The sequence below is a fragment of the Labrenzia sp. THAF35 genome (assembly GCF_009363595.1).
Lineage (GTDB): Bacteria > Pseudomonadota > Alphaproteobacteria > Rhizobiales > Stappiaceae > Roseibium > Roseibium algicola.
In genome coordinates this window covers 229,112-344,454 of record NZ_CP045381.1, presented here as the reverse complement: position 1 = coordinate 344,454, position 115,343 = coordinate 229,112, and the positions used below count along the sequence as shown (strand labels likewise).

At 59.1% G+C, this 115,343-nt stretch carries 101 protein-coding genes and 1 pseudogene (2 of these 102 running past the window's edge); 44 read left to right on the top strand and 58 right to left on the bottom strand.

The window, feature by feature from the left end; genetic code table 11:
* The 10 genes from FIU93_RS29915 to FIU93_RS29870 form a co-directional block, all read left to right on the top strand.
* A protein-coding gene (locus FIU93_RS29915) for a LacI family DNA-binding transcriptional regulator (protein ID WP_075283500.1) crosses the window boundary here: on the top strand, window positions 1–851 show its 3' portion. It extends 154 nt beyond the left edge of the window; the window shows 851 of its 1,005 coding nt (coding positions 155–1,005); its start codon lies beyond the left edge, outside the window; the stop codon is at window positions 849–851.
* Between the two features lie 402 nt (window positions 852–1,253).
* Window positions 1,254–2,234, top strand: a complete 981-nt coding sequence (locus FIU93_RS29910; RefSeq protein WP_023001278.1) for a TRAP transporter substrate-binding protein — start codon at window positions 1,254–1,256, stop codon at window positions 2,232–2,234.
* Between the two features lie 25 nt (window positions 2,235–2,259).
* Window positions 2,260–2,751: a TRAP transporter small permease gene (locus FIU93_RS29905; protein ID WP_023001279.1), complete on the top strand. Its 492-nt coding sequence runs from the start codon at window positions 2,260–2,262 to the stop codon at window positions 2,749–2,751.
* Between the two features lie 3 nt (window positions 2,752–2,754).
* Window positions 2,755–4,053: a TRAP transporter large permease gene (locus FIU93_RS29900; protein ID WP_152507951.1), complete on the top strand. Its 1,299-nt coding sequence runs from the start codon at window positions 2,755–2,757 to the stop codon at window positions 4,051–4,053.
* Window positions 4,054–4,174: 121 nt separating this feature from the next.
* Window positions 4,175–5,506: a histidinol dehydrogenase gene (gene hisD, locus FIU93_RS29895; protein ID WP_075283498.1), complete on the top strand. Its 1,332-nt coding sequence runs from the start codon at window positions 4,175–4,177 to the stop codon at window positions 5,504–5,506.
* Window positions 5,503–6,267, top strand: a complete 765-nt coding sequence (locus FIU93_RS29890) for an SDR family oxidoreductase (RefSeq protein ID WP_152507950.1) — start codon at window positions 5,503–5,505, stop codon at window positions 6,265–6,267. Before hisD ends, FIU93_RS29890 begins: the two co-directional genes overlap by 4 nt.
* The gene (locus FIU93_RS29885) at window positions 6,267–7,286 is read left to right on the top strand and encodes a LacI family DNA-binding transcriptional regulator (protein WP_152507949.1); all 1,020 of its coding nucleotides are present in this window, start codon (window positions 6,267–6,269) and stop codon (window positions 7,284–7,286) included. Before FIU93_RS29890 ends, FIU93_RS29885 begins: the two co-directional genes overlap by 1 nt.
* Window positions 7,287–7,417: 131 nt before the next feature.
* On the top strand, window positions 7,418–8,380 hold the full coding sequence (locus FIU93_RS29880; RefSeq protein WP_152507948.1) for a cupin domain-containing protein: 963 nt from the start codon (window positions 7,418–7,420) through the stop codon (window positions 8,378–8,380).
* 61 nt (window positions 8,381–8,441) lie between these two features.
* A complete protein-coding gene (locus FIU93_RS29875; RefSeq protein WP_152507947.1) occupies window positions 8,442–9,140 on the top strand; it encodes an alpha/beta hydrolase in 699 nt (232 codons plus the stop codon).
* 7 nt (window positions 9,141–9,147) lie between these two features.
* A complete protein-coding gene (locus FIU93_RS29870; RefSeq protein WP_075283494.1) occupies window positions 9,148–9,843 on the top strand; it encodes an RraA family protein in 696 nt (231 codons plus the stop codon).
* A 108-nt stretch (window positions 9,844–9,951) separates the two neighbouring features.
* On the opposite strand, the gene FIU93_RS31815 is transcribed toward FIU93_RS29870, so the two are convergent.
* Entirely contained in the window at window positions 9,952–10,080 is a 129-nt protein-coding gene (locus FIU93_RS31815; protein ID WP_265733580.1) for a hypothetical protein, read from the bottom strand.
* Window positions 10,081–10,169: 89 nt separating this feature from the next.
* Entirely contained in the window at window positions 10,170–11,099 is a 930-nt protein-coding gene (locus FIU93_RS29865) for a LysR family transcriptional regulator (RefSeq protein WP_152507946.1), read from the bottom strand.
* A gap of 134 nt (window positions 11,100–11,233) precedes the next feature.
* On the opposite strand from FIU93_RS29865, the gene FIU93_RS29860 reads away from it, so the two are divergent.
* Both FIU93_RS29860 and FIU93_RS29855 read left to right on the top strand, forming a co-directional pair.
* Window positions 11,234–11,563 (top strand): nuclear transport factor 2 family protein, encoded by a 330-nt coding sequence (locus tag FIU93_RS29860; RefSeq protein ID WP_023001291.1) that lies wholly within the window; start codon window positions 11,234–11,236, stop codon window positions 11,561–11,563.
* On the top strand, window positions 11,560–12,342 hold the full coding sequence (locus FIU93_RS29855) for an SDR family oxidoreductase (protein ID WP_152507945.1): 783 nt from the start codon (window positions 11,560–11,562) through the stop codon (window positions 12,340–12,342). The genes FIU93_RS29860 and FIU93_RS29855 overlap by 4 nt, the downstream gene beginning before the upstream one ends.
* 18 nt (window positions 12,343–12,360) lie before the next feature.
* Here FIU93_RS29855 and FIU93_RS29850 read toward each other — a convergent pair whose 3' ends face one another.
* Window positions 12,361–12,831, bottom strand: coding sequence for a MarR family transcriptional regulator (locus FIU93_RS29850; RefSeq protein WP_075283490.1), 471 nt, complete (start codon window positions 12,829–12,831; stop codon window positions 12,361–12,363).
* A 159-nt stretch (window positions 12,832–12,990) separates the two neighbouring features.
* On the opposite strand from FIU93_RS29850, the gene FIU93_RS29845 reads away from it, so the two are divergent.
* Window positions 12,991–13,761, top strand: a complete 771-nt coding sequence (locus FIU93_RS29845) for an alpha/beta hydrolase (RefSeq protein ID WP_286202478.1) — start codon at window positions 12,991–12,993, stop codon at window positions 13,759–13,761.
* A 30-nt stretch (window positions 13,762–13,791) separates the two neighbouring features.
* A complete protein-coding gene (locus tag FIU93_RS29840) occupies window positions 13,792–15,381 on the top strand; it encodes a GMC family oxidoreductase N-terminal domain-containing protein (protein WP_152507943.1) in 1,590 nt (529 codons plus the stop codon).
* A gap of 307 nt (window positions 15,382–15,688) precedes the next feature.
* On the opposite strand, the gene FIU93_RS29835 is transcribed toward FIU93_RS29840, so the two are convergent.
* Window positions 15,689–16,318, bottom strand: a complete 630-nt coding sequence (locus FIU93_RS29835) for an NAD(P)H-dependent oxidoreductase (RefSeq protein WP_152507942.1) — start codon at window positions 16,316–16,318, stop codon at window positions 15,689–15,691.
* Window positions 16,319–16,429: 111 nt separating this feature from the next.
* On the opposite strand from FIU93_RS29835, the gene FIU93_RS29830 reads away from it, so the two are divergent.
* The gene (locus FIU93_RS29830; protein WP_152507941.1) at window positions 16,430–17,347 is read left to right on the top strand and encodes a LysR family transcriptional regulator; all 918 of its coding nucleotides are present in this window, start codon (window positions 16,430–16,432) and stop codon (window positions 17,345–17,347) included.
* 86 nt (window positions 17,348–17,433) lie between these two features.
* On the opposite strand, the gene FIU93_RS29825 is transcribed toward FIU93_RS29830, so the two are convergent.
* The 4 genes from FIU93_RS29825 to FIU93_RS29810 all read right to left on the bottom strand — a co-directional run bounded on the left by FIU93_RS29825 (window position 17,434) and on the right by FIU93_RS29810 (window position 20,482).
* Window positions 17,434–17,676: a cysteine rich repeat-containing protein gene (locus tag FIU93_RS29825; RefSeq protein ID WP_168687600.1), complete on the bottom strand. Its 243-nt coding sequence runs from the start codon at window positions 17,674–17,676 to the stop codon at window positions 17,434–17,436.
* Window positions 17,677–17,791: 115 nt separating this feature from the next.
* Window positions 17,792–18,370: a hypothetical protein gene (locus FIU93_RS29820; protein ID WP_152507939.1), complete on the bottom strand. Its 579-nt coding sequence runs from the start codon at window positions 18,368–18,370 to the stop codon at window positions 17,792–17,794.
* Between the two features lie 56 nt (window positions 18,371–18,426).
* A complete protein-coding gene (locus FIU93_RS29815; RefSeq protein ID WP_152507938.1) occupies window positions 18,427–19,764 on the bottom strand; it encodes a HAMP domain-containing sensor histidine kinase in 1,338 nt (445 codons plus the stop codon).
* Between the two features lies 1 nt (window position 19,765).
* Window positions 19,766–20,482, bottom strand: coding sequence for a response regulator transcription factor (locus FIU93_RS29810; protein WP_023001301.1), 717 nt, complete (start codon window positions 20,480–20,482; stop codon window positions 19,766–19,768).
* 295 nt (window positions 20,483–20,777) lie between these two features.
* Between FIU93_RS29810 and FIU93_RS29805 the strand changes: the two genes are divergently transcribed.
* The gene (locus tag FIU93_RS29805; RefSeq protein WP_152507937.1) at window positions 20,778–21,455 is read left to right on the top strand and encodes an SH3 domain-containing protein; all 678 of its coding nucleotides are present in this window, start codon (window positions 20,778–20,780) and stop codon (window positions 21,453–21,455) included.
* A 53-nt stretch (window positions 21,456–21,508) separates the two neighbouring features.
* Here the strand turns inward: FIU93_RS29805 and FIU93_RS29800 are convergent, their stop codons facing one another.
* The 4 genes from FIU93_RS29800 to FIU93_RS29785 all read right to left on the bottom strand — a co-directional run bounded on the left by FIU93_RS29800 (window position 21,509) and on the right by FIU93_RS29785 (window position 26,850).
* Window positions 21,509–23,827, bottom strand: a complete 2,319-nt coding sequence (locus FIU93_RS29800) for a cytochrome P450/oxidoreductase (RefSeq protein WP_152508007.1) — start codon at window positions 23,825–23,827, stop codon at window positions 21,509–21,511.
* A gap of 148 nt (window positions 23,828–23,975) precedes the next feature.
* The gene (locus FIU93_RS29795; RefSeq protein WP_023001304.1) at window positions 23,976–25,289 is read right to left on the bottom strand and encodes a TRAP transporter large permease; all 1,314 of its coding nucleotides are present in this window, start codon (window positions 25,287–25,289) and stop codon (window positions 23,976–23,978) included.
* On the bottom strand, window positions 25,282–25,779 hold the full coding sequence (locus FIU93_RS29790) for a TRAP transporter small permease subunit (RefSeq protein WP_075283482.1): 498 nt from the start codon (window positions 25,777–25,779) through the stop codon (window positions 25,282–25,284). The genes FIU93_RS29795 and FIU93_RS29790 overlap by 8 nt, the downstream gene beginning before the upstream one ends.
* 54 nt (window positions 25,780–25,833) lie before the next feature.
* Window positions 25,834–26,850 (bottom strand): TRAP transporter substrate-binding protein, encoded by a 1,017-nt coding sequence (locus FIU93_RS29785; RefSeq protein WP_152507936.1) that lies wholly within the window; start codon window positions 26,848–26,850, stop codon window positions 25,834–25,836.
* A gap of 409 nt (window positions 26,851–27,259) precedes the next feature.
* Here FIU93_RS29785 and FIU93_RS29780 point away from each other — a divergent pair, with 409 nt between their 5' ends.
* A complete protein-coding gene (locus tag FIU93_RS29780) occupies window positions 27,260–27,661 on the top strand; it encodes a thioesterase family protein (protein ID WP_023001307.1) in 402 nt (133 codons plus the stop codon).
* Between the two features lie 218 nt (window positions 27,662–27,879).
* Here FIU93_RS29780 and FIU93_RS29775 read toward each other — a convergent pair whose 3' ends face one another.
* Genes FIU93_RS29775 through FIU93_RS29740 form a run of 8 tightly spaced genes read right to left on the bottom strand, consistent with a single transcriptional unit; the run spans window position 27,880 to window position 36,153 of the window.
* Window positions 27,880–28,605, bottom strand: coding sequence for an SDR family oxidoreductase (locus FIU93_RS29775; RefSeq protein ID WP_077294511.1), 726 nt, complete (start codon window positions 28,603–28,605; stop codon window positions 27,880–27,882).
* Window positions 28,602–29,375: a cyclase family protein gene (locus tag FIU93_RS29770; RefSeq protein WP_152507935.1), complete on the bottom strand. Its 774-nt coding sequence runs from the start codon at window positions 29,373–29,375 to the stop codon at window positions 28,602–28,604. The genes FIU93_RS29775 and FIU93_RS29770 overlap by 4 nt, the downstream gene beginning before the upstream one ends.
* Window positions 29,372–30,628 carry an SDR family NAD(P)-dependent oxidoreductase gene (locus tag FIU93_RS29765; protein ID WP_152507934.1) on the bottom strand — a complete coding sequence of 419 codons (1,257 nt, stop codon included), beginning with the start codon at window positions 30,626–30,628 and terminating at the stop codon, window positions 29,372–29,374. The genes FIU93_RS29770 and FIU93_RS29765 overlap by 4 nt, the downstream gene beginning before the upstream one ends.
* A complete protein-coding gene (locus tag FIU93_RS29760; RefSeq protein WP_152507933.1) occupies window positions 30,625–31,800 on the bottom strand; it encodes a thiolase family protein in 1,176 nt (391 codons plus the stop codon). The genes FIU93_RS29765 and FIU93_RS29760 overlap by 4 nt, the downstream gene beginning before the upstream one ends.
* Complete coding sequence (locus FIU93_RS29755; protein WP_152507932.1) at window positions 31,800–33,413, bottom strand: AMP-binding protein; 1,614 nt, start codon at window positions 33,411–33,413, stop codon at window positions 31,800–31,802. Before FIU93_RS29755 ends, FIU93_RS29760 begins: the two co-directional genes overlap by 1 nt.
* On the bottom strand, window positions 33,410–33,883 hold the full coding sequence (locus FIU93_RS29750) for an aromatic-ring-hydroxylating dioxygenase subunit beta (RefSeq protein ID WP_152507931.1): 474 nt from the start codon (window positions 33,881–33,883) through the stop codon (window positions 33,410–33,412). Before FIU93_RS29750 ends, FIU93_RS29755 begins: the two co-directional genes overlap by 4 nt.
* Window positions 33,883–35,193, bottom strand: a complete 1,311-nt coding sequence (locus tag FIU93_RS29745) for an aromatic ring-hydroxylating dioxygenase subunit alpha (RefSeq protein ID WP_152507930.1) — start codon at window positions 35,191–35,193, stop codon at window positions 33,883–33,885. Before FIU93_RS29745 ends, FIU93_RS29750 begins: the two co-directional genes overlap by 1 nt.
* 27 nt (window positions 35,194–35,220) lie before the next feature.
* Window positions 35,221–36,153: a PDR/VanB family oxidoreductase gene (locus FIU93_RS29740; RefSeq protein WP_152507929.1), complete on the bottom strand. Its 933-nt coding sequence runs from the start codon at window positions 36,151–36,153 to the stop codon at window positions 35,221–35,223.
* 120 nt (window positions 36,154–36,273) lie between these two features.
* Between FIU93_RS29740 and FIU93_RS29735 the strand changes: the two genes are divergently transcribed.
* From FIU93_RS29735 to FIU93_RS29720, 4 genes are all read left to right on the top strand, one after another.
* Window positions 36,274–36,732, top strand: coding sequence for a MarR family transcriptional regulator (locus FIU93_RS29735; protein ID WP_023001316.1), 459 nt, complete (start codon window positions 36,274–36,276; stop codon window positions 36,730–36,732).
* 509 nt (window positions 36,733–37,241) lie between these two features.
* A complete protein-coding gene (locus tag FIU93_RS29730) occupies window positions 37,242–37,808 on the top strand; it encodes a MaoC family dehydratase (RefSeq protein ID WP_152507928.1) in 567 nt (188 codons plus the stop codon).
* 6 nt (window positions 37,809–37,814) lie between these two features.
* A complete protein-coding gene (locus tag FIU93_RS29725) occupies window positions 37,815–38,975 on the top strand; it encodes a CaiB/BaiF CoA-transferase family protein (RefSeq protein WP_075283467.1) in 1,161 nt (386 codons plus the stop codon).
* Window positions 38,972–40,108: a carbohydrate ABC transporter substrate-binding protein gene (locus tag FIU93_RS29720; protein ID WP_152507927.1), complete on the top strand. Its 1,137-nt coding sequence runs from the start codon at window positions 38,972–38,974 to the stop codon at window positions 40,106–40,108. Before FIU93_RS29725 ends, FIU93_RS29720 begins: the two co-directional genes overlap by 4 nt.
* A gap of 76 nt (window positions 40,109–40,184) precedes the next feature.
* Here the strand turns inward: FIU93_RS29720 and FIU93_RS29715 are convergent, their stop codons facing one another.
* Both FIU93_RS29715 and FIU93_RS29710 read right to left on the bottom strand, forming a co-directional pair.
* Window positions 40,185–41,021 (bottom strand): amidohydrolase, encoded by an 837-nt coding sequence (locus tag FIU93_RS29715; RefSeq protein WP_152507926.1) that lies wholly within the window; start codon window positions 41,019–41,021, stop codon window positions 40,185–40,187.
* Window positions 41,022–41,086: 65 nt separating this feature from the next.
* Window positions 41,087–41,869 (bottom strand): IclR family transcriptional regulator, encoded by a 783-nt coding sequence (locus FIU93_RS29710; RefSeq protein ID WP_152507925.1) that lies wholly within the window; start codon window positions 41,867–41,869, stop codon window positions 41,087–41,089.
* Window positions 41,870–42,045: 176 nt separating this feature from the next.
* On the opposite strand from FIU93_RS29710, the gene FIU93_RS29705 reads away from it, so the two are divergent.
* The 11 genes from FIU93_RS29705 to FIU93_RS29655 all read left to right on the top strand — a co-directional run bounded on the left by FIU93_RS29705 (window position 42,046) and on the right by FIU93_RS29655 (window position 52,265).
* Window positions 42,046–43,362: a sugar ABC transporter substrate-binding protein gene (locus tag FIU93_RS29705; RefSeq protein ID WP_152507924.1), complete on the top strand. Its 1,317-nt coding sequence runs from the start codon at window positions 42,046–42,048 to the stop codon at window positions 43,360–43,362.
* Window positions 43,363–43,470: 108 nt separating this feature from the next.
* Window positions 43,471–44,367: a sugar ABC transporter permease gene (locus tag FIU93_RS29700; protein ID WP_152507923.1), complete on the top strand. Its 897-nt coding sequence runs from the start codon at window positions 43,471–43,473 to the stop codon at window positions 44,365–44,367.
* Between the two features lie 2 nt (window positions 44,368–44,369).
* Window positions 44,370–45,236, top strand: a complete 867-nt coding sequence (locus FIU93_RS29695) for a carbohydrate ABC transporter permease (RefSeq protein WP_031269448.1) — start codon at window positions 44,370–44,372, stop codon at window positions 45,234–45,236.
* Between the two features lie 2 nt (window positions 45,237–45,238).
* Entirely contained in the window at window positions 45,239–46,336 is a 1,098-nt protein-coding gene (gene ugpC, locus FIU93_RS29690; protein WP_152507922.1) for a sn-glycerol-3-phosphate ABC transporter ATP-binding protein UgpC, read from the top strand.
* Window positions 46,337–46,340: 4 nt separating this feature from the next.
* Window positions 46,341–47,462 carry a mandelate racemase/muconate lactonizing enzyme family protein gene (locus FIU93_RS29685; RefSeq protein ID WP_023001326.1) on the top strand — a complete coding sequence of 374 codons (1,122 nt, stop codon included), beginning with the start codon at window positions 46,341–46,343 and terminating at the stop codon, window positions 47,460–47,462.
* 3 nt (window positions 47,463–47,465) lie between these two features.
* Window positions 47,466–47,795, top strand: a complete 330-nt coding sequence (locus tag FIU93_RS29680) for an L-rhamnose mutarotase (protein WP_152507921.1) — start codon at window positions 47,466–47,468, stop codon at window positions 47,793–47,795.
* Window positions 47,788–48,861 carry a Gfo/Idh/MocA family oxidoreductase gene (locus tag FIU93_RS29675; protein WP_152507920.1) on the top strand — a complete coding sequence of 358 codons (1,074 nt, stop codon included), beginning with the start codon at window positions 47,788–47,790 and terminating at the stop codon, window positions 48,859–48,861. Before FIU93_RS29680 ends, FIU93_RS29675 begins: the two co-directional genes overlap by 8 nt.
* Window positions 48,862–48,864: 3 nt before the next feature.
* Window positions 48,865–49,317, top strand: coding sequence for a MaoC/PaaZ C-terminal domain-containing protein (locus FIU93_RS29670; RefSeq protein WP_055661060.1), 453 nt, complete (start codon window positions 48,865–48,867; stop codon window positions 49,315–49,317).
* 18 nt (window positions 49,318–49,335) lie between these two features.
* Complete coding sequence (locus FIU93_RS29665; protein WP_152507919.1) at window positions 49,336–50,070, top strand: SDR family oxidoreductase; 735 nt, start codon at window positions 49,336–49,338, stop codon at window positions 50,068–50,070.
* A 23-nt stretch (window positions 50,071–50,093) separates the two neighbouring features.
* The gene (locus tag FIU93_RS29660) at window positions 50,094–51,389 is read left to right on the top strand and encodes an L-fuconate dehydratase (RefSeq protein WP_152507918.1); all 1,296 of its coding nucleotides are present in this window, start codon (window positions 50,094–50,096) and stop codon (window positions 51,387–51,389) included.
* Window positions 51,390–51,425: 36 nt separating this feature from the next.
* On the top strand, window positions 51,426–52,265 hold the full coding sequence (locus FIU93_RS29655) for a fumarylacetoacetate hydrolase family protein (protein WP_152507917.1): 840 nt from the start codon (window positions 51,426–51,428) through the stop codon (window positions 52,263–52,265).
* A 357-nt stretch (window positions 52,266–52,622) separates the two neighbouring features.
* Here FIU93_RS29655 and FIU93_RS29650 read toward each other — a convergent pair whose 3' ends face one another.
* The gene (locus tag FIU93_RS29650; protein ID WP_152507916.1) at window positions 52,623–53,081 is read right to left on the bottom strand and encodes a carboxymuconolactone decarboxylase family protein; all 459 of its coding nucleotides are present in this window, start codon (window positions 53,079–53,081) and stop codon (window positions 52,623–52,625) included.
* Window positions 53,082–53,278: 197 nt separating this feature from the next.
* Between FIU93_RS29650 and FIU93_RS29645 the strand changes: the two genes are divergently transcribed.
* The 3 genes from FIU93_RS29645 to FIU93_RS29635 all read left to right on the top strand — a co-directional run bounded on the left by FIU93_RS29645 (window position 53,279) and on the right by FIU93_RS29635 (window position 56,315).
* Window positions 53,279–54,148 (top strand): RNA polymerase sigma-70 factor, encoded by an 870-nt coding sequence (locus FIU93_RS29645; protein WP_152507915.1) that lies wholly within the window; start codon window positions 53,279–53,281, stop codon window positions 54,146–54,148.
* A 238-nt stretch (window positions 54,149–54,386) separates the two neighbouring features.
* On the top strand, window positions 54,387–55,592 hold the full coding sequence (cml, locus tag FIU93_RS29640) for a CmlA/FloR family chloramphenicol efflux MFS transporter (RefSeq protein ID WP_152507914.1): 1,206 nt from the start codon (window positions 54,387–54,389) through the stop codon (window positions 55,590–55,592).
* 174 nt (window positions 55,593–55,766) lie between these two features.
* On the top strand, window positions 55,767–56,315 hold the full coding sequence (locus tag FIU93_RS29635; RefSeq protein WP_152508006.1) for an AAA family ATPase: 549 nt from the start codon (window positions 55,767–55,769) through the stop codon (window positions 56,313–56,315).
* Between the two features lie 47 nt (window positions 56,316–56,362).
* Here FIU93_RS29635 and FIU93_RS29630 read toward each other — a convergent pair whose 3' ends face one another.
* The 13 genes from FIU93_RS29630 to FIU93_RS29570 all read right to left on the bottom strand — a co-directional run bounded on the left by FIU93_RS29630 (window position 56,363) and on the right by FIU93_RS29570 (window position 74,223).
* Window positions 56,363–58,432, bottom strand: a complete 2,070-nt coding sequence (locus tag FIU93_RS29630) for a DNA translocase FtsK (protein WP_286202477.1) — start codon at window positions 58,430–58,432, stop codon at window positions 56,363–56,365.
* 648 nt (window positions 58,433–59,080) lie between these two features.
* Window positions 59,081–60,190 carry a hypothetical protein gene (locus FIU93_RS29625; RefSeq protein WP_152507912.1) on the bottom strand — a complete coding sequence of 370 codons (1,110 nt, stop codon included), beginning with the start codon at window positions 60,188–60,190 and terminating at the stop codon, window positions 59,081–59,083.
* 273 nt (window positions 60,191–60,463) lie between these two features.
* The gene (locus FIU93_RS29620) at window positions 60,464–60,808 is read right to left on the bottom strand and encodes a copper-binding protein (RefSeq protein WP_055661054.1); all 345 of its coding nucleotides are present in this window, start codon (window positions 60,806–60,808) and stop codon (window positions 60,464–60,466) included.
* 40 nt (window positions 60,809–60,848) lie between these two features.
* Window positions 60,849–64,031, bottom strand: coding sequence for a CusA/CzcA family heavy metal efflux RND transporter (locus tag FIU93_RS29615; protein WP_152507911.1), 3,183 nt, complete (start codon window positions 64,029–64,031; stop codon window positions 60,849–60,851).
* Window positions 64,031–66,232: an efflux RND transporter periplasmic adaptor subunit gene (locus FIU93_RS29610; RefSeq protein WP_152507910.1), complete on the bottom strand. Its 2,202-nt coding sequence runs from the start codon at window positions 66,230–66,232 to the stop codon at window positions 64,031–64,033. Before FIU93_RS29610 ends, FIU93_RS29615 begins: the two co-directional genes overlap by 1 nt.
* A gap of 86 nt (window positions 66,233–66,318) precedes the next feature.
* Window positions 66,319–66,693: a hypothetical protein gene (locus FIU93_RS29605; RefSeq protein WP_139314303.1), complete on the bottom strand. Its 375-nt coding sequence runs from the start codon at window positions 66,691–66,693 to the stop codon at window positions 66,319–66,321.
* 232 nt (window positions 66,694–66,925) lie between these two features.
* Complete coding sequence (locus FIU93_RS29600; protein ID WP_152507909.1) at window positions 66,926–67,639, bottom strand: ABC transporter permease; 714 nt, start codon at window positions 67,637–67,639, stop codon at window positions 66,926–66,928.
* Window positions 67,636–68,970: an MFS transporter gene (locus FIU93_RS29595; RefSeq protein ID WP_152507908.1), complete on the bottom strand. Its 1,335-nt coding sequence runs from the start codon at window positions 68,968–68,970 to the stop codon at window positions 67,636–67,638. Before FIU93_RS29595 ends, FIU93_RS29600 begins: the two co-directional genes overlap by 4 nt.
* A gap of 95 nt (window positions 68,971–69,065) precedes the next feature.
* On the bottom strand, window positions 69,066–69,554 hold the full coding sequence (locus FIU93_RS29590) for a cytochrome c (protein WP_152507907.1): 489 nt from the start codon (window positions 69,552–69,554) through the stop codon (window positions 69,066–69,068).
* Window positions 69,555–69,574: 20 nt separating this feature from the next.
* On the bottom strand, window positions 69,575–70,465 hold the full coding sequence (locus FIU93_RS29585; protein WP_152507906.1) for a cytochrome c: 891 nt from the start codon (window positions 70,463–70,465) through the stop codon (window positions 69,575–69,577).
* Window positions 70,466–70,468: 3 nt separating this feature from the next.
* Window positions 70,469–71,068, bottom strand: a complete 600-nt coding sequence (locus tag FIU93_RS29580) for a cytochrome c (RefSeq protein WP_152507905.1) — start codon at window positions 71,066–71,068, stop codon at window positions 70,469–70,471.
* A 52-nt stretch (window positions 71,069–71,120) separates the two neighbouring features.
* Window positions 71,121–71,444: a hypothetical protein gene (locus FIU93_RS29575; RefSeq protein WP_055661045.1), complete on the bottom strand. Its 324-nt coding sequence runs from the start codon at window positions 71,442–71,444 to the stop codon at window positions 71,121–71,123.
* Window positions 71,445–71,715: 271 nt separating this feature from the next.
* Entirely contained in the window at window positions 71,716–74,223 is a 2,508-nt protein-coding gene (locus tag FIU93_RS29570; RefSeq protein ID WP_152507904.1) for a heavy metal translocating P-type ATPase, read from the bottom strand.
* Window positions 74,224–74,384: 161 nt separating this feature from the next.
* Here FIU93_RS29570 and FIU93_RS29565 point away from each other — a divergent pair, with 161 nt between their 5' ends.
* Together FIU93_RS29565 and FIU93_RS29560 are read left to right on the top strand one after the other, a co-directional pair.
* On the top strand, window positions 74,385–74,591 hold the full coding sequence (locus tag FIU93_RS29565; protein WP_055661043.1) for a heavy-metal-associated domain-containing protein: 207 nt from the start codon (window positions 74,385–74,387) through the stop codon (window positions 74,589–74,591).
* A gap of 66 nt (window positions 74,592–74,657) precedes the next feature.
* The gene (locus FIU93_RS29560) at window positions 74,658–75,974 is read left to right on the top strand and encodes an APC family permease (RefSeq protein WP_152507903.1); all 1,317 of its coding nucleotides are present in this window, start codon (window positions 74,658–74,660) and stop codon (window positions 75,972–75,974) included.
* Between the two features lie 230 nt (window positions 75,975–76,204).
* Here FIU93_RS29560 and FIU93_RS29555 read toward each other — a convergent pair whose 3' ends face one another.
* Window positions 76,205–76,801 (bottom strand): hypothetical protein, encoded by a 597-nt coding sequence (locus FIU93_RS29555; protein ID WP_152507902.1) that lies wholly within the window; start codon window positions 76,799–76,801, stop codon window positions 76,205–76,207.
* Between the two features lie 64 nt (window positions 76,802–76,865).
* Here FIU93_RS29555 and FIU93_RS29550 point away from each other — a divergent pair, with 64 nt between their 5' ends.
* Entirely contained in the window at window positions 76,866–77,417 is a 552-nt protein-coding gene (locus tag FIU93_RS29550; protein WP_173017461.1) for a Crp/Fnr family transcriptional regulator, read from the top strand.
* A gap of 295 nt (window positions 77,418–77,712) precedes the next feature.
* A complete protein-coding gene (locus FIU93_RS29545; protein WP_286202476.1) occupies window positions 77,713–78,141 on the top strand; it encodes a fasciclin domain-containing protein in 429 nt (142 codons plus the stop codon).
* 90 nt (window positions 78,142–78,231) lie between these two features.
* On the opposite strand, the gene FIU93_RS29540 is transcribed toward FIU93_RS29545, so the two are convergent.
* Window positions 78,232–80,850, bottom strand: a complete 2,619-nt coding sequence (locus FIU93_RS29540; protein WP_286202455.1) for a cation-transporting P-type ATPase — start codon at window positions 80,848–80,850, stop codon at window positions 78,232–78,234.
* A gap of 346 nt (window positions 80,851–81,196) precedes the next feature.
* Between FIU93_RS29540 and FIU93_RS29535 the strand changes: the two genes are divergently transcribed.
* On the top strand, window positions 81,197–82,039 hold the full coding sequence (locus FIU93_RS29535) for a universal stress protein (RefSeq protein WP_152507898.1): 843 nt from the start codon (window positions 81,197–81,199) through the stop codon (window positions 82,037–82,039).
* A 149-nt stretch (window positions 82,040–82,188) separates the two neighbouring features.
* Here FIU93_RS29535 and FIU93_RS29530 read toward each other — a convergent pair whose 3' ends face one another.
* Both FIU93_RS29530 and FIU93_RS29525 read right to left on the bottom strand, forming a co-directional pair.
* Window positions 82,189–82,974 (bottom strand): DNA/RNA non-specific endonuclease, encoded by a 786-nt coding sequence (locus FIU93_RS29530; RefSeq protein ID WP_152507897.1) that lies wholly within the window; start codon window positions 82,972–82,974, stop codon window positions 82,189–82,191.
* 315 nt (window positions 82,975–83,289) lie between these two features.
* Window positions 83,290–90,039 carry an autotransporter outer membrane beta-barrel domain-containing protein gene (locus FIU93_RS29525; RefSeq protein WP_152507896.1) on the bottom strand — a complete coding sequence of 2,250 codons (6,750 nt, stop codon included), beginning with the start codon at window positions 90,037–90,039 and terminating at the stop codon, window positions 83,290–83,292.
* A 471-nt stretch (window positions 90,040–90,510) separates the two neighbouring features.
* Here FIU93_RS29525 and FIU93_RS29520 point away from each other — a divergent pair, with 471 nt between their 5' ends.
* The 3 genes from FIU93_RS29520 to FIU93_RS29510 all read left to right on the top strand — a co-directional run bounded on the left by FIU93_RS29520 (window position 90,511) and on the right by FIU93_RS29510 (window position 93,215).
* On the top strand, window positions 90,511–91,623 hold the full coding sequence (locus FIU93_RS29520; protein WP_152507895.1) for a histidine kinase: 1,113 nt from the start codon (window positions 90,511–90,513) through the stop codon (window positions 91,621–91,623).
* On the top strand, window positions 91,611–92,333 hold the full coding sequence (locus tag FIU93_RS29515) for a LytTR family DNA-binding domain-containing protein (protein ID WP_152507894.1): 723 nt from the start codon (window positions 91,611–91,613) through the stop codon (window positions 92,331–92,333). Before FIU93_RS29520 ends, FIU93_RS29515 begins: the two co-directional genes overlap by 13 nt.
* 192 nt (window positions 92,334–92,525) lie before the next feature.
* Window positions 92,526–93,215 (top strand): YiiX/YebB-like N1pC/P60 family cysteine hydrolase, encoded by a 690-nt coding sequence (locus FIU93_RS29510; protein ID WP_173017460.1) that lies wholly within the window; start codon window positions 92,526–92,528, stop codon window positions 93,213–93,215.
* 419 nt (window positions 93,216–93,634) lie between these two features.
* Here FIU93_RS29510 and FIU93_RS29500 read toward each other — a convergent pair whose 3' ends face one another.
* The 3 genes and pseudogenes from FIU93_RS29500 to FIU93_RS29490 form a co-directional block, all read right to left on the bottom strand.
* Complete coding sequence (locus FIU93_RS29500) at window positions 93,635–93,949, bottom strand: hypothetical protein (RefSeq protein WP_152506522.1); 315 nt, start codon at window positions 93,947–93,949, stop codon at window positions 93,635–93,637.
* Between the two features lie 65 nt (window positions 93,950–94,014).
* Window positions 94,015–95,442: pseudogene (locus FIU93_RS29495) on the bottom strand (ISNCY family transposase).
* Between the two features lie 219 nt (window positions 95,443–95,661).
* On the bottom strand, window positions 95,662–96,183 hold the full coding sequence (locus FIU93_RS29490; protein WP_173017459.1) for a PRC-barrel domain-containing protein: 522 nt from the start codon (window positions 96,181–96,183) through the stop codon (window positions 95,662–95,664).
* A 695-nt stretch (window positions 96,184–96,878) separates the two neighbouring features.
* Between FIU93_RS29490 and FIU93_RS29485 the strand changes: the two genes are divergently transcribed.
* Window positions 96,879–97,580, top strand: a complete 702-nt coding sequence (locus FIU93_RS29485) for a hypothetical protein (RefSeq protein ID WP_152507891.1) — start codon at window positions 96,879–96,881, stop codon at window positions 97,578–97,580.
* 25 nt (window positions 97,581–97,605) lie between these two features.
* Here the strand turns inward: FIU93_RS29485 and FIU93_RS29480 are convergent, their stop codons facing one another.
* From FIU93_RS29480 to FIU93_RS29410, 15 genes are all read right to left on the bottom strand, one after another.
* The gene (locus tag FIU93_RS29480) at window positions 97,606–99,156 is read right to left on the bottom strand and encodes a glucan biosynthesis protein (RefSeq protein ID WP_152507890.1); all 1,551 of its coding nucleotides are present in this window, start codon (window positions 99,154–99,156) and stop codon (window positions 97,606–97,608) included.
* A gap of 322 nt (window positions 99,157–99,478) precedes the next feature.
* Window positions 99,479–100,753: a plasmid replication protein RepC gene (gene repC / locus FIU93_RS29475; RefSeq protein WP_152507889.1), complete on the bottom strand. Its 1,275-nt coding sequence runs from the start codon at window positions 100,751–100,753 to the stop codon at window positions 99,479–99,481.
* A 373-nt stretch (window positions 100,754–101,126) separates the two neighbouring features.
* Complete coding sequence (gene repB / locus FIU93_RS29470; RefSeq protein ID WP_152507888.1) at window positions 101,127–102,131, bottom strand: plasmid partitioning protein RepB; 1,005 nt, start codon at window positions 102,129–102,131, stop codon at window positions 101,127–101,129.
* Between the two features lie 2 nt (window positions 102,132–102,133).
* The gene (repA, locus tag FIU93_RS29465; protein ID WP_023001362.1) at window positions 102,134–103,372 is read right to left on the bottom strand and encodes a plasmid partitioning protein RepA; all 1,239 of its coding nucleotides are present in this window, start codon (window positions 103,370–103,372) and stop codon (window positions 102,134–102,136) included.
* Window positions 103,373–103,863: 491 nt separating this feature from the next.
* Window positions 103,864–106,104, bottom strand: coding sequence for a VWA domain-containing protein (locus FIU93_RS29460; protein WP_173017458.1), 2,241 nt, complete (start codon window positions 106,102–106,104; stop codon window positions 103,864–103,866).
* A 15-nt stretch (window positions 106,105–106,119) separates the two neighbouring features.
* Window positions 106,120–106,947: a CbbQ/NirQ/NorQ/GpvN family protein gene (locus tag FIU93_RS29455; RefSeq protein WP_152507886.1), complete on the bottom strand. Its 828-nt coding sequence runs from the start codon at window positions 106,945–106,947 to the stop codon at window positions 106,120–106,122.
* A gap of 189 nt (window positions 106,948–107,136) precedes the next feature.
* A complete protein-coding gene (locus tag FIU93_RS29450; protein ID WP_023001365.1) occupies window positions 107,137–108,174 on the bottom strand; it encodes an aliphatic amidase in 1,038 nt (345 codons plus the stop codon).
* A 33-nt stretch (window positions 108,175–108,207) separates the two neighbouring features.
* The gene (gene urtE, locus FIU93_RS29445) at window positions 108,208–108,903 is read right to left on the bottom strand and encodes an urea ABC transporter ATP-binding subunit UrtE (protein ID WP_152507885.1); all 696 of its coding nucleotides are present in this window, start codon (window positions 108,901–108,903) and stop codon (window positions 108,208–108,210) included.
* A complete protein-coding gene (gene urtD / locus FIU93_RS29440; protein WP_152507884.1) occupies window positions 108,896–109,657 on the bottom strand; it encodes an urea ABC transporter ATP-binding protein UrtD in 762 nt (253 codons plus the stop codon). The genes urtE and urtD overlap by 8 nt, the downstream gene beginning before the upstream one ends.
* Complete coding sequence (gene urtC / locus FIU93_RS29435; protein ID WP_023001368.1) at window positions 109,654–110,772, bottom strand: urea ABC transporter permease subunit UrtC; 1,119 nt, start codon at window positions 110,770–110,772, stop codon at window positions 109,654–109,656. Before urtC ends, urtD begins: the two co-directional genes overlap by 4 nt.
* A gap of 28 nt (window positions 110,773–110,800) precedes the next feature.
* Window positions 110,801–111,670 carry an urea ABC transporter permease subunit UrtB gene (gene urtB, locus FIU93_RS29430; RefSeq protein WP_152507883.1) on the bottom strand — a complete coding sequence of 290 codons (870 nt, stop codon included), beginning with the start codon at window positions 111,668–111,670 and terminating at the stop codon, window positions 110,801–110,803.
* An 80-nt stretch (window positions 111,671–111,750) separates the two neighbouring features.
* A complete protein-coding gene (locus tag FIU93_RS29425) occupies window positions 111,751–112,998 on the bottom strand; it encodes a transporter substrate-binding domain-containing protein (protein ID WP_023001370.1) in 1,248 nt (415 codons plus the stop codon).
* 220 nt (window positions 112,999–113,218) lie between these two features.
* Window positions 113,219–113,875 carry an ANTAR domain-containing protein gene (locus tag FIU93_RS29420; protein WP_173017457.1) on the bottom strand — a complete coding sequence of 219 codons (657 nt, stop codon included), beginning with the start codon at window positions 113,873–113,875 and terminating at the stop codon, window positions 113,219–113,221.
* A 56-nt stretch (window positions 113,876–113,931) separates the two neighbouring features.
* Window positions 113,932–115,008 (bottom strand): transporter substrate-binding domain-containing protein, encoded by a 1,077-nt coding sequence (locus tag FIU93_RS29415; RefSeq protein ID WP_081713182.1) that lies wholly within the window; start codon window positions 115,006–115,008, stop codon window positions 113,932–113,934.
* Window positions 115,009–115,139: 131 nt separating this feature from the next.
* Window positions 115,140–115,343 carry the 3' portion of an alpha/beta fold hydrolase gene (locus tag FIU93_RS29410; RefSeq protein WP_152507881.1) on the bottom strand. 819 nt of this gene lie beyond the right edge of the window, so only the last 204 of its 1,023 coding nucleotides appear in the window; its start codon lies beyond the right edge, outside the window; it ends in the stop codon at window positions 115,140–115,142.

Genomic DNA, 115,343 nt, shown 5'->3' with positions numbered 1-115,343 from the left:
ATGTTCTGGCAAGGGCGATGATCACCGGGAAAAGCCGGATCATCGGCCTGATCGTCTACTACTTCGAGAACCAGTTCTATCCCGAAGCGGTTGAAAAGCTTTCGATCGCGCTTCAGGAAAACGGCTACCATGTCCTCCTGTTCATGGCATCGAACACCATCAACGATGTCGAGCCCGTCATCCAGGAAATCATGGGTTACAGGGTCGACGGCATCATCATGGTGTCCGTGTCCGTTTCCTCGACACTGGCGGAGCGGTGCCGGGACCTCGACATCCCGGTGCTTCTGTTCAACCGCGATCAGCCGAAGGACAATCTGCGCGCGGTGACCAGCGACAATCGCCTTGGCGGCGAGCTGGCGGCAAAAGCGCTTCTGCGCGGAAAGCCGAAACGCGTTGCCCTGCTTGCCGGCTTCTCCGGAGCCTCGACGCAGATTGATCGCGAAGCCGGGTTCATGGCTGTGCTGCAGGAAGCAGGTGTCGAACTGCACTCCCGAGCGGACGGAAACTATCACTATACGGATGCCGCCGATGCAGCCCGCCAACTTTTCGACGTGCCCGATCAGCCCGATGCTGTCTTTGTTGCCGACGACCACATGGCGCTCGCAGCCCTGGACGTAATCCGCTTCGAGTTCAAACTGAAAGTTCCCGAGGATGTAGCCGTGGTCGGCTTCGACGACATCCCGCAAGCCGCCTGGCCTTCGTTCAACCTCACCACGATCCGGCAGCCCATCAACCAGATGGTCTCGGCGGCAGTCGCCATGCTGGTCGATGCGATAGAGGAGGGGAATACGGACGTCCGCAAGGTCCGCATTCCGCCTGTCGAGGTCATCCGCGGCACGACCCGAAGCTAGTATTCCCGAACAGAACGCTTACCAGCTGCGACCCCTGTGCGGCCGACGCCGGTTCGCCAAGGCCTTCGCGTGTCACTTGTCGGAAAACTCCGCTTGCAAGCGTTTTCACAAATTTTGCAAAAATATTTTTTTGCCTGCCTCAAATCGCGAATTTTTCGATCGTTTTACAACAATTTAGAACGTATTTTGTGGGGTTTTTTCGCCCCTGAAATTTTGGGAACGTTTGCAAAATCTCTTGCGAACTGACTCAATCCGGCGTAGGAACCGGGTCAAGGGCCGGGTCGCAGGCATACGGAGGTACCGCGATCGTGCTCCGGGGAGGAGTCGGTGGGACTGCAGCTTGCAAGCGTTCCCAAATGCCGGTTCTCCCGTTTTCAATTTCGCTTCTCGGGAGGGAACAGAATGAAAGTCGCCGTTTGGGCTGCAACAGCCGCACTTGCATTTGTCACACAGGCAGCAGCCGATACGACCATCCGCATCGGCCATGCCACGCCTGAGGTCTCGCCCGTCCACCAGGCTCTGAGCTACTTCGAGGAAGAACTCGAAAAGCGCTCCAATGGCACCATCCAGGTAGAGATCTTTCCAGGTGGCCAGCTCGGCAGCGTCAAGGAAATGACCGACCTGGTCCAGTCCGGCAACATCACCATGACCACGGGTGCGTCGGTTCATCTGAGCTCGACTGTCGATCAGTTGGCCGTGCTCGACCAGTTCCTTCTCTTCAAGGACGAAGAAACCGCGCGCAGCCTTCTGGACGGCGACGCCGGCAAGACCATCTCTGCAGCCATGGAAGACCGTGGGCTCAAGAACATGGGCTTCATGGAACTCGGGTTCCGCAGCTTCACCAACTCCCGTGCACCGCTCGACAGCTACGAAGCCTTCGAAGGCCTGCGCATGCGCTCGGCAGACAACCCGATCGCCATCAAGGCCTGGCGGTCCGTTGGCGCCGTTCCGGTGCCGCTGGCGTGGGGAGAGATCTATTCCTCATTGCAGCAGGGCCTGATCGATGGCCAGGAAAGCGCCCTGAGTTCAATGATCATCGAGCGTTTCTTCGAGGTGCAGAAATACGTTTCCCTGACCGGTCACATCTATTGGCCGGAACTCTGGATGGCCAATCTTGACTGGTATAACGGCCTGGACGAAGCCGACCGTACGCTCATCGACGAAGTTGCAGTGGAAACCGTCAAGAAGCAGCGCGAGCTGACCGCGGCCGCCAATGCCGAAACCCTGGCCAAACTCAAGGAAGCCGGGCTTGAGGTGAACGAGCTGCCGGAGGCCGACAAGAAGCGCCTCGGCGAAACAATGAACGCCGCCATCGAAGGCGACATTCGCGCCAAGGTCGGCGACTCCTTCTACGACACCTTCATGCAGGCCGTCGCGCAGTAAGCGAACCAGGGGAGGAGAAGGCAAAATGCGGTTTCTCGAAAAATGGTTCGAGCCGGCGGTGATCGTCTCGATGCTGGGCATGATCATCATTCTGGTCTTCGCGGACGTGATTGCGCGGCTTGCCTTCTCCACCTCGATAGCTGTGGCGAACGAACTCGCCCGGTTTTCCTTCGTCTACATGATCTACTTCGGCGTGAGTTACGCAATTCGCGAGCGCCGGCACATGCGTGTCACGGTTCTGATCGATGTCATGCCGAAGGCACTGCGCCACTGGATGTTCGTGCTCTCCGAGGTGATCTTCCTGATCTATTCCGTCGTCGTTTGCTGGCTCGGTGTCGTGATCACGCAGCAATCCATCGACCGCGGCAAGATCCTGAGCTCCACCGAGTGGCCTCAAGCCGTGCTTTACGCGGCGATCATCTTTTCCGGTGCCCTGAGCAGCCTGCGTCTTTTGCAATCCATCAAGGCTGCCGTCGTTGATGGCGACACGCGCCTCGGCCCCCAGACGGATATCTGAGCCATGACGACAGCCATTCTCTTCGGAAGCTTCCTGTTGCTGTTGCTCATCGGCGTACCGATCGGCATTGCGCTCGGCGCGGCGAGCATGCTCGCAATCCTCTATATTCCGTTCCTCAGCCTCGACATGTATGCCCTCGGGCTGGTCTCGGCCATCGACAGCTTCACGCTCATCGCGGTGGTGCTGTTCACCCTGGCCGGCAGCCTGATGGCCGAAGGAGGCATTTCCAAACGCCTGATCGCGGTTGCAGACCATGCCTTCGGCGGCATGCCCGGCGATCTGGGCACCGTGACGATCATGTCCTGCCTGTTCTTTGCGGCCATCTCCGGAACAGGATCCGCGACGGTGGCGGCCATCGGCCTCGCCATGATCCCGGCTCTGGTCGATCGGGGCTACGACCGGGCCTATGCAGGCGCCATGGTGGCCTCCGCAGGCGGGCTTGGCGTCATGATCCCGCCGTCGGTGGTGATGATCGTCTATGCGGTCTCATCCGGTGTCTCGGTGACGGCTCTCTTCATGGCCGGCATCGTTCCGGGCTTCGTGATCGCGCTGACCCTGATCGGCTACAACGTGATACAGCGTCGCTCCGGAAACCAGGGTGCGGGCAACCCGGTACCGCCAACCCGCACCGGCAGTCTCTGGGCCGCCCTTTGGGACGCGAAGCTCGCCCTCGCCATGCCGCCTGTTGTTCTCGGCAGCATCTATTCCGGCATGGTGACACCGACCGAAAGTTCTGCCGTCGCCGTCGTCTATGCCCTGATCGTGAGCTGCTTCGTCTATCGGGAGCTTCCGCTGTCCGCCGTTCCGAAGATGATGCTGGAAGCAGCGTTGCTGGTCTCCGCCGTGCTCGTCATCATCGGTGCGTCCTACGCCTTCGGCCGCATCATCGCTCTGGAGCGTATCCCGTCCGATCTCGCCCAGCTCGTGCTGTCGCTGACCCAGAGCAAGGTGGTGGTGATGCTGGCCGCGATCGTCCTGCTTCTTATCGTCGGAACCTTCCTGGAAACACTGGCGGCAATCGTCATCCTGACACCTGTCCTTCTGCCGATCATGCTGAAACTCGGCGTGGATCCGGTTCACTTCGGCATCGTCATGGTCGTGGCGCTTGCCATCGGCTTCGTGACACCGCCGCTCGGAGCAAACCTGTTCATGGCCGCCGCTGTCGGCAAGATCCGGTTCGAGGACATCGCCCGCAGGATCTTTCCCTGGGTGGTGACGATGATCTTCGCGCTCCTGCTGATCGCTTTCATTCCCGTCCTGTCCCTTGTACTGCCAGAACTGTTCCTGGGCTACGGGCGCTAAACCTTCGGCGGTCAACCCGCTGAACCACACAACAGCGGCATTTCGGCCGCATTCGAAAGATGACGACGGACGATGCGGTTTCGCCGCGCAGAAAGTCGCCCGGAAAACTGAGGAACCTGAAATGACTGTCGAGTATCTGAAGAAAGGGAAGCCGGAAGCGGACCGTGTCGAGGACGACGCCAAGGTGCGCGCCGTTGTCGAGGCAACCCTGAAGGATATCGAGGAACGCGGCGATGCTGCCGTGCGCGACCTCAGCGAGAAATTCGACAAGTATTCCCCGGCATCCTACCGCCTGTCGCAAGAGGAGATCGACAGCCTGATCGCCCAGCTGACCGAGCAGGAACTGTCCGATATCAAATTCGCCCAGGCGCAAGTGGTCAATTTCGCAAAGGCCCAACGCGACAGCATGCTGGATATTGAGGTCGAGACGCTGCCGGGCGTCATTCTCGGCCACCGCAACCTGCCGGTTCAGTCCGTCGGCTGCTACGTGCCGGGCGGCAAGTTTCCGATGGTGGCCTCCGCACATATGTCCGTCGCAACAGCGAAGGTCGCCGGCGTTCCGCGCATCGTTGCCTGCACTCCGCCGTTCGACGGCAAGCCCAATCCCGCCGTGATCGCGGCCATGCACCTTGGTGGCGCGGACGAAATCTACGTGCTGGGCGGCATTCAGGCCGTCGGCGCGATGGCCATCGGCACGGAAACCATCGAGCCGGTGCACATGCTGGTTGGTCCGGGCAACGCTTTTGTTGCGGAAGCCAAGCGTCAGCTCTTCGGTCGCGTCGGCATCGATCTTTTTGCCGGACCGACGGAAACCATGGTGATCGCCGATGAAAGCGCCGCAGACGCGGAACTCTGCGCGACGGATCTGCTCGGCCAGGCCGAACACGGCTACAACAGCCCCTGCGTGCTGCTGACCAACAGCCGCAGGCTGGCGGAAGAAACCATGGCCGAAGTCGAACGGCTTCTCGCAATTCTGCCGACAGCGGGCACCGCCCGCGTGAGCTGGGAAGAATACGGCGAGGTGATCGTCTGCGACACCTACGAGGAAATGCTGAAGGTCGCCGACGACATCGCTTCCGAGCATGTTCAGGTCATGACCGACCGCGACGACTGGTTCCTGGAAAACATGACCTGTTATGGCGCGTTGTTCCTCGGCCCGCGGACAAATGTCTCCAACGGTGACAAGGTCATCGGCACCAACCACACGCTGCCGACCAAGAAGGCCGGCCGCTACACCGGCGGACTTTGGGTCGGCAAGTTCCTGAAAACCCACAGCTATCAGAAGGTCATGACCGACGAAGCAGCGGCCAGTATCGGTGCTTATGGCTCGCGCCTGTGCATGCTGGAAGGTTTTGTCGGCCACGCCGAGCAGTGCAACGTCCGCGTTCGCCGCTATGGCGGTGTCAATGTCCCCTATGGTGAGGCAGCACCGGTTCTGGAGAAGGCCGAATGAGCCTTCCGCGCACCCCGTCCTTCCGTCTAGATGGCCGGCGCGCCCTCGTAACAGGTGCGTCCTCCGGCATCGGCAGGGCGTGCGCTGTCGCGCTTGCGGAAGCCGGGGCGGCAGTAACACTGGCAGCCCGGCGGGCCGCGCCGCTTCAGGACCTTCAGGCAGAAATGCAGGCCGAAGGCATGCAGGCGGACGTATTGGTCCTCGACATGGCAGATCATGAAGCACTTGAAAAAGCCCTCGCTGACCTGCCGGCTTTTGACGTTGTCGTGAACTCCGCCGGCATGGCGCGCCATGGTCCTGCGCTGGAAACCCGGCCCGAAGACTTCGATGCAGTGATCGACCTGAATTTCCGGGCAGCCTATTTTCTCGCAGCCCTGGCCGCAGGCCGGCTGGCAGCCGAAGACAAGCCGGGTTCGATCATCAACATCTCGTCCCAGATGGGCCATGTCGGCGGCATCGACCGCGCCGTCTATTCAGCTTCCAAGCACGCAATCGAAGGCATGACCAAATCGATGGCGATCGAGTGGGGCCCGAAGGGGATCCGCATCAATTCCATCTGCCCGACCTTCATTCGCACCCCGCTGACCGAGACGACCTTCGAGAACCCCGAACGGCGCAAGTGGATCGAGGAGAAGATCAAGCTTGGCAGGGTAGGCGAAGTCGAGGATATCATGGGCGCGGTCGTCTACCTCGCCTCGGACGCATCCTCCCTGGTGACCGGAACGGCATTGCTGGTCGATGGAGGTTGGACGGCGGACTGATGAGCAAGGAAAAGGTCACACTCAGCGAAGTCGCAAAGCTGGCAGGGGTTTCCCAGTCGGCAGTCAGCCGTGCATTCACGCCGGGCTCCAGCGTCTCGCAGAAGACCCGCGACCGCATCGAGGCGGCAGCCGAGGAACTCGGATACCGACCGAACCCGATCGCGCGGGCGATGATTACCGGTAGAAGCCGGATCATCGGCCTCGTCGTGGCCTACCTTGAAAACCAGTTCTATCCGCTCGCCATCGAGCGTCTCAGCCGGGCCTTGCAGGCCAGGGGCTATCACATCCTGATCTTTCTGGCGGAGAACCAGGAGGACGATGTCACCCGCGTGGTCGACGAATTGCTCGATTACCGCGTCGACGGCATCATCACGGCCTCTGTTGCAATCACCAACGACCTGACCACTCGTTGCGAGGACGCCGGCATCCCGATCGTCATGTTCAATCGCGGTCAGGACGACAACCGCCTGTCGTCGGTAACCTCCGACAACCTTGCAGGCGGCCGGACCGTCGCCAACTTCCTGGTCGCCTGCGGACATGAACAGATCGCCCATATTGCCGGTTGGCAGGGATCTTCGACCGGGCGCGACCGCGCACGCGGCTTCACTGAGGCGCTTGCCGAACACGGCCGCGAACCCTGTGCCGTGCTCGACGGAAAATACAGCACCGATGTTGCGCGCCAGCTTGCGCGCGAGCTCTTCGGTTCAGCGGACAGACCGGACGCGGTATTTGTCGGCAACGACCATATGGCACTTCCCGTGATGGACGTTCTGCGTTTCGAATTGGGGCTTTCCGTACCGGGCGACGTCGCTGTGGTCGGCTACGATGATGTGCCCGTCGCAGGCTGGCCGACCTATGACCTGACGACAGTCCGCCAGTCGGTGAACCGGATGGTCGAGGCAACAGTCGAGACATTGCTTGGCCGCGTCGAGGGACACACAGAGCCCACACGCATCCTGATCCCTGGCGATTTGATCCAGCGCGGTTCCACGCGCAAGCTGGACCCGTTCGGCATATGAGGACACCCCTTCAGACCGAGGAACGGCATCACACCTATCTGCAGAGCTTGAGATCACGGCGGCTGAACAACCACCCGCCGAACCGGCTGCTGGCCGCCCTACACTGACCAGATTTCTCAAGGATATTCGACATGAGTTCGATCAACGATCGCATCGTTCGCTACGGTGAACTGAAGCCGTGCAAGACTGCCTTCATCGACGCCCATACGCCTGGCTCGAACCAGAAGGAAAACTTCACCATCATCGGCGGCGGGGTTTCGGAAAGTCCCGATCAGCACGTCCACATCACCGACAAGGTCGGCTTCAATATTGGTGCCGCGGGACAGCCGCCGCATTGCCGCAACTCGCTTCACAACCACACCACAGCCGAAGTCTTCTTCGTGCTGAAGGGACGCTGGCGCTTCTTCTGGGGCCGCTATGGCACGGCCGGCGAATTCGTTGCCGAGGAAGGCGACATCTTCAACATTCCGACCGGGATTTTTCGCGGGTTCGAGAACATCGGCACCGACTACGGAATGATCATGGCGATCCTTGGCGGCGATGATGCCGGCGGCGGCGTGACCTGGGCACCTCAGGTGATTGAGGACGCGCGGGAACACGGTCTCATTCTTGGGGAGAACGGGGTCCTCTACGACAGCAAGAAGGGCCAGACCCTGCCGCACAACGTGTCGCCGATGCCGCTTCTGACCGACGAAGAGTTGAAGGCTTTCCCGGAAACGCCGGTGGAGGACGTGGTCCGCGACTATGTTGCCCGCTACTGGGACCTGATGGCGCTGGCAGCGAAAAAGCCGGCGAAGGTGATCGGCGAGAACGCTCTCCTGAAAGACAAGCCCGGTTTCGAGGTCGAATTCCTGACGCGCGGCTCACTCTCCAGCGACACCATCACACCGGAGAAGCCGACAGTGCTGATGCCGATGCGTGGCCACTGGGCGCTGAGCTGGAGCGGCGGTCAAACCGTGCTCAACCCGGGCGACACCGCCCTGATGCTCGCCGGAGAGGCTTACTCGCTTGAGCCGTCGATGACCGGCGAGGCATCGCTCTACCGGGTTGTCGCCACAGATGATCCCGCTGGCCTGACCTGGACCGGGAACTGACACCTGGCAGCCGGCGAGGCTCTCCGGTCTCACCGGCTGCCTTCTTGAAAAGGAAGTGGCCATGACGCGTCTCCCGCTCGTCCTGATCCCCGGCATGATGTGCGATGCCCGGCTCTACGGGCCGCAGATCGCTGCCTTTTCCGGGTCGCGTGCACTGCATCTTGCTCCGATCTGCAACGAGGACAATGTCGAGGCCCTGGCAGCGGCGATCCTTTCCGGCGCACCGCAACGCTTTGCGCTCGCGGGCCTTTCCATGGGCGGGATCGTCGCCATGGAGGTCGTGAGGCAGGCGCCCGAACGTGTGGAGCGTCTGGCACTTCTCGACACCAATCCACGTGCCGAACTGGACACGGTGAAGGAAAAGCGGGCGCCACAAATGGCGGCGGTCGGCGCAGGTGGGCTCTCGGACGTCATGCGCCTCGAGGTCATTCCAAATTTCGCACATGACAGGTCGACCGCTGCCGACCTCGAGAGCCTTGCGCTTGACATGGCCGAAGGCCTCGGACCCGAGGTTTTCCTGCGCCAGTCGAAAGCGCTGATTGACCGCCCGTCACAGACCGAAACGCTGCGCGCCTACAAGGGCAAGGCTCTGGTCCTGACCGGCGAGAGCGACAGGCTTTGCCCCCTTGATCGGCATACACAAATGGCCGAACTGCTTCAGAACTCGGTTCTGGAAATCATCGAACAAGCCGGTCACCTGACGACACTGGAACAGCCGGCGGCAACGAATGCCGCACTCGCACGATGGCTTGAGGACTAGGATTAGAATGGATCAGGAACTTCTGGAACTGCTGAAACGCGTGGATACGCCGACGGTCTGCAATGCCATCGAGGTTGTCGAGGGCAAGCGCGGCTTCAATGGCTTCACACGAGGCACCATGCTGTGCAGCGCACCGGAGGGTGGCGCCATGGTGGGCTATGCCTCAACGGCCAAGATCGCCGCACTCGAACCACCAACAGAGCCTGCGGACGTCATCCGCGCCCGCCGCATGGAATACTACCGGCGCATGGCCGAGGCTCCCAAACCCTCGATAGCCGTCATCGAGGACGTGGATTTCCCGCATTGCATCGGGGCCTACTGGGGCGAGGTGAATACTTCGATCCACAAGGCCTTCGGCATGTCCGGTGCCCTCACCAACGGGGTCATGCGCGACCTCGGCGATATGGCAGAAGGATTTCCGGTCGTCGCGGGTTCCATCGGCCCCAGCCACGGGTTCGTGCATGTTCGCGAGTTGGGCACGCCTGTCAGCATCTTTGGGTTGACTGTCCAGGATGGTGACCTGGTCCACGCCGACCGCCATGGCGCCGTGGTCATTCCGGCGGAGGTCATACCGGGCCTTAAAGAAGGTATTGCCAAACTCTTTGCCTCGGAAAAGATCGTTCTGGAAGCCACAGCAAAAGGACCGATGGACTTTGCCGCCTTCGAGAAGGTCTGGAAGGCCTTCGAAGCGGCCCGCGTCTGAGGATTTGGGCTCAGCAAAGAGGACATGAAACCAGCTAATTGCAATAGCTTGAGGTTCATTCTTTGCCTGTTGCCCGGTGGCCCCGGACTGGCTCAGACCAATCTCATATCAACCGTCGAGATCGCGTTTGGACAGAATGCGATCGACCAGTCCCCATTCGAGGGACTCTTCCGGTGTCATGCGCTCCTTCGTGCGCAGGATTTCTTCCGCATGGATCGCCAGGTCCAACGCCATCATCAAGGCACGGCCTGATCGTCAGAAACGTTCAGTTCCCGCTGATCGGCTGTAGCTGAAACCGCACGACACTTTCCAGAAACGGCAGTGGCTCATTGCTCAGCCGGAAATAGATCTCTTCGCGTGGCTGCCTTGCCAAGGTCCCGTGCCATATTGACGAAAGCCCGGAAGGCAGCCGAAGGGTTTTTACGCCCGGGATAATAGAGACACAGCGGCGACGTTGGCGGGGTCCAATCCTGCAGGACCCGTTCAAGTCGCCCGGCGGCGATGTCGTCGCGCACGTTGGCTTCCATGAAAAACCCGATCCCGATCCCGTCGAGAACGGCCATTCGTGCAAGCGAAGCTTCATCAAGTGTAATAGGACCCTCCACGTCGATCAGGAGGGCATTGCCATCCTTCTCGAAATGCCAGCGATAAAGCGCACCGTTTGGCAGCCGGACACGGATGCATTGGTGAGCCAGAAGATCGGGTGGTGCGCCAGGACTCCCATGTTCTTCGAGGTAGGCGGGGGTGGCGACCACGGCAAAGCTGCGAGGCGCCCCCAGCGGCACAGCGATCATGTCACTTGGCACCAGGTCGGCGGTTCGGATTCCCAAATCGAACCCTTCGGCAACGATATCGACGATCCGGCCTTCGGTGACGAGATCGATGTGAACCTGCGGGTAGCGCTGCACGAACGCCAGAACAAGTGGCGCAAACACTTCCCGGGCAGCTGTTGCGAAAGCATTGATGCGCAATGTCCCCGAAGGCGTGTCCTGTTGCGAGCGCACGGCTGCCATTGCGTCCTGGATGTCACGCAGTGCAGGGGACACCTGTTCGACGAAGGTTCGACCGGCATCCGTCAACGAGACACTTCGCGTGGTGCGATTGAACAGGCGAACCCCGAGTTGCCGTTCTATCTTGCCAATAAGGTTGCTGAGCGCCGTCGTCGACAGCCCGAGTTCGAGCGCCGCCGCACGGAAAGACCCTCGATTGGCGATGGCCAGAACCGCTTCAAGTTCTCCCAGGATCTGACGTGACATTGTTCCGATTTTCGTGATGTTACATCCAGCTTTATCCCAATTATCGCGATTAAGGTCCAGCCATATATTTCGACCATCGACGCCGGAACACACCGCTGATCCGGCTGGACCATCACCAGAAACGGAGATGTCAGATGGATATCCGGTTACCAGGACCGATTGCTGCCTATTTCGAAGCTGACGGAAACAGGAATGCCGATGCCGTCGCTGAATGTTTCAGCGAAGACGCGGTCGTCAAGGACGAGAAAAACGTGCATGCGGGACGCACCGCGATCCGCCGATGGAAGGCGGAAGCTTCAACAAAGTACTCCTACACGGTCGAGCCTTTCGCAATCGAGGTGGAAGGAAATCGCAAGGTGGTGACGGGCCACGTTGCCGGGAACTTTCCCGGCAGCCCTGTCGACCTGAAGTATTTTTTCCGCCTGACGGGCGAGAAGATTGCCGAACTGGAGATCCTGCCGTGAGCAAGTTCCTCAGTCTTGAAGGCAAACGGGCGCTTGTCACGTCCGGAACGCGAGGCGCAGGAGCTGCGACGGTCAGACTGTTCCGGGAACTCGGGGCCGAAGTGCTGACAAGCGCCCGTACCAGGCCGGACACGCTTGAAGATGGCGTCCAGTTCGTCGCGGCAGACCTGACCACGACCGAAGGCTGCGGTGACCTTGTCGCCGCTGTCCGGGAAAGGCTGGGAGGCGTGGACATCATTGTTCATATGCTCGGCGGTTCCTCTGCTCCGGGAGGCGGGTATGTCGCCCTGACGGACGCCGAGTGGCATAACGAGCTCTATCTCAATCTCTTTCCTGCCGTTCGTCTGGACCGGCAACTCGTGCCGGACATGGTTGAACGGGGAAGTGGTGTCGTCATCCACGTTTCGTCGATCCAGAGGGAGCTGCCGCTGCCTGAATCGACAACCGCCTATGCGGCGGCGAAGGCAGCGCTGTCCACCTACAGCAAGGCCCTGTCGAAAGAAGTCTCGCCAAGGGGTGTGCGCGTGCTGCGTGTATCGCCCGGGTGGATTGAGACGGAAGCGTCGGTGCGCCTTGCCGACCGTCTCGCCAAGCAGGCCGGCACCGATTACGAGGGCGGCAAGAAGATGATCATGGATGCGCTTGGCGGAATACCGATCGGTCGCCCGACAAAACCGGAAGAGGTCGCGAACCTGATTGCGTTCGTGGCGTCCGACCGCGCGGCCACGATCACCGGCACCGAATACGTCATTGACGGGGGCACCATACCGACAACGTAGACATGGCGAACGCGCGGATCAGGCGGGAGTACCCCACCCGCCGATCTGAGAATAGATCGTGTCGCGAAGATTTCGGATGTTCTTGTTGAGACTCGCCAGGTCTTCGGGGCTTTGCATCGAAGCCGTCAGTAGAGCCTCGCCAAGGCATCCTGCCCTGGACTGCAGCGCACGGCCCTTGTCGGTCAAGGCCACGACAACCTGTCGCTCGTTGTTTGGATTTCGGGTTCTTTGCAGCAGTCCCGCCGTTTCGAGACGCTTGAGAAGCGGCGTGAGTGTACTCGATTCCAACGCCAGGGTCTCGGCGATTGCCCCGACTGTCTTCTGGTCGTCGCGCCAGAGAACATTGAGAACGAGATACTGCGGATAGGTCACCCCGAGCTCGTCAAGAAGGGGTTTGTAGACGCGCTGAATGGCAATCCCTGCCGAATAGATCGCGTAGCAGAGTTGATCGTCCAAAGGCGGTGGACTGTTCTTCCGGTCATTCGTCATGCGCTGCTCCTTTGCCCCCGGTATATCAAACCACATCACGAGAAACAATATCGCGATAACATTTCTCTTGACGTGAAAATTGGATCACTATAATCACACTTATCGCGATAACTGTTATCGCTACTTATTTGGAGAAGAGCCATGAAGACCAAGACGAAAATGTTTGTTCTGGCGGCTGCCGCCGCTGCCGTCATCGGACTGAAGTCCGCGAATGCGTCAGACACCATTCCGGCGGATCAGACTGTCAGGAATGTTGTGCTTGTTCACGGCGCTTTTGCGGATGGCTCCGGCTGGCGCGGCGTCTATGACGAACTGACAACGCGTGGATACCGGGTCACCATCGTCCAGAACCCGCTGACATCTCTGGAAGACGATGTTGCGGCCACCAAACGCGCATTGGACCGTCAGGACGGCCCGGCCATTCTTGTCGGGCATTCCTGGGGCGGCACGGTCATTACCGAAGCGGGGATCGACCAGAAGGTTGCCGGGTTGGTCTATGTCTCGGCGCTTTCACCGGATGCCGGCGAAACGACAGCTCAACAATATGATGGATTTCCAGCAGCTTCCGAGTTCGTCATCGACACTTCGGAAGACGATTTCGCCTATGTCGACCGGGAAAAATTCAAATCCGGCTTTGCCCATGATGTCAGCGACGCGGACGCCGCTTTCATGCGGGATTCTCAAGTTCCCCTCAACTTGGCAGCGTTTGGCACGAAGCTGAAGAATGCCGCGTGGCGCTCAAAGCCGAGTTGGGCGGTGATTGCAACCGAAGACAAGGCATTCGACCAGGCCATGCTGTACCACATGGCGGAACGTATCGGCGCAAAGATCACGAAGGTCTCTGCCAGCCACGCTCTCTTCATGACCCAGCCGAAAGTCGTCGCCGACACGATCGACGAAGCCGCACAAACGGTCTCGAGCCAGCATTAAACAACACAAGCATCGATAGAGGTCGATCACATGGACAAGACCATGCAGCTCGAAAAGACAAATGCCGAATTCGATTTCATCGTATGCGGTGCAGGTTCCAGCGGGTCGGTTGTCGCAGCCAGATTGGCCGAAGACGGCAATGCCAGGGTTCTGCTCCTTGAGGCTGGAGGCGACGATCTCGCCGAAAGTGTCATGGAACCGGCTCAATGGCCGTTGAACCTTGGCAGTGACCGTGATTGGAGCTTCATTGGTGAACCAACACCTGGGCTCGCCGGCCGCCGGCTTCCCTTAAGCATGGGCAAGGGGCTTGGTGGTGGTTCAAGCATCAATGTCATGGTGTGGGCCCGGGGCCACAAGGAAGACTGGAACCATTTCGCCGCAGAATCCGGCGACGAAGCCTGGGGATACCAGTCCGTGCTCGGATATTATCGCCGTATTGAAGACTGGCGCGGAACACCGGATCCTTTGCGAAGGGGATCCGGCGGCCCCGTCCACGTCGCGCAACCTGACAGTCCAAAGCCGGTTGCCAGGGCACTTCTCGACGCGGCGGAGCTGATTGGTGTTCCCGTCTTTGACACGCCCAACGGCGAGATGATGGAAAGTGCCGGCGGTGCATCGATCGCGGAACTGAGGATCCGCAACGGCAAGCGGGAGTCGGTCTTCCGGTCCTACACCCACAAGATGATGGCGCAACCAAACCTCACTGTGCTGACCAATGCATTGGTCACGCGGCTCCTTTTCGAGGGAAAGAAGGTGATCGGCGTCGAAGCTTTGGTCGATGGTGAAGTTCGGCAGTTCCGCGCGCGATATGAAACAGTGCTGTCACTCGGCGCTGTTCACACACCCAAGGTTCTGATGCAGTCCGGTATCGGTCCCGAGGATGAACTGCGGGTTCACGGCATCCCCGTTGTCCAGCATCTCCCCGGCGTTGGCCGCAATCATCAGGATCACATCGCGTTTGGGTGTACCTGGGCGTACCGCAAACCTCAGGAGGTCGGCGGGGGCGGCTGTGAAGCGACCCTCTACTGGAGGAGCAATTCCGGTCTTCAGCAACCCGATATCCTTCAGTGCCAGCTTGAGTTTGCCGTGCCCAGCCCTGTTGAAACGGACCTGGAAACACCTGAGCACGGCTGGACGATGTTTGCCGGGCTTGCACAGCCGAAAAGCCGGGGACGGCTGCGTCTATCCGGGCCGGATGCCCGCGACCCTATGCTCATAGAACCCAACTCCTTGAGTGAGCCGGAAGATCTGACGGCTGCATTGGCGGCAGTGGAACTATGCCGTGAGGCGGGAAACAGTGAAGCGTTCACGCCGCTGGTCAAAACCGAGACGGCACCGCGGTCTCGGAACAAGTCAGGCATGATCGACTTCATCCGGAAATCCGCTGTCACCTACTGGCATCAATCCTGTACGGCCAAGATGGGGCGGGACAGCATGTCGGTGGTTGATAATCAGCTCAAGGTGTATGGCATCGAAGGACTTAGGCTCGCCGACGCCTCGATCATGCCGCGCATCACGACCGGCAATACGATGGCTCCATGTGTCGTCATCGGAGAGCGGGCGGCGGATATGATCCGGCTCCAGCACGGGTTGTCCGATGCGCCCGACACCGACCATTGACACGTCCAAGGGACGTTTAATCTCTGATTGAAACATGGTCTGGACGCGGCGGCTGCCTCCGCCGCGTCCGCCTTTATTGATCACTCGGCCAAACTGAGCCGATCTTCATCTCGGGCAGGGCATGAAGGGACAGGTGTTTCCGAATGTGGATGCAGAAATCCGAACAGGAGAGACCAAACAGGCTTTCAGACGTTCGCTCACAACGGAAACCCCGCCCGCTGACATAGACAGGGGCGGGGGTAGAGGACGACGGTGTTGAAATATGCCAGTTTCGCTATCGCAACCGACGAAATCCGCTGCAAGGATGTCAGGCAGCCACCAGCAGCAAGTCGTCAACCACCTCATTGGCTGCCTTCTTGGCTGCGGCGATGGCCTCTTCCTGGAAAGAGGCACCGAAGGCAAGTTTCTCGGCGCGAATGAAAGTGACGTCCGTGATGCCGATGAAGCCGAGCAAGGTGCGCAGGTGAGGTTCCTGGGCATCCATGAGCTGCGCCGGTCCTTCGCTGTAGAGGCCGCCTCGTGTCAAGACGACGATCGCACGCTTGCCTTTCAGGAGGCCTTCCGGACCTGCTTCGCTATAGGAAAAGGTTACTCCGGCGCGCAGCACGTAGTCGAACCAGGCTTTCAGCGTGGACGGAATGCCGAAGTTGTACATGGGCGCACCGATGACCAGCAGGTCGGCCGCCTTCAACTCGGCAATGAGTTCGTCGGAGAGGGCCTGCGCGTTTGCCTGCACTTCGTTTTCAGCTTCGGGAACACGCAAGGCAATCGTGGAATCCTGCGTCAGGTGCGGTACGGGATTGCTCCCCAGATCGCGGGCAATGACCTTGCTTTTGCCGTTCTTGAGACGCAACTGGTTTACGATGTGGGTGGTAAGCTGGTTGGATACGGAGGCATCGCCCAGAACACTGCTTGTGAGTACGAGAACTTTAGACATTGATTGTACGTCCTGCTTTTCATGAAAGAAATTCAGTCGTCAACTTGGTTCCCGGATGCCTTTTCCGGAACCGTCATTTTCCGCACCAGATTGTTGCTCTGAGAGGAACGCATGATTGATCTGGACGATATGCGATGCTTCATCGAAGTCGTGGAATGCGGCAGCCTGAGCGCGGCTGCGACGCGGCTCGGCATCTCGAAATCCATCGTCAGCCGCAGAATTGCACGGATTGAAGACCTGCTCGGCACCCGTCTTCTGGATCGGACGACCCGCGGCATTGCCCCCACGGAGGCTGGCCAGGAATTCAAATCCAGAAGCGAGGATCTTCTGGCGATCTATGAAGATACGCTCGAAGCAATCTCCGAGCACTCGAACGAAATCGTCGGTGAATTGCGACTGTCGGTCCCTCTTGCCTTCGGGACAAGACATCTTGGCCCGATCCTCGGATCTCTGGCCTGTCGTCACCCGCGGTTGAAAGTGGATGCCTCGTTTTCAGACCGTGTTGTCGATCTGATCGGCGAGCGGTTCGATGCTGCGATCCGAATTGGGAAGTTACGCGATTCCAGCTACGTCGCTCGCAAGATCGCACCGATCAACTCGATCGTCGTCGCCAGCCCGACCTATCTGAAGCAAAACGGTACACCCCAAACGCCCGAAGACCTGACCGCCCACGAATGCCTCATTTACACAGCCGCGCTTTCACCGGACTGGATCTTCCACAGTGGCAACGGGAACATCTCGGTACGCCCCTCGGGACGTCTGCGCACTGACAACGGAGACATAACCGTAGCCTGGGCGGTTGCGGGGCTTGGAATTGCTCACGCGCCCCTGTTTCTCGTCAACGATGCGGTTGAACGTGGTGACCTTGTTCCCCTGCTGCTTGACTATCCGACACCTGAAGTCGGCCTTTTCGTACTCCGCCCCCCTGGCGCGAATACACCCCGGAAGGTCAGGGTCCTGATCGACGCGCTCGTCGAAACCTTTTCCGGCAAGCTGGAATGGAAAGGCTGGACCAGTCCGTCCGAATGAAACGACATGGGCAAGAGCCCCTCAAAAGGCAAAGTTGAATTGGCAGCGGCGGCATTGCCGGGAAGGGTCTGCCGCCGCGGCTTTTGTTATTGCGGCGGACGTGACGCCTGAAGTTCAAGAAGCTTGTTCGCGCAACTCGGCGACATGTTTGCCGCATTGGCCTGAAGGCACTGCAGAAGCCTGCCGCCGCCCGGCTGTATGCCGGAGCATAAGCTGCGCACATCGGCTTCGCAGGCGGTCCTGATTTCCCGCATCTGCTGACGGGTCAGCTCCTGGGCATGAGCCCCGGAGACGCCCAGAAGCAAAAGAGCCGAAATCAAAAATCTCATGAAAATCATCCTATGTCTCGAGGGGGACGACGGGCGCGTAGAACATTGGCGGCCACGCGCCCGTCTTTGCCGGTGCGGCGGGAGCACCGGCAATTCCGTCGTATTGAGATGCGGGTTATCTGAGGGTAAGGCGAGGAAACCGGGAGGCCTCAAGCTGTTCTTCCGTTAGCGCTGCGCGCAGGTTCTCGACTGCGGTTTTCAACGCTGCACCCTTTTCGCCATAGACGGAGAGGACGTCCGCCAGAGCTTCAATCCGGCCGAAGGCTTCCGGACCTGCCGGATCTTCGTCAGGCGCTCCTGCAAGGGCGCGCACCGTGCCGGCATCCGGGACCAGAGCGAGCATTGCAGCGGTATAGGCTCGCCATTCGTCCTGTTGGTCGGCCCGGATGCCGATTGCCGTTTCCTGCGAACTCAACGCTCCGGCCATCCTGAACCTGGCGGCTTTCCCGGTATAGAAATGCCGAAGATGATCGAGGCGCTCCGCAACGTCGTAGATGTCGGGAACGCCCCCGAAGACGATAGGCAATTCGGGTGGATAGGCAGGGCCTTTGATGGCGAAGGGATTGTCCTGCGACACCGCGGCAAAAGGCATGACGGCGGCAAGCGTGACGCCGGCCACAAGTGACAAGAGGATCAGCTTCTTCACGGTACTCTCCAATTCGTTGTCGATGGAGAGATCCTGCAAATTCTGCATATCCGCCGGTTTTCCGGCTGATGGGAAATTGTAGCTTTTTGTTTCCCGCCCGGTGGTCAGCCTGACTTGAAGAGGGGCAACGTCACCTTCACCCGACCACCCCGTGGGGTGTTTTCCAGACTGATGGCCCCGTCATGGGCTTCGGTCAGTGACCGGGCTACCGAAAGACCGAGGCCTGCACCGCCAGTTCCCCGGGACCTTGATGGTTCCGCGCGCACAAAGGGCTCGAGCAACAGCGATCTGGCTTCTTCCGAAAAGCCGGGGCCATCATCATCAATCAGGATCGTTATCCGCTCTCCGTCCTGGTCGAAGGTTGCCCGCGCGCGGGTGCCATATTTGATGGCGTTGTCGACCACGTTCAAAATGATGCGCCTGAGCGCGACACGATCGCCGACGATCCATGCCTGCTTCCGCGCGAAATCCTCACTCGCTTCGGCAGGCAGTCCTGCTTCCCTGAATTCGGCAAACTCCGCGCTGACAAGTTCGCAGAGATCAAGCAACTCCTCGTCGAGCACGCCGACGCCGGCCCGGGAAATCAGAAGGGCATTGTCGAGCAGGGAAATCATGTCCGTGATATCGGACGTTGCCCGCTCTCGCTCCGAGGCGTCCGGCAGATTTTCCAGACGCAATCTGAGGCGGGTGGCGAAGCTGCGCACGTCGTGCTGGAGCCCGCCGATCAGTGCCATTCGCGAGCGGGTCATGGTGTGAAGCCGCTTTTGCAGCCTGTCGAACGCCCGGACGAGGGCTGAAATTTCCGGCGTACCGGCGCGGGTATCCGGCAAGGGAACAGGTTCGGTGGACGGATCGATGCGGTCCACCGCCGCCGCCAGCCTTGCAAGCGGCCGGATCTCACGGTGGAACAGAAGCAGCGCGATAAACGCGAACACCGTACCTAGCAGACCCGCCCCCAGGCCGACAGGCAAGCCCAGAGGCGTGACCGGGAACGGCAGATGAACCCCGATTGCCAGAGCGTTGCCGTCTCCCGCTGTGATCCAGAACTTGAGCGGGCGCATGGGGCCGAAACGCCAGCGGCTGCCGTCCAGTCCGTTCAGCTTGCGAGACTGTGCGGCAAGCAGGCGCTCTCCCAGAATTGCCCGGTAGGGTTCAAGCACACCGCTGTCACGCAGTTCGCTGTCGGTTTCGGGAACCTCGGAAACGGCTACCAGTTGAACATCAAACCCCGGCGAACGGACAGCTTTCAGAACCGTGTCCTGCTGCGCGGGAAGAGTACCAGCAAAAAGCTCTGCAATCGCGGCAAGCTGCACAGGTTCGGGGTTGGATGTTGCGCGCGAAAGACTGCCTTCGCGATAGGCGACGCCCAGCACCAGCAGCCACAAGACCAGAAGCAGGCTCGCGCCGATGGCAACAAGTCTTGCGACCAGGCCGAAGCGCATCTCACGCCACCTGCCGGACCGAGGCCGTCAGAAGATAGCCGCCGTTGCGAACGGTGTTTATCAAGCTGCTGCCGGGGCTGTAGCTTTCCAGTTTCTTGCGGATGCGCGAAACCAGGATATCGACTGTACGGTCGAAAGGACCGGCACTGCGACCACGGGTCCAGTCCAGGATCTGATCGCGGGAGAGAACCCTGCGTGGGCGGAGAACAAAACACGACAGAAGATCGAATTCGGCACTGGTGACGGACACCAGATCTCCATCGTCGGTCTCGACCTGGCGCGCGTCCAGATCGACAATGAACCGGTCAAAGGCAAACCGTCTCGACATGGGTTGCGAGGGGTTGGAGGCAGCCCTGCGCAACATCGCCCTGACCCGTGCCAGCAGCTCTCGCGGGCCAAAGGGCTTGACGACATAGTCATCGGCGCCGAGTTCCAGCCCGACCACACGGTCGGTTTCATCCCCTTTTGCCGTCAGCATGAGAATGGGCGTATTGCCCTGAGCACGCAGCCTGCGGCAGATGGACAGTCCATCTTCGCCCGGCAACATGAGGTCGAGAATGAAAAGGTCCGGCTGGACGCGTTCAAGCGCCGAATCCATGTCCCGGCCGTCCTGTGCAGAGACGACTTCGAAGCCTTCCCGGCTCAGAAACTCACCCACAAGACGGCGGATTTCATGATCGTCGTCGACGATCAATATTGTCTTTGCATCCGGTTCCATGAGTTCAATTGCACATGACGACCTTGCGAAATCAAACGAAAACAGGCAGCGATTACAAAATCATACAAACCGGAAATCTAACGAAATGCCTTGGCTGCCAGAGCGCCGCACGGTGCAGAACCACCGCGGCCACGGCATTTGTCTTACTGTACGCGCCAGCAGGACCAACGCCGGCCGAACGGTCATGTTTTACAAATTGAAACATAACGCAACGCGCCGGAAAGACCAGGTGCAAGCGACGGGTCGAGGGTCTCTGGAGGCCGCTGCCAAGGCGGCGACGCATATGGAGAACACCATGATGAAACGACTGTACCTCGCGCTGGCGATCCTGATCGGCGCACCATCGCTTGCGGCGGCGGCAACGGTTGCCGTCTCCACCGGAAACGTGAACCTGAGAGCTGGCCCTTCGACCGGCTATCCCGTCGTCACTGTTGTTCCCGCCGGAACACGGATCACGACTTACGGCTGCGTTTCCGGCTATTCCTGGTGCGACGTGAGCTTCGGCGCGTATCGCGGCTGGGTGTCGGCCAGCTACATTCAGGTCGTCTACCGCGGCAACCCGGTCATCGTCACGCCAGTGGTCGCACCGGCAGTCGGCCTTACAGTCGTTGCCTATAACCGCGCTTATTGGGACACCTATTATGCCGCGTATCCCTGGTATGGCCGCTGGGGTCATTATTACCGCCCGGGTTATCCGGTCGCGCCGGCGGCACGCGTTACTTCGCATGACAGGGCAGTTACCTGCACAGGAGACAGCTGCACGGCCACGCGGACGACGACGGGTATCTACGGCGGTTCGGCCAGCCAGTCCCGCACCTGTGCCAATGGTGAATGCAATGCCACCCGAAACGTGGTCGGCCCTTACGGCGGCACCGCGTCACGCACCCGCAACTGCAGCACCAACAGTCAGTCCTGCACCGTCAGCCGGACGGGACCTGCCGGCGGCACCAGAACGCGGGTTTTCCAGCGTTGAAACGATTACCGGTCTGCGGACGGTTCGCTCATTGCGAACCGTCGCCCGGCACCCTACAGCGCCAGCTTGACCTTGCCGCCCTTCACAGACCGCGAGCAGCAGGACATCATGCGCCGGTTTTCCGCGCGTTCGGTGCGCGTCAGTACCACGTCGCGATGATCGATTTCTCCCTCAAGAACTTCAACCTCGCAACTGCCGCACAAACCTTCCCGGCAATCGCAGGCAATGTCGATACCTGACGCAAGCAGTGCGTCGAGCAACGTTACATCCGCTGCGACTTCAAGCGTCAGGCCGGAATCTTTCAGTTCGACCTGAAAGGCGTTTTCCTTTGATGGATCGAGAGCCGTCTCCTGCGCGGAAAAATGCTCGAAATGCAAAGTTCCGGCCGGGTGACTTGCAGTAAGGTCTTCCAGCTGGGAAATCATCCGCTGCGGACCGCAAGCATAGATCTGTCCGCCGTCGTGCAAGCCGGCGACAATGGCAGTCAGATCCGCACGTGCGCCTTCGTCCCCCGCATAGATCGCGAGCCTTCCGGAGTGGTCTGCATGCAACCGGTCCAGAAAGGCCATGCTTTCGCGGGATCGACCGCAATAGTGGATCGTGTAGTCCCGCCCCAAGGCTTTCAGCCGGCCTGCCATCGCGAGGATTGGGGTGATGCCGATCCCTCCGGCAATCAGGACGTATGAGCTGGCCTGTTCGTCGAGCCGAAAGAGGTTGCTGGGTCCGCGAAGGCGCAGTTCAAGCCCCTCTGCGGCGACCTCGTGAATTCGGCGGGAACCGCCCCGTCCATCTTCTTCAAGAAGCACGGCGATATCGTAGTCGCTGCCATCGGCTCGGCCGCACAGAGAATATTTGCGATCAAAGCCCTCAAGACACACTTCGATATGTGCCCCGGCACTCCAGCCCGGCAGGGACCGGCCCTTGGCATCCTCGATCGTCAGCCCAAGAATGCCGTCTGCTTCCCTGCGGACATTCTTGACGCGGATCTTGCGGGCGATGTCACGGCGCGCAGGCGCTCCAACCGGGAAATGATGGTTTCCGTTTGCAATCGAGGGCGTGGCCCGCTCGGGGTTCTTCACCGGATCCCACTCGACCCAGACATGATCCGGACCTCTGAAGGACGTATTGGCGAGGTAGGTGAATTCCTGTTCGGCCAGTTGCAGGTGTGGCAGCCGGCGCGTCATTTCCTCCAGGAAGATCCGCATTTCCATACGGGCAATGTTCTTGCCCATGCACTGGTGGCTGCCGTAGCCGAACGTGAGGTGATCTACGGCGTTGTCGCGGTAGATGTCGAACTTGTCGCCGTCTTCGAAATGCCGCTCATCCTGGTTACCGGACGCCTGAACGATAAGCAGCTTCGCACCTTCCGGGATCTCGACGCCGCCGATACTGGTCGCCGCCATCGCCTGCCGCCGCCACGCAACGATGGAGCCTGAATAGCGCAGGCACTCCTCCACCGCGTTGGGGATCAGGCTCGGATCCTCGCAGATATCCTGCCAGGCCTGCCTGTGGGTGAGCAGCGTCTTGAACATTCCTGCCGAGGCAAGCGACGTCGTTTCGTGTGCGGCAACGATGATCGCCATCATCATCGAATGTACGTAGCTGTCCGGCACGACATCCGGCATTTCCGCGTTCTTGCGGATTGTCTCATGCATCCAGCCGGTTCCGTCCGGCTCCTTGCGCATCTTTTCGATGATCTTGCCCGCGTAGTTCCAGAATTGCCCGACGTCATGCGCAATGGCGATCTGTTGCTCGTCGGTGGGCTTGCCCCAGGTATTGACCGAGTGGGCGACCGAGAAGTTCTTGAGGACCGCAATGTCGTCTTCCGGAACACCCAGAAAATGCAGGGCGACATTCAGCGGCACTTCGTAAAGCATGGCATCGACCAGATCGACCCGGCCGCTGTCGATGAAGGCGTCGATCTTTTCGCGCGTCAGCCGGCGCACCATCTCCTGCCTGGCTTCCAGATTATCCGGAAGAAAGTGGTCCATCAGAGCGCGCCGCCGTTCCATGTGTACGGGCTCGTCCTCGTTCACCATGGTCCGGTTCATTGCGTAGCCGTAGCCATTCAGAACCTCCATTGCTTCCGGCGTTGCCGGTGTGATTTTTTCCAGGGCGTTCCGGGGCGAGAAGAGGATGTTGTCACGAAAGACCGCCTTGATGTCATCGTAGCGACTGACCACCCAGTAGCCGAGCTTGGGACTGTAGAAGACGGGCAACTGCTCCCGCGACCAGCGCAGAGCTTCTGCGGGGTCCGCCTGATAGGGTCCGGCGAACGCATCGAATTCGGCAGCCTTTTTGGAAAACGGACACTGGGCTTCGGCAGCGGCCGGGTTGTCCGGCCTGCCTCTTGAAGACTTACCGCCCGCCATCGCGTCTGCAGGGCTCGCAGTGCGTTCCATTTTCTCCTCCTCCCAAGAAAGGTAGTCGGACCGCATCCCCCTTTGAAAAGGTACGTCTGCGGTCTGTGTCGGCTCCGATGCCAGAGGCTTGCCGGCAGATGCCAGACCAAATCTGATCCTACATCTGGTTTGGCAGCAAGAGCACTAGTCCCGGCAGTGTCAGCAAGATGATCAGACGAATGATATCGACCATCCAGAACGGCGTGACACCCTTGAAGATCGTGGCCGTCGGCACGTCGCCGACTACCGCTCGCAACACGAAGACATTCAGGCCGACGGGAGGTGTGATCAGGCTGATTTCGGTTACCACCACGACGATGATGCCAAACCAGATCGGATCATAGCCAAGCCCTGTGACGACCGGAAAGAAAATCGGCACGGTCAACAGCAGCATCGACAGGCTTTCGAACACGCAGCCGAGCGCAATATAGATGAGCAGGATCAGCCCCATGACCATCCAGGGCGGCAGATTGTAGGCGGTCACCATGTCGCTAAGTGCGGTCGGCAGGCCTGCGATATTGACGAAGTTGGAGAAGATCCAGGCGCCGATCAGAACTGCAAACAGGCTGGCTGCGGTCATGGCCGTTTCACGCAGGGCTTCCAGGGCATCTGCGAGCGACAGGCGTCTGCGGGCAAGTGCGATCAGAAAAGCCCCCATGGCACCCATGCCGGCGGCTTCCGTCGGCGAGAAGCTCAGGTTGATCGGCGGCACATCGAAAACACCATAGAGCCCGCCGATCACAAGAAAGAACAGCAACAGGACAGCCCAGACATCCTTCAGGGCGGACAGTCTTCCGCTGAGGTTGATGCGTTCCCCTGCCGGACCGGCTTCCGGATCGCGCCAGACCGTGAACTGGACAGCAACCAGATAGAGCACGACACCCAGAAGGCCGGGAATGATGCCGGCGACAAAAAGCTTGCCGATCGAGGTTTCGGTCAGCAGACCGTAAATGACAAGGATCACCGAAGGCGGTATGAGGATGCCGAGCGTCCCGCCGGCGGCAATCGAAGCCGTCGACAGTTTGTCGGCATAGCCGAACCGACGCATTTCCGGCATGGCCACCTTCGACATGGTGGCGGCGGTTGCAAGGGACGATCCGGATATGGCGGCAAACCCACCACAGGCAACGATGGTTGCCATCGCGAGGCCACCGCGAAAATGGCCGAGGAACGCGTTGGAGGCGGCATAGAGCTCCCGGCTGATCCCCGCCTTATTGACGAACAACCCCATGAGGATGAACAGCGGAACGACCGAAAGGCCGTAATCCTGACTGGTATCGATGATCAGACGGGCCGTCATGGAAATCGAGGCGCGGTAGCCCGATTCAATCATGAAGCCGATCATTCCGACAAAGCCCATGGCGAAGGCGATGGGCACTCGCAGCAGGACCAGTACGAGAACCGCTGCAAATCCGAGAAGTCCTTCAAGCATGCCGGGGGCTCATCAATTTCGGTGCGAAAATATGGCCGAGCCCGCGAACAATGAGGACTGCGGCGGTAATTGCCGTGACGATGGAAATGAACCAACCGACATAGTGCAGGGGCAGGCGCAGATATTCCATGACGTCGCCGTAGGAGCGGCTTCGTTCGGCCAGATCAAATACGCGCATGGCCGGGAGGACCAGCATCAGGCCACAAAAGAGATCCGTGAAAGCGTTGCGCCAGCGGGTCAGTCCGGCGCGCTTGAACATGCCATCCGTCAGGTCGACGCAGATGTGGCCATCCTTTGCGGAAACGACCGGCAGAACCGAGAAAACCATGATTGCCATGAGCAGGCGCGTCATGTCGGCGGCAACTTCGATCGGCGCGTTGAACACCGACCGGAGCACCACGTCGCAGAACGTCATGACCATGAGGACGAACAAGGCAAACGAGGCAAGCAGCGCCGGCAGACTGGCCGCAAACTTGAGTAGACGGGACACGTCCAGATCCTTCAGCTGCGGGCGGTCCGGACGAACCGGACCGCCCGGACTCGTTTAGTTTCCGGCCATTTCCTGCTTGACCATTTCGTAGGCGGCTTTCGCGTCCACCCCGGCTTCCTGCAATTCCGCCAGAACCTTGTCCGTGACTTCCTTGCTGATTTCCTCGAACTTGGCGATGTCATCATCGCTCGCAGGCGTGATCTTCGTGCCTTCTGCGTTTTTGGTCGCTTCATAGGCAATCGTGTCGGACTCGTCCCAGGATGCACCTGCCATCCGGCTCGCGGGCTCACCAAACACTTGCTCGTCCAGGGCCTTCTGGACATCTTCCGGCAGGCTGTCGAATTTTTCCTGGCTCATGATCACGGCAAAGGAGCCGCGATAGAGACCGCCCGGCATGTCATAAAGATACTTGGCCACTTCGTTCAGCTTGAAGCCGACACGCTCGCCGACATTCATCGCAACGGCGTCGGCTGCTCCGGATTCCAGCGTTTCATAAACCTTCGGAGCCGGAACGTTGATGCCGATCAGGCCGAGCGCAGACCCCACATCGCCGGCAACACCGCCGCCGATACGCGTCTTCAGGCCGTTCATGTCGGCAAGACTGCTGACTTCCTTGCTGGAATGGATCTGACCGGGGCCATGGGTGTTGAGCGAAATGACCTTAACGCCGCGATGCTCATTGAGGTCGGCGAGGTATTTTTCATAAACGCGCCAATAGGCGACGGATGCGTCTTCTGCGTTGCCTTCATAACCCGGCAGTTCAATCAGCTTCGTCCCGACGAAACGGCCCGGTTGATACCCGTGGAAGATGATAGCCATGTCTGCGGCACCATCGAGAACCAGATCCATCTGGGCTGGCGGCGGGGCGAGGCCAAAGACCAGCTCACCCGAGACTTCGCCGCCTGTAGCTTCTTCCATCATGGTGATCAGATTGGCAAAAATGCCGGTATTCACGCTATGGGTTGGCGGCAGCCAGCTTGAAATCTTGAGAACGGTTTCCGCCGAAAGCGCCGAAACGCTGAGGCTCAGTGAAACTGCGGCAGCGCCAACAATCTTGAATAGCGACTTCATCTTCCTCTCCCTTGAATGATGCGTCTGTCTGGCTGGGCTCCTCCGCAGGCCCGAGACCGTTTTTGAATACTTCCATTGATGAGCATGCCTTGTCAATAAATATGAAACTGCATGTATTTTTTGCAATCGACAATAGAAAACACCGTCGCTCCGCAATCATTTTCACGGCGGATCAACGCTTCACGAAACTCCGAATATTCTTCTTGATTTCAAATGTTTATCCATATTTCTCAGCGCACTGCCCGCGTTACGCAGGCAAGGAATCAACATCCTGGCGAACAATCCACGTGTTGAAGCCCCTCTGAGATATGTGCAAAATCAAATAAATAAAATTGGGCCACCTTTGCATGGTGAGCCAGCCAGTGGCAGGGAGAAACGCATCTTGGACGTTCCATTCAAAACCACCCGCATGCTCAACTTCGGTGATTGCGACATCTCCGGCACAGCCTATTTTCCATCCTATCTGAACATCCTCAACGGTGTGAACGAGGAATTCTGGCTGAAGCTCGGCTATCCATGGCACAAGATTATCTGGGAGGAACGTTGGGGCACTCCGACTGTCCATCTTTCCAGCGACTTCTCAAGCCCTTCCTTTTTCGGGGAAGAGCTGGAGTTCGAAGTAACCGTGAAGCGGGTCGGCCGGTCGTCGGTCACCATGCATCACGAGATCAGCTGCAAGGGCGAAAAACGCTGGTCGAGCACCCAGGTGCTGGCCGCCAGCGATCTCGACAAGCATTGCTCCATCCCCTGGCCGGATGACGTAAAGGCAGCCCTGCTGGCCTGCATGCCGCAAGATCAAGAAGACAGCTGACGGCTCAGACGCTTCAGAACAAATCGCGTTGGTTTCCCGTCAAACGCGGCTCCCGCTAGTCACCCGAATCTGAAGTTCATCTCAATTTCCGGCATGCTCCGAACGAACTTCAGATTCAAAAGAGTGACTAGCAAATATATGTTTCTAGTGTGGTTTTCGAATTTGAAATACGCTCTAGCGGTTGCAGCACCAATGAGGTGTATTTCAAATTCACCACACTAGATCGTCAGCGTTCCGACGCTCGCACCGCCGCAGACATAAAGCGTCTGACCGGTCACGAAGCTGTTTTCCGGATCGCAGAAGAACAGGAAGGCATTGGTCACGTCCCGGACGTTGCCAATGCGCCCGACCGGGATGCGTTTGGCGAGGGCTTCCTGTTGCGGGCTGTCCTTTTCGACGATGCCCCAGAAGTTGTCGGTCAGGATCGGGCCGGGGGCGACCACGTTGACGGTGATGCCATGTGGGGCAAGCTCCAGGGCCCAAGTGCGCGCCATACCGATCATGCCGGCCTTACTGGCACTGTATGCGGTTCGGGTCGGTGCGCCGAGCGCCGCCCGTGAGGCGTTGAACATGACACGGCCGAACTGGCGCGCCTTCATGTTTGGCAAGGCCGCCTGCAGGAGAGTTAATGCCGATCCCAGGTGCAACTGCGCAAGGCCGGTGATGTCTTCGGGCTTGGCATCCTCGACAAGATTGGGCCAGATGAGCCCTGCATTATGGATCAGGTGGGTGACGTCGAACTCCGCCGCGATCGTGCCGGCGGCAGCGGCCACGGCTTGTGCATCGAGAAGGTCGGCTTCCACCGAGTGCAGGTTAGGGTGAGACTTTTCCGGTGCGGTTCGTGCGACCGACACCACCGTGTAGCCCTGACCGAGAAGCCTTTCGACCAGATCGGCACCAATCCCCTTGTTGCCGCCGGTAACGACTGCCGTAAATTCACTCATTCCGTCACCATCGCCAGAACCCGAAGCGGGCTGCCGGTTCCATTCTTGATTTTCAGGGGAGCCGCAATCAGCACGGCACCTGTCGCGGGCAGCTGATCGAGATTGGCCAGGCATTGCAGGCCGTATTTTCCCGCGCCATGCAGAAAGTAGTGAGCGGGATAGGGCGGCACGTAGTGCGCCCCCTGGCCTGCATCCGTTCCGACGGTCTCGGTACCAAAGCCGCGGATGTTCCGGTCCTCGATCAGAAACCGGATCGCCTCCGGCGTCGGTCCGGGCGAATGCGGTCCGTCGGCGCGCATGTTCAGATAGTCGGCGCCTCTGCGCTTGGACCAGTCGGTGCGCATCAGCACCCAGGCATCTTCCGGAATGCGGCCATGGTCGCATTCCCAATTTGCGATGATCTCGGGCGTCAGTTCGAAGTCGTCGTTCTCTGCCGCCCCTTTCGAACAATCGATTACCACCACAGGACCGACAAAAGCCTCAACCGGGATCTCATCGACCGAGCCATTCGGCACGTCCTTTCCGGAAATCCAGTGCGAGGGCGCATCGAAATGGGTGCCGGTGTGCTCGCTCATGGAAATGTTGTGCCATTTCCATGCCGGACCACGGTGATCGTAGGCGCTTATTTCCTCCATCCGGAAACGCGCGCACTGACCGAACTCGGGCGGCAGCACGATGACCGGAAAGTCCGGATCGAGCGTGTGGGTCAGATCCACAATCCTGACGGCTCCGGTGGCAAGGCCGGAGACCAGCTGGTTCAGACCGCTCATGCGCCTTCTCCCCCTTGCGTGAGTTCACGTTCCAGGACTTTCGGGTCCCGACGCCAGCGTTCGCGTATCTCCATGGCAACGTCACCGCACCACACGTCTTCAAGCCCCTGCTGCAGCCCCGTGACCACAGACCTTGCCAGAGCCTTTGCATTGACCTTGGGAGGCGGCACCGGCTGGGTCCAGTCGTCTTCGTCCGGTCCGGTGAAGACGGTCATGACACGCAACCCGGATGCACGGAATTCTCCGCGCAGGGACTGCGACAGCGAATAGGCAGCAGCGTTGGAGGCAGAAAAGCAGCCGAAGTCCGGTGAGTTGGACAGGGCGAAGACTGACAGGATATTCACCCAGGCAACCGCCGAGTTGACGCCATCGTTGGTGCGAGCGCACATGCCCGGTCCGAATGCCTGCGCAAGACGCATCAGACCAAGATAATTGGTCTCCATTTCCTCACGCGCGAAGGCAGTATCGCCTCTTGCCAGAACACCGCCCGGCCGCAGAAACCGGGCATTGTTGACCAGAATATCCGTCTTGCCGCCAATTTCCCCGGCAAGCCGCTCTACCGAAGCGGTGTCTGTGACGTCAAGCGGCAGCACGCTGACCTTTTCAAGCCCGGACAAGAGATCGCGGTTCGCGTGCGGACGCCAGCTTTCGGCCTCGCCGACAAAGATGGTCGAAGCCCCTGCCTCCAGCAGCGAGTTCACCAGAGCCGGCGTGTTCGGGTTTCGCAGGTCCGTGATCAGGATGCGCCTGTGTTTCGGGTTGGCTGAAAGGGCACGCATTTGCGGATCGTCTTCCATATTGCTTGTCCTGTCCTTGGGCACTGCCAGCAAAACGCCCTGGCCGGACGCGTCCAGGCGGTTCAACAGTGTAACTTCCCCGCCGCGCTCGCAGTCACCATGCACATGGCACAGGACCACGGGACCGGCATCCAGTTGCACCGAGCCCATGCGCCAGGGCGTTCTCTCCCGGAAATAGAGATTGATCGACGTGCGGATCCGGGTCTCTGCCAGCAGTGTGCCCGCCGGCGAGATGTCCTGCCATTCCAGCCTCGCCGACAGGCAGCTCCCGCAAACATCCCGGGGCGGATATTGCACCGTGCCGCAGTCGTCACAGACCTGAAGAGCGAAACGGCCTTCCGCCGCAGCCGCGGTCAGGCCGAGAGCCGCGCGGGATCGGGCCTCCGGAGGACGTAATGGAGACTGCGTGCGCTTTTGCGGATCTTTCTTGAGGGGAGGGGAAAGCGGTGTGCTCATGCCGGGCTCCCTGTTTTCACAATGGCCGCACTCGTGCAGACGCCGCGGTCGTAATTGATCATGCCGAAGCCTGAAACCATCGCGGTCGTCGCATCTGCCACCTGCGTGCCTCCGGCGGTACCCAGTACCTGGCGCAGTGCTTCCACGAGGCCGATGAAACCACCCGCTGCCCCGGCCTGACCGGCAGACAGTTGTCCGCCGGAGGTGTTGTGCGGAAAGTCTCCGGAAATTGTCAGGTCCCGGTTTCTGACGAAATCCGGGCCGCCGCCCTTGTCGCAGAAACCGAGATCCTCGATCTGCATCATCGAAATGACGGGATAATCGTCATAGGTCTGCAGGAGATCGATGTCGTCCGGCGAGCACTCCGCCATGGCGTAGAGTTCTTCGACATCGAGCGTCCAGCCGCCACGCAGTTGCACGGGATCCTCGGCATGGGCGTTGTGGCGCTCGATTGTTCCGCCGATCACGGCATAGGGCAGGTTCCGCCGCTCTGCCTCTTCAATGGACATGACGAGAAAACACTCGGACCCGGCGCAAGGCATGACACAGTCGAACAGGGCAATCGGATCGGCGATCGGGCGGGCGTCGAGATATTGCTCAAGCGTCAGCGGCTTCTTCATCAGCGCGTTCGGATTGCGCAAGGCATTGGCACGCTGCGCAACGCAGATCCTGCCGAAATCCGCGCGTGTCGCGCCATATTCCTGCATGTAACGGTCGGTCAGAAGCGCGAAATTGGCATTCGGCCCCCCAAATCCGTAAGGGTAGGAGGCATCCTGGGCAAAGCGGGAAAAGCTCGACAGCAGATTTCTGAAGCTGTCGATGTGGTTGGTGTCTCCGGCAACACAGGCCACGATGTCCGCGTCGCCCGCCTGGACTGCACGTGCGGCCCTCCGCAGGGCTACCACACCACTGGCACCACCCATCGGAATATTGTCCAGCCACCTGGGGCACAGGCCCAGATGCTGCGTCAGCCCGACAGCCGTATCCGGAAACAGGGTGAAGCTTGCAACCGAAAACCCGTCAATATCCGCAGGCCTCAAACCAGCGGCCCGAAGGGATCCGCGCAACGCGCTTGCGATCCACCAATGGGCCGTTTCGATGGAGTAACGCTGATAGGGAATTGAAACCGGTGCGGTGACCGCAACGCCCTCATAGCTCTGTCGTTTCCCCATCAACTGGCCTGCCGCTTTTTCATGTGACCGGTGGCGATTGTATCGGGATCGTCCAGAAGCTGCAGGGCCAATTCCTTCAAGGCGGCCCGCTGGATCTTCTGGGTCGGCGTCAACGGCAGCTTGTCGACAAAGGCGATGTAGCCCGGCGCCTTGTAATAGGCCATCTGCTCCAGGCACCAGCGCGTGATCGCCTCGGCCTTGTCTCGGCTCGGGTTCTTCACTTTCAGGCAGGCAAACACCTCGTCGCCGCGCACCGGGTCGGGCACAGGGGCAATACCGGCCGCCTCGATGTCGGGATGGCGCATCAGGATCGATTCCACCTCCACGGCGGCGATGTTCTCGCCCGACCGCCGGATGACGTTTTTCTTGCGGTCGACAAAAAACAGGTTGCCGTCCTTGCCCTGGCGGACGATGTCGCCGGTATGGAACCAGCCGTCTTTCCAGGCCTCATCCGTCGCGGCAGCGTCCTTGTAGTATTCCGAGAAGAAGCCGTAGCGCGGATCCGGCCCCGCGTGGCGTACCAGCAATTCACCCTGAACCGCCTCTCTGCCGCTATCGTCGACAAGCCGGCATTCGACGCCCCTGCCTGGCTTGCCGATGCTTGCCTGGGCCACCAGCCGGTCTTTACCCGAGGCGGCGATTACTGCCCCGGCACCGGTTTCCGTCATCGCCCAGGCTTCAACCAGCGGAAAGCCGAAACGGTCCTCGAAGGCAATCTGTAGCTTCGGGTCGACGCCTGCGCCAAAGCCGAAGCGAACCTGATGCGCACGTTCTTCAGGGGAAGGGTCGAACCCCATCAGCATGGACGGCATCACGCCCAGGTAATGCAGACAGGTTGCCCGGGACGCGGCAACGTCCTGCCACCACGCACGCGGGTGAAAGCGATCCAGAACGGTAAGACACCCGCCAACCATGACCATCGCCATAAAGGAATAGGCCATTGCGTTCATATGGAAGACGGGCAGGGGCGTGATCATGCGCTCGCCGTCCTCCGTCAGCGTTGCCAGTCCGCCGACACCGGCATACCAGCGGCCCGCAAGCAGGAAATAGGTGTTGGGAAGGACGCAGCCCTTCGGTTTGCCGGTCGTGCCCGAGGTGTAGAGGATAGCCGCCTCGCGGGCCTCGCCTTCCAGCGGCCGGGCGGTGACTGCCTGGTCGCGCGGCCCGGGGACCGGGTCGCCGGGGGCAATCACGGCCGCCTTGATGCCGGCAGCGGCAACGGCGGCCTCAAGTTCCTTGTGGCGGTCTTCGATCGATATGACCAACGCCGGTTCGGAGTGGCCGATGAGATATTCAAGCTCCGCAGCTCTCAGGTCCGGATTGACCGGCACAACGGAGCCGCCGATCCGGTTTACCGCGAGCCAATGCAGGAAGAACGTGGGCCGGTTTTCCAGAAGCAGGGCAACACGCATGCCTGCACCATAGCCAGCCTGCATCAAGTCCCGCGCAAGTGCGTCGACTTCCTGGCGCGCGGTGCCATATGTCAACTCGCCGGGCGGTATGCCGTAGATGTCTGCAGTGCCGGGCAGAACGTTCAGAAACGGCCGGTCCGGATATTTCTCCGCCGTTGCAGCGAAGGCCTCATAAACTGTTTCAACTGTCATGGCTGTCATGGCAGCAACTGAATATTGCCGAAGGCGGCGTCGCAATTGAGGATGTCGACCCGCTTGTTGGCGATCCTGATCTCGCCATCGACCACTTTCAGTTCGTGCGTTGCCGTCAACGCCAGCAGGAACTGCTCGTCCAGGCGCGTTTCGACATAATGCATGGATGTGTTCGTGATGATCCGGTCCCCGTCCATCTCGTCGATGAAGGGCCGCTGGATGACGTGGTGACAACGGCTCTTGGGCTTCTGGCTGAAGGTTCTGGCCCCGTTCAGCCGCTCCACGCGCAAGCGCAGCATGAACATGTCCTCGTAGAGCAGGGACGTCACCAGATGCGGATCGGTCTGCTTGTAGTCGAGCGGCATCCAGTAGTGGCCGTCTTCCAGCCACAACGACAGCCATTCACTGTAGCGGCCCTCGTCCAGCATTCTTGCTTCGTCATAGATGAAGTCGATGACCTCTTCCCTGGAAACCGCCATCACGCATTCTCCATCGTAGCTGTCATGAATTTCACCCAGGCATCGAACTGGTTGCGCATCTGCCGTTCCGTGGTGCCGTTTTCCACGGCCTCCTCGCCGAAGTCTTCCTCTTCCGTTCTGAGGCGCTGAACGTTGACCCATTCCATGCCGTTGGACATGAGGCCTTCCTGCGCGCGCTCGTACATCTCCAGATCGTCGTGGCCGACCATCGATGTCGGAGCGTTGATCATCCGGTTGTACATGGCGGTGCGCGCCAGAAGTTCGTCCGGCGCCCCGACCAGACGGTAGATGTAGCTTTCGACCAGTGTCTTGTCGGGCCCCAGCGGAATGAAATTGCGCAGCTGCTGGATCGGGCCCTTGATCATGATATTCGGGAAATAGACGGTGTTATGCCGGTTCTCGCCGAGAATTTCCTTCGCGCGCTCCTCGCCGTGGGTTTCGCTCAAGGCCTCGAAATAGCCAGGTATCGCGGAATAGTCGGAATGGATCGAGTGATGCACGCCGGTATGCCCGTGCCCGTTCGGCCAGGTACGAATGCCCATGTTCTCGAAGAACTCGTAGGGCGACATGAAGGGCGCGATGATCTCCATCGCGGGCGGACGCGGTTCCGGGTTGCCCATCTCCTTCCAGATGTTCACTGCCGTTCCGGCGGAGCTTTCGTGGGCGACCATCGGGTGGCAGGTATCGGTCTGGTTTTCGACCAGCATCTTCCAATTGCACTTGTGCATGTAGCGCAGCGGCGGACCGGCGATCTCAAGCCGTCCTTCCGGCGAGCGGTCGACCATGTTGTCGATGGAACTCAGGCTGTCGCCGAAGTAATCCTCGAAGCTGATGCCCTCGGCAGCCAGGCGGGCAAAGACGAAACCGCGATAGTTCTTGACCGCACCAACGGCTGTCATGCCCTTGGCATTCTCGGTGTTTTCGAAGCCGGTGTTCTCATACCCCTTCTTCAGCGGGATCGCGAGCAGGCAGCCGTCCGTCTTGAACGACCAGGCGTGATAGGGGCACCGGAAGAACTTGCCCGTGTTGCCTTCCCGGTCGATCGCGATCTTGGTGCCCTTGTGCGGGCAGCGATTGTAAAGAACGTGAATTTCGCCATCAGAGTGACGCACCTGGATGACAGGCTGGTCGCCGATCTGCGTGGTGAAATAGTCACCCTTGTTCGGGGTCTGGCTGTCATGGCCGACAAACACCCAGGTGTTTGCGAACAGGTGCTGCATTTCCAGCTTGTAGATTTCCGGGCTCGTGTAGACGTCCCGATGCACTTGCGGCCCCGTGAACAGAGCGGCGATTTGGCTGGCCGTTTGCATGCTGGCTCCTCCCTGGAATGCGAAACCCTAAAGATCGAGGACAAGTCGCGCGGATTTCGCGCGGCTGACACAAATCTGCATGACCTTTCCCGATGCCTTTTCGGCATCCGACAGCACGACGTCGCGGTGATCGGGCGTACCGCTGATCACATCCGTCTGGCAGATGCCGCAGTCGCCGCGCTGACAGTCATACATGACGTCGAGGCCGGCATCTTCCAGTGCCTGGATGATGGTCTGGTCCGGGGCGACGGTCACAACCTGTCCCGTGCTGTGTACCTCCACCTCGAATGTCGCATCGCCGGACTGCGCCTGGGGGGCGGTGAAGAGTTCAACATGAATGGCCTCTTCCGCCAGTCCGGCTGCGATCGCGGCAGCGCGTGCGGCATCGATCATTCCCTTCGGGCCGCAGATATAAAGATGTGTTCCGGAGGGCTGGGCTTTCATCAGTGCGCCCAGATCGAGCGGGTCCGTGTCGTCAAGGTACAAACGGGCGCTGTCACCGAAGGCGTTCTTCAGCTTGTCGGCAAAACCCATCCGCGCAGCCGAACGGGCAGAATAATGCAGCTCGAAAGACCGGTCCTGCGATTTTAGCCGGGTCGCCATCGAAATGAGCGGCGTGATGCCGATGCCGCCGGCCAGAAGCAGGACGTGCGGAACATCTTCGGCAAGCGGGAAGTCGTTCTTCGGTTCGCTGACGGAGATTGTTTGGCCTGCGCTCAGGGCATGCATGGCCTTGGAGCCCCCCTGGCCGCTCTCCTCCCGCTGAACCGCGACCGTATAGAGGTCATCAGTCTCCGGCCAGTCGATCAGGGAGTACTCCCGTTCGCCCAAAGGACCGAGATCGAATTTGACATGCGCACCGGGTTCATAGCCCGGCAATGACCCGCCGGCTTCCGCCCGAAACCTGAAAACACGAATCTGATCGGTTTCCGGTTCTACACCTTCAAGAACAAGTTTCACCGCAATGCCTCCTCCTGTAAAAAATATGAAATTTCATATAAAATGAGTCAAGCCTCTTTTTTTCCCGATCTGTCCGGGATAAATGACACTTTGAAAACAGGTGCATAGTTGGAGGGGGTGTTGACCCTGACGCCGGAAAAATTCGTTTCTTCTTACCTGCTGTACCTGCTGGCAGCATCAAGCGAAGCGGCAAGCCACCAGTTTCACCTCCGTGTGCGCGAGTTGGGCCTGCGCGTTCCGGAATGGCGGGTTCTTGCCTGCCTTTACGATCAGGACGGACTGATGATCACGCAGCTGGCGAAATACTCCCTTCTGGAGCAATCCAGAATGACGCGCATCGTCGATCAGATGGAAAAGCGTGGACTGGTCGTGCGCAAGAGCGACAAGGGCGACGGCCGCCGCGTCCGCGTTCACCTGACCGACGCCGGGCAGAAGCTGAGCTCCGAAGTGGTCGAAGAGGCAAGGGAACACGAAAGAACCCTGCTGTCTGCCTTGAACCAATCGGATGCGGATCGGATCAAGCCCTCACTGGAACGGCTCCTGGCATCCCTCAACAGCTGGAACAGTGCCAACGAATAGGCGTCTGGCGCTGGTTGTTCTTGTCGCGACGGACGACGGCAAAGCACATCAGGATCGCCGATAGCCCTGCCGTATGTCTCCTTCAGCCTCGCCGGCGCCTTGACGCCAACGGCCGCTAAAGCCGTCTTGCCCGGCTGTCATTCTGCCCATTGCCCACTTAACCCACCGCAATCGCCTGGCTCTGCGTGCACTGCAGTTCCGGTTGCCGTTTGCTGCTGCGGCACACCAGACCGTTTTATTCTTGAGTTGATGGCCGGCTGAACGCTCGGCCCGAACGACAGATGCCGCGCTTCCGGTTCAATTCCCGACGAACCCTGCACACACCCGGACAATCCCCTGAATGGATCGGCACACCCAGCTCGCTGCAGCTTCTTTGCTGTTGGCTCAATGTCTGCAGGGCCTGCGGGGCCTGCGCTAGTGCCTTCGAGCCATGCACCGGGAAGAACAGAGCTCTTGCTTCTAAAAATCATATGTGAATATAGTATTCACATAAGAAATTGGGAGGAGCCATGGAAACGTCATTCGCACCGACGGTCGGGATCGACAGCACGCTGCCGAAGGATATGCCGGCGGCGCATGCGGCCATCCCGGTCTGGAATTCGGAAAACTGGTTTTACGAAGACTGGCAGCCGGGGCATTGCATACGCTCCCTGCGTCGGACGATCGCCGAAGGCGAAAGCCACCTCTTCAACACGCTGGTCGTCGACATTCATCCTTATGTGCAGGACCAGATGTTCGCAGAAACGGAAGGGGTCTTCGGCAAGAGACTGGTTGCCGGAGCGTTCGTCTTCTCCGCAGGCCTCGGCCTTGTCGCGACCAACTGCGTCAACGCGTTTTCCTATGGCTACGACAAGCTGCGTTTCATCAAGCCGGTCTTCATTGGCGACACGATCTATACGGTCCGGACAAACCTCGACAAGAAGCCGAAATACGAAGAGATGGGCCTCATTCGGGCGTCCTACGAAGTCTTCAAGGGGGCAGGGGAACTCGTCCTCTACTGCGAGCATCTGCAAACCGTGAAATACCGCAATCCGGCCGCCCATGCGGACCGGACAGAACCTGAAAACCGGGCCTGAACCGACATGAACTCCACTTCAGAACTACCGCTCGCCGGGATCACCGTGCTCGACATGAGCCAGTTTCTCTCCGGTCCCTATGCCACTCTGCGCCTGCAGGATCTTGGCGCGCGCGTTATCAAGATCGAACGGCCGGGCTCCGGAGACCTGTCGCGCAGCCTCTATCTGAGCGACACGGAAATCGGCGGGGATTCGACCATCTTTCACGCCATCAACCGCGGCAAGGAAAGCCTCGCCGTCGACTTGAAGAAGCCGGAGGACATTGACCGTCTCAAGCGCCTGATCGCCAAGGCCGACGTGCTGGTCCAGAATTTCCGGCCCGGCGTGATCGAACGGCTGGGCCTCGACTACGAGACCGTACGGGCAATCAATCCGGGTCTGGTCTACGGCTCGATCAGCGGTTACGGCGAAGACGGCCCATGGGTTGCCCGCCCAGGGCAGGATCTGCTTGCCCAGGCACGTTCGGGCCTCATGTGGCTCAGCGGCAACGACGGTGACGGCCCGGTACCGATGGGACTTGCCGTCGGCGACATGTTTGCAGGGGCCGCCCTGGCACAGGGCCTTCTTGCAGGCCTCGTCCGGCGCGGTGTTACCGGCAAGGGCAGCCATGTCCAGACCAGCCTTCTCGAAGCGCTGGTCGATTTCCAGTTCGAGGTTCTGACCACTTATCTCAACGATGGAAGGCGCATGCCGAAACGGTCCGGTTTCCGCAACGCACATGCCTATCTCTCCGCGCCTTACGGGGTGTATGAGGCAAAGGACGGGTACATTGCGGTTGCCATGACGCCGATCCCGAAACTGCGTGACCTGATGGAACTGGAAGCTCTCGAGCCTTATTGCGGCGATCCGGCGGTCTGGTTTTCCGAACGCGAGACGATCAAGAAGCTGATCGCAGGTGCGATTGCCGAAAGAACGGTCGACGACTGGATGTCCGTTTTCGAACCCGCCGACATCTGGTGTGCGCCGGTGCTCGACTGGGACAGCCTGCTGGAAAGCGAAGGGTTCAACGGGCTGGACCTGCTGCAGCGCGTCGAGCGTGAAGACAATGTCTCGATCCTGACAACCCGTTCCCCGTTGAGAGTGAACGGCGCCCGTCCGAAAATCGCCCGGGCTGCACCGCGCGTCGGCGAACACACGGCCGCGATCGAGAAGGAGTTCGGCCTGTGAACACCGTTCGCCTGAAAGGCATGACCTGGAGCCACCCGCGCGGCTACGAGCCCATGGTTGCCTGCTCGAAGCTCTGGGAAGAGCAGACGGGTGTCGGGATCGACTGGGACAAGCGCTCGCTACAGGACTTCGAATCCTACCCGGTCGAGGATCTCGCACGCCAGTATGATCTGATCGTCATCGACCATCCGCACGTTGGCGAAATCACCACGCAGAACTGTCTCGCTCCACTCGACAGTCACGCGGCCCCGCAAAACCGGCAGGCCGTCGCAAATGGCAGTGTCGGCGGTTCTTATGAAAGCTATTTCTGGGAGGGCCACCAGTGGGCCTATCCGATCGACGCCGCCGCGCAGATCCAGGCCTATCGGGCAGACCTCATCGGCGCGGCACCCACACGCTTCGACGAAGTCCTTGAACTGGCGGAAGCGGGCAAGGTGCTGATCCCGATGCGCCCACCCCATTCGCTGATGACCTTCTTCACCCTGTCGGCAAACCTTGGAACACCCTGCGCGACGATAGGACCAGGCGAGCTTGTTTCGGTTGAGAACGGCGCACCGGTCTATGAGCTGATCTCGCGCCTGATGCGACACGTTCCTGACCGGTGCTATGGCATGGACCCGATCGCGGTCTTTGAGGAGATGTGCAAGACGGACAGCCCGATTGCCTGTGTTCCCCTGATCTACGGGTACGTCAACTACGGTATCGAAGGCTTCCGGCCGAAGCGCTTGTCCTTTGCCGATATCCCTGCTGCCGGCAGCGAAGGCCCGATGGGCTCCGCACTTGGCGGCACCGGCATTGCCGTTTCCGCGTTTTCGAACCATGTCTCGAAGGCTGCGGACTTCGCTCTCTGGATCGCAAGCGGATCAGTGCAGCGCGGGCCTTTTGCAGCTGCCGGTGGCCAGCCTGGTCATGCGGACGGCTGGTCTGACGAGACCGTCAATGATGTGACAAACGACTTTTACCGCAACACCCGCCGGACCCTGGACAACGCCTGGGTCCGTCCGCGCCACAAGGGCTACATGGCATTTCAGGCAGCAGCTTCAGAACGGCTGAACCTGGGCCTGCAAGGTGGTGAGACAGCGCAATCCGTCATCGACGACATCAATGCGCTTTTCGCCGGGAGTTTTGAGTAAGCCCTTCCAAGACAATGCGTCTGCGGACAACCGTCCAAACGCGCGCCCAATCACATTGGGGGCGCTGTTCATTTGATCAAAGCTGCCAGATACGTTTTGCGTTTCCGGACAGCAGCTTTGTACGTTCATCCTCGCTGACGCCTTCCAGCAGGGCGTGGGTCGCAGCAACCCATGCCAGCAAGCCGCCACCAAGCGTGCAGACCGGCCAGTCACTGCCCCAGACAACACGGTCCCAGCCGAATGCCTGAATGGTGTGCTCGGCCCAGGGGCGCAGGGTTTCGGCAATCCAGCTTTCAGGATCGGCATAGGCTACGATCCCGGAGATCTTGGCGCAGACATTGGGGCGTTTTGCGAGTTCAGTAACCCGCTCCTGCCAGGGCTGGCGTTCGTCGGCGGCGATATCCGGTACACCGCAATGGTCCAGTATGAAGGTGACGTCGGGAGCCAGATCGACAAGCTCTATTGCCCGCTCAAGCTGGCGGGGCAGGACGCAGAGGTCGAAGGTGAAGCGCGTGCCGCCAAGGCGCTTCAGGTTTTCCCGGAATAGAGGCTGATCGGACAACTCGTCCGGCATGACGTGCAACACACGCCGGAAACCCTTCACAAGCTCATTTACCTGCTGCCGCTCCAGATAGGCAGCAAAGCTTTCCTCCTCGGGACGGCAAGACGCAATTGCCCCCTTGATGAGGCTGTCCGGCCGGTTTGCCAGAGTGCCGACATATCCTGTCTCAGCTTCGATGAGGGGTTCAGCGACATCGACCTCCATGTGAAGCGTGGTCGAAATGCCTGCGCGCCGCGCATCACGGGCATAGGTCTCATATGTCCAGTCCCGATTGAGCGGTTCGACACCCGCCAGCCACGGATAGTCCAGAGCCGACCGGTCTATGACATGAAGATGGGTGTCGACGATCATGCTGCTCCTCCTCGCAAATAGCCGGGCAATCCTTCCACAGGAAAATAGATTATTCAAATAAGAATTTATTCGGCCGATTTGCCGTCCGTTCCGGTCAGTTCCGACAACTGTCGCGCGGTCCTGGTCAGAAGTTCCAGCGTCCCGGTGATGTCAGGGGCCTGCGGGGTGTTCACCAGCGTGATGAAAGGAATTGTCAGCGCCGCGATGGCCCGTCCGTCCGGGCTCAGGATCGGAGCGGACAGGTTGTAGACACCGGCAGTCTGGAGGCTCGGCATCATTTCGTAGCCGCGTTCCGAAATCTGGTCGAGCCGGTCGAAGAACTCCTTCTCGACGGTCGGATGTTCGGTGCTACGGGAATATTCGTTGATCATCATCAGGCGTTCCTCTTGCGGCCTGAAGGCCAGAAGAACGTGACCGGATCCGGTGTCGTAGAGCGAAATATTCGAGCCGACGCGGATTGAGATCCCCCAGTAGCTCGGTGCCTCCTGCTGCGCGACGACGACGACCGATCCACGGTCGAAGACGGAGAGCTGGTTTGCCTGGAGCGTCTTTTCCGCGAGGTCGCGCATGAAGGGCGTTGCAAAGGAAACGAGACGGCGGACCGGCGCATGGGACTGCGCCAGACCGAAGAGCTTGAGCGTCAGCGAGTAGCGGTCACCGTCGATCCTTGTGACGTAACCCCGACGCACCAACCGGTCCAGCATGCGGTAGAATTCGTTGGGGCTGCGGCCGAGATGCTTGGCGATCTCCGCCTGGGTCAATCCGCCGTCAATGCCTGCAAGAAGTTCAAGAATATCGAGCCCCTTGTCGAGGGCGGGCGCCCGGTATCGATCCTCTTCCTGTTCCATACTTTTCTCCATGAAGTGCAATATTCATATACGCACACCCTGCTCGAAAAACAAACAAGAATGCGCCGGAGTAGCTTGACCATAAATGAAGAGCATGTTTGTATATAAATGAACCACTCATTAGTGAGTTGTTTGGGCGGGCACCCGCCTTCTTTGAAAGTCTCGGGAGGAGGCTCATGAAAAATCTACTGGCCGGCGCGTCCGCCGGCGTTATCGCTCTTTTTGCCGTTGGCTCTGCGCTCGCGCAGGATTTGCCGGGCAAGTTTGACGGGGTCACGATCGATGCCAAGCTGATCGGTGGCCAGCAGTACGAAAAGCTCTACGCGCGCATCGGCGAATGGGAGGCGGCGACGGGGGCCAAGGTCAACGTCATCTCCAAGAAGAACCACTTCGACCTCGACAAGGAGATCAAGTCGGACATCGCCGTGGGTGCGTTGAACTGGTGTGTGGGTTCGAACCACTCATCCTTCGCGCCCCAGTATCCGGGCATCTACACCGACCTTGCAGCACTGCTGCCGAAGGACGAAATCGACGCCTTCGTCGATGCCAACATCTCCGCCTCGACGCTTGACGGAAAACTGGTGATGCTGCCGCGCGCCCAGTTCGATGTTTCCGCGCTCTACTACCAGAAGAGCCTTTATGCGGACGAAGACAACAAGGCGAAGTTCAAGGAAAAATTCGGCTATGACCTGACGCCGCCGGACACCTGGCAGCAGGTGACCGATCAGGCCGAGTTCTTCGCCAATCCGCCGGACTTCTACGGCACGCAATTTGCCGGCAAGGAAGAGGCCATCAACGGCCGTTTCTATGAAATGCTGCGCGCGGAAGGCGGCGAGTACCTGGATGCCGATGGCAAGCCTGCATTCAATTCGGAAGCCGGTGTGCGTGCGCTCAACTGGTTCGTGGATCTCTACAAAGCGAAAGCCGTACCTGCCGGTACGACCAACTACCTGTGGGACGACCTCGGCCAGGGATTTGCTTCCGGTACGGTTGCCATCAACCTGGACTGGCCGGGCTGGGCCGGCTTCTTCAACGACCCGGGTGCTTCCAAGGTGGCCGGCGATGTCGGTGTCGTTGCACCGCCCAAGGGCTCCTCGGGTGCCCGGACCGGATGGTCGGGACATCACGGTTTCTCCGTCACCGAAAACTGCGAGAACAAGGAAGCCGCAGCTTCCCTCGTCTGGTTCCTGACCAACGAGGACAGCCAGAAGCAGGAAGCAGCCGGTGGACCGTTGCCGACGCGCGACGCTGTCTGGGACTGGGTGATCGCGGAAGCCTCCGACGACCCGTTCCGCAAGGAAGTTCTGCAGGCCTTCCAGGAAGCCGCCAAGGGCGCTTACCCGGTTCCTCAGTCTCCGTCCTGGATCGAGATCTCCAACGCGGTCTACCCGCAGCTGCAGGCTGCCATTCTTGGCGACAAGACGCCCCAGCAGGCACTTGACGATGCAGCGGCCGAGGCCACCGAAATCCTGCAGGATGCCGGAGAGCTCTAAGCTCGCTCAAGGACAGGCGCGGCCCTGCCGCGCCTGATCCCGCCGGGTTTCCCGCGCGCGACATTCGCGGGTCGGCTAGCTCCTTTCGTAAAACGATATGAGGATAGAATGAGAGGCTGGAAGCCCGCGCCGCATGTGCTTCTGCTGCTGCCGGCGTTTATCGTCCTGGCGGCAGTGGTGGTCGTGCCACTCCTGTTGTCACTGTATTCAAGTTTCACGCCGTTCCGCCTGACCCGGCCGGACACGATCTATACGTTCATCGGCTTCCGCAACTACGTGCGGCTTCTGACGGACATGGATTTCTGGATCGCGTTCGGCCGCACGGTGCTGCTGCTGACCTTCGCGCTCAACCTGGAAATGCTGCTCGGCCTGGGCCTGGCGCTGCTTGTTGAAAAGGCCACCCGCGGACAGCGGATCCTGCGCACCATCATGATGTTTCCAATGATGTTCTCGCCGGTTCTGGTCGGCTTCCAGTTCAAGTTCATGTTCAACGACAACATCGGCGTCGTGAACAACGCGCTGCAATCGCTCGGGCTCACGGATATCGCCATTCCCTGGCTGATCGACGGACAGCTTGCCTTCATTTCCATCCTGATTGCGGAAATCTGGTCGTCCACCGCGGTCTTCGCGATCTTCATTCTGGCGGGCCTGATGGCCATGCCGCGCGAGCCGCTGGAAGCGGCCAAGGTGGACGGTTGCACCTCGTGGCAGAGCTTCCGCTATGTGACCTGGCCGTTCATCATGCCCTTTGCCTATATCGCCATGACCATCCGCTCGCTCGACATCGCGCGCGCCTATGACATCGTCAAGATCATGACCGATGGCGGCCCTGCCGGGCGCACCGAGATCCTCTGGACGATGATTGCCCGCACCGCCTATTCCGACGCGCGCATGGGGCTGGCCAACGCCATGGCCTACATCGCCATTCTTCTTTCAATCCTGTTCACGGCGGTGTTCTTCCGGCAACTCGCGAAGGCCCGCCAGCAGATCGGCGCGGAGTGGTGATCATGGACGAGAATACCGCACATCGCCTCAAGGGCCGTTTCCTGAAGGCCGGCCACCTGATCGGACTGTTCCTCGCCATGACGATCATCTGTCTGCCGGGGGTCTGGATCGTTCTTTCCTCGCTCCGCCCGACAGTCGAGATCATGGCCAAACCGCCAGTGTGGATCCCCCGTGAGTTGTCGTTCGACGCCTATGTGGCAATGTTCTCCGGCGTTGGCCAGGGCGGCATTCCGGTGCTGGAATACTTCCGCAATTCACTGATCATCTCGGTCACCTCGACCGTGATTGCCCTGGCGGTCGGCATGGCTGGTGGTTACGCGTTTGCGCGTTACCGGTTCCGCGGCAAGTCGGCCATTTTCCTTGGCTTCATGCTCACGCGAACCGTGCCAGGCATCGCGCTGTCACTGCCGCTGTTCTTCGTCTATGCCAAGATCGGCATCATCGACACCCACTTCGGCCTGATCCTTGCCTATGTGGCGCTCAACGTGCCCTTCACGGTCTGGCTGATCGACGGTTTCTTCAGACAGGTCCCCCGGGATCTTGCGGAAGCGGCCCAGATCGACGGCTGCACCCGGTGGCAAGCCTTCTGGCAGGTTGAATTTCCGCTGGCGCGTTCAGGCATCGCCTCCGCCGGTATCTTCGCCTTCCTGATTTCCTGGAACGAATTCGCGCTGGCATCCCAGCTCACCCGGTCGACCAATTCCAAGACGCTGCCGGTCGGTCTGCTGGATTACACCGCCGAATTCACCATCGACTGGCGGGGCATGTGCGCGCTGGCCGTGGTCATGATCATTCCGGCACTCACCCTGACATTCATCGTACAAAAACACCTCGTCTCCGGCCTCACCTCCGGCGCAGTGAAGGGATAGACATGGCTACCGTCTCTTTGAAAAACCTGGTCAAGAAATACGGGCAACTGGAGGTGGTTCATTCCATCAACCTTGAGGTCAAGGACCGGGAGTTCATCGCGCTGGTCGGCCCGTCCGGCTGTGGCAAGTCGACCTCGCTTCGCATGATCGCCGGGCTGGAGGACATCTCGGGTGGCGAAATCCACATCGGCGACCGGGTGGTCAATGACCTGCCGCCGCGCCAACGCAACATCTCCATGGTCTTCCAGTCCTATGCGCTCTACCCGCATATGACGGTTGCAGAGAATATGGGATTTTCACTCAAGATCGCCGGAAAATCCCAGGCGGAGATCGATGCGGCGGTCGCGGAAGCGGCGCGCACGCTCAGCCTCGAGGCCCTTCTGGAACGACGGCCGTCCCAACTTTCCGGCGGCCAGCGCCAGCGTGTTGCCATGGGCCGCGCCATCGTGCGCAATCCGGATGTGTTCCTGTTCGACGAACCGCTTTCCAACCTTGATGCCAAGCTGCGCATGCAGATGCGCACGGAGATCAAGAAACTGCATTCCAAGGTCCAGTCGACGGTCATCTACGTGACCCATGACCAGGTGGAAGCCATGACCCTGTCCGACAGGATCGTGATCATGCGCGACGGCCATATCGAACAGGTCGGCACGCCGGAGGAAGTCTTCCAGCGCCCAAAGACCCGCTTTGTCGCCGGGTTCATCGGTTCGCCGACCATGAACCTGCGCGAAGCGGTCATCGACGATGGCAAGCTCGCCTTCGCAAATGGCGCCAGCCTTCCGCTGCCGATGCAATTCCGGAACGCGGTCAGCGTTGGCCAGAAGGTCGTGTTCGGCCTGAGACCGGACGATTTGTATCCGGCAGGACATGGCCTGCATTCCGGCGAGGCCCATGACGTGCACACGACGCAGGTGCCTGTCTCGATCACCGAACCGCTCGGCAACGAGACCCTGGTCTTTGCGGAGTTCGCTGGTGAGGACTGGATTGCGCGCATGCTCAACCCGAAGGCGCTGCACACCGGTGACAAGATCGATCTCAGTTTCGACCTCAGCCAGGCACATCTCTTCGATGCCGCCACCGAACAGACCTTGAGGAGCTGAACGCATGGCACGGATTGAAAAAGTCGAACTGCGCATGGTCGACCTGGTTCCGAAGGTCAAGCGAACCGATGCGATCCAGAGTTTCGTCAGCCAGGAAACACCGATCGTCACGATCACCGATGCGGACGGTGCAACGGGCACAGGCTACAGCTATACGATCGGCACCGGTGGATCGTCGGTCATGCGGCTTCTTGCGGACCATCTCGCCCCGGTTCTGATCGGCCGTGACGCAGACATGATCGAGGGCATCTGGCACGAACTGGAGTTCTTCACCCACGCCACCACGATCGGCGCCATTTCCTCCATTGCGCTTGCCGCCATCGACACGGCCCTCTGGGACCTGCGTGCGCGCAAGATGGGGCTGCCGCTCTGGAAGCTGGCGGGTGGAGCCAAGGACCGTTGCCCGCTGTATACGACCGAAGGCGGCTGGCTGCACATCGAAACCGAAGCCCTGGTCGAGGATGCTCTTGCGGCCAAGGCAAAGGGCTTTACCGGATCGAAGGTCAAGATCGGCCGCCCGCATGTCTCCGAGGACTACGAGCGGCTTGCCGCCGTGCGTGCCGCCGTCGGTGACGGTTATGAGATCATGACCGATTGCAATCAGGGCTTCACCGTTGATGAAGCCATCCGGCGCGCCGACCGCCTGCGGGACCTGGACCTTGCCTGGTTCGAGGAGCCGCTACCCGCCGACGACATCGGTGGCCATGTGCGCCTGTCGCAGAGAACCTCGACGCCGGTCGCTGTCGGCGAGTCGCTCTATTCGATCCGGCATTTCCGGGAATACATGCAGGCCGGAGCGTGCTCTGTGGTGCAGGTCGATGCCGGACGGATCGGCGGCATCACCCCCTGGCTGAAGGTTGCCCATGCTGCGGAAGCCTTCGACATGCCGATCTGTCCGCACTTCCTGATGGAGCTGCACGTCAGCCTGACCTGTGCCGTGCAGAACGGCAAATACGTCGAATACATTCCGCAGCTCGACGAACTGACCAATAGCCGCATGACAATTGAAAACGGCCATGCGCTCGCACCCGTCGAACCGGGCATCGGCATCGATTGGGACTGGGACGCGGTGCGCGGAAAGAGCATTCCCGAATTCACCAGCACAATCACCCGGCAGGAGGCGTAGGTCATGCAGCGCATGGGCATGGTGATCGGTCTCGAGCCGGAGAAAGTCGCCGAATACAAGCGACTGCACGCTGCGGTCTGGCCGGAGATCCTCGACATGATCTCCAAATGCAACATCCGGAATTATTCCATCTTCCTGAAGGAGCCGGAAAATCTGCTCTTCGGCTACTGGGAATATCATGGCACGGACTTTGAGGCCGATGCCGCGAAGATGGCTGCCGATCCGAAAACGCAGGAATGGTGGGACGTCTGCATGCCCTGCCAGAAGCCGCTCGACACCCGAAAGGACGGCGAGTGGTGGGCGATGATGGAAGAGGTCTTCCATCATGACTGAAGCTTTCGATCCGGCCAGCCTTTCCCAGGACTGGCCAAGGCCCGCCAATCCACGCCCCATCGTGACTTTCGGCGCAGGCTCCATCGTCGGTGATGCCCATTTCCCCGCTTACAGGAAAGGCGGCTTTCCGATTGCGGGGCTTTATGACCCGGATGCCGGCAAAGCGCAGGCTCTGGCGGATCAATGGGGCATCAAGGCCTTTGCCAGCGCGGAGGAAGCAGCCAGTGTGCCGGGCGCGGTCTTCGACCTTGCCACCCCGCCACAGGTGCATGCCGATGTCCTCGGCCTGCTGCCGGAAGGAGCCGCGGTGCTGATCCAGAAGCCCATGGGCAGCGACCTGGACCAGGCAACGGATATTCTCAGGATCTGCCGCGAGCGCAAGCTGATCGCCGCCATCAACTTCCAGCTCCGCTTCGCACCGATGATGCTCGCCCTCAAGGACGCCATCGCCAAGGGCTGGCTTGGAGAAGTTGTCGATTTCGATGCCTGGCTGGCTCTCGCCACGCCCTGGGAGCTCTGGGCCTTCTTGAAAGGACTGCCCCGAATCGAGATCACCATGCATTCGATCCATTATCTCGACCTGATCCGGCAGGTGCTTGGCGACCCGAAAGGCGTGCACGCGAAATCGCTCGGCCATCCGTCCCATGAAATGGCCCAGACCCGCACCAGCGCCATCCTCGACTACGGCGACAAGGTGCGTTGTGCGCTCTCTATCAATCACGATCACAAGTTCGGTCGTCGGCACCAGGCTTGCGAGTTCCGAGTGTGTGGCACGGAAGGCGCTGCCTATCTGCAGCTCGGTGTCAATCTCGACTATCCGCACGGGGAACCAGACATCCTGGAAATCCGCCCCAAGGGTGGAGACGAGTGGATCCCCGTCCCCCTGAAAGGGGCCTGGTTCCCGGACGCTTTCGTCGGCCGCATGGCAAATCTCCAGCGCTTTGCGTCCGGCGAGGACGCCGAGCTGGTGAGTTCGGTCGAAGACGCCTGGAACACGATGGCTCTGGTGGAAGCGGCCTATGCCTCCTCCGCGTCCCCTGCAACTCCACTCGCACAAAGACCATAAGTCATGGAACAAACGACCTATTTCGAAGACTATGAGCTCGGCCATGAGCGCATCACCTATGGCCGCACGATTACCGAAACCGACTTCGTGGTCCACGCAGGCCATACCGGAGACTTCTTTCCGCATCACATGGACGCGGAGTTCATGAAGACCCAGCCCTTCGGCCAGCGGATTGCCCACGGCACCATGGTGTTCGCCATCGGCGTCGGCCTGACCGCCAGCGTCATCAACCCGGTTGCCTTCTCCTATGGCTACGACCGGATGCGCTTCGTGAAGCCGGTTTTCATCGGAGACACCATCCGTTCGCGCGTGACCATCGTTGCCAAGGACGATGATCCGAAACGCCCGGCATTCGGCCGCGTGGTCGAGCGGACGGAAGTTCTCAATCAAAGCGACGAAGTGGTTCTCGTCGCCGATCACATCCACATCGTTGAACGAAAGAACAAGCCCGCCTGAGGGGCAGATGGAGCCGACATGACAGACTGGGTGAAGGACAAGACCGTTCTGGTGACAGCCGCGGGACAGGGGATCGGACGCGCGACTGCGCTCGCCTTTGCCGCCAGGGGCGCGAAGGTCGTGGCAACGGATATCAACGAAACGGCCCTTTCGGAACTCGAAGGATCAGCGAGGATCGAAATCCGTCGCCTCGACGTTTTGAAGGATACGGACGTCCAGACAGTCGTTGCCGAAACCGGCCCGGTGGACGTCCTCTTCAACGGGGCGGGTTTCGTTCATGCAGGCTCGATCCTTGAAATGAAAGACGAGGACTTCGACTTTGCGGTCGACCTCAACGTACGCTCCATGATCCGGACCATTCGGGCCGTGCTGCCGGCAATGCTGGAACGGGGAGGCGGCGCCATCATCAACATGGCATCCGTCGCAAGTTCCATGAAAGGCGTGCCGAACCGCTTCGTCTACACCACCACGAAAGCGGCCGTGATCGGCCTGACCAAGGCGGTCGCCGCCGATTTTGTGGCGCAGAACATCCGTTGCAACGCGATCTGCCCGGGCACGGTGGAAAGCCCCTCTCTGCAGGACCGTTTGCGCGCCCAGGGCGACTATGAAGCCGCCCGGGCTGCCTTCATCGCGCGCCAGCCGATCGGCAGGATCGGTACGCCGGAAGAGATCGCTGATCTCGCGGTTCATCTTGCCAACGCGACCTATACCACCGGACAGGCCTATGCCATCGACGGCGGCTGGACCATCTGACATTTCATTGAGGACGTGAACCCGTGACGACAATCACCGGTCTGAAGACGTACGATCTCCGCTTTCCGACGTCCGAAACCCTCGACGGGTCGGACGCCATGAACCCCGATCCGGACTATTCCGCGGCCTATGTTGTCCTTCAAACCGACGAGGACGGCCTTGAAGGCCATGGCCTGACCTTCACCATCGGGCGCGGGAATGACATCTGTGTTGCCGCAATCGAGGCCATGCGCCATCTGGTGACCGGGCTTGATCTTGCCTGGATCTCCGAAAATCCCGGCCGCTTCTGGCGTCACGTGACCTCGGACAGCCAGCTGCGCTGGATCGGACCGGACAAGGGTGCAATGCATCTCGCCACCGGCGCCGTCGTCAATGCCGTCTGGGACCTCTTGGCCAAACAGGCCGGCAAACCGGTCTGGCGCCTTGTCGCGGACATGAGCCCGGAAGAGATCGTTTCCATCATTGATTTCCGCTATCTGACCGATGCGATCACGCCGGAAGAGGCACTTGCCATCCTGAAAGCGGCGGAACCGGGCAAGGCGGAACGGATCGCGCAGCTCGAAGCACACGGTTATCCCTGTTACACCACCTCTGCGGGCTGGCTCGGCTATCCCGACGACAAGCTGCGCCGGCTGTGCCGGGAAGCGGTCGAGGCAGGCTACACCCATGTGAAGCTGAAGGTCGGACGCGATCTCGCCGATGACATCCGCCGGCTGAGGATCGCCCGGGAGGAGCTCGGGCCCGACCGGTTCCTCATGATCGATGCCAACCAGGTGTGGGATGTCGGACAGGCCATCGACTGGGTACAGCAACTCGCGTTTGCCAAACCCTACTTCATCGAAGAACCAACCAGCCCGGATGACATCGCCGGCCATCGCGCGATCCGCGAAGCGGTGGCACCGGTGAAGGTGGCAACCGGTGAAATGTGCCAGAATCGGATCGTCTTCAAGCAGATGATCGCAGGCGGTGCCATCGACATCGTGCAGATCGACGCCTGCCGGATGGGCGGTCTCAACGAGGTTCTCAGCGTTCTGCTGATGGCAGCCAAATTCGGCACTCCCGTCTGGCCGCATGCCGGCGGCGTCGGTCTTTGCGAGTATGTGCAGCATCTGTCGATGATCGACTTCGTTGCGGTTTCCGGAACCAGGGAAGGACGCGTGATCGAATATGTCGATCATCTCCACGAACATTTCGTCGACCCCTGCACCATCCGCAATGCCGCCTATATGCCACCGCAGATGCCGGGTTTTTCCGTGGAGATGAAACCGGCCTCCATCGAACATCACATCTTTCGAGACGGTGGCGCAGACGCCGCCTGATGTCACAAGCCACACATCAAAACCAAGGATAACCCCATGAAACTTCTCCGCATTGGAGACGCCGGACGGGAAAAGCCCGCCATTCTGGACAGTGATAACCGGCCGCGGGATCTCTCCGCTCTCGTTTCCGACATTGCCGGCGACACGCTGACGCCGGACGGGCTGGCGAAAATCGCATCCGTCGATCCGGCCACCCTGCCGTTGCTCGAGGAAGGCCGTATCGGTCCCTGCGTTGGCCACGTCGGCAAGTTCATCTGCATCGGCCTCAACTATTCCGACCATGCCGCCGAAACCGGTGCGGAAGTGCCCAAGGAACCGGTGATCTTCCTGAAGGCGACAAGCGCGATCTGCGGACCCAATGACGACGTGAAGATCCCGCGCGGGTCGGTCAAGACCGACTGGGAAGTCGAACTTGGTGTCGTGATCGGCAAGGGTGGCAGCTACATCGAGGATGCCGAAGCCCTTGACCACGTCGCCGGATATTGCGTCATCAACGATGTTTCCGAACGCGAATTCCAGATCGAACGCGGTGGCACCTGGGACAAGGGCAAGGGCTGTGACACCTTCGGCCCGACAGGGCCCTGGCTGGTGACCCGGGACGAGGTTTCCGATCCGCAGAACCTGAAGATGTGGCTGGAAGTTGACGGCAAGCGCTATCAGGACGGGTCGACGGAGACCATGGTCTTCGGTGTCGCCCACCTGGTCAGCTATGTCAGCCGGTTCATGAGCCTGCAGCCGGGCGACATCATTTCCACCGGCACGCCTCCGGGCGTCGGCATGGGACAGAAACCGCCAATCTATCTGAAGGGCGGAGAGGTGATCGAACTGGGCATTGAAGGGCTTGGCGTCCAGCGGCAAAACGTGGGCAAGGCTTAACGCTGTCTCTCCAGTTCGAATGAAGCGAAACAGGCCTTGGCTGACCCCATACAGGCAAATCGGCTGAGACCTGCAGACCCTCGACAACTCTCGTCTCCCGCTGCGCGGCACAGGCGGTGGGAGACGACTGCCCGATATCATGCCCTTTCAGATCTGTTTCCAAGCCCCGTGTTCAGGCTTCCATTGAAATCAACAAAGCGACGCGTTCTGAAGCGTACCTCACGTCTGAAGAGAGTTGCACCGCATACCAATCGTGCGGCCAATCCAGCGATGCCGCCGGATTGAGCCTGGTTTGAAGGGCAGGGGCACGAGTTCGGCCTGGGTTCAATGGTCTTCCGCTGGAGCCTGCAGAGCTCTTCAACCCTGGCTGCCGTCCGGGACCGCATGGATGGCGCGGAAAGAGACACAAAGCCGATTGAAGGTGTTTATCAGACCCAACGCGACAGTGAGGTGTGTCAGCTCTCTCTTGGAAAAGTGCCCCAAAGCCTCTTGGTACAAGGCGTCCGGCACGCCCCCGTCGGATATCAGAGTCACTTTTTCGGTCCAGGCCAAAGCAGCGCGTTCACGCGCCGAGAACAGAGGAGATTCCCTCCAGGCAGAGACGAGGAACAACCGATGTTCACTTTCGCCGTTTTCAAGGGCTTCCCGGCTGTGCATGTCGACACAATAGGAGCATCCGTTGATCTGGGAGGCACGTAAGTTGACCAGGTGAATCAGGTCTTTTTCCAGTACACTTTTGTCGACGGCTTTCTTCAGTTCCATCTGAGCATTCATCAACTCAGGCGCTTCTGCATAGAAGTTCAGTCTCGGTTCCACAGGTCGTCCTTTCGGTGTTGTGTGCCTTTCGGGTATTCTGCTTGCCCGGTGGCTACACCTACAAAGACGGAAGCAGCGCCCGCTTGTGACAGCCGCATTGGTTTTTCTTTCTCGATAAAAAACTGACAATTACCTGTCACAGAAACCCGCCCGGTTTCGTCTGGTACCTTGAGGACAATGTTCGAAAGGAACCCGGCATGCACATGATTGCGGAAACAGAAAAGCTAAGACCAAGGCTGTTCAGCTTCGCATACCGGCTGCTCGGCTCCCGCCAGGAAGCAGAGGACGTCGTCCAGGAGGCGTTTCTGCGTTGGCACAGCGCGAAAACCACAGACATTCGAAGTGCCGAAGCCTGGCTCGTCACAGTCCTGTCCCGACTGTGCGTCGACCGGTTGCGGGCCATTCGGGCGGAACGCCAGAACTATGTCGGGCCCTGGTTACCCGAGCCGTTGCTTTCAGTCGAACAGTCTCCTGATCACACGGCAGAACTTGCTTCCGATCTATCGATGGCTCTTCTGGTTGTCTTGCAAAGACTGTCCGCGGAGGAGCGGGTCGGATTTCTGATGCATGATGTCTTTGACTGCGACTATTCGGAGGTCTCGATTGCACTCGGCAAGTCCGAAGCTGCGTGCCGCCAGCTTGTCTCCCGCGCGCGCCGGAGGGTCAGACGGGACAAGCCCCGCTTTGAAGTTTCCGATGCCGCGCACGGACAACTGGTGAAGCAATACGTCCAGGCCGTGCAAGAGCGCGACGCCGATCGCATCGCAAAGCTGCTCGCACCAGACGCCGTTTTCACCAGTGATGGTGGAGGAAAGGCCTGGGCGGCCCTTCATCCGATCATCGGAGCAGCCAGGATTGCGCGCATGGAAGTGGGGGTCATGACGAAACTACCCCGCGGTTATTCGCTGGAACTGGCGGACGTGAACGGCCAAGCCGGCATCATCGGGAAAGTCGACGGTCAAATCTATGCCGTGACATCCTTCACAACGAATGGCCTCCAGATCCTGTCCGTCATGCGCGTCCTCAATCCGGACAAGCTGACTGGTGGCCTGCACCTGCGGGCATAGCCCCTGTGCCTGACCGTTGGCCCGACGGCCACATGGATCGTTGCAACGCGATCGACGGTAGACTATCTAATCCGGGTATCCGTGAATTTGGAGTGCCTTGTCATGGGAAGTTCGAAGTCAGCAGAAAAGTAAGCCGCAACAACCATATCGTTGTTGCGGCGCTCTGTTAGACCGGCAAACTGAATCGACTGACAAGCTGCCGCCGCCCTTTGTTTCCTGAAAGAGCGGTTGAATTCTCATGACATCCCAACGCCCGAAATGGGCCTATACGCTGCCAGCGGCGCTCCTGCTGCTGGCTCCCTTCGACATTCTCGCCTCGCTGGCGATGGATATCTACCTGCCTATCGTTCCGGCAATGCCCGGTATCTTGAACACGACACCTGCCGTCATCCAGCTGACCTTGAGCCTCTACATGGTCATGCTTGGCCTGGGACAGATTGTCTTTGGTCCAATCTCGGACCGGATCGGTCGGCGGCCTGTGCTGCTGATCGGAGTGGCGGTGTTTATCGTCACTTCGCTGGGGGCAGCCTGGCCGCTGTCGGCTTCAGCCTTCGTCGCATTGCGTGTGGTTCAGGCTATAGGAGCCTCCGCAATGCTGGTGGCGATGTTCGCAACTGTTCGTGACGTTTATGCCCAAAGGCCGGAAGGGGCTGTCATCTATGGGCTCCTGGGTTCAATGCTGGCCTTCGTTCCAGCGATCGGCCCCATGATCGGGGCATTGATTGACAGGCTGTTCGGCTGGCAGGCAATCTTCATTACCCTTGGCATTCTGGCCTTGCTGGCAGGCCTGCATGCCAGCTGGAGATGGACCGAGACACGGCCAATCGGCCATGGCAAACTGCACCGGCCTGTTTGGCCTATTTTCAGAAGCCTGTCCTTCTGGGTCTACACGACGGCATTCAGCGCAGGCATGGGAAGCTTCTTCGTCTTTTTCTCGACGGCACCCCGCATCCTCATAGGCCAGGCCGGCTACTCGCAGATCACCTTCAGCCTCGCTTTCGCAAGCGTTGCTCTCGCCATGATCGCGACGGCACGGTTTGCCAGAAAGTTTGTCGAGACATGGGGGGCAGCCGGATCCGTCACGCGGGGTATGGTCATGCTCATTTGCGGTTCGTTTCTGTTGGGGATTGGACAAGTATCCGGCGCGCCTTCATTTCTCGGCTTCATCGTACCGATGTGGGTCGTCGCTGCGGGCATCGTTTTTACTGTGTCGGTAACCGCCAACGGAGCCCTAGCGCAGTTCGACGATATCGCCGGCTCTGCGGTCGCATTCTATTTCTGTATCCAGAGCCTGATCGTAAGTGTATTCGGCACGCTGATTGTTACAGTGTTGAACGGCGACACGGCATGGCCGGTGATTTGTTACGCCCTCACCATGGCATTCCTGGTCTCCTGTGGCCTTCTTCTGCTGCGGGCGCGCAGGCCACGGGGGAGAGACGCATGAGACGTTCATCGCTCAGCTGATTGGCGTCACGACGACGCAAGTCACTGTCGGTGCTGACGGCCCCCCCCAACGAGGGGTGCCGCCAGTGGGCGCTCACTGGCGCAAAAACCTGCCTGCACATTGCAGATGTTACGGGTCACCAGCCCCGGCCTTCCCTCCGAAAAGGAAATCATGATGCAAAACGATACCTACTGCCGGAACGTCATCCTGTCCGGATGTTCGGGTGGCGGAAAGTCGACGCTTTTGGCGGAACTGGAACGACGGGGTTTCGAAACCGTCCCGGAACCCGGCAGGAGGATCGTCGCCGAAGAGCTGCAAGCCGAGGGGAGGGCGCTTCCCTGGGTCAATCTCGAAGCCTTCGCCAGAAGAGCGATCGACATGTCATTCCGTGACAGGGAGCGATTGAACAGCGCTGAAGGATGGGTCTTCTTCGACCGGGGGCTGATCGATGCAGCTGTTGCCCTGGAATATGCGGCCGGCGTAGCCGTGACAGATACCCTCGGCAAAACGAGCCGATTTCATTTTCAGGTATTTCTGACACCGCCCTGGCCGGAGATTTACGCCATAGACGCCGACCGGCAGCACGGCCTGGATGAAGCAATCGGAGAATACCAGCGATTGCTCGATGCCTACGGTCAACTTGGCTACGAGAAAATCATCTTGCCGAAGACGGATGTCGGGAAGCGAGCGGATTTCGTCCTGGATTGTCTCTCCGGCCACTAGAGACGCAGCACTAGATCGACGTCACCACTCTGGTGTGTACTGCGTATCTATTCTTCGCTCGGCTGTTCTCTCTTGCCGGCCAGGATCTCGCGCTTGCCGACGTGGTTGGGCGCGCCGACAAGGCCTTCGTTTTCCATTTTCTCGACCAGGGTAGCGGCACGGTTGTACCCGATGCCGAGACGGCGCTGGATATACGAGGTTGAGCAGCGCTTGTCGCGCAGAACGATCTTCACCGCCTTGTCGTAAAGGTCATCACCGTCTTCGGACGCGATGGCACCCTTGTCGAAGACAGCTTCCTCTTCTTCCAGCTCTTCCTCTTCTTCCGCGGTAACGGTTTCAAGGTACGCGGGCCGGCCCTGGCTTTTCAGGTGCGCGACGACCTGTTCGACTTCCTCGTCCGAGACGAAGGCGCCATGGACACGATTGATACGGCCACCACCCGACATATGCAGCATGTCGCCCATGCCGAGCAGCTGTTCCGCACCCTGCTCACCAAGAATCGTGCGGCTGTCGATCTTCGAGGTGACCTGGAAGGAAATCCGTGTCGGGAAGTTTGCCTTGATCGTGCCGGTGATCACGTCGACCGAAGGACGCTGTGTCGCCATGATGAGATGAATGCCTGCGGCGCGGGCCATCTGCGCCAGACGCTGGATAGCGCCTTCGATCTCCTTGCCGGCGACCATCATCAGATCCGCCATCTCGTCAACGATGATGACGATGTACGGCATCGGAGCGAGGTCCATTTCCTGCTGCTCGTAGACCGGTTCCCCCGTATCGCGGTCGAACCCGGTTTGCACGGACACGATAACCGGTTCGCCCTTCTGACTTGCAGCGGCGGCACGCTGGTTGAAACCGTTAATGTTGCGCACGCCAAGCCGTGCCATCTTCCTGTAGCGATCCTCCATTTCGCGCACCGCCCATTTGAGAGCTGTCACGGCCTTTTTCGGATCGGTGACGACAGGCGTCAGCAGGTGCGGAATGTCGTCGTAGATGGACAGTTCCAGCATCTTCGGATCTACCATGATCAAGCGGCACTCTTCCGGCTTCAGGCGGTAGAGCAGCGACAGGATCATCGTGTTGATGGCAACCGACTTGCCCGAGCCGGTCGTTCCGGCGACCAGCAGATGCGGCATCTTCGCAAGATCGGCGACTACCGGCTCCCCGCCGATCGTCTTGCCGAGGCTCAGCGCAAGCTTGCAGCTGGTGGCGCGGAAGTTTGTCGAATCGATCAATTCGCGGAAGTAGACGGTTTCGCGCTCCGTATTCGGCAGCTCGATCCCGATGACGTTCCGGCCGGGCACGACCGCAACACGGGCAGAGATGGCCGACATGGAACGGGCAATGTCATCGGCAAGGTTGACGATGCGAGAGGACTTGATACCCGGGGCCGGTTCGAATTCGTAAAGGGTGACCACAGGCCCGGGGCGCACGTGGATAATCTCGCCGCGCACCTTGAAGTCTTCCAGAACACTTTCCAGCAGCCCCGCATTCCGTTCCAGTTGCTCCTGCGTCATCTGGAAGCCCGGACCATCCTGCGGCAGTTGCAGCAGATCGCCGGACGGAAACTCGTAGCTGCCGAACAGCGACTGTTGACCGGATCCCGCTCCGATCGGCGGCAGAGCCTGCGTGCTGGAGGACAAGGACCGGGGTGTGGGGCTTGGCATCGAAATCGACACTCTTGCCCGACCGGTAGCGTCCTGATTGCCTTCCGGGTTTTGTCGTGCTGTCGGCCTTTGGCCGGTCGGCTGCGGAGACGGGTTTGCTGGCCTTGCAGCAATCGGTCTGGAAGAGGAAGGCGCAGGCGTGGGAGATGCAGAACCGTTGCATTCCACGACCTTGTACAGCGACACGATTCCCTCCGGTGGCCGCGCCACCTGTCCCGCGACGGGCACCTCCTCGTAAGCGGTCCTCACGGCTCGTACCGGCTCCGCGACCCTATGCGCAGGCACTTCCGCACTCGGCTGCGGAGTGATGGCATCGTCGGACATGAATTCAAAGAAGGCGTGATCGGACAGGAAACCAAGGTGCGCCGTGGAAGAATGCGCGTCATTGGCAGGCGCTTGCACATTCACAGTTCCACTATCGGCGGGCTGACCAATCACCTGTGCAACTGGCATGGTTGCGGGCATAACAGGGGAGGGGTTTGGCGCGACCAGCGGCTGCTGCGCAGCGGGCTCTACCTCGACCGGGGATACAGTTTCACTGGCGCTGACTTCGCTCGCGTTTTCTACCGGTGCAGATCGCTGCTTTGAACCGCGGTCTGGCGTCCGGGTGAAGCGCACGTTGGGTGCAAGGTAGAAATAGCTCTGGCAGGATTCGTCCGAAGGGGTTTCCACCCCCTGGTTTCCATCTCCTGTCTGCTGCTGCGGATTGCCTGCAACATGTGGCAACCGGCGCGCCTCAGCCACCCGTTCACCATCTGTGGCGGCGGGTTGCCCGAGCGGGTTTTCGCCCTGCGCTTTCCGATTGGAATCATCGGCTGAAGCTGGCGGGCCGGCATCGTTCGAATTCGAAAGTGAGAAATTCTTCCGGGAAATACGCATGGACAAAGAAGACTAGTGTTTCGGGTTGAACGCCTTTGGGAGAGATGTAGGAAAATAAGGTTAACAGTCTCTATCCAAACCCTGTCATTCTCCACCTTTGAGCCACCTCCGATCGACCGTCAGACATGCAAAATTCGGCGAAAATGCGCTGAAAACAACACCTTGAAGCCAGTTCAACAATGTCGCGTTTATGTGATGTGCCCTTTTGTCGGGCTCACCCTCCTAGCCAATACAAAAACGGAAGCTGGAGGCGATGATCTTGCGGTCCATGTCGCTCAGATCAATCGCCCCGCGCACCTCGCCACCGGACGACATTCCAAGAAACAGGCTGAACTCGATCCGCTCAGTAACCGACAGCAGTTCAACAACCTTGTCGTTGATTTCGACCTCGACGCTGCTGTCACCGACGACCCGAAGGATATCCTTGGTGGCTGTCGCCGTGATGCCACGTCCTTTTGAGAACATGTTTATGCTTGTCGTCGGCAGGTTATCAGGGTTCAGAATACCACCATCGGTCGTGATCAGGACGTAGGGTTTGTTCTTGCGGCAATAGCTGGAAAACTGGCTCGCGAGATCATAAAGGCGCGTGGCACTCTTGCGCTTGCTTGCTGCCACCAGACCCTGCTTGTAGGGCTCCAGAAAGAACGCCCCGAACCCTTCCGGCGTGACAAGGGCAAATTCCTCAAGCTGCGCCGCGTCGGGAACGAACATGTCGTCCGGCTTCGCACCCGTGCCGAGGACGAAGATGCGAGCATCGATTCCCATTTCCAGAAGGTAACGTACAATCCGGCTGGACAATTCCTGCGCGGACATCAGCGCCTGGTCCACCTGGCTGGACGGCACCTGGCCAGTCCTCTCTCTGGACAGGTAGAACTGGTGGAAGCCCAGACGGTTTCCCTCGGGAATGCGTCTGACTTCACCCCCCAGGAACGCGTAAGAACAGGCGCTCATGCAATAGCCGCCGTCCACTGTGTCCCCGAATGTGCCCTCGGACTTCCAGATGCCGATTTCCGTCTCCATTCCCCTGGCACGGATCAGCTCTCCCAGTTCCAGGCCGGCAATTAGACTGCCGCCGGGGCTGTGCAGCAGAACCTTGTTGCCGTCTGAATGCTCATTCTTCAGGTAGCTGGAAAAAAGCGCGGGCGTTTCCGCGGTAATCTGCCCTTCGGCTTTCACATAACAGGACGCCGCGTTGTTGCCCTTGCAGACGTTTTCGAACGTCATGCTTTCTGCCCGGGCTGCACCTGGAGACAATGTAATACAGGCAACAACCGCGAACGCCGCCACCCGCCAACCATGTGCGGCAAAAATCCGTCCCAAAGACTTTTTCATTTCGTTTCCCTGAACCGGTAAGACCTGAACGTCGGTCAAACGAGAAAACAACAAAGCCATTAAAGAGAGCCTGAAAAATCATGACAAGAGAACGATCGCCCTAGTCTCAATCTTATCAAGCCCGATGTCTTTGTTGCCTTCTGAACTGGCATCAGGGGAAAACGGAATTGCGTAATTCACCAACCCCTATTTGGGGAAGGCGGAAGGGTACTGGAAAGGTATTGGCAGCAGCCCGAGGCAGGTGTCATGGGCTGCTGCCGTTTGTCCGAAATCTTACTTCGGCATCATTCCGCCGATGGCATACATGCCGTCGTCGCCTTTCACCAGCATCAGGATCACGCTGTCGCCTGGGGTGAGGTCATCCGACATCTCTGCGCCTTCCAGAAGGGGCAGATCCATCGTCATGGCCGGCCAGCCGATTTCCGGAATCGGATCGTGGCTGACATTTGCAGTCCCGTCGCCGATGGAGTTGACGACGGCATTGGCGTGGACCGCGCCGTCCATCTGTTCGGCGGTCATGGGCATGTTGGAATGATCCATGCCGCTATGCGACGACTGGGCAAGGACGACCGGAGTGGCCGCCATGGACAGGAATGCTGCGAGGATGAGGGTCTTCATTTCAGTTGCCTTTCTTGGAGTTTGTTTGTGAGTTGCAAAATCATTCGGCCGGCTGCACCGCACCTTTGATGTCCGGGGTGGCTATGCTCAGCTCACGGTTGACCCGCGAGAGAGCAAGCCGCTTCCAGATCGTGAAAATGGCGGGAATGACGAAGAGGGTCAGAAGGGTGGCGGTTGCCATGCCACCCACCATGGGAGCTGCGATCCGCTGCATGATTTCCGAGCCCGTGCCGTCCCCGTACATGATCGGGATCAGCCCGGCAAAGATCGTCGCAACGGTCATCACCTTTGGCCGCACGCGCAAAAGCGCACCTTCGAAAACCACTTCCTCTACATCGACAACCGTCAGGGAGCGGGCCTCGGCGGCCGCAAGCTTCTTGCGTTTTTCCCAGGCCAGGTTGAGGTAGAGCAGCATCACGATGGCTGTCTCGACCGCAACGCCTGCAAGGGCGATGAACCCGACGATCACCGCGACCGACATGTCGAAATCCAGGTACCAGAGGAACCAGACACCTCCGGCCAGCGCAACGGGAAGGGCGGCAAGGATGATGCCGACTTCAATGACCCGGTTGAACGCCATGAACAGCATGAGCGTGATGATCAGCAAGGTTGCCGGAGCTACCAGCTTCAGGCGTTCCTGCATGCGTTCGATGTACTCATACTGGCCCGACCAGGCGATCGAATAGCCGGGAGGCAGTTGCACCTTCTCCGCAACCGTCCTGCGCGCTTCATCAACGTAGCCGCCCAGATCCCGGCCGGTGATGTCGATGAAGACGAACCCGGTGCGCCGGGCGTTTTCAGACCGGATCATGCCCGGTCCGTCGACAACGCTGACCTCAGCCAGGGCACCGAGCGGAATATGGGCGCCGGACGGCGTGACCACCGGAAGTTCCCGCAAGCGCTCTGGACTGTTGCGCCAGTCCTGCGGATAGCGGAGGTTGATGGGAAAGCGCTCCAGACCTTCGACGGACTCCGATACCTGCATGCCGCCAATCGCGGTCTGCACGACGTCCTGGATGTCCCGCACGCTCATCATGAAGCGGGCAGCCGCCTCCCGGTCGACGTCGATCTCGATGAAGCGTCCCCCGACGGGCCGCTCGGCGTAGGCCGATGCCGTGCCATCAATTCCCGCGACCGCGTTTTCGACTTCAATGCCGATCTTCTCGATGACGCCAAGATCGGCCCCGGTGATCTTGACCCCGACAGGGGTCTTGATGCCGGTTGCCAGCATGTCGATGCGGTTCTTGATCGGCTGGATCCAGACGTTCGTGACGCCCGGTATCTGGACGGCCTGATCCAGCTCATCCCGGATCCGGTCCATCGTCATGCCGTCCCGCCACTCGGCGCGCGGCTTCAGCTGGATGGTCGTCTCGATCATCGTCAGCGGGGCAGGGTCGGTCGCCGTATCGGCACGGCCCAGCTTGCCGTGGACCGTCTTTACTTCCGGTACGGTGGCGATAAGGCGGTCGGACTGCTGAAGAACCTCACGCGCCTTGCCGATGGAAACGCCGGGATAAAGCGTCGGCATGTAAAGGAAGTCACCTTCGTTGAGGGCTGGCATGAATTCCGTGCCGATCCTCTGAAGGGGCCACCACATGGAGGCGACCAGGACACCCGCCAGAATGGTCGTTGCCCAGGGCCAGGCAACGGCTGCATCCAGAAAGGGGCGGTAGAGCCAGATGACAATCCGGTTGAGCGGGTTCTTGTTCTCCGCAAGAATTCGCCCGCGGACAAAGTACCCCATCAGCACCGGAACCAGCGTGATGGAGAGTATGGCCGCGGCCGCCATGGCGTAGGTCTTGGTGAAGGCCAACGGCTTGAAGAGCCTGCCTTCCTGGCTTTCCAGAACGAACACCGGCAGGAAGCTGACGGTGATGATCGCCAGGGAGAAGAAGAGGGCAGGGCCCACTTCCGAGGCACATTCCCCCACGATCCGCCAGCGATTCTCCGCGGTCAGTTTTTCATGCTCCAGCCGACGGTGCATCGCCTCGATCATGACGATCGCCGCATCCACCATCGCGCCGATGGCGATGGCGATGCCGCCAAGCGACATGATGTTCGCATTCACGCCCTGCAGCTTCATGATGATGAAGGCAGCCGCAATGCCGAGAGGCAGGGAAAACAGGATGACGAGCGACGAGCGCAAGTGTAGAAGGAACGCCGCACAGACCAGAACGACAACGATGAATTCTTCGGTCAGCTTTGTCTGAAGATTGTCGATCGCACGTTCGATAACGCCGGAGCGGTCGTAGGTCGTGACGATCTCCACTCCTTCGGGCAGGCTGCTGCGCAGTTCGCCGATCCGTGCTTCGACTGCCTTGATGGCTGCCAGCGCATTGCCGCCCCAGCGCAGGATCACAACCCCGCCGACTGCATCGCCTTCGCCGCCGAATTCACCGACACCACGGCGCATTTCCGGCCCGAGGCGAATGTCGGCAACGTCTCCAAGGGTCAGCGGCGCACCGCGATCGTTGACCATCAACGGCGCCTTGGCAAGATCGGCAAGCTCATCGACGTAACCGGTCGAGCGCACCATGAATTCGGCTTCGCCCATCTCGATCACGCTGCCGCCGGTTTCCCGGTTCGCGGCTTGAATGGCGCCTCGGATCTGCGCCAGCGTTATGTCGTAGGCCCTGAGTTTGTTGGGGTCCACGACCACCTGGTATTGCTTCACCATGCCGCCGATCGTGGCGACTTCCGACACACCGTCGACGGTCTGAAGTTCGTATTTCAGGAACCAGTCCTGAAGGGCACGCAGTTGTGCAAGGTCATGGTTGCCGGTGCGGTCTATCAGGGCGTACTGGTAAATCCAGCCGACACCCGTCGCATCGGGGCCAAGCTGCGGTGAAACATCTTCAGGCAGGTTTGCAGCGATCTGACCGAGGTATTCCAGAACACGGGTTCTGGCCCAGTAAAGATCGGTGCCGTCCTCGAAAACGATGTAGACGTAGCTGTCGCCAAAGAAGGAAAAACCGCGCACATCACTGGCACCTGGCACGGCAAGCATCGCCGTGGCGATGGGGAATGTGACCTGGTCCTCCACCACCTGAGGCGCCTGGCCGGCGTAAGGCGTGCGCACGATGACCTGAACGTCCGAAAGGTCCGGGATTGCATCGACGGGCGTTTCACGGATTGCCCAGATACCGGCGACGGCGATCATGGCGGCGATTGCCAGCATGATTACCCGGTTGGCGATGGAGGCACGAATGATTGCGGCAATCATCACAAGCCCTCCTCACGCCGGACGCCGACCAATGTCATCGAGAAGTCCGGATTGCGCTGGAGCAAGAGTGTTACTTCCTGATCCAGTGGCAAATCACCAACGGCAACGGCCTGATCAACGGCAAAATCCATGGTCATGCCCGGCATGCCGATCTCAGCCATCGGTCCGTGAGTGATGTTGGCCGTGCCTGCATCCTGATCAAGGGCATTGATGGTGCCCCGGACTTCCATCGGCGGCGTGATCGGCTCTGCCTTTGCCAGGACCATCGTCATTCCGTCCGGCCTTGAAAAGGTGAGCGTGGTTTCCTTGCCGACTGGCAGGGCATCCAGATCCAGGGCCTCGTCCACCGCGAATGCCATGGTCATGCCAGGCATGCCGATCTCGGCAATGGGGCCATGGGTGATTGTAGCCTTCCCGTTTTCGGTATCGATCGAGTTGATCGTTCCCGACACCACGATGGGTGCGGCTTCGGCTTTCGTGTCGTCGGCAACTTCCTCGGCCTGCTCTGCCGCCGGATCCTCGGCAACGCCCGGCTGCCTTACTGCCACGATCGAGAAGAGACCGCCGTCGCCCTTGGCAAGGTCGAATTCGACCGGAACATTCACCGGAACCGACTGCGGATCGAAGCCCGAGACATCCAGGTCCATTTGCATGGCGGGCCAGCCGAGATCCGGGATCGGACCATGTTCCATCGTCAGTTTGCCGTCGCTTGTAACAGCAAGAACGGTTCCCGACCCCGTGGCTGCAATGCCGTCGTCTGACCCGAGCTCGATCAACCCGAGCAGGCCATCAGCGCCGCGCGCTGCCTTGAAGGAAACCTGCTGGCCTTCGCTCAACCGGTCGAGAGGGATGGACGCCGCAACAGGAAATCGTGTTGTCATCGCGGGCCAGTCGAGACTTTCCAGACTGTCGTGGCGGATGGTTGCAAGCCGGGCTTCGCGGTCGAGCGCGACCAGTTCACCGGTCCCGCGCGCAGGAACCTCGTTCGTCGGCGCCATGCGCATCAAGCCCGCATTGAGCGCGCTTTCGCTGTCGATCAGAAACTGGGCCGAAGCAACAACCTCTTCACCGGGCTCAAGCCCCTGAACAACTTCCGTGCGCCCGTTTTCTCCAAAATTGTCACGCAATCCGGTGGTGATCAGCCTTGGCTTGAAAGTGCCTTCGCCGACCTTGATGACAACACGCTCCGCTGTTCCCGTCCGGATAACAGCTTCGGAAGGAATGGTGACGGCAGTGTGGGTCTCGTTTGGAAACAGCCTGACGTTGCCGAACATGTTCGGCCGCAACAAACCTTCGGCGTTGTCGAACAGGAGCCTGACAGGCAGGGTACGCGTTTTTGGATCGAGTTCCGGGTAAATGTAATCGATCTGGCCTTCGAATGTCCGTCCCGGCAGATGTTCGAAGCGGGCGACCGCACGCATGTCTTCCGTCAAACGCGCGATGTCGCGCTCGAAGACATCCACAATCAGCCAAACCTTGTCGAGATCCGTGATGGACATGGCCTGAGCGCCGGGCTGCAGGAACATGCCGTCGGCGGCCGCAAGGGCAATAACGACCCCGTCGCGCGGCGCGACCACCTTGATTCTGCGGGCGACCTTGCCGTCTGCCTCGATCTCGGCAATCTGCTCCTCGGAAGCCCCATGACTGCGCAGCTTGTTGCGGGCAGCCTCCAGGGACAGACCGTTGCCGTTCGAAAGCGAGCGTAGGAAATCGAAGCTGGCAATGCCGAATTCGGGCGAAAACAGCTCGAACAGCACTTCGCCCTTTTTCACCCGGTCGCCAACGGCGCGAATGTTCAGCGTCTCGATCCAGCCGTCCACCCGAGTGTGAACATGACTGGTCAGATGTTCGTCGTAACCGACGAAGCCGACGGTTTCGATTTGCCGGGAGATTTCACCGACACGGGCCAAAGCCGTACGTACGCCGATGGCATTGACCTCGGCCGCCGACAGGTTGACTTCAGCCGGATCAGCGGAAGGTTCCTGTCCGGCATAAACCGGTATCAGATCCATTCCCATCGGCGACTTGCCGGGCCCGGGCTGACGGAAGTTCGGGTCCATGGGGGCGACCCAATAGAGAATTTCTGGTCCCCCCGACGCATTGCCGTCGCCCGGGTTCAGATAAAGGCGCTCAAGAAACACCCCACCTGCCACACCTGCGGCAAGGGCGATGATGCTGAGCGCGGTATAACGTCCACGCATAGTAACCTCTGAGTTGCCAGCGGCTGTTTGCCGAAGGCATGTCCATCACTTCTGGCTCCGCGAAAATCTGCGGAGGAACGATGTTTTCAGAGGAGGCGGGGAGGTCGTTCGGGAAGGGTGATGTCCGAGACGTGCAGGGCATCAGGCGGCAACTGCGTGAAGGCGAGGGCCTGGGCAAAACCCAGTGCCATTTCCTGGCTATCGCGAACCGTATCGGCAGCGCACAACGCACCACCGCAGCACAGGTCGAATTTCACCTGTCCGTCGTCCGGCATTTCATCGCCCATCATTGCCGAAGCATGACCCATCATCGTTTCACACGGCATGCCGGCGTTGGCCGCAACATGTTCTCCAGGAGCCATCATCGCCTGGTGAGCCGGTGCAAACCCGGCAAACAGCAGGGCAATCGCGAACAGGATCGTCGCGGCCAGTCTGCTGATGTGATGCACGGGTCGGGTCATGTTGCGCGATATAATCCAGTCCAGCACAAATACAAGTGCCTGATAGTGCTGTTGAGCAAGCCTTCGAAGGGCGGTTAATAAACTTCCGGTTCTGCGATAGTTCATCCGATCACGGGACAAGCTGAGACCTAAATACGCCTGGCGGGGCCGAAGCAGAAGCGAATATGAGCGCCGACCCTTCAATTTTTCGTTTGCGACAGGGAGATTAAAGCAGATCTGAACAGGGTCGCGTCTATTCAAGCAATTGGATACCGGCGAAAAGGATAATGAGAATTCCGGCAGTCGCATCGAGCGCTCGGGAAACCACGCTGAGGGTCGCGCCGTTCCTGAGAGCGACATCGAGAAACAGGCGTTGGCCGAAAACCGCCAATCCTGCAACCATACAAAGCGTGAAGGCGATGCCGACAAGCATCGATGCCGCGAACATCAGACCCGCCCCCGGTTCGCCTTGCGACAGGGCTGCCACCACGACAAACAATGTCAAAGGACACGGTACGAGACCGGCTGTAAGGGCCACCCAGAAGCCTTCGGTTCGCTTCCTGCCCGGCCCTGAGCGGATTGCCCGGACAAAGAGCCACGCGCCGATACCGATCAGTGTGATGCGGCTGATCAACTCGAGGGCCGGGGCCCGACCGCCACCAACAAAGGATCTTTCCACAAGCTGGGAAGCAAAGAAGGCGATCAGAACGGCTGTGAGCACATGTGTTGCCGCCAGAAGTGTCGAGACCGAAAATGCACGGGCGAAGCTGCTTCTGGCTCCGGCAACATAGCTAGCCAGGATCGTCTTTCCGTGCCCGGGCGTCAAAGCGTGAATGGCGCCGAACAGCACCCCTGTCCCGATCATGCTCGCAAGAAGCCAGAAATCCCCCGACTGGCTGAATTCCAGCAACGATGCCCGCACACCGCCATAGATCCAGCGTTGCCAGGAGATGAGAAGATCCATCATGGCTGGCGATCCGGCCAGGTGTGGTGAAGGCTGTCGATCACGAACGCATGTGCGTGTCGTTTTCCATGCGCTTTGGCAAGATGCGGATGGTTTGCCGGCAGGTCGGGGTGCGTATGTTCGAGAATACTGTGATCGTCTGCAGGCCAGGACTTGCCGGCCACAGCCCAGCCAAGCACAGCCAAACCGGCGAGAACGACCATTGTCACAGACATCGAGGAATTTGCTCCAAGCCAGCCGGCAAGCGGATAGGCAATCAGCCAGCAACCGTGCGAAAGAGCAAATTGCGCAGCGAAAACCAATGGACGGTCCTGGGGATGGGCGGAATTTTTAAGAAGCCGTCCAGAGGGCACGAGCACCGCCGACATGCCCGCCCCCATGGCAAACCAGACCAGCAGCAGGGCTGGCCAAACGAAAGGCACCGGCAGGACCACCAACAGGCCGGCGAATATCAGCAACGAAACGGGAAGCAATGCTCCGCCGGCGAGCATGACGAACCGTTCGGAACGGCCTGCAAGAAGCTTTGGCAGCGTCAACGCGACAACCATGGAGCCTCCGCCATAGGCCGCCATCGACAAGGCCAGGTCGGTGTCGTCGAGACCAAGGTACGATTTCACGATGACAACACCGTTGACGATCACCATGGCTCCCGAGGCGGCAACCGCGAGATTGAGCGCCAGCAATCCTCTCAGGCGTGGTGTCTTCAGATAGATCTGCAGGCCCTTGACGGTTCTTCGGAACGCGGGCTCTTCCGCGTCGGCCTGCGGCGAGACGAGCCGAATGGTCAGGATCAACCCGGCAGAGAACAGGAAGCCGGCAACGGTACCACCGAACAACCAGTGGAAGCCGACAAGGCCAACCAGGACGGCTGCAATCATCGGGCTGAGAAGGTTTTCAAGATCATACGCCATGCGCGACAGCGACAAGGCACTCGTGTAGTCCTTTTCATCCGGAAGGATATCGGGAATGCTGGCCTGGAAGGCAGGGGTGAAGGCCGCGGACGCGGTTTGCAACAGGGCGATCAGAACGTAGATCTGCCAAATCTCGTCAACGAAGGGCAGGGCCACCGCGGTCAGAGCCCGGACGATATCCAACGTGACGAGAAACATCCGACGCGGAAACCGGCTCGCATAAGCGGCAGCAATCGGGCTGATGCCGACGTAGACAATCATCTTGATCGCAAGGGCGGTTCCCAAAACGGCGCCAGCCTCATCACCTGCAAGATCGAAGGCCAGCAGCGCCAGGCCAACCGTCATCAGACCTGTGCCGAACAACGCGATGACCTGCGCGAAAAAAAGATGGCGGTAGGTTTGATTGGCAAGTACCGAAATCACTTAACTCTCCAGCCGTCCAGCTTCACCGCGCCTTGCGATCAAACCTGTGCCGCAACTGCAATGCTTCATAGCCGTATGGCGAAAACGCACGGCCTTCAAGACGATGGGGCTCCTCCTTGCGCATTGATGAAGTCATGCCTTTCACGAATTTCCTGCGGCCACTGTGCCTTGATCCAGGACAGGACGGCGATGATTTCGGTTTCTGTCAGCACTCCTTCGAACGCCGGCATGTTCGAATTGAAATTCTCAAGGCCAACCGCCTTCGCGGTGCCAAGCTTCGTGATACGGAACAGCAGGTCGTCCTGATGATGCCAGGTGTGCCCGGTTTCGTCGTGCGGCGGGGCCTTCAGGGAACCGTCCGGATTGGCGTCCATCCAGTCGCGCTCTCCTTTCAGGTCGTCTCCGTGGCAAGCTGCGCAATTCTGCGCGTAAATGTCTGCTCCCAAACGCACAAGCTTGAGGTCGCCCGGCTTCAGCCGGACGACACTTTCGTCAACATCGGGGGGTTCCAGGAGGAAAATGGCACAGGCGACGACAATCACCACTGCCGCAGAAAGTGCGCCGAGCAAGATGCGGCTTCTCATGGCTTCTCTCCTTCAGATGGTCAGCCGTCCCTCTCCAGGAGATAGGTTGCTATTGCTTCCCGGTCCTCTTCAGACAGGAAAGCAGTGCCGTCGCGCACGACCTCGCCCATGGAGCCGCCAAAGACATCCCCATCGGGCATGATCCCGGTTTTCAGCGCATACTGCAGAGAACTTATCGTCCAGCCCTGCCTCTTCAGCGCGGCACTCGTGATGGGTGGAGACTTGCCGCCGTCAGGCAGTTCGCTGGCGCCATGCAGAGCCAATTCCGCCTGACGTGCACCAGCGGCATTTCTAGGGGTGTGGCAAGCGCCGCAATGAGCCGGTCCCTCAACAATGAACTTGCCCCTGTTCCAGAGGTCAGAGCGCGCAGGATCCGGGTCGAATGTCTCCGGCACGTAAAACAGTCCGCGCCAGAGTTTCAGACCCATTCTGAGATTGAATGGCGGCAACATGTCATGTGGTGTCGATGCTTCAGTAACGGGGGGAACCGTCTTGAAGGCTGCCCACAGGTCCGCGATATCCTGGTCGCTCAAGGAACCGTAAAACGGATAGGGAAACGACGGATAGTAGGGTTCTCCTTCCGGCGAAATACCCTGTCGCACCGCCGTTGCAAAATCCTGCAAGTTCCAGTTTCCGATACCGCTATCCGGATCCGTCGTCAGGTTGGGCGAATAGAACGTGCCGAAGTCTGTCGGCAGCCTGACACCGCCAGCCAGAGGTTTCCCGCCACCTTCCGTATTGGTATGGCAGGCGATACATCCCGACATCCTGGCAAGATAGGCGCCGCGGCCCGGATCGCCGGCAAGGACTTCGATCCGTTCGGGCTTGTCGACAGGCCAGAGGTAAAGCACGGCGAACGCCGCTCCCGCCAACGCGGGAGCAACGATCGCAACAATGAGCCAGAGGCGCATCGATCAGTTTTTCTCGACCCTGAATTTTGAGTGACAGGCCGAACAGGTCTGCGCGACCATGTTGAAAATCCCGTCCGCAGGCATCTGGGCCAACATTTCGGGATCGGCCATGTGACCGGCGTTCCCCATCATACCACCCTGGGACATCATGGAATTTCCACCCATCATGGTGTCTTGCCCCATCATGCCCGACTGACCCGTCATACCTGCACCGCCCTTGCCGTGTGCCAGGCCGTTTTCGGCCGCTTCGCCAAGTCCTGCTGCAAAAACGTCCAGCTGTTTTGCGAGCTCAGAGAATTCTTCCCAGTCGGTCCAGATTTCCGGTTTCGCCTCCGATGGGCCTTCGATGCTGTGTTCCGGGAACAGCTTGGTCAGGGCCTCGCCGGAATGGGACTGGATAACCGCAGCGCCCTCACGCACTGCGTCCGCATCATAGTCCTTTTCTCCACGCATGATGGCGGTCAGCGACTTCATCACGTCGCCCATCTCATCCATCGCGTCCATGCGTTCCTTGACGATTCCGGACGCCCCACCATGTGCAAAGGCGCCAGCAACGCCTGCAAGCAACAGCGCGCCAGTCACTGATATAACCGTAAGTTTCATTGATCTTGTCCTGTATCCAGATTGCGTGGCGGATATTCCGCCTCAAGCGATTTCAAACGGATAAAGGAGCCGGTCGCGGGGGAGGCGGATCAATCTTCCACACCCGGGACACATTGGACACCACGGTGTCACGGACGCTGTCTTCGATGAGGTCAGGGATGCTCAGATGCTCGTCATCCGTCAACGCCAGCAAATAGGCCCCACAATGCACGGTTTCATGATCTGCCACATTGTGATCGGAATGGTTTGAAGCATGATCGTGGGGAATATCGCCGCCGGAGGCGGCAGCGGTTTCATGTGAGTGTTCGTGGGCAGTTCCGGCAAGCGAATGACTGAACGATCCTCCGGCAGCAACGAAGGCCGCCACGAGGAGCATTTTCAAAGTCGTCCAAAAGCAAGACTGCAACCGCATCAACAATGACCTACTGGATCCTGTTTGCCAGCAACGAACCCGAACCTCTGTCACAATCCGGTGAACCTGCGCCCCGGTCAACCCTTCTCTGGCCGGCATATTGCCGATCCGCACCATTAAAGCTTGATCGAGGCCGTCTTGTGGGCACTCAGGCCAATGTCCTCAAAGCAGCGTATGATCTTGGTCGGTAGCCCGGAATGGCGCGAAGGTTCTCCAATGTTCAAGTCACCCCCTCCTATTCAGCAGGCGCGGCTTCGGCACTTGGCGTAAAAGCGACCCTGGACCTTGCTTCATCCATCACTGGCGCGATCCGGCGAAGTCGCAAGGCATTGGTGAGGACGAACACCGACGACAACGCCATGGCGCCTGCTGCAAGAACGGGTGACAGCAACAGGCCAAAGGCTGGATAAAGCGCCCCGGCGGCCACCGGGATCAGGGCCGTGTTGTAGGCAAATGCCCAAAACAGGTTTTCCTTGATGTTGCGCATGGTGCGGCGCGACACTTCGTAAGCGTTCACGACGCCTCTCAGATCGCCCGACATCAGCACGACATCGGCGGATTCAATCGCCACATCGGTACCTGTGCCGATCGCGATACCGACATCGGCATGGGCGAGGGCAGGGGCATCATTGATACCATCTCCAACGAAGGCAATACGGCCCTCGTCACCCTTGAGTTCAGTCAGGGCGTCAACCTTGCCGTCGGGCAGAACACCCGCGATGACAATGTCGATCCCGGTTTCCGCGGCAATTGCCTCGGCGGTTTCCCGTTTGTCGCCGGTGATCATCGCGACCTTCAACCCCAGCTCATGAAGCGCTGCAATTGCGGCCCGGCTCGATGGTTTGACCGGGTCGGCAACTCCGACAACAGCAGCAATTCTGCCGTCAATGGCTGCATAGAGAGCTGTGCGCCCACGGGTCGCGAGCCTGACCTCCTCGTCTACCAGCGCATCGGTCGCAATACCTTCGCGCTTCATCAGCCGGTCAGCGCCGACGAGCACCTGTTGACCGTTCACAATAGCGGAAACACCATGACCGGTGATGGAGTTGAACTCACTGACCGCGAACCTCTCCACGCTCTCCTTACCCGCTGCCCGTACGATGGCCTCGGCAACAGGATGTTCAGAGCGAGCCTCAACCGCGGCAATGCGCGACAGAACGAAAGAGCGTTCAAAACCGTCCGCCAGGACGAGGTCGGTCAGTTCCGGCCGGCCCTCCGTTACGGTGCCCGTCTTGTCCAGCGCAACAATGTCCACGTCGGCAAGCTGCTGCAGCGCGTCCCCCTTGCGGAACAGGACACCCATCTCGGCTGCCCTGCCGGTGCCCACCATGATCGATGTCGGCGTTGCAAGGCCCATGGCACACGGACACGCAATGATGAGCACCGACACACCGGCCACAAGGGCCAGCGTCAATGCCGGGTCCGGACCGAAAGTCAGCCACACCAGGACCGTGGCCACGGCAACGGCCATGACGGCGGGAACGAACCACAGCGTGATGCGGTCCACCAGACCCTGGATCGGCAGCTTGGCGCCCTGGGCTTCCTCGACCATGCGGATGATCTGCGAAAGGGTCGTATCGGCACCGACACGCGTTGCCTTGAACTGAAGTCCTCCAGTGCCATTCACCGTGCCCCCAGTCACCGCGCTGCCTGCCGATTTCGCGACAGGCACGGGCTCGCCGGTGATCATGCTTTCATCGACGTGGGAGAACCCTTCGACCACTTCACCGTCAACCGCGAGACGCTCTCCTGGGCGCACCACGACGATGTCGCCAATAGCCAGCGTTTCGATAGGCACTTCCACCATCTCTTCGTCCCGCAGCACCCGGACCGACTTGACCTGAAGGCCGAGGAGGCTCTGGATGGCCGCGCCGGTGCGCCCCTTTGCCCTGGCCTCCAGGAAACGGCCCAACAGGATCAGAACGACAATCACGGCGGCTGCCTCGAAATAAACGGCGCGAACCTCGGCGGGCACCAGATCCGGCAGGAAGGTGGCAACCACCGAATAGAGATAGGCGGCTCCGGTTCCCACGGCCACCAGGCTGTTCATGTCGGGCGCCCCTTTCAAGAGCGCCGGAAACCCCTTCAGATAGAAAGATCGGCCCGGACCGAAAAGCACCACGCTCGTCAGCACGAACTGCAGGATCCAGCTCATTTGCTGACCAATGGTCACCGCGATCAGGTGGTGAAAAGCGGGGATCAAATGCCCGCCCATTTCGATCAGGAACACGGGCAAGGCAAAGGCTGCGGCAATCGCCATCTTGCGCGCCAGCTCACGGGCTTCTTCCGCCTTGCGTTCACTGCGATCCTGAGACGTTCCTGCGTCTGCCAGACTTGCAGGATAGCCGGCATCCGTGCTGGCCTTCACCAGCTCCTGAACGGTTGTGGCACCTTCTGCAAAGACGATCGTTGCCGTTTCGGCCGCAAGATTGACGCTGGCACTGAGGACCCCGGGCACCGCCAGCAACGCCTTGTCGACACGTCCGACACAAGAGGCACAGGACATGGACTGAATAGTCAGCGTGACCGTCTGCGTTCGCGCCGGATAGCCGAGATCATCCAGTTTGGCGACAACGGCGGTGATCTTGTCAGGAGTGGCCGTAAACTGCGCGCTTTCAGTTGCCAGGTTCACACCGACATCTTCAAGCCCTTCGACAGCCGCCAGGCCGCGCTCGACGCGTCCGACACACGATGCGCATGACATTCCCTGAACCGACAAGGAGAATTTCTGTTGCCCAGACATGGGTCCAACTCCGGCATGGATTGTTCGATTTCCCTCAAATGAGGCTTCCAGTCACTGGAAGGTCAAGGATCGTTCAAGATATTTTTCAAACTTTTTTCTTCTTGACCCTCCAGCCGCTGGAACCGGGAAAAACAGAAAATCGATCAACTACGGAGCCAATCATGAAGTTCAGCGTTCCAGATATGAGCTGTGGTCACTGCAAGGCAACCATCGGCAAGTCCATTGAGCAGGCGGACGGATCTGCCCAGGTCGAATTCGACATGGCGAACAGGACCGTGACCGTGACGAGCGCCCGGTCCGCACAGGAAATCGCAGGCGTTCTCAAGGAGGCCGGCTACAGTTCCGAACTGTTGCAGCAAACCCCGTAAGGGATTGAACGTCATTCCGGATCGCTTGACCGGAGCGTTCGGCAACCTGTTTTGACGGAGATCGGTATGTCATCCGACTACAAGAAAAACAGCCTGACACTCTTCGATGCGATCGCCATGGGGACCGGTGTCATGATCGGTGCGGGCATTCTCGCCCTCACCGGTCAGATTGCCGAACTGGCGGGTCCTCTTTTCCCTTTCGTCTTCATATCCGGCGCCGTCGTTACCGCCTTCAGCGCCTACACATACATCAAGATGTCCAATGCCTATCCGTCTGCGGGTGGCATCGGCATGATCCTGCAGAAAGCCTATGGCCCGACCGCAATAACCGCAGGGGCAGCGCTTCTGATGGCTCTTTCCATGGTCATCAATGAAAGTCTGGTCGCGCGTACCTTCGCAAGCTACCTCCTGCGCGGCCTCGACCTGCCGCCGTCCGGCTGGCTTCTTCCCGCGATCAGCGTCGGTGTCATCCTGTTCGCCTTTCTCATCAATATTTCTGGCAACAGATCGATAGGGCTCTTTTCAACCATCATGGCTGCGTTGAAGGTCGGTGGTATCGCGCTGTTCGGTTTCGCCGCACTTTGGGCTGGCGGATTTTCGTTTGAAGCGACCGGGGAGGGGACAGATCTCGGAGGACTGTCGGGGTTCATTGCCTCGACCGCGCTGGCAATTCTTGCCTTCAAGGGCTTCACGACGATTACCAACAGCGGTGCAGAAATCACGGATCCGCATCACAATGTGGGCAGGGCAATCGTGGCGGCAATCAGCATCTGTATCCTTGTCTACCTGCTGGTGGCCTTCGCGGTTGGTTCAAGTCTGCCGCTGGAGAAAATCATCGAGGCAAAGGACTATGCGCTGGCAGAAGCTGCCAAGCCCACTCTGGGATCCATCGGCTTCTACCTGACGGTAGCCCTGGCACTCGTGGCAACCAGTTCCGGCCTGATCGCCAGCATGTTTGCAGTGTCCCGGATGCTTGCCATGCTGACCAAAATGAAACTGATCCCCCATAGCCACTTCGGCATGCCGGGCGTGATCCGGGATCATACGCTGGTCTACACCGTGTTTGTCGCCGCCTTGCTGGCCGTCTTCTTCGATCTCAGCCAGATCGCATCACTTGGTGCGTTCTTCTATCTCGTCATGGACATCATCATCCATTGGGGAGTGTTCAGGCATTTGCGTTCAGATGTTGATGCCCGAGGCTGGATTCTACTGATCGCAATCGGTCTGGATGCCGTCGTCCTCGCCGCTTTCGCGATGCTGAAGTTGCAGCACGACCCGGCGATAGTCGCCTATGCCGTCGCCGGCATTATCGTTGTGTTCCTGTTCGTGAAGGCATTTCTGCATTTCAACCCGCCGGGCGCCGAGGAAGAGCATTCGCACTAACCGGAAAGCCTCTCATACCAACACCGGCACCCATTTTCAGGATATCGCGCGATGTTTTCATCCATTGTTCTGCTGGGCGGCACCGGCGACGTAGGTCGCCGGGTGGTCAACCTCTTGAACAAAACACGGTTTGCCGGATTTATCTGGTCTCAAGGAAAGGCGGCGTTTTCCTCGATACATCCGCGTCTCCCGCATATGTTTCGGCTCTTGAACCCAAATCACGACCGGGGTCAGTGATGGGGCGATTGGCCGGACGCCAGTGCGAGATGGTGTTCCTGATGATGCGCTCCCAGTGTCAACACGCCGATAAACCCGAGCCCCGAGAGCTTCTGCAGGTCTGAGGGCTTACTGACGTAAACCGACAGAATTGCGCCGCCGGGCACTTCCGCCACTTCATAGCGGAAACCACGGGTTCCGTTCATGGTGGCGGCATGGGCCGTCAACATCCGCCTGATCGAGTTGGTGACATCGCCGTCTCCCGTAACGGTGAACCGGTAACCATCCTCGACCGGCAAGGTTTTTACATCTGCCCGCAAGGTGACGTTGTCCATGTCGGCAAGATGGTTCCGCAGTGCTTCGATATCGACCCTGGACCAGTCTGTTTCAGGATCTGCTTCAAGGATCGCCACGATTTCCTGAATTGCCGCGAAAGCGGACTGCCCCGGTTCACGCGGAACCGCCTTAGCGGATGATGGTTTGGTGCCATGTGCCGCATGCTGCTCGGCAGAATGGTCATGATGCTGGGTTGTCTGGGTCTCGGTCTGGGCCAGGACCGGAGCGCTGCACACGATGATGGCGGCGGTCAGGGCAAGAATGTACCGGCTCATGATTTCTCCTTTGCTTTGCGTCCCATCTTGCCTGAGGAACTAAAATCAGAACATGATAGCTATCATGTCGATGGATATACCCGCCTTCTTTGAAACGTCTGGAACCTTTGAGCGCCGGGTGCCGGCGGGAGCGTATCTGTTCCATCAGAACAGCAAGGTGGAGAACCTGTTTCTAGTGACCGCTGGTGAAATTCAGCTTGTCCGCCACCAGACAGGGGGAGCCGCACTCGTTCTACAACGCGCTTTTCCAGGTGCAGTCGTGGCTGAAGCCTCTGCTTTTGCCGAAACTTATCACTGCGACGCGATCGTCCGATCAGATGCCTGCGTACGTGGGATCTCGAGGCGGCGCTTCCTCGACCTGTTTCGCACTGACCCGAAACTTTCAGAAGCCTGGGCGGCACGGCTTGCCCGCGAGGTGCAGACAACTCGCCTGAGGAGCGAAATTCTGGCCCTCAGAACAGTTACGGAACGTCTGGATGCCTGGCTCGCCTGGCACGGCACATTGCCGCCGAAAGGTGAATGGCACCAGATTGCACGACAGATTGCAGTCAGTCCGGAAGCCCTTTATCGCGAAATCGCGCGACGCCGAAGGGCCAAGGGCCTCTCGTTCGAATGAAATCCCAGTTGGTTCGACGGAAATAGCCCGCTTTTGTGTGAAAAAAGCGCGGATCGCGGGCACCGATGTCGTCACGCCTTGCTCTTTTTGTGATTGCGCAAACCGGCTTCCGGATCACTTTTGGATCATCAAATCGTCCTGAAATTAATGTGTTCAATGACCGCTCTTTTGAGCAGATCCCCTTTCAGGGCGTCCACGTACTGGGGTGGCTGGCGCAAAGCCAGCTCCAGAATGTGACAAGGAGGATCAGATGAAATTCGCCAAGTATCTTGCAATCGGCATCGTTGCTTCCGTGATGTCTCTTCCGGCGAAAGCCGCCGATATTGTCGACACGGCTGTCGGCGCAGGCTCGTTCGGCACGCTCGTTGCCGCCGTTCAGGCCGCAGGCCTTGTTGAAACCCTGAAAGGGGACGGTCCCTTCACCGTTTTTGCGCCCACCGACGAAGCCTTTGCCGCATTGCCGGCCGGTACCGTTGACGACCTTCTGAAGCCCGAAAACAAGGACAAGCTTGTCGCCATCCTGACTTACCATGTGGTTCCAGGCAAAGTTCTCTCGACAGATCTTTCGGATGGAATGATGGCGAAGACCGTGGAAGGCAGTGAAATCACGGTAGACCTCGACAATGGCGTGATGATCAACGACGCCAATGTCGTGACAGCAGATGTGGCAGCCGACAACGGCGTCATTCACGTGATTGACAAGGTAATCATGCCGCCGATGTAATCCGGTCGTGGAACGCAGGGTTTGGAGGTGCACAACCAAGCCCCGGCAAACCCTGCTTCCGAAAGCCAAACAAACTCGAACAGCGAAAACTTACTTCGCACCGCTGTTGCGGGCCGCAAGGCTTATCCAGGCCTGTCCGAGAACCAACGGTAGAAAACTCATCGTGCCAGCGACCAGAAGACCCGTCAGTCCTGGCCATGGCAATGCCAGAAGCGCTGACAGATCCGTATTCAGAAGGGCCATTGCGACAAGTGAGAGGCACAACGAGATAGCGCCCCAGACATAACCATTGCGAAGGACATCGCTTTTCCAGAACGGTCCTGTTGCGGCACGCATGTTGAAGACGTTCCAGAGCTGTGACAGTGCCAGCGTCAGAAAGGTAACCGTGATGGCCCTTTCCGTTTCCAGACCAAGCAGAAACAACGCGATGACAAATGCAGCAAGCGTCGAAAACGTTATCGTGCAACCGATATAACCGATCAACATCCAGCGGGACCCGTCGATGATAGGCTCACCGGGGTCCCGCGGCGGGCGCTGCATTACCCCGTCTTCCCCCTTTCCGAGCCCCAGGGCAAAGGCGGGGAAGACATCGGTCACCAGGTTGAGGAACAGGATCTGAAGTGGCAGGAGCGGGACAGGCAGGCCGACGCCAACTGCAATGCCGACAATCAACACCTCGCTGACGTTGCAGGACATCAGATAAACGACGAACTTGCGGATATTCTCGAAAATGATCCTGCCCTGTCGCATTGCGGCAATGATCGTTGCGAAGTCGTCGTCCTTCAGGACAATGTCGGACGCTTCGCGGGCGACCTGTGTGCCGCGCTTGCCCATGGCAATTCCGATATCCGCTTTCTTGAGCGCCGGAGCGTCGTTGACGCCGTCGCCCGTCATGGCGACCACATGTCCGCCATCCTGAAAGAGTGAAACCAGGTTCAGCTTGGTGTCGGGTGCCACCCTTGCAAAAACATCGGTCGCCATGAGCTGTTCGCGCTGCTCTGCCGTCGCCTGTGCCATGTCGATCCCGTTTAACTCATGGCCGGACAGCACTTTCAGGCTGGATGTTCCGATGCCTGCGTCCTGTGCGATCTTCGCCGCGGTCTCGGCATGGTCACCGGTCATCATCACAACTCTGACACCCGCCTGCTGACTGGCCCTGATCGCTCCCGGAACGTCTGCCCGTATCGGATCAAGAAAGCAGACCAGTGCGACCAGCGTCAGACCTTCATAGGGATCTTCGGAAGGTGTTGCTGCCGTCTTGAAGGCAAGGGCGAGGAGACGCTGGCCGCATCGGGCTGCCTCTTCCTGACGGCCGCGCCACGCGGCACGGTCCGCATCCGTGAAGGCGCGGGTACCTTCGTTTCCTAGAACCTCTGATGCCGCGTTCAGGACGGCTTCCGGAGCGCCCTTGACGGCATAGAAAAAGTGCCCGTCACCATGATGGACCGTCGCCATCATCTTGCGTTGCGGAGTGAAGGCATACTGTTCTGCCGGCTTCATTGTCTGCAGCAGACGAGATCTTGCAAGACCCGCGGCAGATGCAGTGGCCAGCAACGATATCTCCATCGGATCACCGATCCGTACTTCATCCGGACCATCTGAATATTCCGCCGAATTGCACAGCGCACCAATCCTGAGAGCGACAGCAAGGCCCTCCGTGGAAGCTGGTTCGATGTCCCGGCCTTCTGAACAAAAGCGAATGCCGTTGCCTTCATGCAGAATGTCGATATACGCGCTGTCGAGAAGATAACGGACGGCCGTCATCCGGTTTTCCGTCAAGGTTCCGGTCTTGTCGGTCAGGATCAGTGTCGTCGCCCCCAGCGTCTCTACAGCCGAAAGTTCGGTGACGAGCGCGTTGCGGGCCGCCATGCGCCACATGCCTCTGGCCAGGCACAACGTCGCCACGATTGGCAGACCTTCCGGAATGGCGGCAACCGCAAGCGCAATTCCGGTTTTAAGCATCTCTGACAGAGGATGCCCCCAGAGAATGCCAGCCATGATCGTGAGCCCGGCAAGCACCAGCGTCAGCCAGACCAGTTTCTGCCCCAGCCTGTCCAGTCTGCTTTCGAGGGGAGAGATTTCGGCGTCGGCCTGCTGCGCAAGGGCGCTGATCCGGCCAAGTTCCGTCGACATGCCGGTGGCAACAACGATGCCTTCGCCAAGCCCCTGGGTGACCGCCGTTCCGCTGAAAGCCATGTTGAAGCGTTCGGCAAGCACCGTCTCTTCGGCCATCCTGGAAGTCTGCTTTTCAACCGGGACGCTTTCCCCGGTCAGCAGGGACTCATCGCAATGAAGATCGGAAGCAGCCGTGAGGCGAAGGTCAGCCGTGACGACGTCTCCTGCCTCAAGGATTACGATGTCTCCAGGGACCAGCGCCGTTGCCTCGATCTCAAGCACCTTGCCGTCTCGGCGCACACGGGAGTGCGTCGTGGTGATCCGCAACAGGGCTTCCATCGACCGGGCCGCGCGCAACTCGGTGAAGAACCCGATGGCACCGTTCAGAACCAGGACGATGGATATCGCGATCGCGTCGGCGAAGTCGCCCAGAAGCAGAGACATGAAAACGGCGGCTGCAAGAAGCCAGACGATGATGCTCGCAAATTGATGGGCAAGGATTGCGAATGCGCTCTTGGTTTTCAGCTCGCGAAACCTGTTGGTGCCGTAACGCCGTCGACGCCTGACAACTTCATCCTCCCCGAGCCCAGCCATGGGGTGAACCGAAAGCTCCTGAGCAACCACTTCAGGGTCGATTGCGAAGGGAGGGTCGATGCTGGTTTGGTGCAAACGGTTCAGGGCTGATGGATCCGTCGAGGCAGCGGCTACTTGGCCGTTCAGGATAAGATGAGAATGCTGAATACACTTGTATCACGGACGAATTCTCGCGGGTGGAACGCGGTACGCCAAGTCGGGACCAATGCTTATTCCACCCGGAAAACCCTACTGACTGGCTAAGTAGTCACCACCAGTTTGCCTCTCAATCATTTTCCCGGACAATGCAGATGAAGCTCTGTACGGCGCGCGCCCAAGCAGGCGAACAGGGGAGGGAGCCGGTACGATGACCTACAAGACGATACTCGCAATCACGGAACTTAGTGTCTCCACGGAAACCGTCGGCACGGCTGTCACGGTAGCGAGGGCTTTTGATGCTCATCTCACGGTGTTACCGATCGGTGAAGTCCCGCAGCTGCCGTTCTACGGATCTGGCGGGCACGGATACATCGAAATCTGGGCGAAGGAATTCGACGAGCGAAAGATCGAGCTGACATCCCTTGCATCCCGAATAGAAGCACAGCTTGCAAGTGAAGGTATCTCGTTCGACGTCCGGCCAAGCCTGTCTTCTACCGCTCGCCAAGACAATCTTGTTGCCCGCCATGCCATCTATTGTGATCTGGCTGTTGTCCTGCGCTCCCTGGAGCAAGAGCTCAATTCCGTCGAAAAGAATGCGATCGATGGTGCGCTGTTCGATTCCGGCCGGCCCGTGCTTTATGTTCCCAATTCCTTCAAGGCCGACCACATTGGCACAAAAGTGGCCATCGCCTGGAATTCACGGCGGGAAGCCGCCCGTGCCGTTTCCGAGTCGCTGCCGTTTCTGAAGTCAGCCGAGGACATCACGCTGCTGCTGGTTGACCCGGTCGTCGGCGACAATGATCACGGGGAAGACCCTGGCAGCGATATCGCAACGGTCCTTGCCCGCCACGGTCTCGGCATTTCCGTTCAAAGTGTGGCGTCGGCCGACAGGCCCGTGTCCGAAGCCTTGCTGGACAGTGTACGCGAACTGGGAGCCGACCTTCTGGTAATGGGTGCCTACGGACATTCACGCCTGCGGGAGAACATTCTGGGAGGCACAACACGGGAAATGCTGGAGCAAACCGTCATCCCCCTGTTGCTGTCGCGCTGACCGACGCAGCTTCTGGCCCCTGGATTTGTCAGGGGCCAGAGGCCCGCGAAAGGCTCAATGCTGACCTTTACCGCGCACGCCGTTACGTTCGCCACGAATACACCGTTGGATTTTCGGCTTGTTCGTCGCTGAGTTCTGCACTCTGCTCCTTAGCTCTGATCCATGTATTCATCCTCGTCATCAATGTGACGATTGGCAAAATCGAACCAGTTCATGCCGTTTTGCCGCTGGGTCATTACCGGTTGTGCGCCGGGGAAGCTGGGGCTGGGCGTTATGGGGGGAGGCATGCCGATCGGATCTACCTCGTCCATTTTCGAATCCAGCGGGTCCGCAATGCGCCAGAACATTTGGTCATCGACGGAGCTGTGGGTGTTGTCGATCTGGTAGCGTTTGAGCAGCGAGTTCGTGTCGTTCAAGGTCAGGTCTACCTGGAATCCCGAGGGGCAAAGCCCGCGGGTGTGCGACAGAGAACCATTGTAATAAAGATGCACGGTCATCTTCACCAGATTGTCGTGCGCTTCTTGCTGCTGCGCGATCTCATGAACCTCGACTTCCATTCGCCGCCATTCGCCGTTCCGTTGGAATTGCGACCATTGCGGACAGATATTGGCCGGGACATCGGGGCCACCCAACTCCAGAGCAATGATGTGTCCCTTGTCCATGTCGACCTTGCCGCTATTGCGTGGGCTGATCAGTTTGGCCTTCTTGGGAATGCGCTTGGTCGCGCCAATCCGAAAGCCTGAAAACGGTTCCGGCGCCGACTTACGGCCCGACGTGGTGTCAAGAGGATAGACATATCCATAGACCGAAGTCTGCCGCTCGTATTGATGATGGGTTCCAGGGCAAATGATTTCAGTCAATACAGTCACCGCACCGTATTCGTCGGGACGTTTTTCTTTTCGATCGTACAAAGTGTTGAAGGTGTAGACAGGCATCCGGCAGGCCCTTTGATAGCTGATCAAGTCATTGGTTGTGAAAATATGTCAATAAACGCGAATGTTGCAGACGGAGAAGATCCGTTCAAGTAACGGATGCAGTTTGATCGTTTTTAGACGGCTTGAACATCCCGTCTGCATTCTTATGAACGCAGGTTGCTCGGGGCCGGGAGACCGACGGCGGAAAGGTCCAGCCCCCGCCATCACGAACGGCCCCTGGACCTTTCCGCCGCCGCTCACTCACGGTCCGTTTCGTTGTTCGTGCTGGGCCCCGTGACGGTGTCATCCTGATCCGGGACGGGGACCTCTAAGAGCCTAAAACCTGAAGGAAAACTTGAGCGCGCCACTGTGGCTTGAATAGTCGTTGCCGAACGCACCTTCGTATTCCGCGGTCAGATCGAAACCGGAGGTGTGGGTAAATTGTGCGCCGGTTGCCACTCGGCCAACGACATCAGCAAGTGCAAGAGAGCCTTCGAAAGTACCGGAACCCACAGGCGCTTCAATGAGTGCGGCCGAGGTGGTCCAGTTGTCCTCGGAGGAAAAGCTTACGCCCCCCCGCACAAAGCCGCGGGCGACCCAGCCCTCCTGGAGCGCAAGACGTGCACCCAGTTCCAGTGCCGGTGTCGCCACGAACGTAGTCTGGCTCTCACTGTCGACCCGGAGGTTATAGATTCCCGCCCCGCGTTCGTCATAGCCGCTGGTGTAGGTGTTGATCACGTCGAGGTCCACGAAGGGACGCACATAACCCGTTTCATTGCCGAAGGTGTAGGCGGCCCGGATGCGGCCAGCCACAGTTGTCACATCCATATCGCCGTTTGCTGTTCCACTGAAGCTGGGTAGGTCGATCAGGCGAGTTGTGTTGAAGCTGCCATAGCCAGCCGACACCGCGCCCGCCAGCAACCATCCTTCCCATTGCCGTTTCAATGCCGCTGCGACGAAGCCGGTGTCGCCTTCCACGTTGGAAAAGCCGTCATTGCTGTCATACGAGGCGTTCTCGTAGCCTGCGGCAAAACCAACGAACCAATCAGGGCGCACCTCGAATTGAGCTCCGGCGGCCAGACCGTAGACGTTGCCATCATAGCCAGGGCTGCCGCCTTGTGTAACCGCTGCGGCGCCGACTTTGCTCCAGATACAGGCTTCTTCCTCAAGGATTGCCGTGTCCCCGGCAAACACCGGGCAGCTCAATACTTTACCGAGGCGACCCGAGGCCAGTTGAGCCTGTGCTGCGGCTGCTGCCTGCGAGCCTCCAGGTGCAAGAGCGGACAGAGCTTTTGCAAAAGACTGACCGCTGGTATCGCTCTTCGACAAGCGATCCAAATCTGCGAGCAACCCTCCATAAGGACCACTCCCGGCGTCGAAGATCGCATCCAGGTGAGCCCCCATGTTTCGTTGATTTCGGTTGAACACGCTGAACGCACTTTCAAATCGGGTATCCGCCACAGATACCTTCACGGAGCCGCCTTCAGTGCGGAGACTGTAGTCGACGGCGGCGGTGTCGGCGGCTTCCAGCGACCCGTTGAGAGCGCCAACGACATTCACGACTTCGAGCTCAACATTAGGCGCAAGTGTGCCGGCATCCACCGACAGTTGTCCAGAAAACGACGCGTTTCCTTCAATCGAAAATAGATCACTCCGCGCGCCAGAAAAATCGACACCAACCTGCAAGATCCCGCTCTCGTTTTGTGTGAAATCGCCCGAGAGCCGTGTGGTGCCTTTATTACCCCGATCGCCGATTTCCACCGTCCCGGAGTTGGTCAATGTACCGGTATAGGCAGTAGCGCCCCGAAGCGTGCCACCGGTGTTGTTCTGGATCAGACCCGCCACCGGGTCGCCATCCGCGTGGAGTCTGATGGATCCGTCGATGACACCGCTGTTGTCCACCAGCAGGGTACTCTCTCCAGAGACGCCTTCGTCATCAAGTGTTTCATGTCGAATTGCGTCGCCTCCGGTGCCGGCAAGAACAAGCGCACCTTCGGTCACCTCAACCGTGTTGTCCGTCGTACCCCCCGATGTGAGGACCGCCGTGCCGTTCGATCCGGTTCCCCCCGTTACGGTTCCGTTTGTCTGAACACTGATGGCCTGCGTGTTCGCATAACCTGCGCTTTGGGCGTAAATGCCGATCGAGCCTTCACCGCCCGCCGATATGGTACCGGACTGGACAACTGTAACGGCTCCGCCGCTGCCGGTGCCGTCGCCACCCGCAGGCGAAGTCGCGCTACTGCCAGCGTAAACACCGTTGCTGTCTCCGGCGAGACCGCCACCGCCACCGATGGACTGCGCCAGAATTCCGAAGGCGCCGTCGCCGGATGTGGTGATGTCCGCATCGACGTCCACATAGATAGTGCCACCGGTACCATCGCCGTCTCTTACTCCGATTGAGCCGTTGTTGAACGCCCCGCTGATATCACCCATCAAGCCGCCACCACCGCCAATCGACTGTGCGATGATGGCATGCGCTCCGCGCCCTGTGGTGGTAACTGTGGATCCTGAGTCCAGGGTCACCGACACCTCCGCGCCATTGCCGGTCGTGCCATCAGTGCCGTTGAGAGCCAGGCTACTGATACTGCCGCCGTCAGCACTGCCCGATACGCCACCACCACCGCCAATGGATTGAGCCAGGATGCCGTAGGCGCGGTCGCCAATAGTTGAAATGGTTACGCCGGTGTCGATAGTGACCGTGCCGCCATTGCCGCTGCCTCCGCCGTCGCCACCCAAGGACAGCCTCAGACTGTGGCTATCGTCGTTGTTTGACGCTTCGCTGCTGCCGGCGCCACCGGTGCCGCCGCCACCGCCAATGGATTGGGCGATAAGAGCAAACGCATCATCGCCCTGCGTGCTGGCCGACAGCCAATCGCCACTTACAGAAACCGCGCCGCCGTTGCCGGACGCACCTCCGCTACCACCGATACCGCCACCGACGGCAATCTGGGCATCGGCAGAATCGGAACCGTCCGCGCCGTGGCCACCCCCGCCGCCAATGCTTTGGAGGAGCATGGCGTGTGCGCCATAGCCCATTGTCGCGACCGAAGCAGCCGTGTCTGTGAGGTTTACCGAAACTTCACCGCCGTTGCCGCCCGTGCCGCCTGTGCCGCCCACAGCGAGATCGAGAGAGGCGGTGGCATGGCTGCCGGCGGCGACGGCGGTCCCGGCCGTGCCGCCACCGCCGCCTATGGATTGCATTACGATACCATCGGCCCAGTCGCCCTTGGTGGTTACGTTGCCACCGAAGGAAAGGACGGCGCCGCCGCCATTCCCGCCTGTGCCGCCTGTGCCGCCGACGGAAGCCGTGAGCGTGTAGCTTGTGTCTTCGTCGCCGCCCTGGAATCCGCCTTCGTCCCCGTCACCATCATCGCCGGCGTCGCTACCGGCCGAGCCACCAATGCCACCAGAACCGCCGATGGATTGAATAACGATACCGTCCGAATCGCCTCCAGTTGTAGAAACCCAACCCAGGGCGGTAACTTCGGCAGTTCCTGCGGTCGTGCTGCTGCCTCCGGTGCTCCCCACGTTGACGGTAACGGAGGCTGAAAGATCCGACGAGTCGTCGTCGTCGTCACCGCCGGTCTCCCCGGAGGCCGACAGACCGATGTTCCCCCCCTGGCTGGTGCCGCCACCGCCAGTGATCGCCTGCGCCACCACCCCATGAGAGTTTGCGCCGTTGGTAAATACGGTAGACCCTGTGTCAAGATCGATGGTGACGTTATCGTTGGAACCTGACGTTCCACCTGTGCCGCCAAGACCGATATTCACCGTGGCATTGAAGCCGCCACCGATTTTGTTGCTGCTGGAACTGCCGACACCGCCGTTGCCGCCGCCGCCACTAATGGTTTGCGCAACAATTGCGTTGGCGTGGTCTCCATAGGTCTGGACTCGTGAGTCAGTATCGATGCCGACGATAACCACATCGGAATTCCCGCCGGACCCGCCGGTGCCACCGATACTGGTAGATACATCGACCGAAATCGTATCGGCATCGCCAATGGTGTCTGCCAGGGAGGACGAGCCGCCGCCATCGCCGCCGCCGCCGCCGATGGACTGTGCCAGGATACCGAACGCACCGTCGCCGCCTGTCGTAATTTCCGAGCCTTGATCGAGACCGACGCTGACATAGTCGCCGTTGCCACCGACGCCACCAGACCCACCAACTGCGGTGGAAATCGTAACGGCAAAGGAAACATCTTCACCGGTCGGAGCTGCCAGGGTAATGGCATCCGCCGTCGCTGTGCCACCGGTACCGCCACCGCCGCCAATGGATTGGGCAATCACGCCGTGAGAGTCTGTCGCGGACGGATTGGCGGCCGTACCATCAGACCCTTGATAGATACCTGTCGCGATAACGGCACTCTCGTCCAGCAGGACACCGGAAGTCCCACCGTTACCACCGGCTCCACCGCTGCCGCCGACGGCAGTCTCGATGCTGATCCCGACGCTGCCATCATATCCCGATGCTGATCCCCCGGTACCGCCACCACCACCAATCGACTGGTTGACAACGGCCGCCGCATTGGCTCCGAGTGTTTTTACAAGTGTGCGATTTAGTTCGGTTGTCGCGCTGTCACCGGACCCACCGACGCCTGAGCTGCCGCCGACTTGCACCGGAAGAAGTGACAAGACGTTCACTGCAAGTGCATTGCCTCCATTGCCGCCGCCGCCGCCAATAGACTGATTAAGCAAACCTGTGGCGTTATTACCTTGCGTTTCGACACTAAAATGATTGAAAGAAAGCAGGGTTTCGCCGCCGTTGCCGCCGGCACTTCCCGAAGCGCCCACCTGTATATTGCTAACCGTTGCGATGTCGACGCCTGTTGCCGAGCCACCGTTGCCGCCGCCACCGCCGATGGATTGAGCCATGGCGCCTACCGCAAAGTCTCCAGTTGTCAGGACACTCGCCAAACTCGCCGCAGGTACTGCCTTCGATCCATCATCGCTTGGCGCATTCGAGCAACCCGAATCCGTGTCGTAGAAATTGGTGATGCATGCGGACCCACCGTTGCCGCCGACGCTGCCTGAGCCACCAACACCGCCCCGGCCGAGGTTTCCGACCGAGAGGTCCAACACGTTCCCGCCGTTGCCCCCGCCGCCGCCAATTGATTGCGCCGTGATGCCATGCGAGAACTCGCCTGCAGTGCTTACCGCACCGCCGACATGATAAACTTCAACTTCGCCTCCATTGCCGCCTGCGGACCCTGTACCGCCGACCACAAAAATTCCCGCGGTGCCAGCCGCCGATCCGCCGCCGCCGCCGATGGACTGCGCTGCGATCCCGATCGACGCATCCCCGCTGGTGCTCACATCGTTATTGTTGGTGGCATAAGCACGCGCACCGCTGGATCCGGCTCCCGCCTGACCGCCAATCGACAAGACGCCACCGTCCACGCCCGCCACACCGCCGCCACCGCTCAGCGACTGAACGACGATGCCGATGGAACCGTAGCCTTCGGTCACGATGACGCCCGTGTTATTGACGATTGCCTTCCCGGCTGTACCGCCGCCGCCGCCGTCTCCGCCCAGACCCAGTATCGGTCCGGCTCCAATTCCCCCAGTACCACCGGATCCGCCAATGGACTGAACGATAAGTCCGGCCGCATAGTCACCGCTCGTGGTGACTGCGGTGCCGGAGGTGATCTCCGCCTGTCCGGCGTCACCGCCATTGCCGCCGTTGCCGCCGGAACCTGCCAGCACACCCGTAAAATTATCTCCTGTGCCACCGCCGCCGCCTACGGAATGCAGCGTGATACCAGCTGCATAGTCTCCAGTCGTGGTCACTGCCCCCGAAGTGCTATAAAAGCCGACGTCACCGCCGTTGCCCCCAAGACCGCCGGTCCCGGCATTGCCTCCACCGAGTGCGCCAATGGACTGGCCCACAATGCCGTAGGCCTCGCGGCCCGAAGTGGTCACCGTGCCGCTGAGATACAGCTGAATGATGTTGCCTGCACCACCACGCCCGCCTGAGGAGGCCGAATTGCCATTGCCGTCGCCGCCTGCGCCGCCCTCGGAACGGGCGACCACTCCCGCAAGCCCGTCGCCGTCGGTCACGATCGTGCCGGAGGTATTGACCGTGACGGACCCACCCGAGCCGCCCTCACCGCCCGTGGACGTGTCGGACGACACACCCCCGGCTCCTCCGACAGACCTGGCAAGAACTGCCGCTGACTCACCCTCAATCGGATTTGCTGTGGCCGAGGTATCCACGCGGACTGAACCATCGTTGATGATGTTGACTACCCCGCCGGACGCTCCCGCACCGCCATCGTCGCTATTGTCATTCGACTCCGTTCCACTACCGCCCTCGCTGCGGACATAAAGGCCAGCAACGCCACTGGAACCGGTTGCACGCTCGCTATAAAAAACGTTAACTGTACCTTCGTTGGTTATGGTGACGGAGCCGCCTTGACCACCAGGACCGTTGTCGTCACCACCGGTCCCTCCCTGGCTCACCGCTTCAATGGCACGGCCCACATTTTCACCGGACACGGGTGCGCCATCGCTGCCGAACGAGATGGTCCCGCTCGCCGAATTCGTCACCGAGACGGTATTCCCGTCACCAGCCTGACCGCCATACTGATCACCGATCACCAGGCTTGAGTTTTGGTCGCCGCCGGCGCCACCGTTGCTATGCGCGCGTATGCCCCGAAGTTCTGCGTTGACGTCCTGCGTTGCGGATGGGTCGATTATGATGCTGGCATTGTTGGTGATGGTCACGGTGCCGCCGTTTGCACCCGAACCTCCGGTACCATTGTCGTCCGGCGTCGCGCCGCTTCCACCGTTGCTGAGGATCTCGATAGGTGCGATTTCAGTGACCGTGTCTGACTGAGATGCGGTGCCTGTTGCTGTGATGTTGCCATTGTTGATGACCGTGAGTGCCGGCCCGGCAACGCCGTTTACTCCATTATCGGTAGTTCCGTTCAAGCCGAAGAAATGAAGATACAGCTCATTGCTGTTCTCCTCATAACTCGCGGCGTCAGTGTTCTGCGAGAGCGTCGCATTGTTTTCGAGTGTCATCGAGACGCCGGACACAAAACCGTACTGGACGATCGAGACACCGCTTGTGGTGCCTGAGTCCAAGGTGCAGTTCACCGGACCGTTGTTGGGTACGGGATTTGTACAATCATTGGCGTGGCCTGGGAGTGCATAAATGAGAGCGAGCACAGATGTTGAAACCAACATTCCTTGCTTGGCTGCATGGGCGCGAACGTTGCTCTTGTTCTTGTCGTTATCGTCAAAACGGCGAGCGGACAGCATGCGGCACATCATTTAAGGGAACTCCGGAAACAAAATTCAGTCGCATAGGCGTGGGTCGGTTATGCGAAGCCTCAATGCGCAATCCATTTCATTTCGGTCGAACACACTGCAAGTTTGGATCGATGAATTGACAAAAACACTCGACGAAACAGCATTTTCAGCATTGCTTGAAGGTACCGTGAGCGCCCTTTGTGTTGACTGCCGCGCAATTACCTCGCATGCTCGCCCGGCGCGTGCGCAGTACGTAGAACTGCGGATCCTCTTTTTCGACCCCACGTGAGAACAAACCGACCGATGCGCGGTGCTCAATTGAAGAACGATCCCTGGGACAATTCGCTGGCGCCTGCAGACGAATATGAATTCGACAACCCTGGAACGGCGCTACTGGAAGTTGGCTTTCCTCTCCTGAAAGCACATACGACCGCGTGGCTCTTCCTCGCTTCGATTGGTTTTCTCGCCCGCGTCGTGCTTTACAACGATACGCTTCTCGCCGCGCAGATGACGCTGACGTTGGACTCTCTCGGTTTCTTGATGACCGCTGGTTTCCATATGACCGCTGTCCGCCTTGGGGTCGTCAGGATAAGCCCTCGTTTCGCGTTCTTTGGCTTTACGTTCTGCATCGTTGCGGCTGGCATTCAGATGCTGATCGGCGGAGGGATCCTCGCCTCTTTCGAAAAGACTTTGCCTTGGCGCGATGGCGGCGTTGCCGCGATCCCTGGCGCCTATTATTTCGCAATTTTTGTTTGTTGGTTTTCGCTCTACGCCTGGATGATTTCCTGGAGCAAGGCGCGCGCTGCTGAAACCCGCCGCATCCTCGCGGAAACCAATGCAACACGTGCCGAGTTGCATCGTTTGCGTACTCAGCTTGACCCGCATTTTCTTTACAACACGCTGAACACGATTGCGGCGGAGATCCACTATAATCCAGACGGCGCGCTTGAAATGATCCGCAACACCGCGGCTTTCCTGCGCCATAATCTGGAGGAACATCAGCGCCCGGTCTGTTCTCTCGCCGAAGAGATCGATAGTTTGCGCACCTATCTCAGGATCCAGGAAGGCCGGTTCGAAGTGCCATTTCTGATGGGCCTCGATGTCACTCCTTTTGCGGCACAACACCTGTTGCCCCGATGGACCCTCCAGCTACTGGTTGAGAACGCCTTCAAGCACGGCTACACGTCGGACCTGAACCTCCGAGTTTCGGCACACAAGGACGATAAGGGTCTGCTCCTGCAGGTTCGAAACGCAGGTCAACTGATCCCGGGCAAGACCGATACGGGCATTGGCCTCTCAAATTTACAGCGCCGCCTCGACCTGCATTTCCCGAACCGTCACCGATTTCAGTTGCGTCATGATGGAGACGAAGTTGTTGCAGAGCTCACGCTCTCGGGTGAACCATGCTTCGCGTAATTGTCGTTGATGATGAACCGCCGGCGCGGCGTCTTCTGAGCCGCATGTGCAATGCCCATGATGCAGTGGAAGTGGTCGGCACGGGCGCTTCGATGGCGGAAGCCAAAACACTGCTGGAAACGCACGCTCCTGATGCAGCCTTCCTCGACATAAACCTCGGGATGGGTAAACCAGACGGTTTTGCGATTCTGCGTGCGGATGAAAATCCGTACGATTTTGTTTTCGTCACAGCGCATGCAGATCATGCAGTACGTGCATTTGACCATGGAGCGGCGGACTATTTGCTGAAACCGGTCGAGCCCGAGCGCCTTGAGCGGGCCATCGATCGCCTTATCGTACGGCAAAGGGAGCGGCGTGCGGTCTCCCCAGGTGCCAGTGACGACCGCATAGCAATCCGTGTCGATGGTGCGACGCAGTTCTTGTTGCTCAATGAAATTGCGATGCTGCAAGCGGAAGGTGATTACACACGGGTTCATCTGACGCGTGGCCGGGAGATCCTTGTGAGCCGTCGATTGGGTCAGTTTGAAGTCGAGATCGAACACCGCGAACTGGTGCGCATCTCCCGTTCGATTATCATAAACAGCAGCACCATTGAGGCCATCAAACACGACGCTGGTGGCAAACAGGCAGTCACATTACGCGGTCAAACCGAACCCGTGATCATCGGTAGAACCGCCGCCCGACGCCTGCGCGCCTGGTCCAAAGGTTAGTAAATTCAGGCGTTGGCGTCCGGTGCCCCTGCGTCCTCCGATTTTGTACGCGTTGCCTTGCGCGCTGGTTAGGTTGTCAAGCCCGTTGCAGATGAACTAAATGTTGGTTGTATGTGCAAACATTTCTACTCTAAGGGCACAGCCAAGTTTCAAGGACATTGCCCCATACGTGGCATTCAATCGGGGATTTGTATGAGGCCAAAGGTACTGAACCAAATATTTTGGGCTTCGGTTTTCTTGTCTTTTTCGTGTGCCAACACAGCGTTTGCGGATCAGCTGCTCGGTAATTGGCAACGAGGAGACCTGATTTTTCAGGAGACGCGCAACTTTGAAGCGGAAATGCTTAAAGCTGCCACTGGTAGCAGATTGACCCATGTTGGAATCCTGCGTGCTTCTGGTGGCGGCCCCATTGTCGTCGAAGCAACGTCGGACGGCGATGTTTACGAAACAGAGTTAGATGTATTCTTGCAACGCGGAGTTGGACATGACTACGAAATATACCGGATCAAGAATTTAACCCCACCCAAAGATTGGTATCACCCGATCGTACTTGCTGCGACAGATTATTTTAACTGGGAGTATGACCTCTATTACAGAAAAGGTGAATCAGAAATCTATAGTAGCGAATTAGTATACCTGAGCGCAAAGAAGATCGGCATTGAACTCGGCGGCTATGAGCGCTTAGGCGACCTGAATGTTGAGAACGAGGCCGCCCGGTCTTTCTTTCTTAATCACTGGAAGGAACATCCTGATTGCAAGGAACTTGGATCAAGTCGTGAGGATTGTTGGTCTCTAATTAAAGACCAGCTCGTCATCACACCTGCCAGCCTAGCACGCAGTCAACAGCTGGAGCTTGTTGTCTCAACTTTTGCTAAGAACTGAAAAGATTACTGACTGACGCGAAAGACTTGTCAGCATTCTATTCCTTGGCGGAAAATTTCGGCTGGCGTTTTATATCCGAAGCATTTCCTTGGAGTGTTGTTCAACCGATCGATCAGGGGTCGTATCGGTTCCTCAGGAACTGACAAAACATCGCTCCCGAAAAGCAGGCAGCTTAGCGCCTTTGTTGCAGTTCGGGATAGAATGTGCCCCGCTTACAAGCGGTGTCAAAGCCGAATAGGGACGCGACAGGTTCAGCCCGATAGAAATGCGACAGTCAGACTTTGAAGGTTGGTGAAGCGGTCAGCCCCCGATCCGACCGGCTGGGCCGGGTTGTAAGGGAGGTGAGGGGGCGGGTGGTCGCAACGTTAAGACGGTAGCCCGTATAAGGTCCTGCTATCCTTTGAGGCTAGGTGAGTGCTTTAGCGTTGTATTATTCGAATGTAGATTACTGGCTGTTTGTCGCGAACGAGAGCGATACCTTCATGTCCATGAAGCGGGCCAATTACACGGCTTCGACACAGCCATAAACTGTCGCCATCACGCAGTTCTTCATAAATCGGAGCAAGTCCCCTCATAAGCGTTGTCAAATCACGAATAGGCTCCACAAGATGTTGCGGCAGCGCTCCAAAATGTCGCATTAGCCAATTCGAAAATTGTTGCAGCGTAACTTCTTTGACTAACTCAATATCTGGAGGATCACGTTTTACTGCACTTGGTGAAAACATATCAATCATAGCACCGAGCCTCACTGCTATCGGTATAGAAGACACGCAATAAAAATCTACTTTTAAACGAACGATCAATCACATGCAGCGATTCTCGCCAATGCCTTCTGCCTCTTAGCATTGACCTCGGGATCATTCGTGAAATCCGTCCGTCGACCAGGTTTGCGACCGCGCTTCTGGTAGCCGTTGCTCACGCTGCCATCCGGGATGCCGAACATATGATCCTTTTGCCCTTGGCGGCTCGGACCATGCTGCCTCCGCCGTTGTTGCTCGCGCCCGTCCTGCATCTCAGCCACAATCGAAAGAATATCGTCCAGACGTTTGTTCTCGACCACTGGGCTTCTATGAACTGAGCGCAATGTATCAAAGGCTCGATAGGGAAGAATTGTGCCTTCATGCATGATCTCCAGCCGGCCATCGGGATAGTCGCAGACGATCACCTTCTGGCGGGGCAGGGTCTTGGCGTAGTCCGTCGGATCCAGAATGAAAATCACCTTCTCATAGCGTAGCGTCAGAGCCTGTGAGACCGTGCGGACTTCTTTCCGGCACATGGCGCCATCCAGGTTCTCATGAGCGGCCAAGGGACGATGCATATCCTTCGGATTGCGCGGTTCCTTGCCAAAACGGGCGTTGAAATCCGAGATGAACTCCGGTGCGAAGGCGTTGGCCTCTTCAAGCGTGTTGATACTGCGCAAACGCAGTTCCTTCACCAGCCGGTCCTGAAGAGTTCGGTTGGCGCATTCAACGCGTCCTTTGGCCTGTGGGGTGTTGGCGCAGATGATATCGATGTTGAGTTCGTAAAGAGCGCGGCCGAACTGCGTCAGCCCGCTGGTCCGGTCCGTCTCGGAGGCATGGGTGGTTCGAAAAACCCCGTGCTTGTCGCTGTAGAATGCAAGCGGCTTTCCCCAATGCTCCAGATACGCCTTGGTTGCCTGGAGGTAGTCGAAGGTGTTCTCGGAGAGCGCAAACCGCAGATGAAGCAGCTTGCCGGTCGCGTCGTCGATATAAACGAGCAAGGCACATTTGGGGCCGCGGTTCTCGAACCACCAGTGATGCGAACCATCAATCTGGATCAGCTCGCCGAGGCAATCGCGTCGGCCGCGCGGTCGAAAGATCCGCTGCTTGCGTTCGCGCCGCGATGTCCAAAGACCGGCTTCGGTCATCCACTGCCGCAAAGTCTCTTTGCCGACAGCAATCTGATGAAGCTAGAGCAGCTTTTCACGGGCCAGAGTCGGACCGAAGTCGTGATAACGCTCGCGTACCAGGTCGAGGACAGCATTGCGAAACTCGTCACCGTGACGCCGGTTGCTGGGTCGGCCACGCTTGCCGGAAACAAGACCAGCGGCGCCGTCACGGTCGTAAGCCTGCAAGAGACGATGGACCTGGCTCCGGCTGAGGCTCAGAAGCCTGGCAGCATCAACGACACTCAATCTTCGATCGCGGATCTTCTGGATGGCTTCCAGCCGGTTCAATTCTTTCTGCGACATGGTGATCAAAGACATTGCGGCTCCGTCAGCGCTCAGGCGTGTCGAAGCCAGTCTTCCTTCCAACGTTGACATTGACCAGCGTCAGAGGGACGGGAAGTGTCGCATCTCTAACTGGCCCAAGTGTCGCATTACTAAATGGGCGCTATAAACGAGAATCGCGTAATTTGGATTATGGAATATTTTTTAGCGCGGGCGACATTTCGGAATGCGGCCCGCGCTTTTCTGGTCGTGATGTCAGTTTACAGGCGTAACGTTTCTATCCGCTTCGGAATCAATCAGCTCCTCAGGAGCTTTCTCGACCGGCGCATTGTTCAGATCCTGAGCGGTTGCCGGCCTGGTTTCATTCACGCTTTCATCAGCTGGAACAGGCCGATATGCAGCTTCCTCGAAGGGCTCCAGCGCATCCAGCTTTTCTGCGGTCGTTTCAACCACCAGCACCTCGCTATCGTTGCGATTTTCGAACTTCACAAGACCGTACTCGATCGCGACGTTTTTCTCGCCCAGGCCAAGAAAGCCTCCGACTCCGATCACGATTGCCTGAATCTGACCGTCAGGACCCACAGTGAAGTCGTTGACGTCGCCAATTGCTTCAGACTCTTCGCTCGTACCATTGTAGACAGTTCGGCCAAGGAGGTCCGTGGCCAGGTGTCCTTCTGCCTTTTTCACCATTTGAACGGGCTCAGGGGTGGCAGGAGTTGCCGGCACGGTAGTCGTCGGTACTTCAGTCGAGCTTTGCGCATACGCACCGCCGACCATGAACAGTCCGATTGCGGACACAGTGACAAGTTCACGTAGCATTGTAACTCTCCCAGATTGAAGTCGCCGGTATCTGACAGGGATGAGGCGACGATAACGGAGTAACGCTCTGGAAATCGCCGAGTTCCGCCGCATTTCAAGATTGAAACAGAATGTGAATGTACTGCTCACGTTTGCAGCCATAAATTGAAACTGAGATCGGGAGTACTGAGCTTCCCAAGAACGCGTAGCTGTACCTGCAGGGCATTCTCTGTGAGCCGATCTTCAGTTTCCGAAGATTCTTCAGCGCCGTGAACGTCTTTCAAGACCAACGCAATTCCGGCGGAAAACGTGCTCATTAACTTGCCGACAAACCTGAATTTGCAGAACAACCGAATGCCTGAAGCCGGATCCACAAAAGATAGCCACGTTGCAAGTCCGCGAGACGCAGTTCTTATCAACCCGGCGATTATGAAATCAGTGTATTTCCACAGCAAAAGTGGAACTCATTCCATACGTATTTCCATGTTCGCATGATCAGCGGAAGAGATATTAATTCAATCAACTCTGATACTTAGAGATATATATTTCGAAACCTAGGTAAATTTCGCAAGGTATCATTGGGTGCTGTTGCATTAACCTTTTCGGAATCAAGTTCACTCAGTTTCATCCCGTCAGACCGACAGCAAGCGACCTCAAGCTCTCGATAATAGAACATGCGCACACCGAGTTACCTACTGGCAGTTTCCGTAATCAAGGGCATAATCACAGGCACTGCGGCAGCGGCCTCCGCAACAGTCACGCCTGTTCACGCTGAGAATATCAAACCTTACGTCTGGTCTTTTTCAAAGCCATCTGAAAGTTCCTACAACATGACGGTAGGCGCTCAGCTTCCTGTTCCGGGCCGGCCTGCATTCGGATCGGATATCAACATGCCAGCAGCATTGCCCAGGCATGTGCTCAATGCGCCACGCAGCTACGTACCGAGTGGAACGCTATGGACACGACTGCGTTTCGAAGACGACTACAAATTGGCAGGAATGGACGAGACGGACCTGACCTTGCGCTTTGACCCGAACAGCGACCTTGCATCGACCAGATTCACTGCAGGAAAGAAAATCAAACTCACAAGGCACGCCAACCTGCTCTTGCGAGATTCCTATTCTTTCCGGACGCCCGGTTTCGAGACGAATGATATTGACTGGAATACCACCAAGAGCGTGGAAGTGTCTCTGGGCCGGACCGCGACAGTCCTGGCAGCGGAATTCAACAACTCAAAAGACGACGCCGTGTGGCACTCGAGCGTTTCGTTGCAACAACCCTTGACCAAAGCCTTCACACTTCGGGCAAGCATCAGGGAAATACAGACACAAAATCCCAGTTCGGTTTTCAAGGCTCGGTATTCCCGTACCTGGTAACTGTGCCTTATGCCACACCGGGGATTTATTCCAATTCCAGGTGCTCCGCTATCAATTGCCCGAGCCAGGTTTCACTCAGGACATCATCGCCGCCTTTCAGAAAAGCGCGCGCCTCCACCGGGTCACGCCCGTCGATCTTGACATCGAACGTCAAGCGCCAACGATCCGTACCGACGACAGGTTGAACGAAAAGATTTATTGGCTCGCCCTTGGAAAGCTCCACAACGGCCTCAACCTCGTCCTTCTTCTTTATCCCGTTCAAGGATTTGCCCTGGAATTCGACCACGACTTTCATCTGGTCCTTCGGTCGAGGTTGTCCTGGAATTCCTCCCTGGCCGATACGGGTTGCGAAAACCCGAGCACCTGACTGAGGCAGCGGATGCTGATCACGCCAGGTCATCTGGTAGGAAAACGTACGTTCGTCACCCGCTTTCGGCAGTTCGTCCGGTAAAAAATAAGCGACTATGTTGTCATAGATCTCGTCGTCCGTGGGGATCTCCACCAGTTGAACCACGCCCTTTCCAAACGGTTCGTCAGGTTCGATCCAGACGGACGGCCGACGATCATAAAACACTCCGTCATCCTGAAAGTTCTCAAACTCCCGGTCTCGTTGTGCGAGGCCAAATCCTCTCACATTGTCCGCCCGAAAGGTGGACGTGCGAACCTCGGACGGGTTGTTGAGGGGTCGCCATATCATCTCTCCCGACTGGCTAATCATCGCAAGACCATCGGTATCGTGTACTTCCGGGCGCCAATCCCGGCCTTTCAGGCGATTGGACTCAGAGTACCAGTACATGCTTGTGAGTGGCGCTATTCCCAGTCTTTCCACGGACTTTCGGAAGAATAGGTGGCTTGTCACATCCATGACCTGCCCACTGCCCTCCTCATTTTTCATGTGCATTCGATAGGCGCCGGCGACAGATGGGCTATCAAGAAGTGCATAGACAACCAAACCGTCATCTGTCGATGCGGATGGTACGAACCAGAATTCCGTAAATCTGGGAAATTCCTCCGGCATCGAAAGTCCGGTGTTAAGGGCAAGTCCGCGCGCCGACTGCCCATACTGGCGAGACTGGCCATCTGTCCTGAAATAGGATGCGCCCAGGAAGGAAACCCAGTCGGTTTTCAAATCCTCCCGCATGACGCGGAACCCGGCAAATCCGAGATTTTCGGGCAACTTTCGCGCCGGACTGTCATGCGGCATGTCGAAATAGTCAGGTGAATAGAGAATTTCTCGGGAAACGCCATCAGCGACTTCGTTCAGCTTGACCGGTTGTTTGAAGAAACGGCCCAGGTGAAAGAACTGAATTGGGACGCCTGGTACCAGCTCCAGGGTGGCCGACTTGCGAAAGCTGATCTTCCAATGCGCGTCGTAGTCAATTTCCTCCAGAAGATCTTCAGATCGCACTTTTTGCGCTTCATACGGTCTTGTCCCGAGTTCCCGAGCCTTCGCGATCACCGTCGCAAAACTGAATTCTTCAGGGTCGCCCCGGTGGTTCTTAAGGTCACTGGATTTCGCATAAGCGCTTTGGACAAATGCCATGAAAAAAAGTGCAATGAAAACAGATCTGCTCATGAAGTTTCCAGTCGGTCTTGCTTCGTTGTCGTTGAAAGACGAACGAACGGACAAATTAGTTCATGGTGCAAAACACCGGGCTTCCAGGTTGGGAACAGGATCGCAGGAATGAGGCGTCGTTTTGACAAAAGTCGGCCATGCGTAAGGCAAGTTTATGAAGGCTCGAAACCAGCGCCACCGACGTGCCCTGTTGCGATTATCCGTGTATGTGCAGGATCAGCACTCCCGGGAAGACCGCAAAGTTTCAAGATCCCCTCATTTTAGCGCCCCCTGCCCGGAAGCAGTACTCGCACAAGAGGATCCCGCTCCCCGCGGCGCCCGATCAGCGCGCAGCGAGGCCAAACAGGGATTTTGCCAGCGCAAGTTTGCCTTCGACCGCCCGTTCACAACATGCCCGGAAGTAACCGCCGGGCGAGCTGATTTTTTCCGGATCCCGCAAGGCCTTTTCGGCCACCATCGCCAGAATTGCCGCCGCAACATGCCGCCCCAGCCTTCCGCAGGCTTCGGTAAAGCCTTTTTCACTTAATCCGATACCGATCCGCAGCACGTCGGTTGCGGCAATGAGGTCCGGCCAGCTTTTGAGAGATAGCCCAAAATCGCCCTGGATCGACGTACATGCGCTTTCCAGCAAAGAGATCGAAACAGCGTCCAGGGTTTCCGATCGGACAAAATCCGCCTTACCGGAGCCTTTCTGCAGTGTATACCCCCTGTTGGAGCCCCCACCCCGCTCCGCTTGCTCCCTTTCAGGAGCTATTTCGGCGCCGTAGGCGACGTTAGACTTATTATTGATTTCATCTGCGTGAGCAGATGTCCGGTTATTTGAACAAGAGTCTGGTGAGTTTGTATTAAATATAGGGGTGACATTGATGTCATCTTCGCATGACGAATCCCCATTTTTATGTGCTGTTGACTGTGTATTGGAGGCCTCCTTCAGAGCTTCCATCACCAGGTCATAAAGGTCCAGCAACGCCTGCGCTTTTGCCTGAACATCAGTCTCCGCGTCCAGAATGCCTGCCATCTGATCCAGGAAGTCTGTCAGGTCGACGTCTTTCGTTGCATCGACGATGTCGACAATCGCCCTGGAGATCCTCATAACCGTCCGTTTGGCTTCCCGGACGGCATTGAGATGAGCCTGCCATTCGTCGGCCAGGCGCTTGATTTCGCGGTATCGCACTCTTGCCGGCGTGAAATCGAGACCATAGGCAAAGGTAATGTCGCCACTGTCGTTGCGGTGCACCCACCTGCGGCCGGTAGAACTGTCCCTGTAGGCAAGAATACGGGCCTCGACCAGCTGCTTGATGGCGCGAATGACCGTTCGTTCACTCTTGCCGACATATGAGGCAAGCTTCTCATTGGAGATGGCAACGACAGGCCTGTTGTCCCCTTTCCAGTCGTCCGGCTTTGACAGGCCAAGCAGGATGTCCAGGACATGATAGGCTGTCGACGTGAGACCGATCGGCTGGGCCGCACGTTTCAAGGCAATCGCGACTTCGGATTTTCCAATATCGGGAATGTCGTTCGACATTGCCAGACGCTGGGACGCAAGTATCCCCGGCGTCACCTTCCGGAAGGAAGAGACGTTCGAAACAGCAGGCATGACAACCTCCGTTCGCCGACACGAGCCAACGTGCGGCGTTATGCGTTTCAGGAGGTTCAACGTCGGGAAATCGGCAGAAATCCACCGTTCACACAAGATGGATCTTGCGCGTGATTCGGAATTCGCCTAAAACAGGGAAGTGTTGAGGTTCCTGTTTGGACGTTCCAAGTTGAACCGTGATTAAAGAGACTGAACGGTTGCCGCCGTTTCGGTCTCTTTTCATTTGGTCTCTATTTCTCTCGCACCGTCTCCTTCCTCACGGGGCCTGGCCGAAATCCGGCCTCTTGCCGATATGGCCCGGGACGACACTTGAACACCTGCCCCGGATCATTGTGCGCCCGGCATACCCTTTCGAGGTATGCCGCGACCATCTTCAGCCCTTCGTACGTCCCGCGTCCTGCCGTTGCCGCAGATAATCGCGGTAGACGTCCGGAAGGTTCTCCTCCAGCCAGCGACTGAATTCAGCTTCGGATTTCGGTATCGAGAACACGGTTGCCGCCGATGTTCTCTTCAGTTTTGCCAGTACCGTTCCGTTCGATGTGATTTCTGCTGCTGCCAGTGTTGCCGGTGCAGCCTTCTTTTGTTTGCCTCTTGCAGCCTGCGTTACCATGGACATTCTGTCCTGCGCAGCAGCCAGCCTGAAATCCTCACCGTCTATGACGGATCGAACGCGCTGTTCGGCGGCAGGGTCTTCAAACAGCTTTGCCAGTTCCATCCACGCCGGCCGGCCGACATTCCTGGCACGGCCAATCGCGCGAATGATGTCGTGCGGGATGCTGTCAGCGATCTTCCGCATATTGGAAATGACCGTTTGAACCTGGCCGAGCACCGGCTGCATCTCGCGCTGCTTGAGCCCTGCTTCGCGCAGCTGCACAGCCCACAGGACCATCTCTGCGAAGGTCAGGTTTTCGCGGACGCCGTTTTCAAGCGACTGTTCCTTGATCAGCTCGGCATCGCTCAGCTTGCGAACGTACGCCTTGACCTTGAACGTCTCCGGTTTGCCGGCTTCCGCCATCAATGTCTGAATGGCAAACAACCTGCGGTGTCCATAGGCCAGCTGATAGCGGTCCCGTTCCGTGGGGTGCGGGCGCACCAGAACGGGGATCCTCTGCCCTTCATCCTGGATCGAAAGCTTGAGTTCCTCCAGGGCCTCCTGCGCTTCGAGGTCTGTTTCGAAGCGATCGGAAAACGGGCTTGGGTCGATTTTCGACGGATCAAGGGCAACGATGCTGTCCTCGCGCATATGCGACAAGGCCCGCCCCATGGAATTCACGACGGGCGCGGTTACCTTCTGGCCCGCAACCGGCTTGGGCGGCTCCTTCTTGTCGGCAGCTGCAGCCGCCGCGTCGGACATCATTTTGACGATCGACTTTTTCATCGTCAAACCTCCCTGCCCCATACACTCTTGATCAGATCGAGAATTTCGGCGTTGACGCGGTCTGCGCTTTCCAGCGCCCGCTTCAGGGTTTCCCGACCGACTTCACCGGATTCGATCTCGTAGAGACTTTTCTTGGCAACGCCGGCAGATGCGATGGCGGTCGATTCAATCGCCTCGGCCACAAGGACGTCGGTCCCGAACAAGTCCCGCATGGTGCCCGACATGATCTTCTGCGGCCCGTCATTGGGGTTGACCCTGGTCAGCAGAAACTTCGTGAAGTCATGTTCGAAAACCGCACCGCCTTCGGACAACGTATGGGTCACATCCGAAATCATCTTCAGGAACTGGGAGCAAGACGAGACGTCGAGCATGGCCGGGTGAACGGTGATGATCAGGCCCGTTGCCGCATAAAGGGCCGCCATCGTCGTGTAGCCGAGCGAAGGTGGCGTATCGAGGACAACGACGTCATAGTGCTCTTCAACCGACTGGATCACGGCATCGAGGCGCTGGAAAAACAGTCCAAGCTCGTCGGTCGTCCTTTCGGCAAGCGCGGTCGGCGTATCGTATTCGAAATCCATCAGGCGCAGGTTGCCGCAGGCAAGGTGAATGCCCGGGAAGTAGGTCTCGCGTATGACCTCGGAAAACGGCACGCGGTAATTGTCATACCGCAAAGCATCGTAGGTCGTGTCGGTCCGTTCGTCATCGTCTTCGCCGGACCGAAGATCACGATCCGGCTGAATGCCGAATGTCGTGGTCATGGAGGCCTGGGGATCCAGGTCGACACACAGCACCCGGTAGCCCTGGATAGCCAGGTAATGGGCCAGATGAACGGACGTGGTCGTCTTAGAGCTGCCACCCTTGAAGTTCGCAGCAGCAACGACCTGCAGTTTTTCTCCCGGTCGGCGATGAGGCACGAGGCGATGCGCATCGTCAGGCCTGAGTTCCGCGAGGAATGCCCTCAGTTCCCAAACCTGATCGACCGTGTAGATCCGGCGGTTGTTTTCGGCGCGATGCGGCTGCGGGCCCTTGCCTTCCAGCGTCAGGGTGCGAAGCGTGCTTTCCGGCACACCCAGCAGACGAACCAGATCCGTCGTGGAAAACGTCCGGCCGAAAACCTTGCGGGCTTCCGGCGGGTAGGTCATTTCGCGCATCGTCTGCAAACGGTCGGAAAGCTTCTGCGTGAAACTTTCGATTTTTGCGGTCGTATCGCGTCCACCGGAAAATTGTTCGGTAACGGCCATTAATGCCCTCTGACGGTTTTGCGCCCGATATGAGCGGTAACTCCGTCATGGATGCAGGATTCCAGCAGATGGTGCAAGGAAATTTAAGTTAACGAAACCCTAACCCGGCCTGGTTGAACCGGCATTCCAGATGCCTCTACGAAACTTTCCGACCCGACGGATGTGCCAATCTTTGCCAGTTCCAGAGCATCATTCCAGCCGATCCTATTTTTTCCTTATTTATTTCAATTACTTAATTTGCCCTCGAATACTACCGCGAGGTCTCCGGCGATGGACCGGCTACATTTTCAGAACCCTGGCTGAAGTTAAACCCACGCAAAATCTTCCTTGAAACTTTTCCGGGTGTTTTGCCAGTTAAAGGCAGATTTTCTGATGTTTCAACAGAATCGGTACGGTCAGAACAGGCGATCAGAGCTCGGTCGGGACTGGCACAAGGTTCACCACAGAGCCGGCAATCCGGCACAATGAAAGCATCTCACCAGAGGCAGCACCTACTTTTTCAACTCTCCATAGAGCCCAAGCAGAGCGCCAGGAAGCCTGGAAAGGTCCGCGAGCTTTCTGACATTCTTGCCGCCAAAAATCCTGCCGGAATAATCGTTGCGGTTGTCGCCGAGCGAGAAACAGAAAACATCGATGCCGGCCATCGCCAATTCGCGCAAGGCGAAACGGGCGTCTTCCAGGAGATAATCCGGATCATCGACGTCAATATCGGACGGCTCGCCGTCAGTCACCACCAGCAACACCTTTCGATATGCCGTCCTTTCGGCAAGCTCACGCCCACCGTGACGCATAACCGGGCCCAGGCGGGTCGAAAATGCACTTTCCAGACCGGCCAAGCGTTCATACACGCCCTGGTCAACCGGTTGGCCGAAGTCCTTGACCCGCGCATATCGGACCGTCTCCCGAGTGTCCGAGCAAAACCCTGCAAGTGCGCAATTGTCGCCGGTCGTCTCCATCGCCCCGGCCATTATCGCGGCGGAAAGGCGTTCAAGATCGAGAACGCTGGCGCCCCCCTCGCCTGCCGGCTCGCCGGTGGAGTGTGACTGGTCGATCAGCAACAGGATGTCCAGGTCCCGGCCCTTGCAACTCTTCCGGCCGAAGATCCTCGGATCGGGGATCTCCCGATTGCGGCGACTTGCCTGGGCATCGATGCATGCATCCAGGTCGAGAAAGTCACCGGTTTCCAACCGGCGCTCCCGCTGGAACGCATTCACATTGGCACTGGAGATCAGAGAGGTGAGAGAACTCTGTATCCTGGTTTCTTGCGTGAGGCTCCGCAACAGACCGGTTGCCGTCTTTCGCGGCGCCTCAGTGACGTGAACAGTGCACCAGTCCGGGCGCATGCGGCGGCTGACATGATCGTATTCGGGATAGGTGATCAGCCGGGTTACCGCGTCCTCATCTCGAAGCCTTAGCTTTTCTGCTGCCGCGGCTTCTTCCTCGCGCTTTTCTTCCTCTTCGGGCTCCTGCCGGTCGGCCTCGTCGCGTTCTTGTTGCTCCAGGCGCACACCTTCCGTTTCAACCGCAACATCCATCTCGATCAGGTCCGGTTCCTCGTCGAAGGTCCAGATACCGAGGTTGTCGTCCCTGTAGGCCGGCTGCACCACATAGGTACGGGCGTCGAACTGCAGCCGCATCTGACCCAGATCGTTGGCAAGCAGTCCGCCAATTCTTCGGCAGAAGGTCTGGTCGTTGGGGGTCGCCGCAAAGGCTTCCTCGAACAGGCGTTTTCCTTTCTCCACCCAACCGTTGGTATCGCTGTATTCCGGATCTATCAGCGTGCGCGACAACCGTGCCATCAAGGTTGTCGCCAGGTCTGCGGAGCGTGCATCCATGGTGTGGAAGCTGCTCCAGAGAGACCTCAGTCCCGGCATCTTTTGCAGAGCGAGCCGTTCGACCCGCGCGTCTTCAAGCAAGGAGATAACGGCGACTTGCAAGGGTTTCAGGGACTTTCGCTCAAACACCTGCCGGGTGAAGGCAATGTGAGCGCCGACATGGGCAAGAGCCGCATGATAAAGCTTCAGGCTGTCCGCGCGGTCAAAACCCGGGAATCCCGACGGCAGACGAATGCCATCCCGTCCGAACCCGGCCCTGCGACGCATTTGCTCCGGAGCTGTGGCCGGGGTTTCGACAATGGGCGGAAGCTGACCCCACAAGGCGGCATGAAACGTCTTCAACCGAAGCTCTTCGTCGTCAAATCGCAAGACTGACGACTGCCGGTCAAGAAAGTGCCGCGCTTCCGGGTCTTCACCAGCGAGAAACAATCGCGCCTTTTCGCGGTTCGTCAGTCTGAGTGCCAAACCCATGCCGACGAATGTCCTGTAGCCGGACAAGCCGATTTCTGCCAGGGATCTGTCAGACGTCTCAAGCAGTGCTTCAACGGCTTCCGGCAAGTCGCGTCCGGTTCGTTCCAAAAGAGCGCACCACTCCGAAAAAGCAGTGAACGTCTTCAAGTACTGCGCTGCGCGAGCCGCTGTATGCGGCACCCTTGCCGATGCGCGCCGGCCGGAACGAATGGCAATCCAGGAAACCAGGCGTCCGAGATCGGCTGCGGCTTCTTCCGAAACCGCCTCCGCAACCATCGGGCCACAAGTACGATAGGCTTGCGTTACGGTTTCGCCGTAACCGGCCTGGGCAATCCGGGACAGGGCTTTAGTCCAGACGGCAGACAATTGCCGTTCATATTCGCGCGTCTCAACGGTGTTGGTCTTCGCCGTGGCAGCCTCGGTCATCGTCGCCGCCATGTCTTACAGGCAGGCAGAAACAGCGGAGGACATCGCAGCGCGGATCTCCGGCTCATCCACGAGCGGCAGCACGATGGCAATCTGGCAGGCCTCTTCCAGCGGCACGCCTTGCGCTGTCAGCTGACCGGCTGCAATCAACATGCGCGTCGATGCACCTTCGCGCAGTCCGTGACCCTTGAGGTTCCGAGATCTTTCCGCAACCCGGACAAGAACCCTTGCTGTTTCAGGCTCGATACCGGCTTCACGCGCCACGATTTCCGCTTCGATTGCCGCATCAGGATAGTCGAAGGAAATCGCGCAGAACCGCTGCCGGGTGGATTCCTTCAGATCTTTAAGCACACTCTGATAGCCGGGGTTGTAGGAGATCACGAGCTGGAAGTCCGGATGCGCCTGGACCAGTTCATTCTTCTTTTCCAGCGGCAAATGGCGGCGATGGTCAGTCAGGGAATGGATGACGACCGTCGTGTCCTGCCGCGCCTCCACCACTTCATCGAGATAACAGATCGCACCGTGCCGGACGGCCGCCGTCAGCGGGCCGTCGTGCCAGACAGTACCATCTGCATCCAGCAGAAACCGTCCGACCAGATCCGACGCCGTCATGTCCTCATGACAGGACACCGTGACGAGAGGACGCTTCAGCCGCCAGGCCATGTGCTCGACAAACCGCGTTTTGCCGCATCCCGTCGGCCCCTTCAGAAGGATCGGCAACCGTGCGGCATAGGCGGCTTCATAATGGCCGACCTCCTGTGCAAAGGGGCGATAAAAGGGTTCGCTGACAATGCGATAGGCGTCAATCGGGTCCTCAACCGGACCAGCTATCGGTGCATTCATTCCTGGACTTCCTGTTGAAGACGCTGCAGCGGGGGAAATCGCTGCAGCGCCAGGAGGATGCGGCGCTGCGAACCGCATCGCTCGGGAGGATCGCCGGATCAGCGCGTGCTGCCAGGTTGTTGGCCTGCGGCAAGAGCTGATCGATTTCGAACCGGGCGAGAGACTTCCCGCCCGGATTGGACCTGAGCCCTAGCGGTGGGTGCTTGCGCCGTTCGGGATGCCTTCCATCGGACATTCCTCGGTGCCGACCGTCGTGCGGGTCATGGCCTCGACCATCTCCCGCGTTCCTTCCGGATCGTTCACCCAGTTGGCGTAGAAGTTATAGGGGCAGGCTGCCTGGCCCTTGTCGCCGTCGCCGGAGTTGATCGTGCCGGTGTAGCCACGGTGCAGCAGTTTGAAGAGGTGGTTCTGCGACTGCATGTTCTTGCGGGCATCGCGGATCCCCGACACCGACATCTGGGCATATTGAATGCCGTTTTCTTCGGTGCCGCATTCCCCCAGCGTCCGGCCGTCGAAACCGATCAGGGCCGAATGGCCGAAATAGGAATAGACGCCATCGAAGCCGGCGGCGTTTGCAACCGCCACATAGCAGTTGTTCGCCCAGGCCATGGATTTGGAAATCTGGATCTGCTGCTCCTTGGCCGGATACATGTAGCCCTGGCAGCGGATGATGAGTTCCGCCCCGCGCATGGCGCAGTCACGCCAGATTTCCGGATAGTTGCCGTCGTCACAGATGATCAGGCTGATCTTCATCCCCTTCGGGCCTTCCGAGACGTAGGTGCAATCGCCCGGATACCAGCCTTCGATCGGCACCCAGGGCATGATCTTGCGGTATTTCTGGACGATCTCGCCCTTGTTGTTCATCAGGATGAGCGTGTTGTAAGGCGCCTTGTTTGGGTGATCCTCGTGTCGCTCGCCTGTCAGGGAGAACACGCCCCAGACGTTCGCCTTCTTGCAGGCTTCGGCGAAGATGGCCGTTTCCTCTCCAGGCACCTGGGAGGCGGTTTCGTACATCTCCTTGGGGTCATACATGATCCCGTGGGTGGAGTATTCCGGGAAGATCACCAGGTCCATGCCCGGAAGGCCGACCTTCATTCCCGCGATCATGTCCGCGATGTTGCGGGCATTGGCCAGCACTTCCTCGCGGGTATGCAGACGCGGCATCTTGTAGTTGACCACCGCCACGCCGACGGTGTCGTTGCTGCTGGAAATATCACCGTGATACATCAATTCCTCCTTCTAGGAACGGGTTGCCGCGCCTCAGACCACGAGGTGTTCGTGGACAAGGTCGTCGGACAGTTGGGCAATGCCGGAAGTGACCGCGACGGTGCCGCGGTCGAGAATCGCGAACCGGTTCGAGGCCCGGCGTGCGAAAGTGAGGTTCTGCTCCACCAGAACGATGGTGAGGCCCCTGGTTCGGTTCAGGTCGATCAGGACATCCTCGATCTGCTCGACGATGTTCGGCTGGATGCCTTCCGTCGGCTCGTCGAGCAGAAGCACCTTGGGCTGGGAAAGAAGCGCCCGACCGATTGCAAGCTGCTGCTGCTGACCTCCGGAAAGGTTGCCGCCCCGCCTGTTCAGGAATTCCTTCAGGATCGGAAACAGCTCCAGCACCCAGTCGGCGATCTCGCCCTGCCTCGACTGGGCGGCGAAGGTGCCGATCATCAGGTTCTCGCGCACGGTGAAGGCCGGCAGGATGCCGCGGCCTTGCGGGACATAGCCGATGCCGGCGAGCGCTCTTGCGTGCGTCGGCAGGCTGTTCAATTCCATTCCGTCCAGCTTGACCGAACCGGACGTGCGGCTCATCAACCCGAGGACACTGCGAAGAAGCGTCGTCTTGCCCACGCCGTTGCGGCCGAGAACGGAGAAAAAATCACCCTCGTCAATGTCCATGGAAACGGACTGGAGCGCACGGCTTCGGCCGTAGAAACCATCGAGACCGTTCAGCTCAAGCATGGCCGGCCTCCTTCGTTCCAAGGTATGCTTCCTTCACCCGCGGGTCGTTGGAGACTTCCTCCAGCGAACCTTCGGCAAGCAGCTTGCCCTGGTGCATGACTGAAATGGTTTCAGCGATGTCGCGCACGAATCCCATGTCGTGCTCGACGACTATCAGCGTGTGCTCGCCCCGCAGCCTGTTGAACAGCTCGGCCGTCTTGCCGGTTTCCTGCGCGGTCATGCCGGCGGTCGGCTCGTCCATCAGGATGAGTGTCGGGTTCTGGGCCAGGATCAGCGCGATCTCCAGCCATTGCGTCTGACCGTGAGACAGATGTCCGGCAGCAAGATCGAGATCGTCCTGAAGGCCGACCAGAACCGCAAGACGTTCGATTTCCTCGTCGTCGTGACTTGCACCGAAACGTACGAGGTTGGCCAGAACGCCGGTGTTTCGTGATTGACCGATATTCAGGTTTTCCCGAACGGTCAGTTCGCGGAAGACACTCGGCACCTGGAACTTGCGCCCGATACCGACGCGGGCGATCTGATATTCCTTCAGGGTATGGATCGCCTCGCCCTTGAAGCGGATCTCGCCGGAGGTCACACGGGTCTTGCCGCAGATCAGGTCGAGCGCCGTGGTCTTGCCAGCACCGTTCGGTCCGATCAGGCACCGCAGTTCGCCGCTGTTCACATCCAGCGACAGTCCTGAGATCGCCTGGAAACCGCCGAAGGACACACTGACGTCCCGAAGGCTGAGGTGGTCGGTTGCCGTCTTCATGACGCCGCCTCCGTGGTTTTCATGACATTGCTCGCGGATTTTCTGGCGCTGCCGGCAAAAAAGGGCAGCCGGTCGACGGCCATCGAGACGGCACCTGCAATGCCTTTCGGCAGAAACAGGACAGCGAGGACGAACAGCCCCCCCATGATCAGCATCCAGCTTTCCAGGAAGACTTCGGATTCCGACAGGGCACCCTGGACGCCCGTCACGATCAGGGCTCCGATGGCAGCCCCCAGAAGGCTCTGCCGGCCGCCCACGGCGACCCAGATCACCACGGAAAGACTAAGCGGCACGCTAAGGAATGTCGGCGAGGCGAATTCCATCACGATCGTGTAGAGCATGCCTGCCAGACCGGCGATGCCGGCCGACAGCGAGAAGACGAAGATCTGATAGAGCGCGACGTCGTAGCCGAAGAAGCGGACCCGGTTTTCCTGATCGCGGATCGCTTGCAGGATCATGCCGGTCTTGCTGCGGGTAACCGCGAGCGACAGGAGCAGCACGGCACACAGGCACAGCGCGACCAGGTAATAGGTTGTCGCGGAATAGGCGTCGAAGAAGAAACCGGCCACCTCGAACTGGGCGAGATCCGTGATGCCGTTGAAGCCGCCGGTGTAGCGCTGCTGATCGATGATCAGGAGATTGACCACCACCAGAACGGCCAGCGTGATGATAGACGCATAGACACCGGTGATGCGCCCGCGAAACATGAACCAGCCGAGCAGCGCAGCAAAGGCGGCAGGGATCAGGAGGCCCGCCAGAATGGCGAAGGTCATGGAGTGAAACGGCGCCCAGAACCAGGGCAGTTCGGTGACATTGTTCCAGACCATGAAGTCCGGAAGCCCTTCGCTGCCGGTATGTACCGGCACGGTGCGAAGCTTGAGGCCCATGGCCATGGCATAGGACCCCAGGCCAAAGGTGGCTGCCTGGCCGAGATTGAGAATTCCGGCGTAGCCCCAGGAGAGGCTGAGCGAGACTGCCAGGATGGCGAAGACCAGGTAGCGGGAATATTTGTTCAGGAGAAACGCATCGTCCAGCACGGACGGCACGAGCAAGATGGCTGCACAGAACGCCAGATAGAGCACCAGCCGTGCTGTTGATTTTCCAGTCAGGTTCATTGAATTGCGATCCTTTTTCCGGCCGTGATCACGAGCGCACACGGGTCGAGAACAGGCCTTCGGGCCGAAAGCGGATGAGGATGACGATCGCCAGCAGGACCAGCGCCTTGGCCAGGGTGTCGTTGCTGTGGAAGGCCAGGAAACCCGAAAGTTCACCCAGGATCCCGGAGCTTGCGACAGTGCCGAGCAGGCTCTGGGCACCACCAAGGACAACCACCATGAAGGCGTCGACAACGTAGGTCGTCCCCATTTCCGGAGAGACGCTCTTCAGCGGCGACACGAGCGCACCGGCGAGACCGGCGATGCCGGCGCCATAGGCGAAGGTCGACCGGTAGATGCGGGCGGAATTGATGCCGAAGCTGGAGGCGATCTCCCGGTTCTGGGTAATCGCGCGCAGTTTCAGCCCGAAGCTGGTGCGCCGGTAGATGACCCAGGTGAGCCCGAAGAGGACAAGCGCAAGACCGAGGATGAACAGCCGGTAGGCGGACTCGCTCGCGCCAAACAGGGACACGCTGCCATTGAGGAACGCCGGGATCTCGACATAACGCAGCTCGCCGCCGGCAATCAGCCGGATCGCCTGCTGCGCCATCACGCCAATGCCCCAGGTTGCCAGGATGGTGTCGAGCGGCCGGTCGTAGAGATGGCGGATGACCAGGGCTTCCACGGCCCAACCGAACACTGCAAGAATGAAAAAGATCGGGATCAGGCTTTCCAGCAATCCTATGCCAAGCTGGGACTGCAGGAACCAGGCGCAATAGGCGCCCAGCATGACGAATTCGCCATGCGCTAGATTGATGACCCCGGTCACGCCGTAAATGACGGCGAGGCCAAGGGCGACCAGCATCAGGATCGAAGCGATACTGAGACCGGTCAGGAGTTGGGAGACGACAAGTTCCATCTGCAAGCCTTCAAGGTCTGGAAAACATCAGGTCACGGAAAAGCCGGGCGGCGTGACGACACGCCACCCGTTTGCACGCGTCAGCTGCTCTTCAGACCGTCAGCGGTGCAGACCTGGCCGTCGTAGGCCTTGTAGGGAATGGGCTCGAGCCAGTCGGCGGACTGTTGCAGGATCTCGAACTGGCCATCCGACTTGCACTGGCCGATCTTCGGTCTCAGCCAGGTATGAAGGTTCTCGCCCTCGATCTTGACCAGTCCCTGCGGCGCGTTGAACTGCTCGCCCTTGACGGCCTCGCGGATGGTGGTCGGATCGATATCGTCCGGCGACAGTTTCTCGACGGCCTGCTTGAACAGATGCACCTGGAAATAGGACGGCTCGGAGACGAAATGCGTGACCTTGTCGCCGCCCCAGCGGGACTTGTAGGCCTCTACGAATTTCTGGTTTTCCGGTGAATCCCAGACCATGAAATATGGTGCGGAGGTGAAATGCCCCGCGGCAGCGGCACCGCCCATCGCCGCCACTTCGTTTTCCGAGGTGGTCAGGCTGGCCATCGGCATCTTTTCCGGGTCGAGACCGGCCGCATGATACTGCCGGTGCAGGGCGACAACGGAATCGCCGACCACAGTCGAGAAGATCACATCCGGCTTTTCCGCCTTCAGCTTGTTGATGACGGACGAGAATTCCGAATGGCCGAGCGGCACATATTCCTCGTGAACCACTTCGGCTCCAAGTTCGGCCAGCAACTTCTTGCAGTAGTTGTTCTCTTCCTTCGGATAGATGTAATTCGACCCGATCAGGTACCAGCGCTTGCCGAAATTCTTCACCAGCCAGGGCACGAACTCGTCCTGCTGCTGATTGGGAACAGCGCCTGTGTAAATGACATTCTTCGAGCATTCGCGGCCCTCGTAGAGGGTCGGATACCAATAGAGATTGTCCCGCTTTTCGAACACGGGCAGCACGGCCTTCCGGCTGGCCGAGGTATAGGAGCCGAAGACCGAAACGCATTTGTCCTGGAGGACAAGCTTGCGCGCTTTTTCCGCGAAAGTCGCCGGATCAGAAGCCGGGTCCTCAACCACCGGAACGATCTCCATGCCGTTCACACCGCCGGCGGCGTTGATTTCCTCGATCGCCATGATCGTCGCCTTGTTGAGCGACTCTTCGATAATCGCAGTCGTCCCGGTCAGGGAGAACAGAACCCCCACCTTGATCTGGCCGCCGGCGGCGCGCGCCAGTCCGCTGTTCTTGCTCCAGATATGCGGGAAGGTGCCGAGACCGGCTGCCCCGAAAGCGGCCGACCCGAGAAGAAAATTGCGCCTGTTGGTTTTCACGTTGCTGCTCCATAAACAAATAAAGCCCCGTCCGCCCTGCCTTGCGGCAGCTCGTTCGGGGCATCGTCGCCTCTGATTTTTGTGAACGCGGCTATGGTGCCGCTGAGGGAAATGTCTGATTTTCAGACAACAAAAAACCCCACGTTCCGCCAAGACGAAAACCGTGGGGCTCTTTTACCCGGATGTACGTGGCGCTGTTGCCACGAATAACTCTGAAAGATTAGCTAAGAAGTTCGTGCGAGTCAATTATCGCATTTGCAACTGCACCAATAGTTACACGCCGTTCCATCGCCTGTCGACGCAAATAGTTGTAAGCTTCCTCTTCGCTTACATTCTTGACGCGAACCAACAGAGACTTTGCACGCTCAACAAGGCGCATTGTTCTGAGATTTTCGTCAAGTTTATCGATCCGGTTTCTTAGTCGACGCTCGTAAAGAAAGTGCTCGCGCGCCAGAGCGACGCAAGTCTGGACCGCGCGCTGGACGACGGGATAGTGCAGCACGCCATGGGCGGCGCAATTATGGATCAGCTTGAGATCCAGATTGCTGACACCGCGATCCACCAACACCAGACCGGCTTCCGGCTCTCCCGGCAACCAGGGGATACGTTTGGGCATGTCCTCGACCAGCGTGCAGAACACAAGATCGCAATCGACAGGCAACTGCGGCGGGATCGGCCAGATATGGCGCACCTCGCAACGCAGGCGCTGCAACTCCCGGATCAGGCGTTCGCCATCCGCATCGGGTTCGACGATAACCGCGATCCTGAGGTTCTGATGCGGAGTTGTCGCGGTGGCGTTCTTGCGCATGGCAGCCGCTGCCGACGTTCGTTGCGAAAGCGGACGCTTGGTCGTCTTGGCCGCCGCGGTTGTGTCCATTTCCAGTGTCTCCCCGGTTGTCTGCTTGTTTGTCCAGGTTCTTCGGGAGGTTTGTGTCAGCTGTATTCGAGGCATCGGCCGTACCCAATCAAGTAAGGATCCGCCTTCACGCTGGAGGGCGATTCAAAAACGATATCGAACTGGCCGCTGCGGTTCGCGCGGCCGATGCGGGTCCACAGGTCGGCATGGCCCCACACGGGGTTGATGGAAACTTCGCCCTGCGGGGCATCGAATTCCGATCCCATGACCGACTGGCGGATCATCGAGGTGTCCATGGAGTTGGTCTCGGCAAGGGTCTTGGCGAAGACATTCACCTGGAAATAGGACGCCTCCAGACACATGTTGGTCGGCTCGTCCTCGCCGTAGCGCTTCTTGTAACGGTCGATGAAGGTCGCATTGCGGTCGTTACCGACACCCTGGAAATAGGAAGCGGCGGTCAGATGGCCGTCGCCGACATCATATCCCATCGCCCGGATCTCGGCCTCAGTGGTCGTCAGGCTGGCGATCGGCATCACCCTCGGGTCGATGCCGAGATCGGCATAGGCCTGGTAGAGATATGTGGTCGTGTTGCCGACCACCGTGGAGAAGATCACGTCCGGCTGCACCTGCCGGATTTCGCGCATGATTGGTACGAAGGAATTTCTGTCCGCTCCCAGCCGGACATAACTCTCGCCGACGACACTGCCGCCATTGTTGCGGATCAGCTCCCGCATGATGCGATTGGATTCGCGCGGATAGATGTAGTCCGACCCCACGAAATAGAACCGCGTTCCGTAGAGCTCCATCAGGATCCGGCACAGCTGGACACTGTTCTGGTTGGGTGTTGCTCCCGTGTAGATCACGTTGGAGGAAAACTCGAAGCCTTCGTAAAGCGTCGGATACCACAACAGGCCGTTCAGTCGCTCAACCACGGGCAGAACGGCCTTGCGGCTGGACGAGGTGTAACAGCCGAATATCGTGCTGCAGCCGTCCTCGACCATAAGCTTCTTTGCAAGAAGCCCGTAGTTGCGTGAGTCCGAACCCGGGTCATAGATAATCGGCTCAATGGGCCGTCCGTTGATCCCGCCGCTATCATTGATTTCATCGATCGCCGTCAACGTCCCGCGCAACTGGGTTTCCTCGATCACCGACATGTAGCCGGACTGCGAGAACAGCACACCGACGCGCCACGGTTCGGAAGTTTTGCATGAACTGGTCAACCCAAACTCTCCCCTTTCAGTCCTGCGCCGGCCGCCAAAGCGGCCGGCCGGGCTGGCCTTGCCTGTCAGGCACTACCCGCAAGTATTTCCTTCAGCTTTCCGTCCAGAAACGCCACATCAACCGTGCTGGTGCCCGGCCCACCTGCAAAATGTCCCCATATGGATTCAATCGGAATCAACGTCGCATTAGGCATGTTCGCGACTTCGATTTCGCTGTCTTCCGGCGGGAAGTATAGATCCGTTCGGCCGGGCATCACATATGCCTTCGA

Coding starts and splice junctions, on each gene's coding strand:
- FIU93_RS29910 (WP_023001278.1), top strand. CDS start 1,254: ATGAAAGTCGCCGTTTGGGCTGCAACAGCCGCACTTGCATTTGTCACA.
- FIU93_RS29905 (WP_023001279.1), top strand. CDS start 2,260: ATGCGGTTTCTCGAAAAATGGTTCGAGCCGGCGGTGATCGTCTCGATG.
- FIU93_RS29900 (WP_152507951.1), top strand. CDS start 2,755: ATGACGACAGCCATTCTCTTCGGAAGCTTCCTGTTGCTGTTGCTCATC.
- hisD (WP_075283498.1), top strand. CDS start 4,175: ATGACTGTCGAGTATCTGAAGAAAGGGAAGCCGGAAGCGGACCGTGTC.
- FIU93_RS29890 (WP_152507950.1), top strand. CDS start 5,503: ATGAGCCTTCCGCGCACCCCGTCCTTCCGTCTAGATGGCCGGCGCGCC.
- FIU93_RS29885 (WP_152507949.1), top strand. CDS start 6,267: ATGAGCAAGGAAAAGGTCACACTCAGCGAAGTCGCAAAGCTGGCAGGG.
- FIU93_RS29880 (WP_152507948.1), top strand. CDS start 7,418: ATGAGTTCGATCAACGATCGCATCGTTCGCTACGGTGAACTGAAGCCG.
- FIU93_RS29875 (WP_152507947.1), top strand. CDS start 8,442: ATGACGCGTCTCCCGCTCGTCCTGATCCCCGGCATGATGTGCGATGCC.
- FIU93_RS29870 (WP_075283494.1), top strand. CDS start 9,148: ATGGATCAGGAACTTCTGGAACTGCTGAAACGCGTGGATACGCCGACG.
- FIU93_RS31815 (WP_265733580.1), bottom strand. CDS start 10,080: ATGATGGCGTTGGACCTGGCGATCCATGCGGAAGAAATCCTGCGCACG.
- FIU93_RS29865 (WP_152507946.1), bottom strand. CDS start 11,099: ATGTCACGTCAGATCCTGGGAGAACTTGAAGCGGTTCTGGCCATCGCC.
- FIU93_RS29860 (WP_023001291.1), top strand. CDS start 11,234: ATGGATATCCGGTTACCAGGACCGATTGCTGCCTATTTCGAAGCTGAC.
- FIU93_RS29850 (WP_075283490.1), bottom strand. CDS start 12,831: ATGACGAATGACCGGAAGAACAGTCCACCGCCTTTGGACGATCAACTC.
- FIU93_RS29845 (WP_286202478.1), top strand. CDS start 12,991: ATGTTTGTTCTGGCGGCTGCCGCCGCTGCCGTCATCGGACTGAAGTCC.
- FIU93_RS29840 (WP_152507943.1), top strand. CDS start 13,792: ATGGACAAGACCATGCAGCTCGAAAAGACAAATGCCGAATTCGATTTC.
- FIU93_RS29835 (WP_152507942.1), bottom strand. CDS start 16,318: ATGTCTAAAGTTCTCGTACTCACAAGCAGTGTTCTGGGCGATGCCTCC.
- FIU93_RS29830 (WP_152507941.1), top strand. CDS start 16,430: ATGATTGATCTGGACGATATGCGATGCTTCATCGAAGTCGTGGAATGC.
- FIU93_RS29825 (WP_168687600.1), bottom strand. CDS start 17,676: ATGAGATTTTTGATTTCGGCTCTTTTGCTTCTGGGCGTCTCCGGGGCT.
- FIU93_RS29820 (WP_152507939.1), bottom strand. CDS start 18,370: ATGCAGAATTTGCAGGATCTCTCCATCGACAACGAATTGGAGAGTACC.
- FIU93_RS29815 (WP_152507938.1), bottom strand. CDS start 19,764: ATGCGCTTCGGCCTGGTCGCAAGACTTGTTGCCATCGGCGCGAGCCTG.
- FIU93_RS29810 (WP_023001301.1), bottom strand. CDS start 20,482: ATGGAACCGGATGCAAAGACAATATTGATCGTCGACGACGATCATGAA.
- FIU93_RS29805 (WP_152507937.1), top strand. CDS start 20,778: ATGATGAAACGACTGTACCTCGCGCTGGCGATCCTGATCGGCGCACCA.
- FIU93_RS29800 (WP_152508007.1), bottom strand. CDS start 23,827: ATGGCGGGCGGTAAGTCTTCAAGAGGCAGGCCGGACAACCCGGCCGCT.
- FIU93_RS29795 (WP_023001304.1), bottom strand. CDS start 25,289: ATGCTTGAAGGACTTCTCGGATTTGCAGCGGTTCTCGTACTGGTCCTG.
- FIU93_RS29785 (WP_152507936.1), bottom strand. CDS start 26,850: ATGAAGTCGCTATTCAAGATTGTTGGCGCTGCCGCAGTTTCACTGAGC.
- FIU93_RS29780 (WP_023001307.1), top strand. CDS start 27,260: ATGCTCAACTTCGGTGATTGCGACATCTCCGGCACAGCCTATTTTCCA.
- FIU93_RS29775 (WP_077294511.1), bottom strand. CDS start 28,605: ATGAGTGAATTTACGGCAGTCGTTACCGGCGGCAACAAGGGGATTGGT.
- FIU93_RS29770 (WP_152507935.1), bottom strand. CDS start 29,375: ATGAGCGGTCTGAACCAGCTGGTCTCCGGCCTTGCCACCGGAGCCGTC.
- FIU93_RS29765 (WP_152507934.1), bottom strand. CDS start 30,628: ATGAGCACACCGCTTTCCCCTCCCCTCAAGAAAGATCCGCAAAAGCGC.
- FIU93_RS29760 (WP_152507933.1), bottom strand. CDS start 31,800: ATGGGGAAACGACAGAGCTATGAGGGCGTTGCGGTCACCGCACCGGTT.
- FIU93_RS29755 (WP_152507932.1), bottom strand. CDS start 33,413: ATGACAGCCATGACAGTTGAAACAGTTTATGAGGCCTTCGCTGCAACG.
- FIU93_RS29750 (WP_152507931.1), bottom strand. CDS start 33,883: ATGGCGGTTTCCAGGGAAGAGGTCATCGACTTCATCTATGACGAAGCA.
- FIU93_RS29745 (WP_152507930.1), bottom strand. CDS start 35,193: ATGCAAACGGCCAGCCAAATCGCCGCTCTGTTCACGGGGCCGCAAGTG.
- FIU93_RS29730 (WP_152507928.1), top strand. CDS start 37,242: ATGGAAACGTCATTCGCACCGACGGTCGGGATCGACAGCACGCTGCCG.
- FIU93_RS29725 (WP_075283467.1), top strand. CDS start 37,815: ATGAACTCCACTTCAGAACTACCGCTCGCCGGGATCACCGTGCTCGAC.
- FIU93_RS29715 (WP_152507926.1), bottom strand. CDS start 41,021: ATGATCGTCGACACCCATCTTCATGTCATAGACCGGTCGGCTCTGGAC.
- FIU93_RS29710 (WP_152507925.1), bottom strand. CDS start 41,869: ATGGAACAGGAAGAGGATCGATACCGGGCGCCCGCCCTCGACAAGGGG.
- FIU93_RS29705 (WP_152507924.1), top strand. CDS start 42,046: ATGAAAAATCTACTGGCCGGCGCGTCCGCCGGCGTTATCGCTCTTTTT.
- FIU93_RS29700 (WP_152507923.1), top strand. CDS start 43,471: ATGAGAGGCTGGAAGCCCGCGCCGCATGTGCTTCTGCTGCTGCCGGCG.
- FIU93_RS29695 (WP_031269448.1), top strand. CDS start 44,370: ATGGACGAGAATACCGCACATCGCCTCAAGGGCCGTTTCCTGAAGGCC.
- ugpC (WP_152507922.1), top strand. CDS start 45,239: ATGGCTACCGTCTCTTTGAAAAACCTGGTCAAGAAATACGGGCAACTG.
- FIU93_RS29685 (WP_023001326.1), top strand. CDS start 46,341: ATGGCACGGATTGAAAAAGTCGAACTGCGCATGGTCGACCTGGTTCCG.
- FIU93_RS29680 (WP_152507921.1), top strand. CDS start 47,466: ATGCAGCGCATGGGCATGGTGATCGGTCTCGAGCCGGAGAAAGTCGCC.
- FIU93_RS29675 (WP_152507920.1), top strand. CDS start 47,788: ATGACTGAAGCTTTCGATCCGGCCAGCCTTTCCCAGGACTGGCCAAGG.
- FIU93_RS29670 (WP_055661060.1), top strand. CDS start 48,865: ATGGAACAAACGACCTATTTCGAAGACTATGAGCTCGGCCATGAGCGC.
- FIU93_RS29665 (WP_152507919.1), top strand. CDS start 49,336: ATGACAGACTGGGTGAAGGACAAGACCGTTCTGGTGACAGCCGCGGGA.
- FIU93_RS29655 (WP_152507917.1), top strand. CDS start 51,426: ATGAAACTTCTCCGCATTGGAGACGCCGGACGGGAAAAGCCCGCCATT.
- FIU93_RS29645 (WP_152507915.1), top strand. CDS start 53,279: ATGCACATGATTGCGGAAACAGAAAAGCTAAGACCAAGGCTGTTCAGC.
- cml (WP_152507914.1), top strand. CDS start 54,387: ATGACATCCCAACGCCCGAAATGGGCCTATACGCTGCCAGCGGCGCTC.
- FIU93_RS29635 (WP_152508006.1), top strand. CDS start 55,767: ATGCAAAACGATACCTACTGCCGGAACGTCATCCTGTCCGGATGTTCG.
- FIU93_RS29630 (WP_286202477.1), bottom strand. CDS start 58,432: ATGCCAGTTGCACAGGTGATTGGTCAGCCCGCCGATAGTGGAACTGTG.
- FIU93_RS29625 (WP_152507912.1), bottom strand. CDS start 60,190: ATGAAAAAGTCTTTGGGACGGATTTTTGCCGCACATGGTTGGCGGGTG.
- FIU93_RS29620 (WP_055661054.1), bottom strand. CDS start 60,808: ATGAAGACCCTCATCCTCGCAGCATTCCTGTCCATGGCGGCCACTCCG.
- FIU93_RS29615 (WP_152507911.1), bottom strand. CDS start 64,031: ATGATTGCCGCAATCATTCGTGCCTCCATCGCCAACCGGGTAATCATG.
- FIU93_RS29610 (WP_152507910.1), bottom strand. CDS start 66,232: ATGCGTGGACGTTATACCGCGCTCAGCATCATCGCCCTTGCCGCAGGT.
- FIU93_RS29605 (WP_139314303.1), bottom strand. CDS start 66,693: ATGACCCGACCCGTGCATCACATCAGCAGACTGGCCGCGACGATCCTG.
- FIU93_RS29600 (WP_152507909.1), bottom strand. CDS start 67,639: ATGATGGATCTTCTCATCTCCTGGCAACGCTGGATCTATGGCGGTGTG.
- FIU93_RS29590 (WP_152507907.1), bottom strand. CDS start 69,554: ATGAGAAGCCGCATCTTGCTCGGCGCACTTTCTGCGGCAGTGGTGATT.
- FIU93_RS29585 (WP_152507906.1), bottom strand. CDS start 70,465: ATGCGCCTCTGGCTCATTGTTGCGATCGTTGCTCCCGCGTTGGCGGGA.
- FIU93_RS29580 (WP_152507905.1), bottom strand. CDS start 71,068: ATGAAACTTACGGTTATATCAGTGACTGGCGCGCTGTTGCTTGCAGGC.
- FIU93_RS29575 (WP_055661045.1), bottom strand. CDS start 71,444: ATGCTCCTCGTGGCGGCCTTCGTTGCTGCCGGAGGATCGTTCAGTCAT.
- FIU93_RS29570 (WP_152507904.1), bottom strand. CDS start 74,223: ATGTCTGGGCAACAGAAATTCTCCTTGTCGGTTCAGGGAATGTCATGC.
- FIU93_RS29565 (WP_055661043.1), top strand. CDS start 74,385: ATGAAGTTCAGCGTTCCAGATATGAGCTGTGGTCACTGCAAGGCAACC.
- FIU93_RS29560 (WP_152507903.1), top strand. CDS start 74,658: ATGTCATCCGACTACAAGAAAAACAGCCTGACACTCTTCGATGCGATC.
- FIU93_RS29555 (WP_152507902.1), bottom strand. CDS start 76,801: ATGAGCCGGTACATTCTTGCCCTGACCGCCGCCATCATCGTGTGCAGC.
- FIU93_RS29550 (WP_173017461.1), top strand. CDS start 76,866: ATGTCGATGGATATACCCGCCTTCTTTGAAACGTCTGGAACCTTTGAG.
- FIU93_RS29545 (WP_286202476.1), top strand. CDS start 77,713: ATGTCTCTTCCGGCGAAAGCCGCCGATATTGTCGACACGGCTGTCGGC.
- FIU93_RS29540 (WP_286202455.1), bottom strand. CDS start 80,850: ATGGCTGGGCTCGGGGAGGATGAAGTTGTCAGGCGTCGACGGCGTTAC.
- FIU93_RS29535 (WP_152507898.1), top strand. CDS start 81,197: ATGACCTACAAGACGATACTCGCAATCACGGAACTTAGTGTCTCCACG.
- FIU93_RS29530 (WP_152507897.1), bottom strand. CDS start 82,974: ATGCCTGTCTACACCTTCAACACTTTGTACGATCGAAAAGAAAAACGT.
- FIU93_RS29520 (WP_152507895.1), top strand. CDS start 90,511: ATGCGCGGTGCTCAATTGAAGAACGATCCCTGGGACAATTCGCTGGCG.
- FIU93_RS29515 (WP_152507894.1), top strand. CDS start 91,611: ATGCTTCGCGTAATTGTCGTTGATGATGAACCGCCGGCGCGGCGTCTT.
- FIU93_RS29510 (WP_173017460.1), top strand. CDS start 92,526: ATGAGGCCAAAGGTACTGAACCAAATATTTTGGGCTTCGGTTTTCTTG.
- FIU93_RS29500 (WP_152506522.1), bottom strand. CDS start 93,949: ATGATTGATATGTTTTCACCAAGTGCAGTAAAACGTGATCCTCCAGAT.
- FIU93_RS29490 (WP_173017459.1), bottom strand. CDS start 96,183: ATGGTCGGCGGTGCGTATGCGCAAAGCTCGACTGAAGTACCGACGACT.
- FIU93_RS29485 (WP_152507891.1), top strand. CDS start 96,879: ATGCGCACACCGAGTTACCTACTGGCAGTTTCCGTAATCAAGGGCATA.
- FIU93_RS29480 (WP_152507890.1), bottom strand. CDS start 99,156: ATGAGCAGATCTGTTTTCATTGCACTTTTTTTCATGGCATTTGTCCAA.
- repC (WP_152507889.1), bottom strand. CDS start 100,753: ATGCCTGCTGTTTCGAACGTCTCTTCCTTCCGGAAGGTGACGCCGGGG.
- repB (WP_152507888.1), bottom strand. CDS start 102,131: ATGAAAAAGTCGATCGTCAAAATGATGTCCGACGCGGCGGCTGCAGCT.
- repA (WP_023001362.1), bottom strand. CDS start 103,372: ATGGCCGTTACCGAACAATTTTCCGGTGGACGCGATACGACCGCAAAA.
- FIU93_RS29460 (WP_173017458.1), bottom strand. CDS start 106,104: ATGACCGAGGCTGCCACGGCGAAGACCAACACCGTTGAGACGCGCGAA.
- FIU93_RS29455 (WP_152507886.1), bottom strand. CDS start 106,947: ATGAATGCACCGATAGCTGGTCCGGTTGAGGACCCGATTGACGCCTAT.
- FIU93_RS29450 (WP_023001365.1), bottom strand. CDS start 108,174: ATGTATCACGGTGATATTTCCAGCAGCAACGACACCGTCGGCGTGGCG.
- urtE (WP_152507885.1), bottom strand. CDS start 108,903: ATGCTTGAGCTGAACGGTCTCGATGGTTTCTACGGCCGAAGCCGTGCG.
- urtD (WP_152507884.1), bottom strand. CDS start 109,657: ATGAAGACGGCAACCGACCACCTCAGCCTTCGGGACGTCAGTGTGTCC.
- urtC (WP_023001368.1), bottom strand. CDS start 110,772: ATGAACCTGACTGGAAAATCAACAGCACGGCTGGTGCTCTATCTGGCG.
- urtB (WP_152507883.1), bottom strand. CDS start 111,670: ATGGAACTTGTCGTCTCCCAACTCCTGACCGGTCTCAGTATCGCTTCG.
- FIU93_RS29420 (WP_173017457.1), bottom strand. CDS start 113,875: ATGGACACAACCGCGGCGGCCAAGACGACCAAGCGTCCGCTTTCGCAA.
- FIU93_RS29415 (WP_081713182.1), bottom strand. CDS start 115,008: ATGTCGGTGATCGAGGAAACCCAGTTGCGCGGGACGTTGACGGCGATC.